The following is a 115343-nucleotide window of genomic DNA, read 5'->3' on the forward strand; positions in this document are numbered from 1 at the left end:
GGGTCGTCCTCCAGTTCGCCCTCGGGTGGCTCGTCATCTCCTGGAAGACCGGGGCCAGCGCCCTGAAGTCGTTCTCGGAGGGGATCACCGGGGCGATCGCCTACTCCGACAAGGGGGCCGACTTCGTCTTCGGCTGGCTCTCGAACCCCGCCGTCGGCGGGCAGATCTTCAAAGCGACCGGCGTCGACTACTCACCTTTCATTTTCGCGTTCAAGGTGATGCCGATCGTCATCTTCATCGCGTCGTTCTTCACGATCCTCTACTACCTCGGGGTCATGCAGAAGGTCGTCCAGGTCTTCGCGGTCGTCATGACGAAGCTGCTCAAGATCTCCGGCGCCGAGTCCCTCGCCGTCTCGGCGAACATCTTCATCGGGCAGACGGAGGCGCCGATCATCGTCGCGCCGTACATCCCGAAGATGACGAACTCCGAGCTGCTGACGATGATGACGGGCGGCATGGCCCACATCTCGGGAGCGGTTCTCCTCGCCTACGCGGCAATGGGGGTCCCTGCGGAGTACCTCATCACGGCGTCGGTCATGGCCGCCCCGGCGACGATCGTCATCGCCAAGCTCCTCCGCCCGGAGGTCGAAGTGCCGGCCACGGCGGGCGCCGTCACGGTGAAGATCGAGCACGAGCACGCGAACGTCATCGAGGCGGCCTCCTCCGGCGCGTCTCAGGGCGTCTCACTCGCCATCAACATCGCCGGGATGCTGATCGCCTTCATCGCCCTCGTCTCGCTCTTCAACGGCCTCCTCGCGTGGGTCGGCACCTTCATCGGGTTCCCGGCCGCCGGCCCCGGCGTCGACCCGGCGACGAACCTCTCCCTGCAGTGGCTCTTCTCGAAGCTCCTCTGGCCCCTGGCATGGGTGATGGGAGTGCCTTCGGTCGACTGCTCGAAGGTCGCCCGCCTCATCGGCTTCAAGACCGTCCTCAACGAGTTCGTCGCGTACGCCGAGATGACGAAGATCCCGATGTCCGAGTGGACGGAGAAGGGCCGGCTCATCGCCTCGTTCGCCCTCTGCGGCTTCGCGAACTTCTCCTCGATCGGCATCCAGATCGGGGGCATAGGCGGTCTCGCCCCGTCGCGAAAGAGCGACATCGCGCGGCTCGGGCTCTGGGCCCTCCTCGCCGGCTCCCTCGCGACGTTCATGAGCGCCACGATCGCCGGCATCCTTCTCGGCTGAACGTAAGGAGACAGAGATGGACGCTCGCTTCGCCGAGACCGTCGAGTTCCTCCGGGCGCGGATCGCCGTGCCGCCCGTCGTCGGCGTCATCCTCGGCTCCGGGCTCGGCGACTTCGCCGCGGCCGTCGAGGACCGCCTCGAGATTCCCTACGCGCAGATCCCCGGGTTCCCGGCTTCCGCCGTCGTCGGCCACGCCGGGACCCTCGTCGCCGGAACGCTCGAAGGCGTCCCTATCGTCGTCCTCTCGGGCCGCATTCACTTCTACGAGGGGCACCCGATGTCGTCCGTCGTCACGCCGGCGCGCGTCCTCGGCCTCCTCGGCTGCCGCGACGTCGTCGTGACGAACGCGGCGGGCGGCATCGACAGGTCGTTCTCGGCCGGCGACCTGATGCTCATCTCCGACCACATCAACCTCTTCGGGACGAACCCGCTCATCGGGCCGAACGACGAGACGTTCGGCGCCCGTTTCCCCGACATGTCCGACGCCTACCGCTCCGACCTCCGCACGCTGGCGAAGGCCGTGGCCCGGCGGGTCAAGGTGCCGCTGAGGGAAGGGGTCTACGTCGGTGTCACCGGGCCGTCGTACGAGACGCCGGCCGAGATCCGGGCCTTCCGCGCCCTCGGGGCGCACGCGGTGGGGATGTCGACCGTTCCGGAGGTGATCGCGCTCAGCCACATGGGCGTCGGCGTCGTCGGGGTTTCCTGCATCACGAACATGGCCGCGGGAGTGCTGAAGCAGCCTCTGCGCCACGACGAGGTCCTCGAGACGACCCGGCGCGTGAAGGACCGGTTCGTGAGGCTCCTGACCGCCCTCGTGGCCGCGATGGGCGAAGGGCGCTCTCCCGACCGGCTCGTCGTCGTCCCGTCGCGAAAGTCCTCGGCGGGCGCCGCCAGAGCGAAGGCGGGAGCGAAGCCGAAGCCGGGATCGAAGGCGAAGGCCCGGCCGAAAGCGGCTGCCCTGCGCCCGGCGCCGGCCAGGGCCTCGGTACGCAGGAAGAGGTGACGCCGTGGCCGCGAAGATCCTGACCACCGAGGAGCGCGACGCTCTCGTCGCCGCTGCGACTGCGGCGCGCGAGAAGGCCGCAGCCCCCTACTCTCACTTTCACGTCGGCGCGGCGCTCCTCGCCGAGGACGGAAGGGTCTTCCAGGGCTGCAACGTCGAGTCGGCCAGCTACGGTCTGACGATCTGCGCCGAGCGGACCGCGGTCTTCAAGGCGATCTCCGAGGGGGTCCGGGGCTTCCGGGCGGTGGCCGTCGTCACCGGCGCCGACGCGCCGACGTCCCCCTGCGGCGCCTGCCGCCAGGTCCTCTGGGACCAGTGTCGCGACATCGCCGTCGTCATGGCCACGATGGGAGGAGCCCTCGAGGAGACGACGCTCGCGACTCTCCTGCCGCGGGCGTTCGAGCTCTGAGCGGTCGCGCGATGAGAACGGCCGCCCCCCTCCTCGCCCTCCTTCTCGCCCTCCCGGCCGCCGGAGCGTCGGCGGCGGCGAAACCGGCGAGGAAGGCCTCCTGCGACCTCGTCGTCGTGGCAGGCTCCGCGCTCCCGATGGATGCCGCGTTCACCGTGCGCGGCGCGACGGCCGTGGCGGTGCGCGGGGGCGAGATCCTCGCCGTGGGCGACCCGGCCGCGATCGACGCCGCGTACGCGCCGAAGCAGCGGATCGTCCGGAATGGGGGCGTTCTCCTTCCGGGATTCGTGAACACCCACACCCACGCTGCCATGAACCTCCTGCGCGGCATCTCGAACGACCAGCCCCTCATGGAGTGGCTGACGAAGTTCATCTTCCCGGCGGAGGCGAAGAACGTGTCGCCCGCGTTCGTGAGGGCCGGGACCGATCTCGCCTGCCTCGAGATGATCCGGGGCGGGACGACGACGTTCGCCGACATGTACTACTACGAGTCGGACGTGGCCGCTTCGGTCGACAAGGCCGGCCTGCGGGCCGTCCTCGGCGAGACGTGGATCGACTTCCCGGTCCCCGGCCACGCGAACCTCGAGGAGACGAAGGCGGTCACGCGCGCCTTTCTCGAGAGGTGGAAGGGGCACCCGCGCGTCACGGCGGCCATCGCCCCGCACGCTCCCTACACGTGCAGCCGGGAGACGCTCCAGGCGGCCCGGGCGCTGGCCGACGAGTACGGCGCGCCCCTCCTGACGCACGTCTCCGAGACGCAGGACGAGCAGAAGCAGATCCTCGAGAAGTACGGCAAGAGCCCGACCGCCTGGCTCGACGAGGTCGGGTTCCTCGGGCCGCGCCTGTCGGTGGCCCACGGCGTCTGGCTTTCGCCGGAGGACCTGAAGGTCCTCGCCGAGCGGAAGGTCAGCCTCTCTCACAACCCGGAGTCGAACATGAAGCTCGGCTCGGGCATCGCTCCGGTCGCCGCCGCCCGGAAGGCGGGCGTCGTCGTCGGCCTCGGGACGGACGGGTCCGCCGGCTCGAACAACGACCTCGACATGCTCGACGCCATGGACTTCGCCGGGAAGCTCGCGAAGGTGGCGGCCCTCGACCCGACGCCGCTCGCGGCGCCCGAGCTCCTCCGGATGGCGACGATCGACGGCGCGAAGGCCCTCGGCCTCGACCGCCTCGTCGGCTCGCTCGAGCCGGGCAAGAGAGCCGACCTGATCGTCGTCGATCTCGAGAACTCCCACAGCCAGCCCGTTTTCGACCTGCCCTCCACCGTCGTCTACGCCTCGAGGGCGGGCGACGTCTCGCTCACCGTCGTCGACGGGAAGATCCTCTGGGACGGCAGGCGCGTCCGGTCGCTCGACGAGGCGAAGGTCCTCGTCGCGGCGAAGGAGTGGCGTGGGAAGGTCCTGAAGTCGCTCGAAGAGAGCAGAGAGAAGAAATGAGCCTCATCGTAAGAACGATCGTCAAGAAGCGCGACGGCGGCGAGCTGTCGGAAGGGGAGATCCAGGACTTCGTCACCGGCGTGACCGACCGGACCGTCACCGACGAGCAGGCGGCGGCGCTCCTGATGGCGATCTGCTGCCGCGGCATGTCGATCGCCGAGACGGCGGCCCTGACGTTCGCCATGATGAACTCGGGTGAGACCTGGGACCTGAACCCCCACGGGTTCGTCGCCGACAAGCACTCGACCGGAGGCGTGGGCGATAAGTCGACCCTCGTCCTGGCCCCGCTGCTCGCCGCCTGCGGTGTGAAGACCGGGATGATGTCGGGGCGCGGCCTCGGGCACACGGGCGGCACGCTCGACAAGCTCGAGGCGATCCCCGGATTCGTCACGGGCCAGTCGCGCGAGGCGTTCGACCGGCTCCTCGAGACGGTCGGCTGCGCGCTCATCGCCGCGACCGACACCGTCGCCCCCGCCGACCGCCGCCTCTACGCGCTCCGCGACGTCACGGGGACGGTCGAGTCGATTCCCCTCATCACCGCGTCGATCCTCTCGAAGAAGCTCGCGACGGGCGCCCACGCCGTCGTCTTCGACGTGAAGACCGGCAACGGTGCCTTCATGCAGAAGCCGGAGGACGCCCACACCCTCGGGCGCGCCCTCGTCGACACGACCCGGGCAACCGGGCGCAAGGCGAGCGGGTACGTCACCGCGATGGACCGGCCCGTCGGCGTCGCGGTCGGGAACGCGAACGAGGTCGAGGAGTCGATCCGGCTCCTGCGTGGCGACGGCCCGGCGGACCTGCGGGAGAACGTTCTCCTTCTCGGCGCCGACCTTCTCGTCGCAGCGGGGATCACGGAGTCGGCCAAGGACGCACGGAAGAGGCTGAACGCGGCCCTGCAGGACGGCACGGCGCTGGACACGTTCGCCCGCGTGATCGCCGCACAGGGTGGCAACCCGGCGGTCTGCGACGACCTCTCGCTCCTTCCGCGGGCCGTCGCCAGGCACGACGTCAAGGCGGGTGCTGCAGGAACGATCCGGAGCGTCGCCACGCGCGAGCTGGGGCTCCTCTCCATCGAGATCGGCTGCGGACGGGCGCGCAAGGACGACGTCGTCGATCCGGCTTCGGGCTACCGAATCCTGCGAAAGACGGGAGACGTCGTGTCCGCGGGAGAGCCGCTCCTCGTGGTCGAGCTCGGCCCGGGGACTTCGCTCCGGGACGGATATCTCGACCGCGTCGCGGCCTGTTTCGAGATCGGCTCGGCCGAAGGCGCCACGCCGCCGCTCCCGTTCGTCGTCGAGAAGCTGTAGGAACGTTCTCGCGGGCCGCCGGCCGTTCGGCCGGCGGCCTTGCCGGGCTCAGCTGGGGGAGGTCCCCCGCGACGGCCCGGAAGGGCCGTGGCCGGTCCGGATCTGGACCTCGTCGATGCTCCCGAGGCGTGCCTCGCAGAAGTGCTTCAGGATGGTCAGGACGTTCGGCTGGCGCTCCGTGATCGCGTCGAGCGAGGCTCGGTCGAGGGCGAGGAGCTCGCACGACGTGGCCGCGGTGATCGTCGCGCTGCGCGGCTTGCCGGTGAGGATCGAGACCTCGCCGAAGAAGGCGCCCTCGTACATTTCGCGGACCTTGTGGTAGTGGCCGTCGGGGTCCTTCACGAAGGCCTTGACCGTTCCGGTCGTCAGGACGAAGAGGCTGTCCCCGGGAGCGCCTTCGGCGACGATGACGTCACCCGATTCGTAGGTCAGGAGCTCGAGCCCCTTGATGACCTCCACGAGCTCCTCGCCCGAGAAGTCGCTGAAGAGCGGGCTCGCGACCATCCCCTGCGCCGCTTCCTCGCCGATGGGGTGCAGGCTTCGCGGGGCCGTTTCGGAAACGGTTTCCGGAGGCGCATCCTCCTCGTCGGCGCCGAAATCGACGACGAACCGGGACGTGCCGGAATCGCGGAAAGTGCCGGACGGCGGGGGAACGGGAGCGGGTGCCGGAGCAGAGTCGGGCGTCGGAGCGGTCTCGAGCTCGACCCGGCGGCGCATCGCGCCGGCGCGGAGATTCTGCCTCAGGGACGACTCGGCGTCCTTCACCATGACGAGGGATGCGAGCTTCTCCTCCACCTTCGTGAGCGACGGATCGAGCCGCTGGACCTTCTTCAGGACCGCGATCGCCTTGCCGACGAACCCCGAGGTGGCGTACTCGTCGGCGAGCTTCCAGAGGAGCTCGACGGCTTCGTAGAGCTTGCCGTCGAGAGCCAGGACGTCGGCAAGCTGCTGCCTCACGGAAGCGTTGGACGGGTCCTTTGCGAGCTGGCCGCGGAGGACCTTCGAGGCGCGGGAGTAGTTTCTCTTCGAGATGAGCTCGGCGACGTCGTCGCCGCCCGAAAGCCACGAGAAGGCCATGCAGATGTGCTCCCTGCCGACGGTAGGGCAGGGCCCCGACGGTGTCAAGAAAGAGGGGGCTACACTACGGTCGTTCGCCCGACGGGGCGGCCCGCTGAGATACCGATGCCGAAGATCCTGGTCGTGGACGACGACGAGATGAACCGCGACATGCTCTCCCGCCGGCTCCTCCGGAAGGGGTACGAGGTCGTCCTCGCCGTGAATGGCGCCGAGGCGATCGAGAAGACCCTCGCCGATCGCCCCGAGCTGATCCTGATGGACCTGTCGATGCCGGTGCTCGACGGCTACGAAGCCACGCGCCGGCTCAAGGCGGAAGGCAGGACGGCGAGCATCCCGATCATCGGTCTTTCGGCGCACGCGATGGTGGGCGACCGGGAGAAAGCCCTCGCAGCCGGTTGCGACGACTACGACACGAAGCCCGTCGAGCTGCCGCGCCTCCTGGGAAAGGTGGACGCGTTCCTGGCACCGGGGTGACGCTCCCCCGTCGCCGCCCGGGGCGCGCCGTTTCTCCCGACGAGCGCCGAGGAGGTCCGGGCGGCCGGCTGGGACGACGTGGACGTCGTCTTCGTGACGGGCGATGCCTACGTCGACCACCCGAGCTTCGCGATGGCCGTTCTCGGCCGCGTCCTCGAATCCCGCGGCTTCCGTGTCGCGATCCTCGCGCAGCCCGACTGGCGCTCGGCCGACGCCTGGCGCGCGCTCGGCCGTCCCCGTCTCTTCTACGCCGTCTCGGCCGGCAACATGGACTCGATGATCAACCACTACACGGCGAGCCGGAAGCGGCGCAACGACGACGCGTATTCGCCGGGCGGGAGGATCGGCCTTCGCCCCGACCGGCCGACGCCCGTCTACGCCCAGCGCTGCCGCGAGGCTTTTCCCGGCGTGCCCGTGGTGATCGGCGGCATCGAGGCGTCGCTGCGCCGGATCGCGCACTTCGACTACTGGTCCGAGACGGTCCGTCCGTCGATGCTCGTCTCGTCGAAGGCCGACCTCCTCGCGTTCGGCAAGGGCGAGGAGACGATCGTCGCCGTCGCCGAGCGGCTGCGCGCCGGGGAGGGCATCCGCGACCTGCGCGGCCTGCGCGGCGTCGCGTACCTGCTGGGTATGAAGGAGGAGCTCCCCGCGGCGCCGGCGTCCTCGCCCTGGCAGACGCTCGAGCTCCCGAGCTTCGACGAGGTCGCCGCCGACAAGCTCGCGTTCGCGAAGATGACGCGCAGCTTCCACCAGGAGACGAACCCCTTCAACGCGCGCCGCCTCGTCCAGGCGCAGGGCGACCGCAGGGTCGTCATCAACCCTCCGTGCCTGCCGCTCGACGAGGCGCGTATGGACGCGATCTACGACCTGCCGTACGCGCGCCGCCCGCACCCCCGCTACGACGAGCCGATCCCGGCGTTCGAGATGATCCGCGACTCGATCGAGATCATGCGCGGCTGTTTCGGGGGGTGCACGTTCTGCAGCATCACGATGCACGAGGGGCGCGTCATCCAGAGCCGCAGCAAGAGGTCGATCCTGGCCGAGGTCGAAACCGTCGCGAGCGCCCCCGACTTCAAGGGGACGATCAGCGACCTCGGCGGCCCGACGGCCAACATGTACAAGATGCGCTGCACCCGCCCGGAGGTCGAGGCGGTGTGCCGACGGCTCTCGTGCATCCACCCGAAGATCTGCTTCCTGCTCGGCACCGACCACGGTCCGACGATCGACCTGATGCGCGCCGCTCGTGCCGTCGAAGGCGTGAAGAGGGTCAACATCGCGAGCGGCATCCGGATGGACCTCGCGAACCTCGACGACCGGTACGTCGAGGAGCTGGCCACCCATCACGTCGGCGGGCATCTCAAGGTCGCGCCGGAGCACCGGAGCGATGCGGTCCTCGACCTGATGAAGAAACCGTCGTCCGCGTCGTTCGAGACGTTCGCGGGGAAGTTCGAGCGCGCGAGCGCGAAGGCCGGCAAGGAGCAGTACCTCGTTCCCTACTTCATCGCGAGCCACCCCGGCTCGGGCGTCGTCGAGATGATCGACCTCGCCCTCTTCCTGAAGGCGCACGGATACAAGCCTCGGCAGGTGCAGGACTTCATTCCCGCGCCGATGGACATCGCGACCTGCATGTACTGGACGGGTCTCGACCCGCAGACGCTGGAGCCGGTGAACACCGTCACGAGGCTGAACGACCGAAAGGTCCAGCGGGCACTGATGCAGTTCTGGAGGCCCGAGAACTGGTTCGCCGTCCACAAGGCGCTGACGGAGGCCGGGCGGAGCGACCTCATCGGCGGCGGCCCCCAGTGCCTCATTCCGCAGAACCCGCCCCGGGAGGCGCTGGAGGCGCGGCGCCGGGAAGCCCGCGAGAGCACCTACGTCCACGCGGAGGACGCGGGGGCTTCGGGGTCGGTGGCGCCGGGGAACGGGGCGTCCGAAGGACCGGCCGCCGCCGCGAAACCGCGGGGTGGCACGGGGTACCGGCCAGGACGGGCCGGACACAGGCGGCGAGGCCCGGGCTGAGCCGCCGGGCCTGGGCCCGGCCGCCGAAGGAGCGTCAGCGGCTCCCGGCCAGGACCGTTTCCAGGAAGGAGCGGATCTCCGGGGGAAGGGACGTGAACCTCAGCCCGAAGCCCTTCGTGGTGACTTTCGGAGTCGACACCTTGCCGTAGACCTCCCCGGCGATCGTGCTGCCGTCCCGGGCGACGAACCGAAGGCGCAGGTTGCGGAAGGCCTCCGGGCGTTCGCGAGCCTCGATCTCGGCCTCCTTCATCGAAAGCCGCACGAGGAGCCCCTCCGACTCGGGCCCGTCCACGCGCTGGCCGGAAATCGTCGCGAACCGGACCGGTAGCGGCCCGCGCAGCGCGACGAGCGCCTCTTCGCGCATGGGGAGGGACAGGTTGAAATCACCCCCGACCCCCCGGACGTCCCAGGCAGAGACCGGCTTCTCGAACCCCTTCATCTGGACGACGACCTCGGCTCCGACGGTGAGGTCCGCGCCGCCTTCGCGGCGGGTACGGTCGCTGACGAGGATCTGCCCGCCGACAGTGTAGGACTCGATCCGCGCCGTGAGGTTCACCGGGCTCCCGACGACCCCGTACTTGGCTCTCTTGTCGGAGCCGATGTTACCGACGACGACCTCGCCCGTGTGGAGGGCTATCCCCATCTCGACGACGGGGAGCCCTTCCCGCCGGTTGAACTCGTTCACGCGCTCCATCGCACGCTGCATCTCGACGGCGCAGGCGATGGCGCGAAGGGTGTCGTCCTCGCGCTGAACCGGAGCGCCGAAGATGGCGAGGATGGCGTCGCCGATGAACTCGTCGATCGTCCCCTGGAACGACAGCAGGACGTCGACCATCGTCCCGAGGTAGTTGTTGAGGAGGCGGACGACGCGGTCGGGGGGAATCCGGTCGGCGAGCTGCGTGAAGCCCCTCAGGTCGGACATGAGGAGTGTGACCTTGCGCGTCTCGCCCCCGAGCTTGAGCCCCTCCGGCGTCTGGAGGAGGCTCTCGACGACCTCGTTCGAGAGGTAGCGGCCGAAGGTCTCGAAGATGAACCGGTTCCTGACCTCCAGGTCTCTCGCGAGGGTGCTGATCCTCGCCTTGGCGCGCGAGAGCGTGAGCTGGGTCGCGACCCGGGCGAGGACGACGGGGAAGTCGAGCGGCTTCGTGACGTAGTCGTTGGCGCCGAGGCGAAGGGCCGTCACGACGTCGTTCGAGTCGTCCCGCGCGGTGGCCATGATGACGGGGAGGTCGGCGGCGGCGTGCCGTGGCCGGAGGTCGCGCAGGACGTCCAGCCCGCTCATCCCGGGCATGACGACGTCGAGGAGGACGAGGTCGAACGGGATCTCCTCGAGGAGGCGAAGGGCCTCGGGTCCGCTCTCGGCGACGGCGATCGTGAATCCGTGGCTCCTGAGACGGCGCGAGAGCATGTCGCGGTTCTCGGCGTTGTCGTCGACGACGAGCAGGTGCGCGGGCTCGACGAGCTCCGCCGGCGCGATGTCGTAGTCGGCGCGCCGGATCGGGCCCGTTCGCTCCTGGGCGTTCTCGTCGGGAATCGTGGTCCGCGCAGCCTGCGGCGCTCGCGGCGCCGATGCGGTCCCGGACGGACCGGGTTCCGGCCCCGTCTCCACTCTCCCGACCACCGCTCCTCCCGAAACCTCCGGCGGAAGATCGCCGGGCTCCGGGAGGAGCCTGTCGGGAAGCCCGTCGACCATCCCGAGCAGTCGGCGCGCCGCCGCCTGGATCTTCCCGAGGTCCTCGGCCCAGCCGGTCTGGCCGGAGGCGATGGCGTCCTCCTCCAGCATCTCGGCGTAGCCGAGGATCTGGTGGATCGGCGTCCTCATGTCGTGCCGGAGCCCCGAGAGGACGTCGCCGGGAACGAGTCGGTTGCCCGCGCCCAGGTTCGTCGGCGGGTCCGGGGCCGCAAACGCCTTTTCCAGCAGGCTCTCGTCGCTCATCGTGCCCAGTGTATCGCCCGTACCCGACCCGGCAGCGGGGCGATATACTGCCGCGCCAGGGACTCATGGGGGCAACAGAGGCGTGAACGAGCTTTACCGGGAGCTCCTGCCGCTCGGACGGGAAGGGGTCGTTCCAGCCGGCGAGGAGCTCTGGCAGGAGGGCGCCAAGGGCGATACGGTCGTCCTCCTCGTGGAGGGGACGTTCGAGATTCTCCAGTCGTCTCCTTCGGGAGAGCCGGTCGTTCTCCGGGTCGCGAGAGCGGGTGACGTTCTCGGCGAGATGGCCTGCCTCGACGGCGGCGCCCGGTCGGCGGGCCTGCGCGCGGCCACCGACTGCCGGATCCGGACGATCGGCGCCACCGAGTTCCGGGACTTCATCCGTCTGCGGCCGCATCTCCTCGAGGAGCTCTTCCGGATCGAATCCCAGAGGATACGAAGCCTCTCGCGCATGGTGTCGCAGAGCCAGCACCGCGCCATCACCGACCGGCTCACGTCCCTCTACAACTACGGCTTCTTCATCGAACGGCTCGATCTCGAGCTCGAGCGCGCCGTCCAGATGAAGGACGCGGTGAGCATCGTCCTCTTCGACATCGACCACTTCAAGGCCTACAACGACACCCACGGCCACCCCGCCGGGAACGTCGTCCTCGTCCAGGTTTCCGACCTCCTGCGGCGGACTGCCCGGCGTGGCGACATCGTGGCCCGCTTCGGCGGCGAGGAGTTCGTGATGCTCCTCTACGGGGCGTCGCGCAAGGAGGGCCAGCAGGTGGCCGAGGCGGCCCGTGCCCGCGTGGAGTCGACGGATTTCGCGGGGGGCAGAACGCAGCCGCTCGGGCGCGTCACGATCAGCGGCGGCGTGGCCTGTTTCCCCGGGGACGCACGGGGGGCCACCGACCTCCTGAAGGCAGCCGACGTGAGGCTCTACAAGGCGAAGGCCGAGGGACGAAACCGCGTCGACGCCGGAGGCACCGGGGAGTAGGCGATCCGGCCCGGGGGACGCTGAAGGGTATTCTCCGCGCGTGCTTTATCGGCTCGAGCGCGTCCACAAGGCCTTTGGCGCCCGGACCGTCTTCACGGGTGCGACGTGGCAGCACGACCCGGGACGGGTCGTCGGCCTGGTCGGCCGGAACGGGGCGGGGAAGTCGACTCTCCTCGGGATCGTCCAGGGGCTCGTGGAGCCCGACGCGGGGCGCGTCCTCCTGGCGGGCGGAACGACCTTCGCGTCGCTCGAGCAGGCCGTCGAGCCGGAGGGCGACGAGCCCCTTCGCGATTTCGTCGCCCGGGCGCAGGAAGGGCTCCGTGGCCTCGAGGTGCAGATGCGCCGCCTCGAGGAAGCCATCGCCGCCGCGTCCTCGTCGGCGCACGCGGGGTCGGTCGAGTCGCTCCTGGCCGAACACGACGCCGCACGCGAGCGTTTCGAGCGCAACGGGGGCTACGAGGCCGACGCGCGGGTCGAGCGTGTCCTCCTGGGCGTCGGCCTCCCCTGCGAGACGTGGGGCCGCCCCGTCGGCGAGCTCTCGGGGGGACAGAAGCACCGCGCGCAGATCGCCCGGCTCCTCCTCGGCGACGCGTCGGTCCTCCTGCTCGACGAGCCGACGAACCACCTCGACGTGGCGGGCCTGGAGTTCCTCGAGACGTGGCTCGTGGAGAGGAAGAACGCCGGCGCTCAGGCGGCGCTCGTCGTCTCGCACGACCGGCAGTTCCTGAACGCGGTCGCAGACCGGATCGTGGAGGTCGCGCACGGGCTGCTCGAGGACTACCCGGGCGACTACGACGCTTACCGGCGGCTCAAGGCCGAGCGGGACAGGCTGCGGGCGAAGGCAGCCGAGGAGCAGAAGAAACTCGTCGAGCGGACCGAGGACTTCATCCGGAGGAACATCGCGGGGCAGAAGACGAGGCAGGCCCAGGCCCGCCGGAAGATGCTGGCGAAGCTGGAGCGCGTGGAGGCACCGCGGGAGGACGCCAACGAGGTGGTTTTCCGTTTCGAGGAGGCGCGGGCCTCGGGCGACCGCGTCCTCGAGCTGAGGGGTCTCGTTCCCGGTTACGCCGAGACGGGCCCGCTCCTGTCGCCGGTCTCCTTCCTCCTCCGGCGCGGCGAGCGTGTCGCTCTCTGGGGGCCGAACGGCTGCGGGAAGACGACGCTCCTGAAGACGATCGCCCGCCTCCTCGCGCCGCTCGGCGGGAGCGCCGTTCCCGGAACGGGGGTCCTCGTCGGCTACTACGACCAGGAGATGCGCGACCTCCCGTCTTCCTGGACGGTCCTCGACGTCGTCCGCGATCTCGACCCGTCTCTCCTCGACGGCGAAGCGCGCGACTTCCTCGCCCTCTTCGATTTCCGCGGGGACGAGGTGGAGCAGCGAGTCGGTACGCTCTCGGGCGGCGAGAAGGGGCGTCTTTCCCTCGCCCGGATCGTCTTCGGAGGCGCGAATCTCCTCCTGCTCGACGAGCCGACGAACCACCTCGATCTCGATTCGCGCGAGCGGCTCGAGGAGGCGCTCCTGGAGTTCGAGGGGACCATCGTCTTCGTGTCGCACGACCGCTGGTTCGTCGACCGGATCGCGACGCACGTCCTCGAGATCCGGGGGCGCGAAGCGTCGCTCTGGCCCGGGGGTTTCACCGAACTCTCGCGCCGCCGGGCCGCGGAGAAGGGCGCGGTGACGGACTCGTCGCCGACGACCCCGGCCGATCCGGAACCGAGAGCCGCCCGGCGGCCGGACCGGCAGGCGGACCGGCAGCGCACGAAGGCCCGCCGCGAGGTGGAGTCCCTCGAGGCCGAGGTCTTCCGCCTCGAGGAGCGGATCCGCGAGATCGACGCTGCGCTCGCCGAGCCCGCCGCGTGGAAGGACGGACCGCGCACCCGTCAGCTGACCCTCTCGCGCGACGAGGCGAGGAGAGCCCTCGACGAGCGCTACGCCTCCTGGGAGGCGGCCGTGAGAAAGCTCGAGCAGGAGGTCCCCGCATGACCCGGAACGCCTCGATCCTCGCGGTCGGCAGCGAGCTCCTCGGGACGACGCGACTCGACACGAACTCGCTCTTCCTGACGGGGGAGCTGGAGGCGATCGGCTTCCGGGTCGTGCGGAAGGCGTGCGTGGTCGACGGCTGGGACGAGCTCCTCGCCGAGCTCTCCTTCGCGCTCTCCCGCGCGCCGCTCCTCTGCGTCACCGGCGGGCTCGGACCGACGGAGGACGACCGGACGAAGGAAGCCGTGGCGGTCCTCCTCGGACGCAGGCTCGTCCGCGACGGCGAGATCCTGGAACGGCTCAGGGAGCGCTTCCGCAAGCGCGGACGCGAGATGCCCGAGGTGAACGCGAAGCAGGCCGACGTCGTCGAGGGGGCCGTCGTCCTTCCGAATCGGCGGGGAACGGCGCCCGGCTACCTGATCGAAACGGACGGAAAGACGATCGTCCTCCTCCCGGGCGTGCCGTGGGAGATGAAGGCCCTCTTCGCCGAGTCCGTCGTCCCGCACTTGATGGGGCGAGAGACGCCGGCCGGAGTCCACCGACGCGTCCTGAAGGTCGTCGGGCTGGGCGAGAGCGCCGTCGAGGAGCTCGTCCGCCCGGTCTACGAGGCGCACCGGGATCACGAGGTCACGATCCTGGCGTCGGCGCCGGGCGAGGTCCAGCTCCACTTCGCCGCGCGCGGGACGCTCGCACAGGCGCGGAAGGAGCTCGACGTCCTGGAGTCCGACTTCCGGTCGGCGGTCGGTCCAGCCCTCTTCGGACGTGACGACGAGACGCTCGAAGGGGTCGTCGGTGCGCTCCTTCGGGACGCCGGCCTGACGCTCGCGGTCGCGGAGTCGTGCACCGGGGGCATGGTCGCCTCGCGCCTCACCGATGTCGCCGGATCGTCCGCGTACTTCGTCGGGGGAGCCGTCACGTACGCGAACGAGGCGAAGACCGGGATCCTCGGCGTTTCCCCCGCGACGCTCGAGTCTCGCGGCGCGGTCTCGGAGGAGGTCGCGCTGGAAATGGCGGCCGGGGTCCGGAGCCGCCTGGGGGCTGCCGTCGGCCTCGGGGTCACCGGGATCGCGGGGCCAGGCGGCGGGACTCCGGACAAACCGGTCGGCACCGTCCACCTCGCGCTCGAGGCCGCGGACGGGACGCGGCGGCACGAGCGGCTCGTCCTGCCGGGGGACCGCAGTATGGTGCGCCGATGGACGACGTCGGCCGCGCTGGCGATGATCCGCGGCTGGCTCGTCGAAAGGGGAGGGGTGGAGTGAAGAAGATCGCGATCGTAGGGACCGGGGCCTGGGGCACGGCCCTGGCGCTGCACGGGGCGAGATCGGGGCTGGCGGTCAGCCTCCTCGGGTACCGGGCCGATATCGTCGAGGAGATCGCGCGGTCTCGCGCCCACCCCGCGCTCCCGGGCGCCGAGCCGCTTCCGTCACTCGTCGAGCCGACGATGAGCCCCGAGGAGGCGCTGGACGGTGCAGAGGCGGTCCTCTGGTCGGTTTCGGTCCAGTGGACCGCGAGCGAGCTGACGCGCCTCCAGCGATTCCTCCGGGGGGGAACCCCCGTCGTCTCCACCGCCAAGGGTATCGAGATCGGGACCCACCGCCGGACGACCCAGATGATGCGGGACATTCTCGGGCCGGACGTACCGGTCGCGGTCCTTTCGGGGCCGACCTTCGCAGTCGAGGTCGCCCGGGGGCTCCCCGCGGCGGCGGTCGTCGCCTGTGCGGACGCCGACATGGCCGCCCGGATCCAGAAGGGTCTCGCCTCGCCGACGTTTCGTCTCTACCGTTCGACGGACGTCGTCGGAATCGAGATCTCGGGCGCCACGAAGAACGTCGTGGCGATCGCCGCCGGCATCGTGGACGGCCTGAAGCTCGGCCAGAACACCCGTGCCGCCCTGCTCACGAGAGCCCTCGCGGAGATCCGCCGGCTCGGGACGCGCCTCGGGGGCCTTCCGGAGACGTTCTCGGGGCTGGCGGGGGTCGGAGACCTCATCCTGACGGCCACCGGCGACCTCTCGCGGAACCGGCGGGTCGGTCTCGCGCTCGCCTCGGGCAGGAGCGTCGAGGACGCGCTCTCGTCGCTCGGAGGCGAGGTCGCGGAGGGCGTCTCGACGGCCGGCGCGATCGTCGAGCTCGCGCGGAGCGTCGAGGTGGAGATGCCGATCTCCGAGACGGTCGCGGCGATCCTCTCCGGGGCGTTCGCGCCGCGGGAGGCCGTGTCGCGGCTGATGACCCGTTCCCTCAAAGAGGAGGGAAGCTGAGCGGCCCCGCGGCCCCTGAGGCGGTGCGCGACGACGCAAACCCGGAGGACGATCGTCTCCCGCTCTTCGTCGTCGAGGACCCCCGGGTGCGCTACGCGCGGGTCGAGCGGCCGGGCGACGAGCCGCCGGCAGTGAGGAGCCTTCTCGACGTCGCCGTGCTCGACATGCACCACGGCTTTGCGAACCTGGGGCACGCCTCCGTCGTCGACAGGCTGATGCGGATCGGCCAGGAGGAGCGGCGGCGCCTCGGGGCCGGTGCGCCGGGCGTCCGGGTCGTCTCCTACGACGTGAGGCTCGGGGGCGCCGTCCCGACCTCGGCGTCGCGCTTCGCCCTCGTGGTCGGCACCGGGGGCCCGGGAGCGCTCGACCCGCGCGAGAACGACGGCGTCTCGCCGTATGCGCAGGGGATTCTCGAGGATCCTTCGTGGGAGGCTCCGCTCTGGCGCTTCTTCGACGCCGTGCGAGGAAACCCCTCTACAGCGCTCCTCGGCATCTGCCACACGTTCGGCCTCCTGGCGCGCTGGGCCGGGTTCGGCGAGGCCGCCCCGCGCTCTGCCCGGAAGGGCAAGAGCGCGGGAGTCGTGACGAATCTCCTGACGGACGAGGCGCGGCGCCACGCATGGTTCAAGGGGCTCTACCACGCGAGCGCGGGCGGACGGATCCAGGTCCTCGACAGCCGGCTCTTCGACATCCTCCCGACGGGAAAGACCGGCATCGAGGTCCTCGCGCACGAGGCGAGCCCCGAGGGCGAACGCGGAGAGGCGATCACGATGGCCGAGGTGGAGCGCTTCGCCGACGGGCGTCCCCGGATCTGGGCCGTGAACCACCACCCGGAGATCGGCGACGCCGGTGAGCAGAGGGCCCGGCTCCTCCGGATCGCCGCCTCGCGCCAGCTGAGCGAGTCCTGGCTCGGAGAGCGGATTCAGGCGCTCGAGGCGTGGAACGCATCCGAGGCCGCCGAGCGGCGGCTGCAGATCACCACGTCGTACACGTTCGAGGAGCCCGTCAGGGCGATCCTTTCGCGGGGCCTCGTCGCCCGGCGCGATGCCGGGCCAGCCTGAGGGCCGGCGTCAGAGCGTTCCGTGGAGGTCGCAGTGATCCCCGTGAAGATGGTGGAGAGCCCCGTCGACGAGGTAATCGACGTGATCGCCGTGCGGGACGGCGGGGTGTCCGCAGCCGGCATGGTGTTTCGCCGCGCACTCGACGGGCGCGCAGGCTGCGGGCCGTCCCCGGTCCACCTCGAGGACGTGCTCCGCGACGCCCGGATCGGCGGGGGAGTGGAGATGCCCGTCGTGGAGATAATCGGCGTGATCGCCATGACGAACGGCCCGATGACCGCAGCCCGGCCCGTGCACATGGGGGTGATCGTCCCGGTGCTCCACGGCGTGTCGTCCTCCTCCGCCCGGAGCATCGTCCGTACCGACGCCCGTGGTCAAGCCGGGGTGGGGCCGTCGTGACGCTTCGGCTGCCGGGCGGCGCAGCCGCTTCGATTCTCCTTCTGGCCGCGCTCTCGGGCTGCGGGGCTCGGGACGGGTCGATCGCGGACGGGCGACCCGTGGCCGTCGCGACGATCGCGCCTCTGGCGGACATGGTGCGAAGCGTCGCCGGCGCCGACTGGACGGTGCGTACCGTCATCCCGCCCGGGACCTCTCCCCATGTCTTCGAGCCGGAGCCGTCCGACCTGAGGAAGCTCGCCGGTGCGAAGTTCGTGGTCGTCGCGGGAGCGGGCTACGACGACTGGATGCGCAGAGTCCTCGCGGCCTGCGCCTCGGACGCGCGCGTGCACGACGCGGCCGCCTCTCTCGGCATCGGTCCGGACGCCCACGATCGGCACGACCGCGGCGAGGCGGTGCCACACGAGGGCGACGATCACGGTCCTGAGGCCGGCCACGCCGGGGAGGCGAGCGCCGGTGAGGAAGGACACGAAGGCCACGCGCACGGCGTCCTCGGAGAGGACCCCCACTGGTGGCTCTCGCCGGTCCTCGCGGCCAGGAGCCTCGGGCCGATCGCAGAGGCGCTCGCCGCCGTCGACCCGATTCACGCCGACGACTACCGGCGTCGCGCCCGGGAAACGGCCACCGCGTACCTCGACCTCGACCGGGAGCTGGCCGCGGCCCTCGCGCCGCTCGAAGGAAAGAGGTTCGTCTCGGCCCACCGGGCCTGGGTCTACTTCGCCGACCGGTACGGCCTCGTCGAGGCCGCCTCCATCGAGCCGGTTCCGGGCCGCGAACCCTCTCCGCGGGAGCTGAAGGCCCTCGTCGAGGAAGGGCGCCGGGGAGGCCTCGGGCGACTGTTCACCGAGCCGCAGTTTCCCCCGGCCGCGGCGCGGGTCGTCGCGCGGGAGGCGCGCCTGGCCCTGACGCTCGTCGACCCGATCGGCGGCGTTCCGGGGCGGGAGACGTATCCTGCGCTGATGCGTTTCAACGCCGCCGCGTTCCGTCGCGGCCTTCTCGAGACGCCCGGAGGGAGCGAGTGAGCGTGGCCGTCCGATTCGAGGACGTCACGGTCTCGTTCAACGGGCGGACGGCGGTCTCCTCGGCCTCGTTCACGATCCCGGCAGGGAAGCGGACCGCGATGGTCGGACCGAACGGAGGCGGAAAGACGACGCTCGCGCGGGTTCTCCTGGGTCTGCTGACGCCCGAGCGCGGGCGCGTCACGTTTCTCGACGACGCGGGCCGCGAGCTGCCCCGTCCGCGCATCGGATACCTGCCGCAGCGTTCCACGCTCTCGCCGCAGGCTCCCGTGACGGGCCTCGATCTCGTCGGTCTCGCCCTCGCGCCGGGCCCCGGCTTCGGAATGTCGCGGGCCGTCGAGGCCCAGGCGCGGCGCGCCCTTTCGCGCGCGGGCCTCGCCGAGGAGCTCGCGACCCGTCCCGTCGGCCGTCTCTCGGGCGGGCAGCGTCAGAGGGTCCTCCTGGCCCGCGCCATCGCGGGAACCCCCGCGCTCCTCCTCCTCGACGAGCCCGACACCGCCCTCGACGCCGAGGGAATGAAGACGCTTCGGCGTCTCGCGGCGGAAGAGGTGGCCGCGGGCAGGACGATCGTCTACGTCACCCACGACAGCGACGCCATGGGAGGCGCCGACGCCGTCTTCCGGATCGACGGCCGCGTCGTCGAGGAGACCCGGTCGTGATCGAGTTCTTCGCGTTCCCGTTCTTCCAGCGGGCCCTCGCCGCCGGATTCATCGTGGCCGTGGTCTGCGGGGCGCTCTCGTTCTTCGTCGTGCTCCGTCGCCTCGCGTTCGTCGGCTCGGGAGTTTCCCACGGCGCGTTCGGCGGCGTGGCCCTCGCGGCGCTCGTGGGGGCGCCGCCGGGCCTCGGGGCGCTCGTCGCCGCGCTCGCGGTGGCGCTCGCGACGGCGAAAGCCTCGGACGACGGGGAGCTGACCGAGGACACGGCCGTCGGCGTCTTCACGGTGGCGGCGATGGCGATCGGCGTCGTGGCGATCAGCTTCCTCGAGACGAACGTCGACCTTTTCGGCCTGATGTTCGGGAACATCCTGACCGTCGACCCGAAGGACCTCGTGGCGCTCGGCGCCGCCTCTCTCCTCGTCCTCGCGCTCCTGACGCTCTACTTCCGGCCGCTCCTCCTCGCCTCGATCGACGAGGACGGCGCCTTCGCCGCCGGCGTGAACGTCACACGGATGCGGCTCCTCGTCCTCGTCCTCCTCGCGTTGACGGTCGTCGTCGCGCTGAAGGTCGTGGGCATCCTCCTGGTCTCGGCGCTCCTGGTCCTTCCCGGCGCCGTCGCGCGGTCGCTCGCCTCGCGCTGGCCGGGGTTCCTGCTCGGCTCCATAGGTGCGTCCCTCGCGATGGTTCTCGGCGGGCTCCTCCTCTCCGTCGCCCTCGACATTCCGTCGGGGGCCGCGATCATCCTGACCGGCACGCTCTGCTTCCTCGGCAGCGTGGCGGCGGGCCGCGTGCGGCGCTGGGCGTGAACGTGCCCCTGCTGTCGGCGACCGGCCTCACGCGGATCTACGCTTCCGGGGAGGAGCGGGTCGTCGGGGTCCGCGAGGCGGCGCTCTCGCTGGCGCCGGGCGAGCTGGCCGTTCTCGCGGGGCCCTCGGGGAGCGGCAAGACGACCCTCCTGAACCTCCTCGGGCTGCTCGACCGGCCCGACTCGGGCCGCCTGGAGCTCCTCGGCGAGGACGTTTCGACGCTCGACGACCGGGGCCGCGCGCGCCTGCGCCGGGAGAAGCTCGGCTTCGTCTTCCAGTCGCACCAGCTCGTCCCGGTCCTCTCCGCGGAAGAGAACGTCGCGCTCGCGCTCTGGATCCGCGGTCTCGCCGAGAACGTCTGCCGGAATCGGGCCCGGGCCGCCCTTTCCGCCGTCGGGCTCGCCGGCATGGAGGGGCGCCGGCCCGACGCGATGTCGGGCGGCCAGCGCCAGCGCGTCGCCGTCGCGCGCGCGATCGTCGGGGAGCCGGCGCTCGTCCTGGCCGACGAACCGACGGCCTCGCTCGACTCCGAGACGGCCGCGCGCCTCCTCGACCTCTTCGACGATCTGCACGCCCGGAAGGGAATCGCCTTCCTCTTCTCCAGTCACGATCCGCGCATCGTCGAGCGCGTGCCGCGCCGTATCCGCCTCGTCGACGGCCTCATCGTCTCCGACGAGCTCACGACGGGAGGTCCCTCTTGAGCCTTCGCTGGTGGCGCCTCGCGGCGCGGAACCTCTTCCGGCACCGGCGGCGGACGATCCTCACCGGGAGCATCGTCGTGGTCGGCTTCGTCGCCGCCACGATGACGGCCGGCTTCGTCGCGCAGACCTTTCGCGGCCTGAAGGACATCACGATCCGGGGCCAGGGCGGGCACCTGCGGGTCCTCAGCGCCGAAGCGGCGGGCCGGAGCGACGAGGAGGCTGCGACCCTCCTGCTCGACCACGCCGAGGAGCTGACCCGAAGCGTCGCGACGAGCCCGGACGTCCTTCAGGCGATGCCGCGCCTCGCGTTCTTCGGCCTCGTCGCGCGCGGGGAGAGGAGCGTCGGCTACATGGGCACGGGGACGGTCCCCGCTCTCGAGAAGAGCGCTTCGATCACGGCGGAGGCCGTGGCCGAAGGGACCTTCCTCTCCGATCCGGAGGCCGACGAGGTGATGCTCGGCGGCGGGCTCGCGCGTTCTCTCGGGGCGAAGACCGGGGATCTCGTCACGGTCATGACGACGACGCCCGACGGCGGCCTGAATGCGATCGACGCGACGGTCGTCGCCATTCTCCGCTGGCCGATCAAGGAGCTCGACGACCGGCTCCTCTTCCTGCCGTACGTCCCGGCGGCGCGTCTCCTGAAGGCGGAAGGGAAGGCGACGTCGATCGCCGTCACCCTGAAGCCCGGCGTCGACCTCGAGAAGGCCGCCGGGGCCCTGCGTGCGCGTCTCCACCGCGGGGGCGCAGGCGCCACCGTGAAAACCTGGATCGAGAGCGCGCCCTTCTACCTCGCCGTCCGGCGCCTCTACGCCGGGATCTTTCTCTTCACGGGTCTCGTCCTGGCGACGGTCGTCATCCTCGCGGCGGCGAACACGATGACGATGTCGGTCTTCGAGAGGACCCGGGAGATCGGGACGCTCCTGGCCATCGGGATGGAGCGCCGGCAGGTGAGGAATCTCTTCCTCGCCGAGGGGCTGCTGATGGGCCTCGGTGGCTCGATCGCCGGAGCGATCGGATCGCTCCTGATCCGCTCCGTGCTCAACGCCTCCCGCATCTCCCTGCCGCCCCCACCGGGAGCGACGAGCGGGGGAGTCCTCAACGTCGAGCTGATCCCGGCGGCTTTCCTCGTCGGCTTCGTTCTGATGACCGTCACGCTCCTGGCCGCCTCCTGGTGGCCGGCGCGGCGCGCCGCGCGTCTCGACCCGGTGGAGGCGCTGACACATGTGTGACCGGCGACTTGCGGCCGGCCTCGTCCTCCTCGCCCTGGAGGTGGCCGTTCTCAGCCTCCCGGTGGCGGCCCGCGGCGAGGTGCCCGGAGTGGCCGCCATCCTGGCCAGGGCCGACGCGCCGCGCATCGCTCTCTCGGAGGCCCGGATGAGGCTGCGAGTGACGACCTCGCGCACGGGGGCCGCGGCCTTTGCGGGAGAGTTCGCGGTCCTCGTCAAGGGTCCCGAGAAGATCCGGATCGAGTTCCTGGCTCCGGACGACCGCGGGAAGCTCCTCCTCGTGAACGGGAAGGACGCCTGGCTCGTGCTGCCCGGGACGAAGAACCCGATCCGGATCCCCCGCAGCCACCGGGTGACCGGGGGCTTCGCCGTGGCCGACGTCGCCAGGACGCGCTTCGCGGAGGACTACGACGCAACGGTCGAGAGGAGCGACGAGCTCGGCGGAAGGGTGTGCGACGTCCTCCTGCTCAGGGCGAAGAAGGGACGCGACCCGGCGTTCCCGGTCCTCCGCGTCTGGGTGGACCGCGGGGAGGGCCGGACCCGCAAGATCGTCTTTCTGTTGCCGTCCGGAAAGACGGCGCGCGAGGCGACGTTCGACGAGTGGGGGACCCTGCGCAGCGTGCCTACGGTGACGCGGATGACGATCGTCGACGCTCTTCGCCCGGGAACGACCGTCGTCGAGTACCTCGACGCCGAGAAGGCGACGCTGGACGACGTCCTCTTCGTTCCGCAGGCACGCGGGGTGGCCCCGGGTCGCTGAGCCTCCCGGGCCAGCTGGCGTGAGGATCTCCAGCGCGGCCGGTTCTCCTCGCGGGCTCCCTCTCGCTTCAGGAGTGATCGAAATTCGGCAACGCGAGCGAGCCATATACTCGACTCTTGCAATCCGAGGCCCTCGTGATCGAGCCCCCGGGGCCGGAGTCCGCGCCCGTCCGGCACATCGGCGTCGAAGCCTCGCGTCTCCTCCGGGAGCGACGGGGAATCGGCCGGTACGTCCGAAACGTCCTTCGCGGTATTCCCGCATTCCGGCCGGACGTGACGTTCACCCTCTTCGTCGAGAGCCCGCACGAGGTCGGGGCGCTGCGCGAGCTGCTCCGGTCTTTCGACCCGACACTTCCCGGACGGACCGCGGTCGAGCCCGTCTCCCTGCTGCCCCGCACGACGGCGGACGTCGTCTGGTACCCGTGGAACAGGGTCGAGCCGGTGGCGCGCCGGGCGGCGCTCGTCGTGACCATTCACGACGTCGCTCCGATGCTCCAGCTGGACCACCGGTGGTGGAAGGTCGTGAAGCGCGTGAAGCACCGGATGCGATACGTCCGCGCGGTCCGCCGGGCCGACCTCGTCATCACGATCTCGGAGTTCACGGCCCGGGAGATTCAGCGCCACGTCCGGGCCGACCCGGCGAAGATCCGTGTGACCCTCCTCGGAGCGGACGATCTCCCGGCGCCGTCCGCGGGCGCCTCTCCGGTCCTCGAGAAGCTCGGTATCGATGGGCCGTTCTTCCTGGCCGTCGGTGCGCGCGACGCCCGGAAGAACCTGGCCACGCTCCACCGGGCGATGGCGATCCTGAACGGCAGACGGAAAGAGGTACCGCTCGTCGAGTGCGGACCGAAGGACCCCGGTGCGGCCCTCCCGTTCGTCAGGTACGCCGGGTACGTCGACGACGCCCAGCTCGCGACTCTGTACTGCCGGGCGACGGCCCTCGTCTTCCCGTCGCGCTACGAGGGTTTCGGCCTGCCGGCTGCGGAAGCGATGTGGGCCGGCGGGCGTGTCGTCTGCTCGGACGCCAGCTCGCTCCCCGAGGTCGTCGGCGAGGCCGGACTGCTCTTCCCGTGGCACGACGCGGAGGCGCTCGCGGACCGCCTCGCGTGTCTGCTGGACGACGCGAGCCTTCGCGAGAGGCTGACGCGGGAGGGCCGGGCGCGCGCCGAACGATTCCGTTGGGCGGAAACCGCGAGGCGGACCCTGGCGGTCTTCGACGAGGCGGCCGTCCTCCGGCGGCAGGGGCCGCCGATGCGCGGACTCAGTTGACCGGCGTCCCGGCGGAGAGGGAGTCGAGCCCCTGCGAGGCCCTCTCCGCCTCGGGGGAATCGGGGAAGCGCTCGATCACGTCGGCGAAGGCCGTCGCGGCCTCGTCCGTCACGCCGATCGCCGCGGCGGTCATCGCCTTCTGGAGCGTCCTCTCGGGAGAGAGAGGCCGAAGGGCCGCGAGGAAAGTCGCCACGCGATAGCTCCCGGCCGCGTCGCGCTCCTCGCGGGTCGAGGCGGCGAGGTTGTTGAGGACCCTCTCGAGGATCTGATCCGTCGTGCTCACCTCGAGGAAGTCGTCGCTCCAGCGGGACTTGGGCCCCGCGATCCGGTCATGGAGCGCCCGGCACCCTTCGCGGGAGAGCTCCTGGCCGCCTGCGAACGGGTCGACGTGGACGCCAACCGAGCCTCCCACGCGAACGAGGAAGTGCCCGGGCATCCCGATGCCGTCGACCGGGATTCCGGCACGCCGGCCCACCTCGATCCAGATACTGGACAGGAGGATCGGCATACCCTTTCTCCGCGCGAGGACCCTGTGGATGCAGCAGTTCCTCGTGGCCGAGTAGTCGTCGCTGTCGCCACGGAAGGAGAGGTCGTCCACGAGGAGACCGCGGAGGAGGCGCGAGAGAGCGAAGGGCCCGCGCGAGGGAAGGAGCGGCAGCCGCCTCGCCGTGACGGCGGCCCAGGCCGTCACCTGCGCCTCGTCCTCGAGGCGGTCGGCGGCCGGGGATCCCTCGATCGCGGAGAGGGCGGCGAGGAGATCGGCGCGCGACACGGCCTCGAGAAAGAGGTGGACGTCCTCCTCGTCCTCCGGAGTCCAGAGGTCGCGGAGCGTGGGCTGGGGAGGGCCTCCGAGCACGGCCCGATCGTAGCCCTTCCTGCGCCCGAAAGGTTCAGGTGACGGGAGCCCGCCGCGTCCGTGCGGCGCGCCTCACGCCGTCGCTTCTCCGGGACCCGGCCGGTCCTTCGCGCTGCGGACGACCGCGACGATCGCCAGGGCGGCGCAGAGGACGAAACTGCCGAGGAAGATCGCGAAGACACCCCACTGGCCGGTCGTCGCGGGAGCGGCGTCGGCGCCGGCCGCGGCGATGTAGAGGTCACGCAGCTGGTGGCGGGTGACGAGCATCAGGACCATGGCGAGGCCGAACAGCTCGAGCGAGCGTCTCACCGAGGTGCGGTCGGCGATCGGGTCCCTCACCCGGGCGAGAAAGACGAGAAGGCCGAAGCCCGCGGCGATGCCGAGCGTGAGAGGGAGCATCGTCGCGCCGCCTCCCCGCATGAGGCCGAGGAGGACCTCGCGCGGGACGGAGATCGTCAGCCAGAGTCCGACGACGAGCTGGAGCAGCGTGGCCAGGAGGGCGATCTTGACGCCGAACGCGGCCCGGGCCGACGCCTCGGCGCGAGCACCGTCTTCGGGGACCCGGCGAACCGAGACCCACGCGAGGAGGATTCCCGCGAGCGTGACACCTGCCAGGACGAAGTGGAGGAAGCGGGGGAGAAAGGAGCGGTCGGACAAGGCCGTCCAGGGCGCCGCCAGGACCCCTTCCCAGCGGCCGGGCTGCACCGAGAGGAGGTGCACGACGACCTGGATCGCCGCGACGCCGAGGAAGAGAAGCGCCGAGAGGCCGAGGTGAACCGCGGCTCCCTTTCCGGCCCGAAGGCGGTACTTGGCCCCGTAGGTCAGGTAGTAGGCCGCCGTCAGGAAGAGGAGGAGGCCGAGCCAGGCGGGGGCGAGGATGACCGTCGCGGAGTAGAAGAGCCGGCCGTGGAGCACCTGAAGGAAGAGAAGAGGTGCGATGCCGAACGTGATCGTGAGCGAGACCGCCCAGGTGTTCACCTCGGCGAAGAAGCCCGCGACGCCACGGCCGAACGTGCGGTCGGAATCGAGCGACGCCATCGTGCCGAGAATCGAGGAGCCGAGCACGAGGTTGACCCCGACGACGTGAATCGCGAACGTCACGAGCCAGAGGGCGTGGAAGAGCCACGGCGGTCCCGGAATCGCCATCGGGTCCAGGGCCGGGAGGAGGGTGTCAGTGGGCATCGGTCACTTCCGCCACCTGGCCCCCGTTCAGTGACGCGAGCCAGAGGGCAAGCGCCTTGAGCTCGTCGTCGGTCCCGACGAACGGAGGCATGAACGCGTAGTCGGGCTTCACGTCCTTGCCCGCGGCGCGCGCCTTCCAGTTCGCGCCGTCGTCCCGCATCGCCGTCAGGAACATCTCCGCGAACTCGGCGTCCATGGCGGAGGCGATCTTCCGGATACCGAGGTAGCCGTCGCGCGTGTGGCAGGAGGCGCACTGTGCGCGGAAGACGGCTTCGCCGAGAGGGAGGGCGCGCCCGCCCGCCTCTTTCGACGCCCAGGCGGCCTTCGAGAGGATTCCCTTCGCGTTCAGGGCGTCGATCTCCGACACGAGAACCCCGTTGGAGAACATCTGCTCGGCGATGACGAACGGCTTGCGAATTCCCTCTCGGACCCTCTCGTAGCCGGCGAGAATCCCGGCGCCGGCGAGGAGGGCGAGGATCGCAACCGGCCACGACTGGAGCCTCGGCAGAACGAGAACGAGAAGGGCGAGCAGCGCGGCGACGGCGAACATCCGGAGCGTATGCGACCGGCCCGTCGCGAGAGCGGCGAGGAGAGGCTTCTCGCCGAGGAAGAGCCGCTGGACCGATTCCGGGAGCGCCCGCTCCCAGACGAACCAGCCGATCCCGGCGACGCCGATCCCGAGGGCTCCCGCTGCTCCGAGTATCCGGGAGAGCCGTGCGCGGGCACCGCGATCGGGCTCCCGGAGAGCCGCGAAGGCCATCCACGCCGCGGCGAGGAGGACGCAGGCCCCGGTACGGAAGAGGATGCCCGGAAGGTAGGTCGGGTTCAGGAAGCCGTCCCAGAAGGAGAACGTCTTCGGATAGCTCCCCGGGGTCAGCATGAAGCCGAGGATTCCCTGGATGACCACGAGGGACATGAAGGCTGCGAAGGCGTAGAGCCAGATCAGGAGGAGGTGCGTCCGCGGGGAGACCTTTCCCCACGTCGCGACCCAGGCGAGTGCCGTCACGACCTCGAGGAGGAAGAACGCCCACTCCGTCGCCCAGGCCCAGACGAACGTGTGGATGAGGGACGATGTGGCGGCCGGGTGGACGACGCCGATCGTGAACCAGATTCCGACACCCGAGATCGCCCCGAAGACGGTCGAAAGGAGAAGGAGGATCATCGACGACCGCTTCACGAGATCGCGGAGCGGCCCGTCGTTCCGCTTCACGGCGGCCGTCTCGAGAACGGCCAGCACGAGCCCTCCGCCGACGGCGAAGTGCGAGACGACGACGTGCAGGATTGCGACGAGGGCGATCAGGATCCCGCCGCCCATCGCGAATTCCCGGATCGGGTAGTCCAACTCCGCCTCCTCGCCGCAATCAGGGGATGCGGCGTCCCTCGTAGAGCCCGTCGTAGACGTATTTCGAGAAGTAGCGCTCGGACGGGTCGCTCAGGAGCGTGACGACCCGCTTCCCTTCGCCGAGCATTTTCGCGAGCCGCTTCGCCCCGGCGACGGCGGCCCCGGACGAGGCGGCGGCAGGAAGGCCCATCCTCCCGAGGCGGTCGACCATCTCGTAGCTCTCGGAGTGGGGAATGGTGAAGACGCCGTCCGCGAGGGAGCGGTCGAACGTGGCGGGGATCCAGTTGTTCCCGATCCCCTCGACCATGTGCTCGCCCTTCCCGTCCGTCGCGCCGTAGATGGAATCGGGCGGCTCCACTCCCCAGCAGCGGATGGACGGGGCCATCTCCTTCAGGAAACGGGCGACGCCGCAGAATGTCCCCCCGGTCCCGACGCCGAAGGCGATGCCGTCGACTCTTCCGCCCATCTGCTCCCAGATCTCCGGACCGGTCGTCTCGTAGTGGATCCGCGGGTTCGCGGGATTTTCGAACTGCCGCATCGGGACGGCGCCGGGGATCGACGCCGCGAGCTCGTTCGCCTTCGCCACGGCGCCCTGGATTCCCGCCTCGTGCGGGACGAGGACGATCTCGCCCCCCAGGCCGCGGATCAGGATCATCTTCTCGCGGGCGTACCCCTCGACCATCACGATGACGACGCGGTAGCCGCGCGAGACCCCCACCAGGGCGAGGCCGACCCCGGTGTTTCCGGCCGTCGCCTCGAGAATGGTCCCGCCGGGTTTCAGGGCGCCGCTCTCCTCGGCCGCGCGAATGAGCCCCAGGGCCGTCCGGTCCTTCACGCTCATCCCGGGATTCAGGTATTCGAGCTTGGCGTACACGTCCGCCTCGCCCGGCTCTTTCAGGGCGCCGAGCCGGATCATCGGGGTCCTCCCGATCAGCTCGACGACGCTTTCCACGACGCGCATGCACCGCTCCACGGGGACCCCCGGGGAGCCGCCCGCCCCGTCGAAAGTCCAGCGAGTCTTGTAGGCGGGGGCGCGGGGGAAGTCAAGGAAGGGGAGGGTGCCCGCCGGATGCTAGGATGCCCGGCCGGGCGGCGCGGAATCCTCGCTGTCGCCACTCCCGCAAGAGGTGCCTCGCATCATGTCCGACGTCAAGAACCTGCGCATCGCCAGCCGGATCATCCACGCGGGTCAGCGAACCTGCCCGCTCACCGGTGCCGTCGCGACGCCGATCTACCAGACGTCGACCTTCGCGTTCAAGGACACCGACGAAGGGGCCGCCCGCTTCGGCGGGACGGACCCCGGCTACAAGTACACGCGGCTGGGGAACCCGACGGTCGCGGCCCTCGAGGAGTGCATCGCCGACCTCGAGGGGGGCTGCGGGGCGATGGCCGCCTCGACCGGCATGGCGGCCGTCCACACCGTCTACTTCACGCTCCTCGGCGCGGGGGCCCACGTCGTCGGGACCGACGCCCTCTACGGCGCGAGCCGGATGATCCTGGAGAAGGAGTACTCCCGCTTCGGCGTGACGGGCTCCTTCGTGGACACGTCGGACCCGGCCAACGTCGAGAAGGCGATGAGGCCCGAGACGAAGCTCGTCTACCTCGAGACGCCTGCCAACCCGACGCTCAAGCTCTGCGACATCGAGGCGATCGCGAAGATCGCCCACGACCGCGGCGCCCTCGTCGCCGTCGACAACACCTTCGCCACGCCACTCCTCCAGCAGCCCTTCGCGCTCGGCGCGGACGTCGTCCTGCACAGCATGACGAAGTTCCTGAACGGCCACAGCGACGTCGTCGCCGGGATCGTCGTCGCGAAGGACCCCGCGCTCTTCGCCCGCCTCCGCTCCGTACACGTCAACGTCGGCCCGACGATGGACCCGCACCAGGCCTGGCTCGTCTTCCGGGGCGTCAAGACGCTCGGCCTGCGGCTGGAGAAGGCCCAGGCGAATGCTCTCGAGGTCGCGCGGTTCCTGGAAGCCCACCCGAAGGTGTCCTGGGTCCGCTACCCCTTCCTCCCGAGCCACCCGCAGTACGACCTCGCGCGCCGGCAGATGACGGGCGGCGGGGCCATCGTCTCGTTCGGCGTGAAGGGAGGGCTCGAGGCGGGCCGGACCCTCATGAACTCCGTCAAGCTCGCGACGCTCGCGGTGAGCCTGGGAGGCGTCGAGACGCTCATCGAGCACCCGGCCTCCATGACGCACGCCAGCGTCCCCAGGGTCGATCGCGAGAAGGCAGAGATCTCCGACGACCTCGTCCGGATCGCCCTCGGATGCGAGGACGCGCTCGACCTCTGCGAGGATCTCGAACAGGCGCTGGCGAAGGTCTGACGCCCCGGCCCCCCGGACGCCGGGCCGCCCGGGCTGCCGGGCTCAGGCGCCGAGGTCGAGCAGGAACCTCTCCGTCTCGGCGAGGACCCTCTCCGGGTCCTGGCGGTGCGGGAAGTGGCCGAGGCCGGGAAGGAGCGCCGTTCGCACCGGCCCGGAGACCGCGGAGGCGATCGCCTCGACCTGGGCGCGGGTCGCGTACTCGTCCTCCTCGCCCTGGATCACGAGGACCGGGCACCGGATCGCGCGGATCGCCTCCACTGCCGAGAAGCTCCGGAAAGCCGGGTCGTGCCAGGTCTCGGCCCAGCTCCGGAAGACGGCACCGGCCTTCTCCCCGTGGTGACGGGCGAGGCGAGCCGGCAGGTCGGACGTCCGCCAGGTCGCAGCCGTCTCGGAGATCCCGGCGAGCGTCGCGTCCTCGATGAAGACGTGTGCGGCGATCGAAACGACGGCGGCGGGGACCTCCGGGAAGAAGGCCGCAAACAGGAGCGCGATGGTGGCCCCGTCGCTGTGCCCGAAGAGGACCGGGCGGGCGATCCCCGCCTGCCGCAGCACCTCGGGGAGCCGCCGCCTCGACTCCACCTCGAAGAAAGCGTGGCCGGGGAGCTCGGGCCAGGGATCGGACCGGCCGAACCCGAGGCGGTCGAAGACGAGCCCCTCGCGGCCCAGTGCTCCGCAGAGCCGTTCGGGAAGGTCCCGCCAGAGAGAGACGGCGCCCAGGGCGTCGTGGAGGAAGACGATGGGGGCGAGGCCAGGCCAGACCTCGTCCGGGACGATCCGGAAGGCCTCGATCCGCCCCTCGGGAAGCCGCATCGGAATCGGCGTGCGCTGCGCGGAAGCGCGAAGGGGCCGGGTCACCCGGCTATTCTGGGACCGGCGCTGATCCGGCGTCGCACCTTTCCTCCTCCCGAACCTGTAATCTGTCAGGGGAGGGTCCGTTGAGGTTCCGTCGTCTCGTCGCTCATCACGAAGCCGGTCGCGCAGTCGTCGCGTGGGACGCCGGCCTTCGCCTCCCGAAGGTCTCGATCTACCCCGAAGAGCACACGCGCGGCCGCATCCTCGTCGGCCAGGAGTTTCCGTCGGGCGTTTCCGACGCCGACCGGAAGAAGCAGCACGTCTACCTCCGACTCCTCGCGGCGGGACCGATCGCCGTGGTGATGGCCGGAGGAAAGCTTCCTGTCGAGCCGCACGTCGGCATCGAGATCGACACGCACCGCATCGCCGTCTTCGCCCGGCGGGCCGGCCTCGAGATCGACGCCGTCTTCCGCGAGACGGCCGTGAGGCTCGCCTACCTCTGGGAACCGGTGGAGGAGCTCGTCGACGCGCTCCTGATGAACGAGACCGTGCCTGGGCCTCTCGCTTCCCGGATCATCCGCAGGACTCACCCGGGCCCGCTCCTGGGGTAGCGCGCACCGCCTGGCGCCTCCGGCGCGGGAGCGGGGAGAGAAGCCGGGCCTCTCCCCCCGCCGCGCGGCAGGTCAGTGCGTCGCCGGAGCGGTCGTCGCGGTCTTTGCGGTCGCCGCCGGGGTGAGCCCACGCCGCACGAGAAGCGGCTGGACGGACGGCTCGCGGCCCCGGAAGCCCTTGTAGAGCGACATCGCCTCGGCGGTGCCCCCCTTCTCGAGGATGTTCTTGCGGAAGGCCGTGGCGGTGGTCTTGTCGAAGATCCCCTTCTCGCGGAACGCCTCGAAGGCGTCGGCGTCGAGGATCTCGCTCCAGAGATAGCTGTAGTACCCGGCGGAGTAGCCGCCCCCCGGTCCGAAGATGTGCTGGAAGTACGGGCTCCGGTAGCGGGAGACGATCTCGGGGATGAGCCCGATCTTCGCGAGCGACGCCGTTTCGAAGGCCGTCGCGTTCTCGACCTTCGGCTCGGTCAGCGTGTGCCAGTTCATGTCGAGGTAGGCCGCGGCGGCGTACTCGACCGTGGCGAATCCCTGGCCGTAGAGCTCGGACTCGTGGATCTTCGCGACGAGGGCGGCCGGGATCGGCTCGCTGGTCTTCCAGTGCTTCGCGTACCCCTTCAGCACCTCGGGCTCGAGCGCCCAGTTCTCCATGATCTGGGAAGGGAGCTCGACGAAGTCGCGCGGGACGCCCGACATCGAACGGTAGGTCACGCGCGAGAGGATCCGGTGGAGGGCGTGCCCGAACTCGTGGAAGAGCGTCTCGACCTCTTCCAGCGAGAGGAGCGCGGGTGCGTCTCCCGAGGGCCGTGTGAAGTTCATGACGTTCGTGACGATGGGGCGGACGTCCTTGCCGTCCTTCACCCACTGCTCACGGAGCCGCCCGCACCAGGCCCCGCCGCGCTTGCCCGGGCGCGGGTGGAAGTCCGTCGTGAAGAGGGCGAGGAACGAGCCGTCGGCGTCCTTCACCTCGAACGTCTTCACCTCGGAGTGGTACTTCGGGACGTCGGTCCTCTCGGTGAAGGTGATGCCGTAGAGCCGGTTCGCCACGGAGAAGGCTCCTTCGCGAACGCGGTCGAGCGCGAAGTAGGGACGCAGCGCCTGGTCGTCGAGGTCGTAGCGCGCCTTGCGGACCTTCTCGGCGTAGTAGCGCCAGTCCCACGGCTCGAGCGGCCCGACCTTGCCGTCGGCCTTCAGGGCGGCCGCGAGGTCCTTCGCGTCGACCTTCGCCACCTCGAGAGCCGGCTTCCAGACGCGGTCCAGCAGCTCGTAGACCCTCGCCGGCGTCTTCGCCATGTTGTCGTCGAGGACGAAGTCGGCCCACGTGGCGAAGCCGAGGAGCTTCGCCCGTTCGGCGCGCAGCGCCGCCATCTTCGACAGGAGCTCCTTGTTGTCCGTCTCGCCGCCCTTGTCGCACCGGGTCGTGTAGGCCGTCAGGATCTCCTTGCGGAGCGCACGGTTCTCGGCGAACGTCAGGAAGGGCCAGATCGAGGGCGACTGGAGCGTGAAGACCCACTTCCCCTCGAGCTTCGCCGCCTTCGCCGCGTCGGCTGCGGCCGCGACGACGCCGGGGGGCAGCCCGGCGAGGTCTTCCTTCTTCTCGACGACGAGACGCCAGGAGTTCGTTTCCTTGAGAAGGTTGTCGCTGAACCGGATCCCGAGCGCCGAGAGTTCCTGATTCACTTCCCGGAACCGCGTCTTCTGCTCGGGGGAGAGGTTCGCGCCGCCGCGGACGAAGTCCTTGTAGCCGTCCTCGACGAGCTTCTTCTGCTCGGGTGTCAGTCCGAGCGTGTCCCGCTTCTCCCAGACCGCCTTCACCCGGGCGAAGAGCTTCTCGTTCAGCCGCACGTCGTCGCGAAGCGACGAGAGCAGCGGGGAGACCTTCCGGGTGATCGCCTGGATCTCGTCGTTCGTCTCGGCGCCGGACAGCGTGAAGAAGACGTCGCTCACCTTCGACAGCGCGAGCCCGCCGTTCTCCAAAGCCTCCACGGTGTTCGCGAACGTGGGCGCCTCGGGATTCGATGCGATCGCCTCGATCTCCTTCTTCCGCGCGGCGATCCCGGCCTCGAAGGCCGGGACGAAGTGAGCGGCCTGGATCTTCTCGAACGGCGCCATGCCGAACGGCGTCGCCCACTCCATGAAGAACGGGTTCGTCTCGGGCTTAGGCTCGGCCGCGGGCTGCGCCAGGCACGGCATTGCCATCGCGAGGCCGGCGACGGCAGTCAGGACTCTTCTCATGTGTCTCCTCCCTGCATTCACCCGCACGCGACCGGAATGGCCCGGCGGGCCGACCCTGCATCTTACGCGGTCGCACGGAGCGCGGTCGGCCTGCGACGAGACCTCAGGCGGCTCCGGAAGCGTCCGGGTTGATTTCGGGGGGCCACGTCAATAGTGTGGGGACCGTCCTCGCGAAGATCGCCGGGAACGGCGTCAACGTCCCGAAGGACCTGCTCGACTGAACACCGGCCGTACCCCGGAGCACAGGAGAAGACGGATGCAGATCACCGACATTCTCGCCCAGATGGGCGGCCTCCAGTCGATGGCGCGGGAGCTCGGCATCAGCGAGGCCCAGGCCGCGAAAGGAGCCGAGGCCCTCGCCCCGGCGATCCTCGGCGGATTCAAGAAGCAGGCGCAGGCTCAGCCCTCGGGCCTCGAGGGACTCGGCGGGCTCCTCGGCCAGCTCGGCGGCGGGGGCCTGCTCGACGACGTCCTCTCGCCTCAGCCCACGAACGTGAACCTCGGAAACGACGTCCTCGGGCAGATCTTCGGCACGAAGGACGTCAGCCGCGCGGTGGCGCAAAACGCTTCCGCGACGTCGGGCCTCGACCCGTCGATCCTCAAGAAGATGCTCCCGATGCTCGCGATGCTCGTCACCGGCTACATGGCGAGGCGGGGCGGCGGGGCAGTCGCCGCGCCTTCCTCGGGCGGCGGCCTCGGCGACCTTCTCGGCGGCCTCATGGGTGGCGGCGCCCGCAGCTCGTCCGCTCCGGGCGCCGGCGCGTCGGGCGGCCTCGGCTCGCTCCTCGACCTCGACGGAGACGGGAACGCTCTCGACGACATCCTCGGCATGGCCGGGAAGCTCATGCGCTGAATCCGCCGGAGGGCCCGCGATACGGGTCCCCCGCGGGACAAGATCTGGCGAACGAGCCGGCGGCTCTCTTCGTGGGAACGGGGAGGGTTCGGTCGGCTCATTCCGCTCTGCCCGCGAGCGGGGAGGGAGACGCGCTCCGACCCGTCTGGAAAAGGTGGTACCCCCAGCGGGATTCGAACCCGCGATCTCTACCTTGAAAGGGTAGCGTCCTAGGCCGCTAGACGATGGGGGCGCCTGAGGCAGGATCGCCTTTCGGCGACGAATGGAATTTACCACGGGCCGGTGGCTCGGGCCCGCAGGCCCGAAGAACAGAGTGTCAGGCGGAGTGACTGGTGGGCCGTCCGGGACTCGAACCCGGGACCCCCTGCTTAAAAGGCAGATGCTCTAACCAACTGAGCTAACGGCCCGCCGGCGGGGATGTTACCGCGTCCGGGCCGGGGGTGCTCTCTCCTCGAGATGCGTTCGGGCAGCGTTCCGGCAGAGATGCCGTGACGAACGTCACGGTGTGGCCGGCGTCCGGGAAGGCGCGGTAGTCTAGAATCGGTCGCAAGATCTCGAGGTGACCATGAAACGATTCGCGGCTTGTCGTGTCGTTGCGCCCGGAGCGTTCGTCGTTCTGTGCGCGGCCCTGCCGGCGGCGGGGCAGAGCAACGTGAAGGTCGTCCTTACCGACGTCGTCGACGACCGGATCTCGGACGGGATGGGGTCGGGCGGGCTCGTGCTGACCCTGAACCTCGCCGGGGAAGGGCTCGACGGGGTGAAGTCGGCGCGGATGCGGGTGAAGGAGGCAAAGGACGACTCGGGGAAGAACCTCGTCAACCCGAAAGCCCGCCCTGCCGAGTTCAGCGACCGCAACAGCAACGCCGGGAACATCCAGGTCGCTCTCGACAGTCCTCCGCGGAGCGCGACGTCGATGCGGATCTCGGGGACGGCGGACCTGTTCGTGCCCGGAAGGGACCCCAGCAGCGTCGTCAAGGTTCCGGGTTTTCTCGCCCGGGTGGGTAAGCCGGCCGATTCGAAGGGTCTCAAGGCCGCGAAGGTCGAGTTGACGGTCCTGTCGAAGGAGAGCTACGTGGAGGCCCGGAAGAAGAACCGTCTCGACGAGAAGAAGATCGCCGAGATCCGCGCCGAGGCGAAGGAGCGCGGAATGAAGGACGAGGAGATCGGGCCCCTGATCGAGATGGCGAAAGCCTTCGACGAGATGGGGGAGTCGGACTTCCCCGAGCACGGCCTCTACCTGCAGATTTCGAAGGCGAGCGAGGAGAAGATCCAGGAGCTCTGGCTCGAGACCCCGTCGGGAGAGCTGATAGAGACTGGCGGGTATTCCGCGCGAACCGACAAGGACGTCGTCCTGAAGCAGATCGACGTGAAGAAGGCCCTGCCGAAGGACGCCGTCCTCGTCCTCAGCCTCTTCACCGAGAAGGCCATCGTCTCCGTGCCGTTCGACATCAAGGAGGTCCGGCTCCCGTGAACGCCGCCCGCAATCCCCTCCCGCTCCTCCTCGTGATGGCCCTCGCCGCGGCTCCCGCCGCCGCGCAATCGAAGGCGAAGCCGAAGCCGGCCGCGGCCGCGAAGACTTCGGCTCCCGCCCCGGCAAAGGCGACCCCGGCGAACGCCACGCTGAAGACGGTGCAGGACCGCCGCTCCGAGGGTCATTTCCCCCGCTGCACGCTTGGGATCGAGCTTCCCGACATCCCGGCACACGAGGCGAGGGCGTCGCGCGTCGTCGTGATGAAGGCCGTCGACGACCTCGGGACGAACCTGGTCCGCGAGGACGCGGCCGACGCCCGTCTCGAGCCGACGCAGCGGGGCTCGTTCGGCAAGCCCAAGGAAGGGCCCGCGCCTCCGACGATCGTCTTCGCAGAGCTGAAGAACCCTCCGCGGAAGGCGACGATCCTGAAGGAGGTCTCGGGCGAGATCGAGCTCTACATTCCCGGGCGCGACCCGAACGGCGAAGCAGGCTTTCCGAAGATCCTCTCGATGGCGGGCAAGCCCCTCGCCCACGCGGCGCTGAAGGCGAACGGCGTCGAGATCTCGGTGCTCTCGCAGGCGCAGATCGAAGCCGAGCGGAAGAAGGCCGGAGATGCCGAGCGCGCGAAGGCGAGGAAAGAGGGCGTCACCGACGAGGACACGATCAAGTCGATGGTCGAATACGCCGTCGATTCGTTCCCGAAGGGGGGCGAGGGGCAGATCGTCCTCCGCGTGAAGGACCCCAAGAAGGCCATCCAGGACTTCAAGATGGCGGACGGCGAGGGAAACCCGCAGTTCAACGGGAAGTCCGACGAGGCCGGATTCACGATTCTCGAGTTCTGGGGCGAAAAGCCGAAGCCCGATTGGACGATGAAGGTCCTGATGCAGTCCGACAAGAGCCTCGTGAGGCATACGTTCGTCTTCAGGGACGTTCCGCTACCGTGAGGGGAGAGTCCGCGCCCACCCGGCCCGTTCGAGGGCCGGGTGGGCGGCGGGCTTCGTCGCAACGGCGGTAGAATGGCCGGCTGATGAAAGCCGCGGACAAAGAGCTTCCGGACGTTCAGGCCCGTCTCAAGGAGGCCTACCACGACCTCCCGGAGGCGATGCGACGCATCGCGGACGCACTCATGTCCGACTCGCTCCTGGGAGCCCTCTGGGGCATCGAGTCGATGGCCGAGCGGGCGAACGTGAGCATCGGCACCGTTGCGAGGTTCTCCAAGCGCCTCGGTTACCGCGGATTCAGCGAGTTCCGCGACGCGCTCAGGGCCGCCTGCCAGGTGCGCTCGGAAGGGGATCCTCTCGAGGCGCTCGAAGCGCCGACCAACCCGTTCTGGGCTCTCTCGGAGGTGGTCCGGCGGGACCAGGACAACCTGAACAGGATGCTGGAGACCCTCGACGGCTCGATGCTCGAGGCCGCGACGCAGCTCCTGACGACGGCCGAGCACCGCCTCCTCCTGGGGCGCGGCGTGTCACACGTGATGTGCCAGGTGCTCGCATTCAACCTGACCCAGGCGGGCCTCCCGTGCATTGCGGCGATCCCGTCCGACTTCTCCAGCCAGGTGGCGAACCTCGGAACGCGGGACCTCCTCGTCGTCGTCAGCTGTGCCCCGTTCAGCCGTGAGACGGTCGACGCGGCGGCGTTCGCGAAGCGATGCGGGATTCCGGTCCTCGCGTTCAGCGACCGGAGGGAGTCGCCGCTCGCCGGATCCGCGAGCGTGACGATCGTCCTCCCGGCGGAGGACTTCCTCTTCGGCTTCGGCCTCTCGACGTTCTCCGTCCTGTCCCACGCCCTCGCGATCGCGGTCGCCTCCAAGGACACCGCCGGGACTTCCCGCCGGATCAAGGCCGCCGACGAAGTGGCTCAGCCGCTCTTCGTGGAGCACTGGCTTCCGATGCAGCCGGGTGCGATCCGCGTCGTGCGGCCGCCGAAGCCTCGCGACTCCTGAGACGTTCGCGAGCCAAAGCGTCGGGCAGGCGAAGAGTGACTACAGGGGCCGTGGGGCTGTCGCGGTCCAGTCCGGTCCGGGCGCCAGCGCCAGGATCGCCTCGAGGACGCCCCCGCCGACGGCGCGGGCCTTGTCGGAGACCGAGAAGCAGTGCTCTCTGGCGCCGCGCGGGTCGACGTCGGCGACCTTGAAGCCCGCGGGAACCTCCGACCCCGGCCGGATCAGTCCCCGAACGACACCGTCCAGAGTCGCCCGGACCCCTACGCCCCCGACGGACAGGACGGGCTCGCCCGCGCGGACGAGGTCGCCGATCTCGCGGATCGCGGCCACGCGGCCCGCCGCCGGCGCGCGGATCACGCGGTCCCGGCCCGCGCCCGCGATCAGCCCCGGCACGGCGGTGTCTCTCTCCGCAGCGCCCGTGAGGATGACGCGGCCGAGGTCGTGGCCACGGTTCGTCTCGACGACGGCGTGGACGTCGCGCCCCGCCTCGAACCCCGGCCCGAGCGCGACGACGATCGGGGCCATGTCGATCCGGGTGCCGACGTTCCTCTTGGCGACGATGGCGTCGAGGAGCGCGAGGGGCATGAATCGCGCGACCGAGCGGGCCTCGGGGTCGACGAGGATCGGCACCTCGAGCGGCCCCCACGCTCCGGGCGCGGCCTCGCACCGGAAGCCCCGGATCCCTTCGACCGTGGCTTCGCCGTCGTAGATCGCCTCCGAAAGGCTCACGGCCCGGCGGATCGCGCACGGCTTTTCCATCTCGAGGGCGACGACGCGGAAGCCGGCGCGGACGAGCCTCACGATGCAGCCGGTGCCGAGGTCCCCGGCGCCCCGCACGACGACGAGAGTACCGGCGACGAGGGTCACGGGACCCGCTCCCGCCGTGCCGTGTAGTACGACCGCCCGCCGTCGGCCGTGCCGCTCAGAAGGACGAGGTCGGCGCCGAGGCCGGCGAGCTGGCCGGGCGACGGCAGGAACGGAGACGCGTCCACCTTGTTGAGGAGGACGACGCGCGGGCAGCCGGTTCCCTTGAAGAGGCCGTCGGGGTGGCGCGCCAGGGCGACGAGGTGGTCCCAGCCGATGGCGTGTCCCGGAGCGCATCCGGTGACGGAGGCGAAGAGCTCCGGACGGTGGACCGTGCGCTCGTCCATCGGCTCGCCGAGTGCGTCGAGGCCGATGACCCCGACGACGAGGTCGGTGCCGTCCGGCACGACCGGCTCCCGGGACGCGGGGGCTTTGACCGGGAGCCGCTTCGACCCGTCGGCCTCCACGAGAACGAGATCCCACGCCGTGCGCAGCCAGGCGATCCTCGACGGGTGGATTCCCTTCAGCTTCCCGGGCTCGTCGGCGGGGCGGGAGACGAGGAGCGTCACTCCCCCGAGCGGCTCGGGATCGGGCGCCGAGCCGGGCGTCGCCGAATGCTCCAGGTCGGGGCGGAGGAGGATGCGGGCAAAGGTGTTCTCCTCCCCGCGGGGGTCGGCGAGGTGTGTCGTCGTCGTCACGAGGACGGGCCGGTCATTCGCAGCCAGTTCCCGGGCGAAGTGCAGGAGGTGGGTCGTCTTTCCACCGGCTCCGACGAACGCGACGACACCCTTCCCGTCGGGCAGGAAGGGCAGGAGGAGGTCCGCGAGCCTCAGGACGCGTTTCGTCGCGCCCCCCCGGAGAGACCGGGGCTCGTGGCCCCGCGGCGCACCGCGACGAGCTCGCCTGCGATGGAGACGGCGAGCTCCTCGGGGGTCTCCGCGCCGATGTCGAGGCCGATCGGCGTGTGGACGGATTCGACCCGGGCGCGGTCGTACCCGTCCGCGAGGACCTGTTCGGTCAGGAGGCGGACCTTTCGTCTGCTCCCGATCAGCCCGGCGTAGCGCCACGTTCTTTCGAGGACGGCGCGGAGCGACTCGAGGTCCGCGCGATGGCCCCGCGTCACGATGACGACGTAGGTCGATGCGTCGAACGGAAAACGGTCGACGATCTCCGCGTAGCTGCCGCAGAGGGTCGCGACGCCCGCGGGGTATCTCTGGGGGACGAGGAACTCCGGCCGGTCGTCGGCGACGGTGACGGCGAAGCCGAGCGGCTGGGCGGCCGAAGCCAACGCCCGGCCGACGTGACCACCGCCGAGGATCAGGAGCTTCTCGGGCGGGAGGAGCGGGTCGTAGAAGAGGCCCTGCTCCGTCTCGAGGACGGGCTTGCCGCGATCGAGCGCGCGATGGGCCGTTTCCGGGTCCGCGTCTTCGGGCAGGCCGGGGACCCAGCGGCCGCTCCCGTCCATGAGAAAAGTCTCGCCCGTCGCGAACCGCCGAGCGAGGACCGCACGTTCGCCGTGGAGAAGGAGGTCTCGCGCGACCTCGTACACGGTCTTCGCCACGAGCAGCTCGACGAGCACCCGGCTCGTCCCGCCGCAGATCATGTCCATCCCCTCGGCCTCGTTCCCCTGCATCTCGACCTCGAGGACGCGGGCCTTCCCGTCGGCGAGCGCCTCCCGGGCCGCCGTGAGAACGAGCGACTCCCCCTTCCCGCCTCCGACGGAGCCCGCGACGAGACCCTCCGGACCGGCGAGCATCCACGAGCCGGCGTGTCGCGGGGCCGAGCCCTTCACCTGCATCACCGTGCAGAGTACGAGGGGGCCCCGCGCCGCGAGGAGCGTCTCGAGGAGCAGGAGGCTCATTCCTTCTTCTTCCGGCTGTAGGGCGTCCCCGCCAGCGGGAGGTCCGTCCGGAAGATCCCGTCGCGGTTGAAGTACGCACCCGCCACCGCGGGGGCCGTCGGGATGGTGGCGATCTCGCCGAGGCCCTTGGCCCCGAACGCCTTCGGGTCGGGGTTCTTCTCGATGATGACCGACGCGATCGGCGGGACCTTCGAGTCCTTGAAGAGCCCGAGCGTTCCGTACTTGACCTGCGGCTCGCCGTCCTTGAGCGGGAAGTCCTCCGTCAGGCCGTACCCGAGCCCCATGACGACGCCCCCCTCGATCTGCGCCTCCACCTGGACCGGGTTGATGGCCCGGCCGACGTCGTGCGCCGCGACGACCTTCTCGAGCATCCCGTTCGCGTCGAGGAGGACGACGTGCGTGGCGTACGAGTAGGCCACGTGGCTGACCGGGTTCTCCTTGTCGCTCGCGAAGGGGTCGGTGACGCCGGAAAACTCGGCGTAGTACTCCTTCCCTTCAAGCTCGGCGAGCGTCGCCGTCGCGAGGTCCTTCTTCAGGTCGGCGGCCGCCCGGCAGGCCGCCTCTCCGGTGAAGAGGGTCTGCCGGGACGCGGTCGTCGTCCCGCTGTTCGGGGAGTTGGAGGTGTCGGGCGGCGCGACGGCGATCTGGCCCCAGGAGAGGCCGGCGGTCTCGGCGACGAACTGCTCGAGGACGGAGGCGAGCCCCTGGCCCATGCAGGCGGCGCTCGTGTAGATGACCGCCTTCCCCTTCTCCACCTTCAGGCGCACGCGGCCGACGTCGGGGAGGCCGACGCCGATCCCGGCGTTCTTCATGGCGCAGGCGATCCCTGCGTCGGGGCGCTTCTCGCAGAGCTCCTTCACCGCGAGGAGAGTCTCCTTCAGGCCCGTCCCCTCGTCGCAGAGCTGGCCGTTCGGGAGGATGTCGCCCGGCCCGCAGGCGTTCCGCCAGCGGACCTCCCACGGCGTCAGCCCCGCCTCCTTCGCGACCATGTTCAGGCACGACTCCATCGCGAAGCACGACTGCGTCACGCCGAAGCCGCGGAAGGCGCCCCCGGGCGGGTTGTTCGTGTAGACGCCGGTGCCGACGATCTCGACGTTTGCGATCTTGTAGGGCCCCGCCCCGTGCGTGCAGGCGCGCTGGAGAACGGGACCTCCCAGGGAGGCGTACGCGCCGGTGTCCTGGAGGAGGTCGGCCTTCACGGCGGTCACGTGGCCGTCGGCGTCGGCGGCGACGACGTAGTCCATCTCGAAGGCGTGGCGCTTCGGGTGGACCCGGATCGACTCCTGCCGGTCGAGCGTCAGCTTCACCGGGACCTTGAGATTCCAGGCCAGGAGCGCGGCGTGGTGCTGGACGATCAGGTCCTCCTTGCCGCCAAACCCGCCCCCGACGTAGGCGCTGATGACCTTGACCTTCTCGGGCGGGAGGCCGAGGACGCCGACGATCCCCTTGTAGTCGTCGTAGATGCTCTGCGTCCCGGTGTAGACGGTGAGCGTCCCGTCCTCGCCGGGAATGGCCAGGGCGCTCTCGACCTCCATGAAGGCGTGCTCGGTCTCGGGCGTCCGGAACTTCTTCCGGACGACGATCGCGGCCTCGGCGATCGCCTTGTCCGGGTCGCCGCGCTTCAGCCGGGACGACGCGAGGAGGTTCCCCTTGGGGTGCAGCTTCGGGGCGTCCTCGTCGAGTGCCCGCTTCGGGTCGACGAGAGGCGGGAGGACGTCGTAGTCGAGCACGATCTTCGCCGCAGCGGCCTTCGCCTGGGTGCGGGTCTCGGCGGCCACGAGGGCGATGGCGTCGCCGACGTAGCGCGTCTCCTCGCCGACGGCGATCATGGCGGGCCAGTCGTGGATGATGTGGCCGTGGAAGCGGTCGCCCGGGACGTCGGCGGCCGTCAGGACGGCCTTGACGCCCGGCATCGCGAGCGCCTCGGAGGCGTCGATCCCCTTCAGGAGGATCCGCGCCTTCGGAGGTCTCAGCACCGCGCCGTGGAGCATCCCCGGGACCTTCATGTCGTCCACGTAGACCGCCGCGCCGAGGACCTTCTCCCGCGCGTCGACGCGCTGGATCCTCGCGCCCACGCCGAGCGCGGCCTCGTGACCGTCCGGAACCGCGGCCCCCTCCTTGAAGATCCGCGCCGAGTCGACGATCGCCTTCTCGATCTTCACGTAGCCGGTACAGCGACAGAGGTTCGTGGCGAGGCCCTTCGCGAGGTCGTCGTGCGTCGGCTCCGGGTGGGCGTCCACGATCCCCTTGGCGCTGATCACCATCCCGGGCATGCAGAACCCGCACTGGACCGCCCCGGCGCTGGCGAACGCGTAGGTGTAGACGTCCTTCTCACGCTCCGTCAGCCCCTCGACGGTGACGACCTTCTTCCCTTCGAGCTTGTCCATCTTCTGGAGGCAGGCGCGGGTGGCCTTGCCGTCCACGAGGACCATGCAGGCGCCGCAGACCCCCTCCGAGCAGCCGTTCTTCACCGAGGTGACGTTCAGGTCCTCCCGGAGGAACTCGAGGAGGTTCACGTCCTTGCCGCAGCTGACGTCCTGACCGTTGACCTGGAAGTTCGCCATGTTTCACCTCTCGCCGGCGCGAATCGAGTCTAGCTCTCTCGTTTCCAGGTCGTGCGGCCCCGGGCCATCCGGGGCCCCGGTGCGTCGTTCAGCGGGCCACGGTGAGAATCGTTCCGATCTCTTCGGGCGTCCGTCCGACGACGGCCTGGTAATTCCCGCGGTCCGTCGCCCCTTCCGTGATCATCAGAAGAACGGTCTTGTCGGGCCCGAGGAGGCCGCTGTCGCGGAACTCGGCCGTCGAGCCGTCGCCGTGGAGCGCGGCGAGCGCGCCGAGCGCGGCCGCTCCGGTCTCGCCCGCGACGACTCCCGAGTCCGCGAGCCCCCGCATCGCCTCGCGGGCCCTCTCGTCGCCGATCGAGACCATCCAGTCGACGCCGGTCGAAACCCTCGGCCAGGCGACGGGCGACGGGAGGCCGCAGTTGAGGCCGACCATGATCGAGCGGTGGGGCCCCGGGACGGCGGTCATCGCTCCTGCCTTCGCCGAGACCTGGATGCAGTTCGCGTCCGCCGGCTCCACCCCGACGAGCGCCCCCTTGAAGGGCCGGCTCCGGTAGTAGCTGACGGCGGCCGACATGAAGGCGCCCACGCCCATGGGGACGACGACGACGTCGGGCGCGCCGATCCCGGCGGCCGCGAGCGCCTGCTCGATCTCCATGAAGATCGTCGTGTACCCGTCGACGACCCGCCGGGGCGTCACGTCGTACCCGGGCCAGGAGGTGTCGGAGATGACGAGGCACTTGTCGCTCGCCTCCTCCGCCGAGCGGGCGACGGCGGCGTCGTAGTCGCCGTCGACGACCGTCACCTCGGCCCCCTCGTTCTGGATCGCGTGGATCCGGGCCGGCACGGTGCCGGCGGGGACGAAGATCCGGCAACCGAACCCGAGGAGCCGGGCCATGAAGGCGACCGCGCGGCCGTGGTTGCCGTCCGTCGCCGCTGCCAGCGAGAAGGGGCGGAGGTAGCCGATGCGGCGGGAGAGGTCGTTGATGTTCGCCCACGGCTCCGGCTCGAACCCGAGGTGGTCGCTGAGCGCGCGGTACGTCGCCCAGGATGCCCCGAGGATCTTGAAGCTCGGCAGGCCGAGCCGCTGCGTCTCCGCCTTCACGAGGACCCGACCGACGCCGTAGCGGCGGGCGAGCTCCGGGCAGTCGTAGAGCGTCGTGGCGCGGTACGCGGGCATCCTGCGGTGAAAGATCCAGACCGAGGGGTCGGGAGCCGGCCAGCGGTGCTCCGGCTTTGCGAGCGGGTTCTTGAGGAGCGTCGCTTCCGTGGCGAGGATCGTGGCGTTCATCTTCGGCCTCCAGGCGTCGGGGTCAGGGAACGACGTGGGTGCCGGTCTTCCCGGCGAAGGCGAGGCTGAGGTGCGCGGGGTCGGTGATGATCGCCTCGCGGCCGCCGCCCTCGAGGAACGCGATGACGGCCTGGATCTTCGGGAGCATGCTGCCCGGCTTGAAGTGCCCCTCGGCGACGTACTGCTTCGCCTCGGCGACCGTCATCCTGTCCACGTCGACCTGGTTCGGCTTGCCGAAATTCAGGCAGACCTTCTCGACGGCGGTCGAGATGACGAGGAGGTCGGCACCCAGCTCTCGCGCCAGCAGGCTCGACGCGTGGTCCTTGTCGATGACCGCGGAGGCGCCCGTCAGGTTCCCGGCGGCGTCCTCGACGACCGCGATCCCCCCGCCCCCCGCCGCCACGACGACGAATCCGGCATCGAGGAGGCTCTTCACCGCTTCGAGCTCGAGGATCGACTTCGGAGCAGGCGAGGCGACGACCCGCCGCCAGCCGCGGCCCGCGTCCTCGACGACGTCCCAGCCGTCCGCCGCGCGGTGATGGTCGGCCTGCTCCTTCGGAAGGAACGAGCCGATCGGCTTGTTCGGCTTCGCGAAGGCGGGGTCCTCCCGGTCGACCAGACACTGGGTGACGACGGTGGCGGCACCCTTCTCGATACCGAGCTTCCGGAACTCGTTGTGGAGTGCGAGCTGTATGTGGTACCCGATCGCCCCCTGCGTGTCCGCCACGCAGGAGTCCAGGGGCACCATGTGGAGCTCCTTCAGTGCGAGCTCGGAGCGGCGCAGGATGAAACCGACCTGCGGCCCGTTACCGTGCGTGATGACGAGGCGCAGGTCGCCGTCTTTCAGGAGCGGGGCGACGTGCCGGCACGTCTCGGCGGCCGCCAGGTACTGGTCGGGGACGGTCTGGTGCTCCTTGTCGGTGATGAGCGAGTTGCCACCGATGGCGATGACGGCCGTCCTTGTCACGTGAGCCTCCTCGTTTCGTCGCGGCCTGGCGCCGCGACCGTCTTCGTGTGAATGGCGACTGTTTCGGTCAGAAACGTTCCCAGAGTGCCGCGGCGAGCCGGCGGCTGTCCGCCGCGAGGGCGGCCTCGTCGAGGTCGACCTCGAGCTGCCGTCCGTGCATCAGGACCCGCCCGCCGCAGATCGTCGTGTCGACGCCCGCCTGCGAGATACCGAAGACGAGGTGACCGAGGACGGTCGAGTCGTTCAGCGGCGTCGGGGCGTGGTAGTCGACGAGGATGACGTCGGCCGCGGCCCCCTCGGCGAGCGTGCCGATCGGGAATCCCCAGAGCCGCGAGGCGATCTCGGGGTTCCTCACGACGAGGGCGCCCGTCAGCTCCATGAAGCCGCAGCTCGGGTTCTCCTGGCGCAGGTGCTGCGCCCAGAGGCCGACCCGGAGCTCCTCGAGCATGGCGACCGTCATGGCGTCGGTCCCGAGGCCGACGGGAATGCCGCGGCGGACGAGGCCGACGACGTCGGCGATGCCGACCGCGTTGTTCAGGTTCGACTGCGGGTTGTGGACGACCCAGGCGCCGCTCGCGGCGAGAAGGTCCTTGTCGCCGTCGTCACAGTGGACCGCGTGGGCGGCGATGCTTCCCTCGCGGAGGATCCCGTGCGCGACGAGCCTCTCGACGGGGCTCCGGCCGTAGCGTCTCCGGTTCGAGGCGACGTCGGACGCCGCCTCGGCGACGTGAACGTGGAAGCCGATGTCGAGGTCCTGGCCCAGGCGCGAGGCCTTCGCGAGAGTCTCGTCCGAGAGGGTGAAGGCGGCGTGCAGCCCGAAGAGCGCCCGCAGCTGCGGATCGGGCGAGGCGGCGCACGCGCGGGCGAAGCTCGCGTTCTCCTCGAGCCCGTCGTCGATCACGGCGGCGCCGTCGCGGTCGGATACCTCGTAGCAGAGGCACGAGCGCAGGCCCGAGTCCTTCACGGCCCGCGCAATCCGATCCAGCGAGCCGCGAATGGCGCCGGGGCTCGCGTGGTGGTCGACGAGCGTCGTCGTTCCCTTGCGGATCGCGTCGACCAGGATGATCCGGGCGCTCATCTCGACGTCGTCGAGAGAGAGCTTCCGGTCGAGACGCCACCAGAGGTTCTCGAGGACCTCCTGGAAGCAACCGCTCGGCGCGGCTTTGCCGAGGCCGCGCACGAGCGTCGAGTAGAAGTGCATGTGGGCGTTGACGAGGCCGGGGAGGACGACCTTGCCCCGGGCGTCCAGAACGCGGTCGAACGGGCCCGGAATCTCCCCCGCGGGCGCGATCCGCGCGATGCGGCCCCCCTCGAGGAGAAGGGCCTGCCCCTCGAGGACCCGGCACGGACTGCCGAAGGTGACGATCGTTCCGCCCTGGATCAGGAGTCGCATCGGGGCCTCCTCGTCGTTCTCGTCGTTCAGGGACGCTCGCGGCCGGTTATGCCAGGCCGACCTCGGCGTTGAACTCGTCGATGAGCCTGTCGAAGACGACGACCTCGTCCTCGAAGAGCTCGCGCCAGTACTCGGGGTTCCACTGGGCCTGGATCTCCTCGTAGGTCTTCCCCTGCTGCTCGACCCAGGTGTAGTACTTCAGGTTGTGGATCGCCTTGCGGTCCGCGTAGTTCAGCTCCTTGAAGTAGTCGACGGACTGCCTCTCGAGGCTCCCGGTGAAGGTCCGGGCCGCGTCGATCCCGGTGAAGGGGCCGCGCGCCTCGTTCAGCTCGGCCAGGCGCGAGAGGTACATCTCGGCGCTGTCGGTGAAGACGGTGAAGACGACGTCGTTCTCGTCGAGCTCCCAGTACTTCGCCGCCTTGATCGCGGCGAGGACGTTGCAGATGCAGCTGATGCCGAGGAGGTCGAGCTTCTCGACGGCCGCCTGGGGCGCACCGGCCGAGACGAGCAGCTCCCGTCCCGCCGGCTCGTTGAAGAGCCGGAGGAGGCGCATGCAGTCCTCGTCGTCGATCGCGGCGACGGCGTCGGTGTTCCTCACGTTGTGGACCCACGGGACGTGCTTGTCGCCGATTCCCTCGATCCGGTGGTCTCCGAAGCCGTTGCACAGGAGGGTGGGGCACTGGAGGGCTTCCGTGGCGACGGTCTTCATTCCGGGGAACTTCGTCTTGAGGTAGTCGCCCGCCGCGATCGTCCCCGCGCTGCCGGTGGCGCTGACCCAACCCGCGAGGCGCGACTTCGGCCCGCGGACCGCGGCGTAGGCCTCTTCCACGGCCGGGCCCGTCACGTTGTAGTGCCAGATCGGGTTCCCGAACTCCTCGAACTGGTTGAAGATCACGTGCACCGGGTCCTTCTTCAGCTCCCAGCACTTGTCGTAGATCTCCTTCACGTTGCTCTCGCAGCCCGGCGTCGCGATGACCTCCGAGCCGATCTGCCGGAGCCAGGTGAAGCGCTCCTGGGACATGTTCTCGGGGAGGATCGCGACGGCCGTGCAGCCGAGGACCGCGGAGTCGAACGCGCCCCCGCGGCAGTAGTTGCCCGTCGACGGCCAGACGGCCTTGTGCTTCTCGGGATCGAACTCGCCGCTGACGAGACGGGGCACGAGGCAGGCGAAGGCGGCGCCGACCTTGTGGGCCCCCGTCGGGAAGTACTTCCCGACGAGGCCGACGACGCGGGCCTTGATGCCGGTGATCTCCCGGGGGATCTCGAGGAAGTTCGGCCCGCCGAAGAGCCCCGTCTCGTGGTCGTTCTTCCAGGTGATCCGGAAGAGGTTCGCCGGGTTCACGTCCCAGAGGCCGACGCCCTTCAGCTTCGCCGCCGCCGACGCGGGGAGGAGCCGCGGGTCCCGCATCTGCTTGAAGGTAGGAACGACGATCCCACGTTCCCGGCAGCGTTTCGCCGTCCGGTGACGGACCTCCTGGTCGATGGTCCCGATGGTTCGCGAGATGCGCGGCACGGTGGGCCTCCTAGAGGGAAAGGCTTCGGGCACGGTCGACGATGGCCGCGAGCTTCGTGCCGGGGTCCTGTATGCGGGTGAGGAACATCAGCGCGCTGATGACGAACGGCTTGTAGGCCGCTTCCTGGTAGGTCGGGATCCGGTACTGCTCGAAGACCTCGGCGCTCACCTCGCCCGCCTTGCAGCTGACGTCGGTGATGTCGGCCGGGAGGCAGTGCATGTAGAGCGCCTTGCCACCCTTCGTCAGGTTCATCTTCGCCCGGTCGCACTCCCAGCCCGTGAACTTCGCATTGTTGGCCAGGCACTCCTTCTCGAGAGCCTTGAGGCCGTCCTTGTCGGACTTCTTCAGGAGCTCGGTCCGGCGGCCCATTACCTCGAACGGGGCCCACGACTTCGGGTAGACGATGTCGGCGCCCTTGAAGGCGGCCTCCATGCTGTTGACGATCTCGAAGGAGCCGCCCGTCGCGGCGGCGTTCTTCTTCGCGACGTCGATCACGTCGGGGATCAGGCCGTACCCTTCGGGGTAGGCGAGGCTCACGTTCATCCCGAAGCGGGTCATCAGGCCGATGATTCCCTGCGGGACGGAGAGCGGCTTGCCGTAGCTGGGGCTGTAGGCCCAGGTCATCGCGAGCTTCTTGCCCTTCAGCTTGTCGAGCCCGCCGAAGTGCGTCTTCAGCCAGGCGAGGTCGGCGAGCGACTGCGTCGGGTGGTCGATGTCGCACTGGAGGTTGACGATGCTCGGCCGGCGGTGGAGGACGCCCTGCGCGGTGCCGTCGGTGAGGGCGTCGCCGACCTCGCGCATGTAGCTGTTCCCCTCGCCGAGGAACATGTCGTCGCGGATCCCGATCACCTCGGTCAGGAAGCTGATCATGTTCGCCGTCTCGCGCACCGTCTCGCCGTGCGCGACCTGGCTCTTCTGCTCGTCGAGGTCGGCGAGGGAGAGGCCGAGCGCGCTGGCGGCGGAGGCGAAGGAGAAGCGGGTCCGGGTGGAGTTGTCGCGGAAGATCGAGATCGCGAGGCCGGTGTCGAACGCCCGGTAGGAGTACCCCCCCTGGTGGAGGCGCTTGAAAGTCTCGGCGAGGGCCAGGATGGCCCGGATCTGCTCTTCGGGGTGCTCCCAGGTCAGGAGGAAGTCCTTCTGGAAGAGGTCGCTCTTCAGGCCCTGGAACTCGGCAAGCGATTCGCGGATGGCGGCGGACGTCATGGCGTGACTCCTCTCATTTCCTCGGGGTCAGAAGTGGATCTCGGCCTGGAACGTCGGGGCCGAGGTCGTGTGGTTCGGGCGCGTGGTCGTCGTGCCGGGAACCGGGATCGGCGAGGGGTTGCCGAACTTGTGGTACCAGAGCTCGTAGCCGGGTCCCATGGAGATCGTCCCCTTCTTGACCCCGAGCAGCACGCCGACGTCGAACTGCCAGGTCAGCCTCGAGAGGACCTCCGTTTCGGTCTCGACCCCGACGGCGTCCTTGCCCTTCGGAAGGGTGGCGTAGGCAAATCCCTTGAACGTCGAGCCGACGTCCTTGCCGAGCGCGATCGGGAGCCCCCAGGTGAGGTTGAACATCACGGTGCCGTCGAACTCGACATCTCTCTGTCCGGTGGCGGCGAAGGCGTTGTGGGTCCACTCCTTGTAGTACCAGATGCCGAAGTCCGCGAAGCCCTTCTTCGGGTTCAGGTTCACGGTGGGGCCGACGACGATCATCCGCTTGCCGGGCGCGAACCCCGTGTTCTTCGAGTTGAGGTCGGCCCCCACCGTGAGGGCGACGTCGCGGACGAGGCCGCTCTTGATCCCGGCCTTGAAGGCCTTGTTCATGCTGAGCTGGTGGCGGTAGGTGACGTAGATCTCCTGGGCGCCCCCCGAGGTCGCGCCGTTGGCCGGGTCGTAGGAGTTCGACATCAGGACGTCGACGTTCAGGAAGTTGCTCCCGAGGGAGTAGCGGTTCGCCGTGGTGAACTGGGCGACGTTCTTGATGATGTCGTGGTCGATCGCGGGGTCGTTGACGTGGTAGCAGTAGCGGTAGCCGAGGAACATGTCGGTCCAGTCGGCGGCGGGGGCCGCGGAGGCGCCACCGAGGAGGAGGAGCGCCGCCGGGGCGAGGAGGAGGCTGCGGAAGTTCTTCATCACGCTTCGCTCTTGGCGGAGGCCTGCTTGGTCTCGGCGGCCGCGGTCTCGGCCCCCTGCAGGTGGTTGAAGAAGGCGTTCAGGGCGACGGCGACGATGGAGCAGAGGAGGATGCCGCTGTGGAGGAGCGGGCTCAGGCCCTTCGGCATCTGGCTGAAGAACTTGTCCGCGACGAGCGGGATCATCCCGAAGCCGATGGAGATGGCGACGATGTAGAGGTTCAGGCGGTTCTTCGCGAAGTCGACGCCGCCGAGGATCCGGATTCCGGTCGCGCAGACCATGCCGAACATGACGATCCCGGCGCCGCCCAGGACGAACTGCGGGACCGAGGCGACGATGACGGCGAGCTTCGGCACGAGGCCGAGGGCGAGCAGGATGACGCCGCCGAGGGCGGTGACCCAACGGCTCTTCACCCCCGTCACGCCGACGAGGCCGACGTTCTGGGAGAACGACGTGTAGGGGAAGGTGTTGAAGATGCCGCCGATCAGGGTGCCGAGGCCGTCGACGCGAAGGCCGTCGGAGAGGTCGCTCTGGCGAACGTCCTTGCCGACGATGTTGCCGACGGCGAGGAACATGCCGAGCGACTCGATCATGACGACGACCATGACCATGCACATCGTGAGGCAGGCGACGAGGTCGAACGTCGGCATGCCGAACTGGAACGGATAGACGACGGCGAACCAGCCCGACTCCGAGAGGCCGGCGAAGCTGACCTTGCCGAGCACCATGGCGATGATCATCCCGACGACGAGCCCGAGGAGGACCGCGATGTTGGCGAAGAAGCCCTTCACGAACTTCGTGATCACGAGGATGAAGACGAGGACGATCCCTGCGACGGCGAGGTGGAGCGGCGCGCCGTAAGCCGGGTTCGCGATCATCGGGCCGGCCATGTCCGCGGGGTTCTTGATCATCGGGTTGCCGCCGGCGGCCCAGTTCACGCCGACGCGCATCAGGGAGATGCCGATGATGGTGATGATCGAGCCGGTCACGACGGGTGGGAAGAGCGGGAGCATCCGGCTGATGAGCGGCGCCACGAGAATTCCGAAGATGCCCGCGATGATGACGGCGCCGTAGATCCCGAGGAGGCCGATCTCCGGGTTCGTCGCCATGACGACCATCGGGCTGACGGCGGCGAAGGTCACGCCCATCATCACAGGGAGGCGGATGCCGAACCGCCAGAAGCCGATCGACTGGACCAGGGTCGCGATGCCGCACGCGAAGAGGTCCGCGTTGATGAGCATCGCCATCTGGTCCTTCGGGAGCTTCAGCGCGCCGCCCACGATGAGCGGAACGGCGACGGCGCCCGCGTACATGACGAGGACATGCTGGAGGCCGAGGAGGGTGAGCCGCGTCGGCGGCAGGACCTCGTCGACCGGGTGAACGGCGTTTCTTTCGGACATGGCGTCTCCTCGATTCAGATGCCGACGGTGTCGGCGAGGGAAAGCGGGAGGGAGGGAAGCGCGGGTTCCGCGTGGAGCAGGGCGATGAGGAGGGCGCAGGTCGAGAGGTCGAGGGCTTCGCCTTCCGCGGGATGGCCCTCGACCCGGACGTCCAGGAGGCGCCACGTGGCGGGCTCGAGCACGACGCGGAGCGTGTCGGAGCGGTACTCGGCGAGGGAAGGGTGACGTTCGAGTCGGTGGGGGCGGCCGGCGATCCGGGCCTCGATGGCGACGGACGGGCCGTCGCGCGTGAGCCGGAAGGCGTCCCCCTTCGCCTCGGCGAAGCCTTCCGCGTCGATCCAGAACGTGGGCTTGTCACGGTAGGGGGAGCCGGAGGTCGGGCAGAAGGTGACGCAGTTGCCGCACTGGTTGCAGGCGTCGCCGAGGTTGACGATCTGGACGCCCTGTTCGACCGCCAGGTTCGTCGTTCCCCTCGGCACGGCGCGGCCGCCCTCGACCACGAACGACGGGAGCTCGATCGCGAGAGGCGGCACGAGGTAGGCCTGGTTCGCCCGGTTCGGGCAGACGGTGACGCAGAGGCTGCAGACCTCGTCGCAGTCGAGGCAGCGGGCGGCCTCGCGGCGCGCGGCCTCGGGGTCGAGGGAGAGGAGGACCTCGGCGAAGCCGCCGCGCTCGGCGACGGGAAGCTCGGGAGCGTGCTCGGGACGCGCGAGCCGCGACTTCTTCTCCATCATCTCGGCGACGGGTGTCCCCTTCGTGAGGTGCGGCTCGGCGACGGGCAGCGGGACGCCGTGGCGCCGGGCGATCTCGTTGGCTGCGGCGCGGCCGTCCGCGACCGCCTTGATGATCGAGGCGGGGCCGCGGACGACGTCACCGCCGGCGAAGACGCCGGGGTGCGACGTCTCGGCCGTCTCGAGCCGCGCGGCGAGGGTTCCGTCCCTCTTCGCGTCGAGGGCGGTGCCACCGAGGAACTCGAGGGCGGTCTCCTGGCCGATGGCCGTGACGATCGTGTCGGCGGGGAGGACGACCTCGCTCCCGTCGAGCGGGACGGGACGCGGGCGGCCCGAGGCGTCGGGCTCTCCGAGCTTCATTCGGGTGCAGGCGAGCCCGACGGCGCGGCCGTTCTCGACGACGACGCGCGCGGGGGCGAGGAGGTCCTTCAGGCCGATCCCCTCGACCTCGCAGTCGTGGACCTCTGCCGGGTCGGCGGGCATCTCGGCGCGGGTCCGCCGGTAGACGAGGGAGACCTCTCCGCCGCCGACGAGGCGCTTCGCCGACCGGGCGCCGTCCATGGCGGAGTTGCCGCCGCCCACGACGAGGACCCGCTTGCCGAAGTCCCTCTTCACCCCGTCGCGGAGGCCGTCGAGGAACTCGAGCGCGTCGACGACCCCCTCGGCGTTCTCGCCGGGGATGCCGAGCCTCTTTCCCTTCTGTGCGCCGACGCCGAGGAAGACGTAGTCGAAGCGGGCGCGGAGATCGTCGAGGGACACGTCCCTGCCGACGGAAGTGTCGAAATGGATCTTCACGCCGAGCGAGGCGAGGCGGTCGAGGTCGATCTTCAGCTTGTCGTCGTCGAGCCGGTAGCGGGGAACGGCGCCGCCGACCATGCCGCCGGCGTGGCTCTTGGCCTCGAAGAGCTCTGCCGCGAAGCCTGCGCGGGCGAGGTTCAGGGCGGCCGAGATCCCGGCCGGGCCGGCGCCCACGATGGCGACCGTCACGCCCTTCGCCTCGGCGGCAGTCTCGGGCTTGCTCGTCCCGTTCTCGAAGGCGAACCGCTTGATTTCCCGGATCCCGAGCGGGGCGTCGTAGAGATTGCGGACGCAGCGATCGGTGCACGGGTGGTCGCAGATGCTGCCGGTGACTCCGGGGAGGGCATTCGACCGCCGGATGACCTCGATCGCCTCGTCGTTTCGACCGTGCGCGACGAGCCAGAGGTAGTCGGGGATGTTCTGGTGGGCGGGACAGGCCTCCATGCAGGGGGCCGCGATGCAATCGAAGGGGCCGAGGGCGCGGTCTCCCTTGAAGACGAGCGGGCGCTCGCGGCGGGCGAAGCGGCCGCCCCGGCCGTCGGCGACGACCCGCTCGACGTGGCGGGCCAGGTTCCAGCGGCGGCCGCGGCCGCCGGAGGTCCTCTCGACGAACGCGTCGAGGCTCTGCGCGCCCGCGGCGGACATCGCCTCTCCGAGGTTCGTCAGGTACTGCTGGAGCCGCGCGTAGCCGCCCGGCTTGAGGAGGTCGGTGCAGACCGTGATCGGCGTGACGCCGTCCGCGACGAGGTCGGCGAAGTTCCAGGCGTCGGCGCCGCCGCAGAAGCTGATCGGAACCGCGCCGTCGAGCTCGTCGTCGACGAGCCGGGCGAGCGTCAGCGTGAGCGGGTGGAGCGCCCGCCCCGACATGTACATCATCTTCTCGTTCGACGGGAAGACGGGGCGGTGGTTGACGACCTCGAGGGTGTTCGAGAGCTTCACGCCGAACTCGCGTCCGGCGGCGCGGGCCGCGGCGGCGAGCCGCTTCACCATCGGGAGGGCGTCCTCGAGCTTCGGGTCGTGCCCGAACGCGGCATCCGGGACCTCGATGCCGTAGCCGAACGTGCTGTTCAGGAGCCCGCGGAGTCGCTCGGGGCCGAGGAGCGTCGGGTTGAGCTTCACCCAAGTGTGGACGCCGACCTCCTCGAGGAGGTACCGCGCGATCCGCTCGATCTCCGCCGGCGGGCAGCCGTGCATGGTCGAGAGGGTGATGTGCTCGGAGAGGGAAGCCGGGATCTCGACGTCGCGGACACCGGGCCAGACTGCGGCGACCGCGTCGACCGCGTCGGGAAGGGCATCCTTCGCGTCGCGGAGGGAGGTGATGAACTTCTGGACGCGGGGGCTCTGGATCCCCTCCAGGTTGTAGCCGACGCTCATGTTGAAGAGCGTCCCCGGGCCCGGCAGCCCGAGCTTTCGCGCGAGGGCGTGGACGAGGACCCACGCCTTGAGGTACTCGTCGAACGACTGCTCGAGCTTCAGCTCCTGCGACCACTCGCAGTTGAAGGTCTCGTCGGCCGAGTCGATGCAGGGCCGGCTCACCTCGAGCTCGTCGAGGATCTGGACCGTCTTCAGCTCGATGAACCGGGCGCCGCAGAGCCAGCTCGCGACGATGTTCTGCGCGAGCTGGCTGTGAGGACCTGCGGCGACGCCGAGGGGCGCGGCCAGCTCCCGGCCGAGGAGACGCGAGGCGAACCGGGGCTCGGGCCGCGCGACACAGGCCTTCGGGATCCCGAGGACCGTGTCGCGCGACTCGAGCTCGCCGAACACCCACCGCGCGAGGAGCTCGAGAGGGATGGGACGGAAGGCCTTTTCCACGATGGCGACCTCCTCGGGCGGCGGCGTTCGGTTGTGGAGGTCCTATTTCACTTCGTGCCGACGAAGACGCTGGGGAAGCGGGCGAGGAACGCGGCGCAGTGCTGCAGCTCGCGCGTGTCGAGGCACTCGCCGATCTTGTGGGTGTTCTGCTCGATGCCAGGGCCGAAACCGAGCATCGCGGGGTACTTGTAGGGGCCGCTCTCGATCCAGCCCTTGCCCGCGGCGCCCGGGATGCTCGCGGCTTTCGGGACCGGGAATCCGACGCCGTCCGTCGAGAAGACCCAGCGGTCGACGCGCGGCTCCTTCGTCAGGACGCCTCCCTCGCCGATCTTGCCGTCGACGTGCGGGCTGACGACGCCCTCGTAGGCGGCGACGGCGGCGCGGATGGACGGGTGCTCCTCGGGGGTGACCCAGCCGAGGTAGATCTGCGGGTTGTTCAGGACGTAGCCCTTCCAGCTCGCGTCCGTGTAGACCGGGACCGAGACGTCGACGGCCAGGCCGGCCTTGCGCGCGCCGGCGACGGAGGAGAGGCGGTCGACGTCGGCGACGGCCTGCTCGGGCGTCTCGCCGATCGTCAGGCGGCGGTCGAAGCGAAAGACCAGCTTCTCGGGGACGGCGCAGTCGCTCGGCGTGTCGAGGCGGGCCCAGGAGGCCGTCCGGGTGCCGTGGCCGAGGAAGGGGTCGTCGAGGAAGCCGTCGCGCTTCTCGTAGGCCTCGGCGGCCTCCTTCACGATGGCGCCGCCGTACTCGAACGGGTTCTTCCCTTCCCAGGGCATGGAGCCGTGGCACGACTTGCCGGTGACGGTGACCTCGATCTGCATCCGGCCGCGCTGGCCGCGGTAGATGCCGAGCGCGCCGCGCTTGCTGCAGCCGGTCCCGTCCGTGAGGATGACGACGTCGGGGATGACCTCGGGTCCGGCGGTGGGGAAGACCTCGCGGTTGAGGTACATCGGGCCGGCGCCGTCGTTGTCCTCCTCGCAGGCGGTGCCGTAGGAGCGGACGATCGCCCCCTTCAGCGCGCCCTCGTCCGTCAGCTCGACGAGGATCTTCGTTGCGATGGCCGCCGAGATCACTCCTCCGAGCTGGTCCGCGGAGCCGCGGCCGAACAGGAGGTGCTCCCACTCGGACTCGGGCGGGACCCAGCCGAGCTCCTTCTTGAGGAAATCCTTGTTGACCTTCGCCTTGTCGATGAGACCGTCGAAGCAGTCGGCGCCGACGACCTTCTCCTTCCACTGGGCGCGGAGGGGCTTGACCGTGTCGGTGTGGCCGTCGATGTAGACGACCTTCTTCTTCGCCGGGTCGATGCCGTCGTTCGGGTCCTCGACCCACCAGACGAGGTTGCCGAAGCCGTCGAAGAAGACGTCCTCGGCCGTCCGCACCGCCCTGATCTCGATGATCTTCTTGCGGAGGTACTCGAGACGGGGGAACTCGTGGTTGGACGTGCCGCAGAGCGGGTCGCCGCCCTGGTCCAGCGGCTTGTCCACGTAGTCGGCCGGGATGCGGATCGCCTCCGCGAGCATCTCCTTGGCGAGGGGGAGGTACTTCGCGGCGAGCTCGGCGATGCGGGCGTCGAGGCGGGTGGATACGGCGGTCACGGGCGCGTCGAGGGTCGGCATGTCGTCCTCCGGAAGTCTGGCGAGCTGGACTGGTTTGTCGGTTTCGCGTTCAGGGTCGTCGGACCGGTGGGGTCCTGAGGTGGGGTGAGAGGCGATCGTGGAGGTCGACCGTTCTTCGATGTTCCGGTTCCGCCCGTCGAGGAGGAAGGCCGTCTCTCTCACGTCTAAGGACTAATCTAGACCGAAAACTCTCGGTGTCAAGTAATTTTTTGTCTACAACGAAAATTTCTTGGCTAATCAGTTCGTCGGGCGATATTCAGGTCGCACGGCTCGTCGACGTCACGGAGAATGCCAGGGTCATCGCATTCCACGAGAACGACTTCCGACTCGTGCCGGAGCAGGACGGACCGCGCTCCGGCGTCTCCCTCCAGGCGAACGAGCTCCGCGATGAGTGTGGCGGCGAAGCCAACGGGGTGCCCTCTTCGGCCCCTGTAGGCAGGTGCGACGATGGCGGCGCCTGTCGTCAGGGTCTGGACGACGGTTGCGACCGTCTCGGGTCGAACGAACGGCATGTCGGCAAGGGCGACGACCCACCCGTCTGCTGCGGGAGCAGCGGAGATCCCGAATGCGAGGCTGGCACCCATCCCCTCCAGGGCGCCCGGGAAAGGACGGACCTCGAGCCCTTCGGCCCGCAGGAGCGCCTCGAGCGTTGCATCACCGGGGCGGACGACCGCAAGGACCCGGTCGACGCTGCTCCGGAGCAACCGCGCCGAACGGACCCCGACGGGTATTCCGTCCTCGAGCGGAGCGAGGAGCTTCCCCCCGCCGAAGCGGGCGCCGGCGCCGGCCGCGAGGAGAACGCCGACGATCACGATCGCGTTCTCCTCGGCCTTTCCGGCCCGGCGTCAGCGCCGGGCGAGGGCGAGCCAGGAATCGAGGACGGTCCCTGGCCGGATGATGGTCTCCTCACGCCTGGGTCCGGTCGAGAGAAGCGTGATGGGAGCGCCCACCGCCTCCTCGAGAGCGGAGACGTAGGTCCTCGCCGCCTCCGGCAGGTCGGCGAAGTCGGCCGTCCCGACGATCGACTTCTTCCAGCCCGGGAACGTGCGGTAGATCGGTTTCGCCGCCTCGTAATGGTCCGAGCGGGCGGGAACTTCCGTGAGGGTCTGCCCGTGGACGTCGTAGGCGACGCAGATCCTCACCTCGTCGTGGTCGTCGAGGACGTCCATCTTCGTCAGGGCGATGGCGTCGAGGCCGCCGACGTGGAGGCTCGTTCGCGCGACGACGGCGTCGAACCAGCCGACCCGCCGGGGACGTCCGGTGACGGTCCCGAACTCGTTTCCGCGCGTCCGGATCCTCTCGCCCGTATCGTCGAACAGCTCGGTCGGGAAGGGACCGGAGCCGACCCGTGTCGTGTAGGCCTTCATGATGCCGACGACCGCGCCGATGGCCGACGGGGGGATTCCGAGCCCCGTGCACGCGCCACCGGGCCCGCAGGAGGAGGACGTCACGAACGGATAGGTCCCGTGATCGACGTCGAGCATGACGCCCTGGGCGCCTTCGCACAGGAGGCGGGCGCCGGCCGCGAGCTTCTGCTGGAGGAGGGCCCTCGTGTCGGCGACGAGGGGCGCGAGCTCTCGCGCGCAGGCGAGGTAGGCGTCGATCGTCTCGTCGACTTTCGGCGCCTCGAGGCCGTAGAAGTGGGAGAGGACGGCCGCGTGGTGCGTCAGGAGAGGGCGCGCGAGAGACACGAAGCGGTCGGGGTCGATGAGGTCGGCCACACGGATGCCGGTGCGGTTCGCCTTGGACTCGTACGCCGGCCCGATGCCGCGCGAGGTCGTGCCGATGTTCGCGCCGCCGAGCGCCGTCTCCCGCGCGCCGTCGAGAAGGGCGTGCGTCGGCAGGATGACGTGGGCGCGGTCGGAGAGCCTGAGGTTTTCGCCCACCTCGACGCCCGCGGACTTCAGGCTCGCGATCTCGGCGACGAGGGCTCTGGGATCCACGACGAGTCCGTTGCCGATGACGTTCAGGATGCCCTTCCGGCAGATGCCGGAAGGGACGAGGCGGAGGGCGAAGTGGCGGTCTTCGAACTTGACGGTGTGGCCGGCGTTGTGGCCGCCCTGGTAGCGCGCGACGACGTCGAAAGCGGGGGAGATCAGGTCGACGACCTTCCCCTTCCCTTCGTCGCCCCACTGCCCCCCGACGATCACAAAGGCGTTGCGGGACGTATTCACCGCGCGATTCTACCCGCCGGCACGGGGATCGCCCCAATGCGAGAATCGCCGACCGATGAGCGAATCCCTCGTCCTGACCGGCAGCTCCCTGACCCTCGAAAACCTCGTCGACGTCGCCTGCGGGAACCGTGCCGCCGTCCTCTCGGATGACGCAGGCCGCCGCATCGACGCCTCGCGTGCCGTCATCGACCGCGCCGTCCGCGAGGACCGCGTCGTCTACGGCGTCACGACCGGCTTCGGCAAGTTCTCCGACGTCGTCATCCCCCGCGACAAGCTGCAGCAGCTGCAACGCAACCTCGTCGAGAGCCACGCTGCCGGCGTCGGAGAGCTCCTTCCGTCCGGGACCGTGCGCGCGCTGATGCTCCTTCGCGCCAACTGCCTCGCGTGCGGCTTCTCGGGCGTGCGCCGCGAGACCGTCGAGCTGCTCCTGGCGATGCTCGCCGCGGGGATCCACCCGTGCGTCCCGTCCCAGGGATCGGTCGGTGCCTCGGGCGACCTGGCGCCACTGGCGCACCTGGCCCGGGCCGTGATGGGGGAGGGCGACGTCGAGTTTCGCGGGAAGCTGGTTTCCGCGAAGGCCGCGCTGGCATCGGCTGGCCTGGTTCCGGCGGTTTTCGAAGCGAAGGAGGGTCTCGCCCTGATCAACGGGACCCAGCTGACGACGTCGGTCGGCGGTCTCGCGCTGGCCCGGCTCCTGTCGCTTCTGAAGGCGGCAGACCTCGTGACGGCGCTCACGATCGACGCCCTCAAGGGGACCGACGCCGCGTTCGACCAGAGGATCCACGCGGCCCGGCCTCACCCGGGTCAGGCCGTTTCCGCCGCGAACCTGCGGGCGCTGCTGGCGGACTCGCCGCTGCGCGAGAGCCATCGCGACTGCGGCATCGTCCAGGATGCCTATGCCCTCCGGTGCGCGCCCCAGGTTCACGGTACGGTCCGGGACGCGGCGGCGCACGCGCTGCGCGTCGTCACCACCGAGATGAACTCGGCGACCGACAACCCGATGGTCTTTGCCACGGGTCCGGACGGCGAGGGCGAGCTCATCTCGGGCGGCAACTTCCACGCGGCGCCCGTGGCCCTCGTGTTCGACCTCCTGACGGCGGCCGCGACCGACCTGGCGTCGATCTCCGAACGGCGCACCGAGCGCCTCGTCAACCCGACCCTCTCGGGCGACCTGCCCGCCTTCCTCGTGAAGGAGGGGGGGCTCCACTCGGGCTTCATGATGATCCACGTGACGGCGGCGGCGCTCGTGTCGGAGTGCAAGTCGAACTCGTTCCCGGCCTCGGTCGACTCGATCCCGACCTCGGCCGGCAAGGAGGACCACGTCTCGATGGGACCGATCGCCGCGCGCAAGCTGGCCCGCAACGTGGCGAACCTCGAGGTCGTCCTCGCCATCGAGCTCCTCGCGGCCGCCCAGGCGCTCGACCTGAGGCGCCCTCTCCGCTCGAGCCCCGTGCTGGAGACCCTCCACGCCCGCCTGAGGGCGCGGGTCGCCCCGTGGGACGCGGACCGCTACGCGGCCGCGGACATCGAGGCGGCTCGCCAGGTCCTCGTCACGGGAATCGACGACCTGCTCGCGGGACTGGGATAGAGGTCAGGACGGGCCGGCGATCACCGTCGTCGAGAGCTGGTCGGCGAGGCGGAAGGGGAGCGACTCCACCGATCCCGGCTCTTCGAGGAAGTTCCGTCTCGGGAGCGCGCGGAGGGGAAGGGGAAGCGGCGGGAGGCCGAACCGCGGCGAGACGCGGTTGAGGAGTAGCCCGGCCCTGCCGGGCCCTGCCGGGAGAAGCTCTGCCAGCTCCGAGGCGGTCCGCAGCGCCGACCGATCGGCCGAGGAGACGATGAGGTACCGGGCGTCCGCCAGGAGCCCGCGAATCAGGACGTTCCGCTCGCGAAAGCCGGCGTAGAGCCCGTCGAACGCCCGGAAGAAGTCGGCGAGGTCGGCAAGGAAGCTGAAGCCGAGGTGCCGGTCCGCGAGATGGAGGACGAACGCCGCGCCGCGGGACGCCCCCGAGAGGGCCCTGGAGAGGATCGAGTCGCCGCTCAGGAACCAGCGGAGAGCGTCGTTCTCGAGGAGGTCGACCATCCGCTGCGGCGCTTTCAGGAAGTCGACGCCGCGCGCGGCCGGGGCGGTATCGAGGACGATCCGGTCCAGGCCGGGGTCGTTCGCGTGCTCGGCGAGGGCTTCGACCCCCATGTACTCGACGACACCGGGCAGTGCGTCGACGAGGCCCTCGTAGAGACGGTTGTCGTGGATCCGTTTGAGCGTGGCAGGGGGCGCCACGCGGACGAGGAGCCTCTCGAAGGTCGCGCGGGGGTCGATCTGCATCACCCGGAGCGCGGCCCCGCCGGGGACCGGCACCGGCACGGGTCGGTCGAGGGTTCCCGAGAGGCCGAGCGCCTGCGCGAGGCGGCGCGCGGGGTCGACGGTCAGGACGAGCGTCCTCTTCCCGGACCGGGCCGAGGCGATGCCGACGGCGGCGGCGAGCGTCGTCTTGCCGACGCCCCCGGGACCTGCGAGGACGACGAGCCGTTCGTCCCGGAGCGCCTCGTCGAGGTCGAGGTCGCCCGGACCTGGAGGGGCAGCGGCTGGTCCTCGGCGCCGAACGGGCGGGGAGCCCTCCAGCGCGGAACGGAATGCTGCGAAGAACGCGACGTCGGATGAGAACGGGCTGTCGTCCCGGACGCTCGGGGCGTCCAGCTCGGGGACACGGACGACCGGGAGCTCTCCCCGCGGGAGCGTCTCGGCCCGCCCGCTCCGGCCGACGCGGTTGACGACGAGAAGAGCTGTTTCGAGACCGGCCTTCTCCCGCGCCGCGACGATCAGCTCCTCCGCCTCGCGGGCGGCGAACTCGGCGGGCTCGGCGACGGCGACGAGGACGGTCCGCTGACGATCCGACAGGAGGGCGTCGAGATCGACGGCGAGGTGCCGCATCGGTCCTGCAGGAACCGTGGAGAGGATCGTCCGGGGCATCGAGAAGAGGGATATGGCGTGGCCCGTGGCGGGCGCGTCGATGACGATGAGGTCGTAGCGCACCTTCTTCTCGCGGAAGAGCTCCCGGACCTTGCCGAGGAGAAGGAGGTCCGCGAGGCCCGGCGTGGCGCGGGTGAAGTACCGGAAGGTCGCCGAGGAGAGGACGCGGTTGGCGACGAATCCGGCCGGGGCGATCGTCCGGACGAAATCCCCGAGGAGCGCGTCGAACTCGGCGGTCAGTCCGTGGAGGCCCGGGGCGAGGGGCGCCTCGGCGTACCCCTTGTCGGACCGGCCAAAGAGGGCCGCGGCGTCGCCCCTGCCGTCGGTCGACATGAGCAGTACACGTCGCCCCGCGGCGCCGGAGCGGGCCGCGAGGGCGGCCGCGACGGCCGTCTTTCCGACGCCCCCCTTCCCCGAGACGAGGAGGAGGCGCGCGCCGGCGAGACCGGAAAAAGGGTCGGCCGGGGCCATGCCTCATTCTCCGCTCGATTCCGTTTCCGCGTTGCGGCGATAATGGGTCCTCGCGCCCACGCCCGGGTCCGGACGCCCCCCGGGGGCGGAAGGGGCGTGTGCGGAGGGAGGGACGTGTCCATGGCCGAAACGATGATCCGACAGCTCATGAGTCGTGGAGAGGAGCTCGCGACGGAGGTCACCAACACCCTCCTCGCGAACGAGGCCTTCGTCGAAATGCTCAAGAAGGGGATCGCCGTCAAGGAGATCGTCGACAAGCAGGTCGCCGAAGCGCTGAAGCGGATGAACGTCGCCACGCGCAAGGACCTCGCCCGGATGGAGGCGCGCATCGCGGCCCTGGAGGCCGAGCTCGAGGCCGCCAGGGCGCCGGCGCCACGCAAACCGCGGCGCAGGAAGGCCGGCTGAGAGGGTGCGGCCCGTGACCGAGCCGGAGAAGAAAGCCTCACCCCGCGCGAAGGGCCGGGCGGGAGGAAAGGTGGTCGGGTTCAAGCCCGCGGCGGGAGCCCGGCCCAAGGTCGTCGTCACGGGGGGGAGCGGCTACCTCGGTGCCCGCTTCGTGCGCGCCCTGGCCGCGCGCGGCACGTGGGACATCGTCGTCCTCGACCTGGCGCCCGCAGCGAACACCCCCGTCGACGTTCGGCATCGCTTCCTCGACCTGAACCTGCCCCACTCGGACGGGACCGTCTACAAGATCCTGAAAGAGGAGCGGCCCGACGTCCTCGTCCACCTCGCCGGCGTGAGGAGTCCCCTGAGGGACGCCGTCTATGCCCACGAGCTGAACTCCATCGGAACGCTGAACGTGTTCGGTGCGGCGGGCGAGGCGAACGTGAAACGCCTCATCCACTGCTCGACGACGATGGTCTACGGGGCGAGAGGGGACAATCCCGCCTTCCTGTCGGAGGAGCACCTCATGCGCGCCGACGTCGCGGACCACTTCGTTCGCGACTCGGTCGAGGCCGAGAGGCACTGCCGCGATTTCGCCCGGCGGCACCCCGAGGCTCGCGTCGCCGTCCTGCGCTTCGCGCCGCTGCTCGCCGCGGAGCGGCGCGACTACCGGATCCGCTACCTCGAAGGGCCGGTGGCGCTCACGATGCTCGGCTACGACCCTCTCCTGCAGTGGCTGCACCGCGACGACGCAACCGAGGGGCTCCTCAGGACGCTCGACGCGCCTGAGGCCCACGGCGTCTTCAACATCGCTCCGGACGGCGTCCTTCCGCTCTCCTCGACGCTTCTCCTCTTCGGGACGCCATCGGTTCCCCTGCCGCACGGCCTGGCGTACGTCGCGGCGGAGGCGGCCTGGATCACCGGGCTCGGCACCGCACCAGGGGCCCACGCGCACTACATCCGCTACCCGTGCGTCGCGGCCAACGACAAGGCGCGCAAGATCCTCGGTTTCGCCCCGAGGAACACGACTCTCGAAACGGCCCTGGAAGCGGCCCGGGCGCGCCGGAGCGCCGGCCGGGCGATCGACTTCGACACGCTCGACGAGGTCGCGCGGATGGCGGCCTACCGGCTCGAGCAGCGGATGGGGCGGCCCTCGGAGCCGAAAGTCCCCGGGCCCGACGGGGGAGAGGCGGTCGGTCGCCCGGCTGCGGTGAGGATGGCGTCGTGAGCCAGCCGAGAAAGGCCGCCGCCCAGCCGTTCGCGCCGAGCCTCGTCCCGGCGTCGCCGGACGACAGGCTCCTCAACGACCTCCTCGGGGAAGCAGGGAAGCTCCTCGCCGATCACCCCGAGCTCGCCTCACCGCGAGCGTGGGTCGACCTCTGGAACCTCTTCCTCCACCGCAACCAGTCGCTCGAGCTCGACGACTTCGGCTACGACGAGGCGGCGGCGAGGGTCTGGCACCCGCTCTTCGATTTCCTGTACCGCGTCTGGTGGCGCGTGACGCTCTCGGGAGTGGAGAACGTCCCGAACGAGGGCCGGGCCCTCCTGGTGATCAACCACTCGGGCGTCCTGCCCTGGGACGGCGCGATGGTCAAGCATGGCATCGCGCACGAGCACCCGTCGCGGCGGCGGGCGCGCCTGCTCGCCCTCGACATGTTCACGACGCTGCCGTTCCTCCAGCCCTGGCTGCGGCAGCTGGGCGAGGTCCGGGCCTGCCCCGAGAACGGGGAGAGGCTCCTCCTCAGGGACGAGCTCGTCGCCGTCTTCCCCGAGGGTGTGAAGGGCGTCGGAAAGTACTTCCGAGATCGTTACCGCGTCGCGCGTTTCGGGCGGGGCGGCTTCGTGCGGCTCGCGCTCCGGACCCGCTCTCCCATCATCCCGATCTCCGTGGTGGGGGCGGAAGAGATCCACCCGATCCTGTTCCGCCCCGACTTCATCGGTCGGGCCTTCGGCTTTCCCTACTTCCCGATCACCCCCACGTTCCCCCTCCTGGGCCCGGGGGGACTCATCCCGGCGCCGACGAAGTGGTGGATCGACATCGGCAAGCCGATCGACGTGGGGCTCGATCCGGACCACGCCGAGCGTCCGATGATCGTCAACGAGGTGACCGACGTCGTCCGCTCGACGATCCAGCAGATGATCGACTCGCGTCTGGCCCGAAGGGGAAACCTCTTCACCGGCGAGTAGCCGCCACTCTCGAGCTCCCGGCCGTGACCGGCTGCGCCGCCTCCGGGCGGCGCGGCGCCCTGGAGACGGGCATCGCGGGGCGAAGCCGCATGCCGTGACGCTCGAAGACCCTGGAGAGGCGACCGTACTCGGCGTCGAGCTTCTGGAGTGTGGAACGGTAGGCGAACTCGGCGATCCGGATCCGGCCCGACGTTCGCATGATGTTCCGCATCAGGCGGGGGAGCTCCTCGGGCTTCGGCTCGAACAGGACGATGTCGGTCTCGGGGTTCTCGCGACGGTAGCGCGAGAGACCGTACTGGAGCCTCGAGTGCAGGGAGAGGCGAAAAACCTGGTCGAGGATCGAGAGGAGGCCGCGGCTCGCGAGGGCACCCTGGTCGCGGCCGAGAGGGAGGAGCCCGCTCGACAGGTCGAAGCGGGCCGGGACGATCGGGTTGACGCAGAGAACGATGCCGCAGCGCTCCTTGAGGGCCAGGGAGATGTGGGCCGTCTTCCGCACGCCGCCGTCGATGTAGTCGACGCCGTCGATCCGCACGGGCCGGAAGAAGCCCGGCAGGGCGCAGGAGGCGGCGACGGCGCGCGAGATGGGAACGGTGTCGTTTCCGGGCTCGCCGAAGACACGTGTCTCTCCCGAGTCGAGCGCGACCGTCACGACGCGGAGCTTCCCTTCGAGGGCCCGGAAGTCGTTCGAACGGCCCTCCTCGGAGAGCCACGCCGCGAGCCACGCCTCGAGGCCGTCGAGGAGGAAGAAGCCCGAAGGCAGGAGGCCTGCGAACGAGGCGACGAGGTCGGTGACGGTCGCGTCCTGGCGGTTCCTGTAGAAGTCGCGGAGGGAACGCGCGAGCGTCACCGGGGCCGAGACGAGGCGCGAGGCGATCTCTCCGAGGTTCGGGCGGAAGAGGGAGAGCTGGTCGAGGTCGGAGGAGCGCGGGTGGGTCGCGTTCTGGAACAGGACGGACGGAGAGACCCCGCTGGCCACGAGGGTCCCGACGTAGGCCCCGGCCGAGACGCCGACGAAGACGTCGCACTCCGTGAGGGAGAACCCGTCGAGACGCTCCTCGAGGGCCGCGAGGACTCCGATCTCGTAGATCGCCCCGGTCACGCCGCCCCCGGCGCAGACGAGGCCTCGACGGAACGGCCGTGCGCGCGCGGCGGCGCCTCCCTGCGGGGGAACGAGCTTCAGCCTGGGTGTGGTCACGGCTCCTCCGAGACGGAAACGGCGCCGGGCGGGACGCCCGGCGCCAGTTTATCCGGAATGGAGGAGGAGCCTCGGAATCAGGCCGTCTTGCGCTTCCGGGGGCGGCGCGCGGGCGCGTGGAGCTGGTCCATCTTCCGGCTGAGGGCATCGACCTTCGAGACGAGGGACTTCAGGTCCTTCTGCGTCGTGACGTTCAGGCGATGGAGGGCGCTTTCCAGCGCCGGCTCGACGACGGCGGAGACGCGGCGGGAGACCTCGTCGGCGATCCGCCCCGCCTCGCGGGAGACGTCGGCCTTGACCGTGTCGAGGTTCGACTTCGCGTCGCGCACGACACCCTCGACGAAGCGCTTCGGGTCCTTCGCGATCGTCTCGCCCGTCTTCCGGACGTTCGTGGCGGCCGCGCGGACGGACTTCTCCACCTTCGCGGCAACGGTACGCGTCTCGTCACGGACGGCGTCGACCCTGTTCGCGGCGGTCTTCAGGGCGCGGTCGATCTGCGGCGGAACGTCGAACGGCAGGGTCTTTCGGGCGGGGGCGGCGCGGCGGGCGGCCTTCTTGATCATTTCTTCTTCTCCTTCGTTCGGGCAGGCGAGGGCCTGCCGTTGGTCTTCGTGTGGTTCGCGGACGCAGCGTCCAGGGGGAACGACGCGGTGGCGAGCTCCTCGAGATGATCGAGACGGCGCGCCAGCTCCTGGATCTCGGCGTGGACGGCAGGTGACGCGGAGGGAGAGACCTTCCGGACGAGATCGCGAACGCGGGCGACGACGTCGGAGAGGCTCTCCCGGAATACCGTGCCGACGTCGTCCCTCAGGCGGGCGCCTTCCTCCCAGGAGAGGCGTCCGCGGCCGACGAGGCCGGCGACGATCCGTTCCACGTCGTGGCGCGCCGTCTCGAGGCGGCGCGTCACGGGAGCGAAGGTCTCCGCGATCTTCTCGGGCTGTGCGGCTTTTCTGACGGCGCCGGCCATTCGGGCGGCGCCGACCCTTTCCGCCACGCCCGCGACCGTCTCGGCGGCGTCGCTTCCCGCGCGCAGCAGCATGGCGATGGCGTCCGTGGAGGCGGGGATGGAGACGTGCTCGGAGGCGAGCGCGCGGGAGAGGATCCTGGCGGTGATGTCGTCGCCCGTGTCGGCCGAGATCACGCGGACGCGATCCCCCTCGGCGATGCACCGCGCGATGTCGTGGAGCGTGACGAAACGTCGCTCGCTCTTCTCGTACAGCTTCCGGTTACGGTACCGGACGATCTCCCTGAGGCGGTGGCTCATCGTGAAGAAAAGATAACGCAGCGCGTAATGAGTGTCAAGGAAGCCGTTCGCTAGCACGGCGCGTCAGACGCTGCCAGCCCTGTCGTGCGGGCTCCCGAAACGCTTCCCGCGGGCGTCGCTCGCCCCCGACCCGGGACTAACATCCGCAGCATGCGCACCGTGTCCGCTCCCGCCCGCTACTCCCCGCCGGCCCTCCCGCGCGGGACGACGCTCCGCTGCCGCTCCTGGCTGACGGAAGCGCCCTACCGGATGCTCCTGAACAACCTGGACCCCGACGTCGCCGAGCGCCGCGAGGACCTCGTCGTCTACGGCGGTTCTGGCAAAGCCGCGCGCAATCCGGCCTGTCTCGAGGCGATCCTGCGCGAGCTCGAGCGGCTCGGCGACGACGAGACGCTCCTCGTCCAGTCCGGCAAGCCCGTCGCCGTCTTCCGCACGCACGCGGACGCGCCGCGCGTCCTGATCGCCAACTCCAACCTCGTGCCGAAATGGGGGACGTGGGACGAGTTCCGGCGTCTCGAGGCTCTCGGCCTGACCATGTACGGGCAGATGACGGCCGGCTCGTGGATCTACATCGGGACGCAGGGAATCCTGCAGGGGACCTACGAGACGTTCGCCGAGGCCGGTCGGCGTGACCTCGGTTCGCCCGACGGGTCCCTCGCCGGGCGCCTCGCCGTGACCGCCGGCCTCGGGGGCATGGGCGGGGCCCAGCCCCTCGCGGTGACGATGGGCGGAGGTACCGCGCTCGTCGCCGAGGTCGATGCCCACCGGATCGACCGCCGGCTTCAGACCCGCTACTGCGACGAGAGGATCGACGACCTCGACGCCGCCATCGACCGGGCTCTGGCGGCGCGCGACGCCAGGGAGGCTGTCTCCATCGGAGTCCTCGCGAACGCGGTCGACCTCCTCGCGAGGCTGGTGGAGCGGGGAGTCGTCCCCGACCTGCTCACCGACCAGACGTCGGCGCACGACGAGCTGAACGGCTACGTTCCGCACGGGATGAGCTACGAGGCCGCGCTCGAGCTGAGGGCCGCCGATCCCGCCGCGTACAGCCGCCGGTCCGTTGCGTCGATGGGGGAGCACGTGAGGCTGATGCTCGAGCTCCAGAGACGAGGGGCTGTCACGTTCGACTACGGCAACAACATCCGGGCGCAGGCGGTGAAAGCCGGCATCGCCGATGCGTTCCAGATCGAGGGCTTCGTCCCGAAGTACATTCGACCGCTCTTCTGCCTGGGCAAGGGCCCGTTCCGGTGGGCCGCGCTCTCGGGCGATCCGGCCGACATCGCCGCGACCGACCGGGCTCTCGTCGAGCTCTTCCCGGAGAACACGGCGCTCCTGCGCTGGCTCGACATGGCCGCGAAAAGGGTCGCCTTCCAGGGGCTCCCGGCGCGGATCTGCTGGCTCGGCTACGGCGAGCGCGAGAAGGCCGGTCTCGCCTTCAACGAGCTCGTGAGGACCGGAAAGGTCAAGGCGCCGATCGTCATCGGGCGCGACCACCTCGACTGTGGCTCGGTCGCCTCTCCGAATCGCGAGACGGAGGCGATGAAGGACGGCAGCGACGCCATCGCCGACTGGCCGCTCCTGAACGCGCTCGTGAACACGGCGGCCGGGGCGACGTGGGTGTCGATCCACCACGGCGGGGGCGTCGGCATCGGCTACTCGATTCACGCCGGAATGGTGGTCGTCGCCGACGGGACCGACGCGGCGGCCCGCCGTCTCGAGAGGGTCCTCGTGAGCGATCCGGGGATGGGCGTGGTGCGCCACGTCGACGCCGGGTACGAAGACGCCCTCGCCTGCGCCGAGACCCACGGCGTGGCGATCCCGATGCGCCGTTGAAGAACCGCCGCGCGGCCGTGCTCCTCCTCGGCGTCCTCGCCGCGGCAGGGCTGACGGGAGCGTTGGTCGCGCGGCTCGGACCGCTCCGGGAGGACGCGGAGGCGCGCCGGGCCCAGCGCCTGCGGCAACGGGCCGCCGGCGCCCTCGAGAAGGACGCCTTGGGCCTTGCCGCGGCGGCCAAGCGGCTCGCGGGAAGCGCGGATCTCGTCGAGATCGTCGAGGGAGGGAGCGGAGGTGTTCGCCCGGGACGGCTCTTCTCGCTCCTCGGGTCTGCTCTTCCCCGGGATCCTGGTTGGGGCGTCGTCCTGCTCGACCGAACGGGTGCGGCCGTGGCGTGGGCCGGCGAGCCCGGAGACCTGCCGGCGCCCTCGGCGGAGCGCGTGGGGAGGTTCTCGGCCGCGTTCCGCGTGACCCAGGGGACCCTGTCGTACGAGTGGCCGGTCGGTCGCAGTCCGGAGGCACAGGGGCGGCTCGTCGTGACCCGCCGTTTCCCGACCGGAATCGTCCGGCCCGACGTCCTCCAGACGCACCTCCTGTCCGGCGGCCCGACGGCGCGACGGGTCCGGGTCCGCGCCTCGACCAGGCCAAGTCGCCTTCTGGCGCTCTCCCTCGAACCCGCTCCGAGGGCGGTCGTAGAGGACGACGTCCGGAGGGACGCAGCCCACCCCTGGGCGCTCCTGGGCGCCGTGGCGGCCGGGACGCTCGGGCTCGTGGCGCGCGCTCACGCCACCGGCGCCGTCGCGGTACGCCTCCTGCTCCTGCTGGCCGTTCCGGCGGCTGAGACGGGCCCGTTCGCGCCGATCCTGCCCGACCCGTCCGGTCTTCTCTCGACGCCCGTCGACGTGGGCCTGACCGGTCTCGCAGCGCTCCTCCTCGTGCGCTCTGCGCTGCTGCGGGGGAGCTGGGAAGGGAAGGGAAAGGCCCGGCGACTCGTGGCCGGTTTCCTCGCCGCGGCGGCTGCCGCCGTTCCTGTCTTTCTCAGCCTCGCGGGCGGACGTTCGGCGCCGTCGCTCCTCCTCGGGATGGGTCTGTTCACCGGTCCGCCCGAGGCACCCCTCGCGTCTACGGGGCTGGTCGCCCTGTCGAGCGCCGCGCTGGTTCTTGCGGCCCTGCTCGCGGCGACGGCATTCCGGGCGGACCGGTCGACCCTCGCGCTGGGTGTGGCGGGACTGTCGCTCGCGGTCTGGTCGTTCTTCGCCGTACCGACCGGGGTGTCGACGGGTCTCCTCGTCCTGGGGAGCCTGCTTCTGGCGGTGAGCCTGTCGGCGAGGCTCTCGGCGTTCCGGACGTCGGACCTCCTCTCCAGGGCGGTCGCCGTGGCGCTCCTCGTCGGCGCGGGCGCCGTCGTCACCGGGGCAGGGGCTTCGCTGGGGCGGATCGTCGCCACCGACGCGCGCCTCGAGCGGACCGCGTCGCGGTCGAACCTCGACCGCGAACGGCTGGAAGAGGAGGGTCCCGCGGCCTGGGAGGAACGGATCGCTGCCCACGAACTGCAGCCCTGGACTCCCGGCGGAAACGGCACGCAGATGAGCGACCTCGCGCGTGCTCTCTGGGTCCGCGGACGTACCGCAGGCTTCCCCGAGTCGGGCGATCTCCTCACCGTCCGCGACGACGACGGCCGGGTCCTCTCGTCCTTCGGGACGATGCGGCCCGGAGACGAGGGGAGAGGGACGGCGATCGGCCTGAGGCTTCCCGTCGCCGGCACAGTCGGCGTGCTGTCCCGGGTGCCCTGGCCCGATGCGGACGAGGAGGACCCTCTGCTCGTCGCCCTGCTCGGCGAGCCGGCCCATGCGGACCGGCCCGTCGAGCGCATCGACTTCGACGGTGCGGGACGGCCCCTGGGACGCGGGCGTCTCGAGAGATCCGATCTGTCCGGGCCGCTACTGGCCGCGGCCCGACGGGACGGGTCCGCGTGGGGAGCCGAGGTATCGGGAGGGCGCCGCTGGAGGACGACGGTCCGGAGTGAGGGAACCGGGTTCGTCGGATGGGGAATCGAGGTCGCAACGCCGGTCTTCGCCCTCGGTTCGGCGATCGCCGCTGCCGAGATGGTCCTGCCGTTCGCCCTCGTCCTCCTCATCGGAGGAGATGTCGCGGTCGTCGTCCGCGCCCGCGCGAAGCGGCCCGCCGGGTCGCGCGTGCGTCTCTTCGGCACCTTCCGGGGGCGTCTCGCGCTCGCCCTTCTCGTCTCGGGCGCCGCGCCCCTCGCGGCCGGCGCCGTGATGGTCCGCACCGCGCTGGATCGCTCCTCCGCCCGTGCGACGGAGAAGCACGCCCTCCAGCTCCTGACGGAGGGCCGCCGCCTCCTCGAGGATCGGTTGGAGGGGACGCCGTCGCCCGCCGAGCTGAACCGGGCGGCGTCGGTGGTCGGCGTGGATCTGCTCCTCTATCGTGACGGCGCCCTCGCCGCGGCGTCGCGGGCCGTCCCCGTGGCAGCGGGGCTGGCTCCGGAACGCCTCGCCTCGCTCGTCGCGGCCGGACTCGCGAATGGCGCCAGCGAAGCCGCGGCGATCCGGGCCCCGGTCCGGCAGGGCGCCAGGAGAGTCGCGGAAGCGGCGGTGACGCTCTCGAGGGAAGAGAGGACGACCCTGGCCGTCGTGCTCGGCGAGGACCCTGCGGGGCGCGAGGCCGTGGATGCGCTCGTCCTCCTCGCGGTCGCCGTCGCGCTGGGAGCCCTCGCCGTCGGGGGGCGCGGGGCGCTCGAGCTCTCCAGGCCCCTCGAAGATCTCGTCGCCGCGGCCGAACGCGTCGGCGCCGGTGAGCCGCCCGGTCCGATCCGGACACCGGAGGTGGTCGATCTCGCGCGGCTGGTCGACGCGTTCGGGGAGATGTCCGAAAGGGTCCGGGAACGAACGGAGCTCCTCGAGCGCGAGCGGGAATCCGCCGTGAGCGTCCTGGGAAGCCTGACCCCGGCGGCGGTTCTCTTCCGTGAGGAGGACGGGCGGATCCTGTTCGCGAATCCGGCGGCCGACGCCCTCCTCCCCGGCGGCGCCCGGATTCTCGACCGGCTCGCACAGGCACGCTTCGCGCCCGTCGTGGCCGCTCTCGGGCACGCGAGGCCGTTCGAGACCAGGGTCGCTCTCCCCGCGGAGGGAACGGATGCGGTCTTGCGTGTCGTCGTGGCCGACCTCCCGGCGGACGCGGAGGGACACCGCACGGTTCTCCTTCTGGAGGACCTTACCGACTTCACACGAGCCGAGCGGCTCGAGACGTGGGTCGAGGCGGCCCGGGCCGTGGCGCACGACATCAAGAACCCCCTCACTCCGATCCGGCTGACGGCGGAGCGGCTCGCACGAAGCGCGAGTCGTGGAGCCCCTCCCGATTCCGCGCGACTCGTGGAGGCGGCGTCGACGATCCTCCGGCAGGTCGATCTCCTGACGGAGCGAACCGGCCGTCTCTCCCGCTTCGCGAGCCCTGCGGCGCCGCAGAGGATCCGCCTCGAGGGACAGGGGCTGGCCGCTCTCCTGGCTGAGGTGGCGTCGGACTTCGCCGCCCACGCGACCGTGAAGGTCACTTCGAGTGCGTCGGAGAGGCTGGCCGATCTCCTCGTGGACCGATCCCTGCTGCGGGACGCCGTGTCGAACTTCGTCCTCAACGCCGTGGAGGCCCTCGAGCAGGTGGGCGGAACCGTGGAGATCGGGGCGAGGTCCGCCACCTGGCCGGGAGGAGTCGAGGGCGTCGAGGTGACCTGCGACGACGACGGACCGGGGGTGCCGGAGGCCGATCTGCACCGGCTCTTCGACCCGTCCTTCTCGACGAAGTCACGCGGCTCGGGCATGGGCCTGGCGGCTGCCCGGCGAGCCGTAGAGGAGAACGGCGGGCGCCTCCTTGCCGAACGCTCTCCGCGGGGAGGGCTCCGGATCGGCTTCGTTCTGCCGGCAGCCGGCTGATATCATTTTCCGACAATGCTCTCGAAATCCTGGAACGTCCGCTGCCTCGCTGTCGGTCTGCTCCTGCTCGGCACGCTCGGCGCCGGAGCGTGCAAGAAGGGCCTGCCTCTCGTCGGCCGGGGGTCCTCAGCCCCACCGCCCCGCACGGACGCGCTCTTCCTCGCGGAGGCTCCCGCGGTCGTCCCCGAGGAGCTTGCTCCCGAGTTCGACGCGATGGGGATCCGCCGGCTCTACGTCGTAGCGGCGACGTTGACGGGAGGAGGGCAGGTTCGGCCTTTTCCTCCGCCGCCGAACGCGATCCAACGGCCGGTCGTCCTCGTCCTGATGGGTGAGCCGGGCGCCGAGGGGGCACTGCGAACGGCCCAGCCCGAGCTGGTGGGCGAAACGTGGGCCGACGGTGCCGTCCGTCTGGTCGCCGAAGCAAAATCCTGGGCCCAGGTCTCGGGTGTCCACATCCACATCCTGCCGACGCCGGCGGACGCACCCGCCCTGGCCAAGGCGCTCTCGGCCGTCAAGTCACGGTTGAAGGGTCTGACGGTCTCGGTCACGCTCCTGCCGGGAGCACCTGAGGGAACGTGGGAGCCGCTCGAAGGAGCCGCCGACGAAGCCCTCGTGTTTTCGTTCGGACGCCGTCCCGAGACGAGCGATACGTTCGTTCGGGAGATGTCCCAGGAAGAGGCGAAGTCGTTCCCGATTCCGTTCCGTCTCCTGTTCGTCCCGGGGGGCTATGGAGTCGCGGGTGTCGGCGCCAAAGCCCGCCGTCTGGCCGACGGCGAGATCGACAAGCTCTCGGAGGACCGCAACCTCGATTTCGATTTCGCGGCCGTCCTCTCGAGCGAGCCCGGCAGCATCTACAACTTCAAGCCCCGGGCCGGATACGAGAGGTCGAAGAGCGTTCTCTCGGAGGATGGCGGCCGGGCCCGGTTCGACATCCTTCCGTTCGCCGATCTCGTGCGCCTCGTCTCGGAGACCTCCCGGTGGAGCGCGCCAAAGCTCGCGGGGCGGGTCTTTCTCCTGGACGGCGTTCCGCGAGACGGACGGCTCAGCGGCTACCCGGCGATCCGCGCGTTGCTGACCGGAAAGCCATGGGAGCCGAGCCTCTCCGTCGAGCCGGCGGAAGGGACGGGTCGTGGCGGCGAGGTCTGGCTGCGCGTGTCGAACCCTGGTCCGACGCCGAGCGAGCTGTCGCGCTTCGGCAACCAGATCACGATTCGGCTCGAGGGGGGTGTCTTCACGGCCCTCGGCGCCGGCGAGTTCGACCGCTACGAGATCTTCGCCTCGGCCCGCGACATGAAGCAGCCGGCGCCGTTCGGCCGGGCGACGGCCTGCCGGCTCTTCGAGAACTTCTTCGCGCCCGAGGAGGCGAACGTGGTGGGCCCCATCCGGATCGCCGGCGGGCGGCCCCGGGCCTTCGTGTCCTATCAGCTGACGCTGCCCGACGGGCGAACCCTCACCGGGGCCGAGACCGAAGTGGCCATCTCGCCGCCGCCCTCACCGACGAAGGCGCCGAAAGAGAAGGCCAAGAAACAGCCGTCGATCCCGAAGCTGAAGAAACGCTGAGGAGGGGGCGCTGCTCAGGCGTCGGGGAGGAGGCCCCTTTCGGCGACCGCCGCCTCGGCGATCCTCACGGCCAGGAGCGCCCCGGGGCGCCTGAGGTCGTCGGAGGCGAGGAGCAGCCGAACGGTCGAGCCCGCGCTGGACGAGCGGATGAGAAGAGTCTCGTCGCGCCCCGCGGCGTCGACGACTCCGGCCGGCCCGTCGACGTCGGGCTCGGCGAAGCCGCGGCCCGTCGCCAGGAGCGCCGATCGAACGGTCCGGTGCTCCGGCGCCTCACCGTCGAAGCGAATCTCCAGACGCAGCGTCGTCCCGTGGAAGACGCTGGCCCGGGCCGAAAGGATGCCGATGGGAAGGTCGCGTCCGAGGAGGGCCCGGATGTCTCCAGCCACGCGGGCCTCGAAGGCGTCCGCGTCGGCGGGGGAGAAGACGTTGAAGGCGCACTGCGCACCGAGGTGGTCCTTCGGGACGCTCCGGAATGAGGCGATGGCGATCGCCTGCTGGAAGAGTTCGTCGAGGGCGTCCTTGCCGAGCTCGCTGGCGGGGCGGTCGATCGCGACGGTCACCGCCTGGACGGGGAGGAGGCCGTCGAGAGCGGCCACGGCATCTGCGAGGACGGTGGCCGCCGGGTCACGCAGGAGGAGGTGGTCACTCGAAGGAAGCGGAGAGGGGAGGGTGCCGCGCAGGGCGTCGACGAACGCTCCTGCAGCGCGCTGGCCCGAAAGGTCTATGGCGAAGCAGGCATCGGGTGAGCGGACGGACAGGAATCGGGTGGTCGCCGCGGGAGAGCCGCAGAAGAATGCGATCTGGCAGGTGGAGAGGCTGTCCGGCTCGAGCGCGGCCACGTAGGCGGCTTCCCCGTCGTCTTCGGTCAGCAGGCCCGAGGAAGGGTCGTCGGACTGGAAGAGGTGGAGGTGAGCGGCCGGAAATCCGCGCTCGCGAAGGACGGCCTTCACGTCGCGGCCGACGAGAGTGCCGGGGTCCACGACGGCGACGGACAGACCTCTCACGACGTCACCCCGGCCGCCGGAGGCGTTCGGTGGGGAATCAGCGCCGTCACGACACGCGCGACCGGGGCCGAGAGGGCGTAGATCAGAGCGATCCCGGCCAGGCAGACGTCCGGGCGCCACGCCGCCACGGCCGCGACCAGGAAGCCGAGGAGCGGTACGAGGCGAGCTGAACGCCGGGAGCGGAGGTCCACGTCCTTGAAGGAGCGGTAGCGGAAGGTCGAGACCATCAGGAAACCGAGCAGCAGCGTGATGCCGAGAAACGCCACCGCGATCCGCGGGTCGGGGAGCGGCTCCGGCAGGACCCAGATGAGACCGCAGAGGGCGCCCGCTGCGGCCGGAATGGGCAGGCCCACGAACCACCGCTTGTCGACCACGTTGAGCTGGACGTTGAACCGCGCGAGCCGGCACGCCCCGCAGACGAGGAAGAGGAACGAGGCGAAGAGGCCGATCCGGCCGTAGCCCGCCAGGGCCCAGTGGTAGACGAGGAATGCAGGGGCGAGCCCGAACGAGAGAACGTCGGCGAGCGAGTCGAGCTGCTCGCCGAACGCCGACGTCGAGCCCGTCATCCGCGCGACCCGACCGTCGAGTGAATCGAGGAAGCCGGCGAGGAAGATGAGCCCCGCGGCGAGGTCGAACCGGCCGTGGACCGTCGCGTCGAGGGACAGGTACCCACAGAAGATGTTCCCGACCGTGAAGAGGGCCGGGATGACGTAAACGCCGCGGCGAACGCCGCGGCGCTGAACCTCCTGGGAGGTTCCAGTCATGGGTGTGTCGACGGGACCGTTCCTGTCGAGCGCGAGCTGGTCCTAATGGGGCGCTCCAACCCGGGCCCTGTGCTCACGAGCGATCTCTTCCATCCTGTCCTTCACGATCAGCTTCTGCTTCTTCAGGCGCTTTTCCTCGCCCTCCTCGTCGGAGGAAAGGAACGTCTTGGACGCCAGCTCGGCAAGCCGTTTCTCGAAGTCGTGATGGGTTCGGACGAGGTTCTTGAATTCCTCGTGGGTCTGGGCCAGCTCGCGCTTCAACTCTTCGGTCAAAGTCGGCATGAACACCTCCTCGAAGTGAATTTCGAAAGAGCCGCGGCGAGTCTCCCTTTTTCGAAGGGGCAGAGTCAAGGTGAAGGACTCGGCACTGTCAGAAACAGCGACATGACGAGCGCGTCCTCGCCGTCGGCGTAGTACTGGGGGCGCCTTCCGACATCCCGGAACCCGAGCGCCATGTAGAAGTTGCGTGCCGGAACGTTCGAAGGGCGGACCTCGAGATAGATCTCCTCGGCCACGATCCGGGCGGAGAAGTCGAGGACGTCCTTCATCAGCAGCCGGGCGACTCCCCGGCGGCGATAGAGGGGGTCGACCGCGATCTTGTTGACATGGATCTCGCCTCCGGCGAACGCGCAGAAGACGTAGCCCGCGAGGATCCCGCCGGGGGCGCGGACGACCCGGTTGAAACGGTGGGCCTGCCCCACCTCCGAGGCGAAGAACTCCCGCTTCCAGGGCACCGGGAAGGAGATCCGCTCCAGCTCCGCCACGGCGTCCATGTCGGTGAGGCGCGCATCCCGGAGCGTGAGCGTCTCTGCGAGCGCGTTCACGACGTCTCCCCGGTGCCGAAACGTTCGACGGCGGCCGGGAGCCGGCCATAGGCAAGCGCTCCCTGCTCCTCCGCCGGGGCGCGACGGGCCAGCGAGATCGCAGCGGGTGCGAGCAGAAGGGCCGACGACCCGAGATCGATTCCCGCAGCCCCGTCGCGATCGGCTTCGAACAGTGCGGTCTCGCGGTTCAGGCGCTCCTCCTCTGGCAGGAGGGACCCGTTCCGGCGGCGCCGCCGGTGGACCTCACCGCGCAGCGCGTCGAGGAAGAAGTCCGCCTCGGGTGGGGCTGGGATCGTCTCGGACGCCGCGACGAACGTCGGGACGAGGACGAGAAGGGCGCCGGTCGCCCGGGCCAGGCCGCGGGCGAAGGCCAGGGAGGAGCGGAGCCCCGTGAAGGAGCCGGGGCCCGAAACGACCGCAATCCGGTCGAGGTCTCGCGGAACGAGCCCCAGGTCGAAAAGCAGCGAAGCGACGGCCGGCGCGAGAGCCTCGGCTCCAAGCCGCGGCAGCTCGACCGTCCGCGGCGCCGAGCCGTCCACGGCAACGGCGAGGGACGGGTGCGGGGTCGCCGTGTCGATGGCGAGGAGCCTCATCGGCGTAGCCGCAATCGTAGCAGGGAGCCGGGATTTCCAGCGGACTGCTCGGCCCCGCTGCGGCCCTGCTAGGATCGCCCCCCTTCCGATGCGGACCACCCCGATGCTCGAGCAGTACTGGGCGCTGAAGAGGGAGGTTCCGGACGCGATCCTCCTCTACCGGCTCGGCGACTTCTACGAGATGTTCTTCGAGGACGCCGAGGAAGCCGCACCGCTCCTCGGCCTCGTCCTGACCGCCCGTCACCGGGATACCGACGTCGAGGCTCCGATGTGCGGGGTCCCGCACCACGCGCTCGAGGCCTACGTCGCACGGCTGGTCGGCGCGGGCCGGAAGGTCGCCATCGCCGAGCAGACCGAGGCGCCCCAGAAAGGGAAGTCCCTCGTCGCCCGCGCCATCGTCCGCGTCATCACGCCCGGGACGCTCGTCGACCCGGATCGGCTCGACGCGCGGCAGGCGAACGACCTCGCGGCCATCGTCCTTTCGGGTGAAGCGCCGGCCCTCGCCTACCTGGATCTCTCGACGGGCGAGTTCCTCGTGATGCGTCTCGACGGAGCGACGCCTGGCGAGATGCTCTCCCGGCGGACGGCGCGCGAGCTCGTGGCCTTTCCGTCCGAGCGGGAGGCGGTCACCCGCCTGCTGGAGCCGCTCGGCCCGGAAGCCCCGGTGTTGTCGGTCCTCCCCTCGGAATCGCCGCGTGGGCCGAGCGCCGCCGACCTCCTGCAGGGGCACTTCCGGACCTCCACGCTCGCCGGGTTCGGGCTCCCTCCATCCGGCCCGCTCGTCGACGCCGCCGCGGCCGTCCTCGCCTACGCCCGCTCGACGCAGAAGGCCGACTGCGCCCACGTCACCTCGCTCAGGACCGGGTCGGCCGGCGAGGGCCTCGTCGTGGACGCCGTGACGCAGGGGCACCTCGAGCTCTTCCGCTCGCTCCGGGACGGGGGGCGTACGGGAACCCTCCTGTCCGTCGTCGACCGGACCGGGACTCCTTTCGGGGCGCGCGCCCTGCGCCGCATCCTCGAGCAGCCGCCGGGCGCCAAGGACGCGATCGAGGAGCGCCTCGACGCCGTCGAGGACCTGGTCTCCACCCCGTCGCGCCTCGAGCCCCTGCGTGCGGCTCTCGCGACGCTACCCGACCTTCCGCGGCTCCTCGCCCGCGTCGCCGTCGGAAGCGGGACGCCGAGGGACCTGGGCGCCCTCGGCCTCGGCCTGGCCCGGGCCGCGGCGCTCGGACCGATTCTGGAGGGCTCCGTCTCCACGCTCCTGACGCCCGGCGGGGCGGCGTATCCGTCCGGGATTCCCGACGCCCTCGCGGCGCGGCTCGCCTCGACGCTCGTCGAAGCGCCTCCCGTCTCCGCCAAGGAGGGCAGCCTCGTCCGCGACGGCGCGGACGAGGCCGTCGACGCTCTCAGGAGGCTCCGCCTCGACGCCGCGACGCTGCTCGGCGCGCTGGAAGCGGCGGAGCGCAGCCGGCGCGGCATCCCGACGCTCCGCGTGAAGTTCAACCAGGTCTTCGGGCACGTCTTCGAGGTGCCCGGATCGGCGAGGGCGAAGATCCCCGAGGACGCGGTGAAGAGGCAGACGCTCGCGTCGGTCGAGCGCTACGCCACGGCCGAGCTCGTCGCGCTCGACGAAAAGCTCCGGTCGGCCGACGAGCGGCTCGCCGAGCGCGAGGCGGAGATCTTCCGCGAACTCTGCGACGCCGCGACGGCCGAAGCCGCCGCCGTGGGGGCGCTGTCCTCGGCGATCGGCCTGCTCGACGTCCTCGCCTCCCTTGCGGGCGTGGCCCGCGCCGAGCGCTGGTGCCGGCCCCGCATGGTCGCCGAGCCGGTGCTCGCGGTCGAAGGCGGGCGCCACCCGGTCGTCGAGGCGCTCCGCCGGCGCGAGCCGTTCGTCCCCAACGACACGGACCTGGGAGGCGACGCCCGCGTCGTCATCCTCACGGGGCCCAACATGGGGGGCAAGTCGACGTACCTGAGGCAGAACGCCCTCATCGTCCTTCTCGCCCACGCGGGCTCGTTCGTTCCGGCGTCGATGGCGACCGTCGGCCTCTGCGACCGCATCTTCACGCGCGTCGGGGCGTCCGACTCCCTCGCCCGGGGCGAGTCGACCTTCCTCACCGAGATGGCCGAGACGGCGCACATCCTCAGGCACGCGACCCTGCGCAGCCTCGTCGTCCTCGACGAGATCGGGCGCGGCACCGCGACGTTCGACGGCCTCTCGCTCGCCTGGGCGATCGCCGAGCATCTCCACGACACGCCCGGCGCTCCGGCGCGGGTCCTCTTCGCGACGCACTACCACGAGCTCACCGAGCTGGCCCTCGTGCGCCCCGGCGTGAAGAACCGGACGATGGCGGTCAAGGAGTGGAAGGGCGAGGTCGTCTTCCTCCGGAAGGTCGTGGACGGGGTCGCCGACCGCTCCTACGGCGTCCAGGTGGCCAGGCTCGCGGGTATTCCCGCCACGGTGACCGAGCGGGCGAAGGAGATCCTCGGGAACCTCGAGAAGCAGCAGCTCGACGTCGGCGGGCGGCCGCGCCTGGCCGAGCACGCGGGCGCTCCGCCTCCGTCCGACGTGCAGCTCGACCTGTTCCGGGGCCAGGAGGAGGTCGTCGTCGACGCGCTCCGCCGGCTCGACCTCGACACCCTCACGCCGCTCGCGGCGCTGAACGTCCTCGCGTCGCTCCGGGCGCGGCTGGAAGGAGCGGAATGAGCCTAGCCCCCCGTCTCGTCGTCGGCCTCGAAGGCCCCGGGCTCACCCCGGACGAACGCGCGTTCCTGTCGGAGCGCCGGCCGCTCGGCGTGATCCTCTTCCCGCGCAACCTCGAATCGGCCACCCAGGCCGCGGCTCTCGTTCAGGAGATCCGGGCTGCCTGCGATCCCTCTCCGCTTCTATTCGTCGACCAGGAAGGGGGACCCGTCGACCGGATCGGTCCGCTGCTCGGGGTCGCCTTCCCGTCCGCGGGCTCGCTCGCGGACAAGGGCGTCGACCGGATCCAGGAGTGCGCGTACCTGATGGGCCGCGCGGCGCGGCTCCTCGGCTTCGACGTCGACTTCGCCCCGGTCCTCGACCTTTCGCAACCCGGGACAGGAGCCGTCGTCCTGGCGGGGCGCTGCTACGGATTCCACGCCGAGGACGTCGTCATCGCGGGCATGGTGTTCCTTCACGGTCTCGCGCGCGCCGGCGTCGCGTCGTGCGTCAAGCATTTCCCCGGCCTCGGGCGCGGCCCGGTCGATTCCCACGTATCGCTCCCGGTCGTCGACGCCCACGACGTCGACCTGATGGTGACCGACGTCGCCCCGTTCACGAAGCTCGCGCGCGCCGCCGACGGAGTCATGGTGGGTCACGGGGCCTACCCCGGCTTCACGGGCGACGAGACCCCTGCGTCGCTCTCACCCCGGATCCACGCGATCCTGAGGGAGCGGATCGGCTGGGACGGCGTCGTCTACTCCGACGACCTCGGGATGGGCGCTCTCTCGGCCCGGAGCCATTCCGACCGCGCCTTGGAGGCGGCACGTGCCGGATGCGACGTCCTCGTCGTCTCCGGCAGCCTCGCCGAAGCCGTCGCCGCGGCCGACCGGCTCGAAGAAGCGGGCCTTTCAGAGGACCCCGGGCCGCTCGCCCGGATCGCGGCCCTCAGGAGGCGCGCCGACAGCTTCCCCCGGACGCCATTCGGCCCGGAGGCGTGGGACGCGCTCCGGGCCGAGGTGGAATCGTGGCTCGCGGAGCTGGCGAAGCCGCGCGTTTCGCGGAGCTTCGACGGCCCGTTTCCGCTCTAGAACGGCACGCTGTCGTCGGGGTCTTCGGCGGAGGGCTCGGGCGTGCCGGTGCCGGCGGGGGCGGCGGCGCCGCGGGTGCCGTCGGGCCTGCCTCCGAGCATGCGCATCTCGCGCGCCTTGATCTCCGTCATGTATTTCTTCTGCCCGCTCTCCTTGTCGTCCCAGCTGCGGGTCTGGATGGAGCCCTCGATGTAGACGAGCTGCCCCTTCGACAGGTAGCGCTCGCAGATCTGCGCGAGCTTGGGGTCCATCACGACCACCTTGTGCCACTCGGTCCGCTCCTGGCGCTGGCCGCTCGTCTTGTCGGTCCAGCTCTCGGACGTCGCGAGGCTCAGCTTGGCCATCGTGGAGCCGGACGGCAGCGCCTTGATCTCCGGATCTCCTCCGAGGTGGCCTACGAGGATGACCTTGTTCACGGAACCCGCCATGGGTTGTCCTCCTCCACTTCCGAATCTGAATGGCGCGCGAGGATATCAGAGGCTTTCGGGGCGCCCGGATCGTCCGGCTGCGAGAATGGCCGGGTGATCCTGCTCCTGCAGCGCGTCTCCCGTGCCGCCGTTCGGGTCTCCGGTGTAACGGTGGGGGAGGTCGGCCGCGGTCTCCTCGTCTTCGCCTGCGTCGAGCCCGGAGACGGTACCGACACGATGGACGAGGCGGCACGGAAGACCGTCGAGCTGAGGGTCTTCGAGGACGATCAGGGGAAGATGAACCTGGACGTGACCCAGGCGGGGGGAGCGGTCCTTGCCGTCTCCCAGTTCACGCTCGGAGCCGACCTCTCACGCGGGAGAAGGCCCGGCTTCGAGGGGGCCGCTCGCCCCGACGAGGCGCGGCCGCTCTTCGGGCGCTACCTCGCGGTCCTGCGTGCCTCGGGTGTCGCGGTCGAGACCGGGAGCTTCGGGGCGTCCATGGAGGTCGAGCTCGTGAACGACGGTCCCGCGACCTTCACGTGGCGGACGAAGCGGCGTCCGATCCCCTGAATCGCGAATCGGCACCGGGACGAAGCTCAGGACCGCGATCAGGAGGACGGCTGCCGCGATCCACTTGCGGAACGGGTCGAGGGGCGTGTCCTCGTCGTACACCTGGGGGTGACGCAGGCCCGTCAGCACGAGGACGATGCCGGCCCAGACCCACCAGCCCGTGTAGAGAAACCCCAGGGCGACGAGCGCGGCGAGGACGGGCCACCGGAAGTGCCTGTGGCGCCGGCCGAACACCGCGTAGAGCGTGTGGCCGCCATCGAGCTGGCCCGCCGGGATCAGGTTGATGGCCGTGACGAAAAAGCCCCACCACGCCGCCATGAAAGCAGGGTGCTCGACGACGTGGACGCTCGTGAAGGTGTGCCCCGTCAGGAGGAGCTGAAGGGCCTTCATCGCGAGCGGGTACCCGAAAAAGATGGTTCCCTCTCCGAGCGGCTCGAAGTTGAGCCGGGTGTGGAGGATCCCGTACACGGCGAACGGGATCGCCACGACGAAGCCGGCGATCGGTCCGGCCACCGCCATGTCGAAGAGGACTTTCTTGTCGCGGATCGGCTCCCTCACGCGAATGAAGGCTCCAAACGTTCCCGGAAGCGGAACGATCGGAAGGAAGGGCAGGAAGAACGGCGGCGAGGCGTCGACGCCGTACCGCCGGCACGCGAGGTAGTGCCCGAGCTCGTGCGCGAGGAGGATGAGCAGGAGCGGGACCGAGTAACCCAGGCCGGCCAGGATCAGTGCCGGCGTGATCCCGAGGAGCCCGGAGCGGGCGTCCACGAGCGCCAGTCGCGGGTCGTACCCCGCGGCCAGCTGAATCCCGACGAACGTCGTCGTCGCGAAGGTCAGCAATAGAAGCAGGGCGTGAAGCCACCACCGTTCAGGGCGGGGACGCGATGCAGGATGGGCCGTGGCGGGGAGGGGGAAGGCGACGGGAAGCGGTGGGAGGGGCGGCTCGGTATACGGCGCCGGGGGGAGGGGTGGGCCGGAGCTGTTCAGGCCTGCTCCGGGGAGGCTGCGACCGGGTCGGCCGCCGGCTCCTCGACCGTCATCAGGTCGCGAAGCTCCTTCCCGGGTTTGAAGCGGATGGTGAAGCCGGGCGGGATCTCGACCTGCTCGTCCGGGCGCTTGGGGTTCCGGCCGATCCCCTTCTTGCGCCGCTTGACGAGGAAGACCCCGAAACCGCGCAGCTCGATGCGTCCACCCGACGCCAGGGAGTGCCGCATGGTCTCGATGATCGTCTCGACGGCGCGGGCCGCCTTGATCCTCGCGACGCCCGTCTCCTCGGTCACGCGGTTGACGAGGTCGTTCTTGATCATTCGAGCGAAGTGTAAATCAAGTCGGGTCTAGAGGCTGCGAAGCCGGTTCTTGAGCAGGAGGATCTCGAGGGCGATCGCCGTGAGCGCTCCGAGACGCTTGAGCTCCATCGCTTTCGGAGGAGCTTCTCCTGGTCGGGCCTCGCCGAGAAGGAACAGGACGCTCTTCCCCTTCAGGGTCACCGGCACCGCAGCGACGACGGTCGGAAAAGCGGCACCGAGCGCCTCGAGGACCCGGCGGTTCCCGGGAAGGTCCGGGCAGGGACCGACGTAGAAACCGTCGGTGTTGCGCAGCGAGGCGAAGATCGACGGTTCCGAGAAGGTGATCGAAAAGGACCGAAGCCCGTCGGGGGGCTCGGGCACGGCGGCCCAGCCGATGACGCGATCGGCCTGCGCGATGAAGAGGGCGGCGCGATGGAGGAGCCGGCTGGCCTCGCCGAGAACGGCAGTGGCGATATCGTCCCGCGATTCCGCTCCCGAGAGGCTCGCGACGAGGTCGGCCGGAGCTTCCTCCTCCACGAGGGGTGCGGTCTCCTCGCCGCCGACGGCGCTCGTCGGCTCGGGAGGGTCGGCTGGGATCCCGACGGCCGTTCGGAGATTCCGCTCCTCGTGCTCGCCGAGCTCGATCTCGGTGACCGGAGTCGCCGTGAGCCGCGGGGGAGACGGCAACTCGGCGGGGTCGGGCGACACGACCGAAGAGGGCTCGGCGGCCTCGAACGGAAGAGGCTCCTGGAACGGACGCGGGGCCGGTCCGGCGGCGGTCCCGGCGGGGAGCGGCCGGAGGACGGCGGACGACGAACGCAAGAACGGCTTCGGCGTCTTCGGCGGCGCCACGGCGACCATGCCGTTTCCCGCTTCGATCCGCGCGGCCAGCTCCGGGTAGCGCGCGTCGATGGACACCCCGTAGTACTTCGAAAGGGCGACCTGCACCCGGAGGTCGAGGGCGACGAACGGACTGATGGCGAGACCGGTGAGAAAGGAGATCTCGTCGAGGGCGGGAAGGTCCCTGGGGTCCCGCATCGCGAGAGACAGGTTTCGGCCGAGCCGCCGGAAGGGGACCACGAAGAGGTTCGCGGCGAGCTTGCCCGGGACGAGGCGGAGGATATCGGGACGGATCTCGACGAGGTCCTCGGGTGTGCAGGTGGCCACTCCGTGCTGCACGGCGAGGGCCCGCAGGAGGAGATCCTCACGGATTCCTCCCAGCTCGAGGAGGTTCGTGCAGAGGCGCCCGCGCTGGCGAACCTGCTGGGCGAGCGCCCGGTCTCTCAGCTCGGCCGAGACCGCCCTTCCTCCGACGAGGATTTCTCCGATCCGGCGCCGCACCCCGTGAATCTAGCAGGAACGGCGGCGGACGCCGGTTAGAATTCGCTCGTCATGACGGCAAGACCACTCAGAGTCCTCATCGCCAAGCCCGGACTGGACGGCCACGACCGCGGTGCCAAGGTCGTCGCGCGTGCCCTGCGCGACGCCGGGATGGAAGTCATCTACACGGGCCTCCGGCAGACGCCCGAGCAGATCGCTGCGGCAGCCGTGCAGGAGGACGTCGACGTCGTCGGCCTCTCCATCCTCTCCGGGGCCCACAACGTTCTCGTTCCCGAGGTCATCGCCGCGCTGACCCGCAGGGGCTCCGAAGGGGTCTCGGTCGTCGTCGGAGGAATCATTCCCGACCGGGACATCGCCGGGCTGACCGCAGCGGGCGTCAAGGCGATCTTCCCCCCGGGGACCCCGACCACGACCGTCATCGAGTCCGTGCGCGCGCTGCGCAGGCCCCTGGAGGCGATCGCCGCCTCCTGAGCCCCTTCCGGGCGCGCCGGCAGGAGAGCGGCTCGGACGGGACGGGGACGAAAGCCCCGAAGAAACGGGGCGCGCCGCTAGAATCGCCGCCGTGAGCGACGTTCTCGCCAGCCGGATCGACCCCACCTCCGACGAGTACCGACGGAACCGCGAGCACCACGAGGCGCTCGCCCGCGAGCTGCGAGACCGGGTCGCGACGGCCCGGGAGGGCGGCGGATCGAAAGGCACCGCGCGTCAGGCCGAGCTCGGGAAGCTCTCCGTCCGTGGGCGCATCGAGCGCCTCCTCGACCACGACACGGCGTTTCTCGAGCTCTCGCCCCTGGCCGGCGACGGGATGTACGACGGGCAGGCTCCGGGCGCGGGCCTCCTGACGGGCATCGGCCGCGTGTCGGGGCGGGACGTGATGGTCGTCGCGAACGACCCGTCCGTGAAGGGTGGAACGTACTTCCCGATCACGGTCAGGAAGCACCTGCGCGCACAGGAAGTGGCGCTGGAGAACCACCTGCCGTGCATCTACCTCGTCGACTCCGGCGGGGCGTTCCTGCCGCTCCAGGCCGAGGTCTTCCCCGACCGCGACCACTTCGGACGGATCTTCTACAACCAGGCGCGGATGTCGGCCGCGGGCATTCCGCAGGTGTCGGCCGTTCTCGGTTCCTGTACCGCGGGCGGGGCGTACGTTCCGGCGATGTCGGACGAGGTCGTCATCGTGAAGGGTCAGGGGACGATCTTCCTCGCGGGTCCACCACTGGTCAAAGCGGCCACCGGAGAAACGGTCACGTCCGAGGAGCTCGGCGGCGGAGACGTCCACACCCGGATCTCCGGCGTCGCCGACTACCTCGCCGGGAGCGACGCCGAGGCGCTCGAGATGGTCCGCGAGATCGTCGCGCGCCTCAACACCACGAAGACGTTCTCGGGCGATCTGGCGCCCGCGGAGGACCCGCTCTATCCGGTGGAGGAGCTCTACGGCGTCCTTCCCCGGGACCTGAAGAAGCAGCTCGAGATCCGCGAGGTCCTGGCGCGGCTCCTCGACGGCTCGCGCCTGCACGAGTTCAAGCCGCGCTACGGGGCGACGCTCGTCTGCGGCTTCGGGCGGATCGCGGGGCTCCCGGTCGGGGTCCTCGCCAACAACGGCATCCTCTTCTCGGAGTCGGCCCTCAAGGGAACGCACTTCATCGAGATGGCCTGCCAGCGGCGGGTGCCGCTCCTGTTCGTCCAGAACATCACGGGCTTCATGGTGGGGAAGGCCTACGAGCACGGTGGCATCGCCAAGGACGGGGCGAAGATGGTCCACGCCGTCGCGAACGCCGCCGTCCCGAAGCTGACGCTCCTCGTCGGCGGCTCGTTCGGCGCCGGCAACTACGGCATGTGCGGCCGCGCCTACCAGCCCCGTTTCTCTTCAGCTGGCCGAATGCGCGGATCAGCGTCATGGGTGGAGAGCAGGCGGCCGGCGTCCTGGCGACGGTGAAGAACGACCAGCGCGAGCGCCAGGGACAGCCGCCGATGAGCCCGGAAGAGGATGCCGCCTTCCGGCGACCGACGCTCGAGAAGTACGAGGCCGAAGGAAGCCCGTACTACGCCACGGCGCGTCTCTGGGACGACGGCGTTCTCGACCCGGCCGAGACGCGGACCGTGCTGGCTCTCGCCCTCTCGGCCTGCCACAACGCACCGATTCCCGCGACGCCCTTCGGCGTCTTCCGGATGTGAGTCGACACGTGAGACGAATCCCCGCGCTCGCCCTCTCCCTCGTCCTTTTCGTTCTCGCCCTGCCCGCGGCCGCGGCGCCCCGGCGAGGAACCATCCGCGCGGTCGAGGTCACGTCGTTGACCCGGCAGAAGGCGTTTCTCTTCGTGAGGGCGAACCTGACGGCCGCGGCCCGGGGCGCGAGGCAGACCTTCCGCGGAGACGCGACGGTGTGGGGTGTCCCCCTGCCGCTGAAGGGCCCCGTCCAGGTCGCCGTGCAGCCCTCCGGGTCCGGGTGGGACGCCACGTTCCTCGTCGACCTCGAGCTGGGCTCGCTGCCGAAGGGGCTCCTCGACCGCGGAAGCGCCACCGCCGTTCCCGTCACGCTGAAGGGGACGCTCTCGGGCGAGGCGGGAACCGCGGTGACGGTCGATGCCGCCGGGGCGCTCCGCCCGGGAACCTCCGATCTCGTCGCTGGCCGCGACCTCGCGGAGACCTTCGTCCGCTTCGCCGGCGCCCGCCTCTCGGGGATCGGTCTCGCGGAGTCGAAGGGCGAGGCGCGGATCGCCGTCTTCAACCCGTTCCGCTTCGACGTGGCGCTGCGCAGCGTCCGGTATGAGCTGTCGTCCGACGGCCGCGAGGTCGCCCGGGGCAGCCGGCAGGGCCTCCTCGTCCGGCCGGGACGCGAAAACGAGATCGCCCTGCCGCTCACCGTCGGCAACGCCGCGGCGATCGCGGCCGCGGGGAAGGCGGTGGTGTCCGGCGGAAGGCTCTCGGGCCGCCTGACCGGGCAGCTCGTCGTCAAGCTCGGGACGGGCGACGTGAAGATCCCGCTCGAGGGCTCGGGGACGATCGAGGTGATGAAGTGACGTCACCGCTCCGGGTCGAGCGGCCACGGCCCGGCGTCGCGCGCGTCGTTCTCGACCGGCCCGACCTGAGGAACGCCTTCGACGACGTCCTGATCGCGAGGCTGACGGAAGCGTTCGGGATGCTGGCCGCGGACGACACCGTCCGCGCGATCGTCCTCGCCGGGGAGGGCCGGTCCTTCTGCGCCGGAGCCGACCTCTCCTGGATGAAGAGGATGGTCTCGTACGGGCCCGAGGAGAACCGGCGCGACGCCGCGGCCCTCGCGGAGATGTTCCGCCGCGTCGACACCTGCCCCAGGCCCGTCGTCGCCCGCGTCCAGGGGGCCGCGCTGGGTGGCGGAGCGGGCCTCGTGGCCGTCTGCGACGTCGCCGTCGCGGCGGAAGACGCGCTTTTCGGGACGACGGAGGTTCGGCTCGGCATCGTGCCGGCCGTCATCTCCCCGTTCGTCGTCCGGAAGATCGGCGAGTCGCACGCCCGGCGCTGGTTCCTGACGGGCGAGAGGTTCTCCGCGGCGGAAGCGCTTCGCGCCGGCCTCGTCCACGCCGTCGTGCCGGAAGCGGCGCTCGACGCCGAGGTCGATCGCGTCGTCGACGCTCTCCTTCTCGGCGGGCCCGAGGCCCTCGCCGTCTCGAAGGACCTCGCGCGGCGGATGGGTCGCCTGCCTCTCGACGAGGCGCTCGAGGAGGCGACGGGGGTGATCGCGACGCGTCGCGCTTCGGCGGAAGGGCAGGAGGGGATGCGGGCGTTCCTGGAGCGCCGCAGCCCGTCCTGGACCGAGCGGAGCGTCCCGTGAACGCGCGCCCGTTCCGAAAGGTCCTCGTCGCGAACCGGGGCGAGATCGCCGTCCGCGTCCTCACGGCCTGCCGGACGCAGGGACTCGCGACGGTCGCCGTCGCGTCGGAGGCCGACGTCGGCGCACGCCACGCGCGCCTCGCGGACGAGCTCGTCGTCCTCGGCCCGGCACCGGCCCGGGAGTCGTACCTCGTCGCCGCGAAGATCCTCGACGCCGCGCGCGCCACGGGGGCCGACGCCGTCCATCCCGGCTACGGGTTCCTCTCCGAGAACGGCGCGTTCGCCCGCGCCGTCCTCGACGCCGGGCTGGTCTGGATCGGGCCTCCTCCCACGGCAATGGAGGCGATGGGTCTGAAGGTCCCGTCGCGGGAGCGGATGAAGGCGGCGGGCGTTCCGGTCGTTCCCGGCTCGCACGACCTCTCGCCGACACCCCTCGCCGCGATCGGGTTCCCGCTCGTCATCAAGGCTTCGGCCGGCGGCGGGGGCAAGGGGATGCGTGTCGTCCGGTCGGAAGGGGAGCTCGCCGCGGCGATCGCGTCGTGCCGCCGAGAGGCCGAGGCCGCCTTCGGCGACCCGACGCTCTACGCCGAGAGGTACCTCGAGCACCCCCGTCACATCGAGATCCAGGTCTTCGGCGACGTTCACGGCCGCGTCGTGGCGCTCGGCGAGCGCGAGTGCTCGCTCCAGCGCCGCCACCAGAAAGTCGTCGAGGAGAGCCCTTCCCCCGTGGTGACTCCGGAGCTGCGCGCGCGGATGAGCGAGGCGGCCGTGGCGGCGGCCAGGGCAGTGGGCTACGTCAACGCCGGGACGGTGGAGTTCCTCCTCGATGCCGACGGTTCGTTCTACTTCCTCGAGATGAACACGCGCCTCCAGGTGGAGCACCCCGTCACCGAGGAGGCGTGGGGCCTCGACCTCGTCACTCTCCAGCTCGCGGTCGCGGCGGGCCAGCCGCTTCCCCTCGACCTGCCGGCGGCGCCGGTCGCGCACGCGATCGAGGCGCGCCTCTACGCGGAGGATCCCGAGAACGGATTCCTGCCCCAGGTCGGGACGGTCCTCGCGTACGAGGAGCCCGGAGGCCCGGGAGTGAGGGTCGACTCGGGAATCGAGGCGGGGAGCGAGATCTCCGTCCACTACGACCCGATGCTCGCGAAGATCGTGGCGAGGGGCCGCTCGCGCGAAGAGGCGCGCCGCCGGCTCGTCGACGCCCTTGGCCGGACCGTCGTTCTCGGGGTCGCGACGAACGTCTCCTGGCTCCGGCGCCTGCTCGAGACGCCCGAGTTCGTCCGTGGTGACCTCGACACGTCGCTCCTGTCCCGCCTCGAGGTCCCTGCCTCGCCGGAACCGCCGCCCGAGGTCCTCGCGGCGGTCGCGGGTGTCCACTCCGTCGGAGACGGCAGGGGTGCTGCGGCAACGCACGCGGCATTTCCGGACCCCTACGCCGGAGGGGCTTTCCGGGTGCTCGCATGAAGCTGAAGAACCTCGCGACGGGAACCGTCCACGAAATTGCGGCCGAACGGGGCGATATTCCCCGCGGCGCCCGGGCCGTGCGGGACGGCCTGACGACCTGGGTCCACTTCCGCGGCGAAACGTGGCGTCTCGCGCGCCTCGTCGAGAGGCCTGGCGCGCGCGAGGAGGAGGAACACGACCTGCGCGCTCCGATGCCGGGCGTCGTCGCGCGCGTCCTCGCCGAAGAGGGACAGGTCGTCGAGAAGGGGACGCCGCTCCTCGTCCTTTCCGCGATGAAGATGGAGCACGAGATCCGGAGCCCGCGGCCGGGGCGGCTCGTGAAGCTCTTCCGCGCCGTGGGGGAGAGGGTCGACATGGGCGACCCGCTCGCGGAGATCGAGTGACGGGGTCGGGGCGGGTCACGGTCGTCGAGGTGGGGCCGCGGGATGGCCTCCAGAACGAGCGGGGATTCGTCCCGACCGGCGTGAAGGTCGCCTTCGTCGAGGCGCTCGCGGACGCCGGCCTGCCCGTCGTCGAGACGACCGCTTTCGTCTCGCCGCGGGCGATTCCGCAGCTCGCCGACTCGGCAGAGGTCTTCTCGCGCGTGAGAAAGAAGCCCGGCGTGCGGTATCCGGTCCTGGTCCCGAACGAGAAGGGGCTCACGAGAGCGCTCGCGGCCGGGGCCCGCGAGATCGCGCTCTTCACCGCCGCGACGGACACGTTCAACCTGCGGAACACGAACGCCACGGTCGAGGAGTCGTTCGGCCGTTTCGCGCCGGTCCTGGTCCGGGCGAAAGCAGAAGGCCTCCGCGTCCGGGGCTACGTCTCGACCGTCTTCGGCTGCCCGTACGAGGGGCGCGTCGACGCCGCGAAGGCCGCCGCCGTCGCGGCACGCCTCTACGAGGCCGGGTGCGGGGAGATCTCTCTCGGCGACACCATCGGCGTCGCCGTTCCGACGCAGGTCGCCGACGTCGTCGGACGCCTCCGGGAGGCGGGCGTGCCGATCGGCCGGATCGCCCTGCACATGCACGACACGCGCGGCACCGCCCTCGCGAACGTCGTCGAAGGCCTCCGGGAGGGGGTCCGGGTCTTCGATTCGTCCGCAGGCGGGCTCGGAGGCTGTCCCTATGCGCCAGGAGCGGCGGGAAATCTCGCTACCGAGGATCTGGTCTACCTCCTCCACGGAATGGACTTCGAGACCGGGATCGACCTGTCGAAGGTGGCCCAGGCGTCGCAGGTCCTCGCCGAGACGACCGGCCGCCCGCCGGTCTCGCGCGTCTTCGCGGCGCTCCGGGGCGCCTCCTGACGCACCTGACGCTATGCTCCCGCGTTGACCCATCCCTCTCTGGGACGTAGACTTTCCGCCACGTAAGCCTGTCCCGTCGAACGGCCGTTCGAGGAGTCGAAATGGCGATCAAGATCCTGCTCGCGGACGACAGCCTGACTATCCAGAAGGTCGTCGAGCTGACCTTCTCGGACGCAGAGACCCGCCTCATGGCCGTCGGGAGCGGCGACCGGGCCGTACAGGCCCTCGACGACTTCCAGCCGGACATCGTCCTGGCCGACGTCGTCATGCCAGGCCTGACGGGCTACGACGTCTGCGAGGCGGTAAAGCGGCGTTCCGGTGGACCATTCGTCCCCGTCGTCCTCCTGACCGGGACCTTCGAGCCATTCGACCGGGCCCGGGCGGAGCGGGTGGGCAGCGACGCCATCGTGACCAAGCCGTTCGATTCACACGCCCTGCAGGGGCTCGTCCGTGACCTCGTCACCCGGGCTCGAGCCGCCCGCCAGGACGCAGAGACCGCGGCCCTCGCCGCCCCGCCGCCCGCTCCCGAGCCGCCACCGACCATGATCCTCTCGGCCACCGAGCTGGAAGAGGAGATCCCGGCGACGGCGCCGGGCGCCGAGGACACGGGGGCGACGCAGGCGATGCCGGCCCTCGACCTGAACGAAGCGCTCCTGCCGCCTTTCGTCGCCCGGGAGGAGGTCCTGCCCGTCGAGGACGCGAACTACCGGACGATGGCGATGAAGATTCCCACGCCGGAAGAGCTCGCCGCAGCGGCCCCGATCGACGCGTTCGAACCGCCGCCGCCTCCCGCGTTCCACGAGCCGGAGCCTGCGGCGGCCGTCCCGCCTCCTTCGCCTCCTTTCTACGAGCCAGAGCCGATTTCGCTCGCTCCTCCGCCGCCCTCTCCGTTCTACAGGCCGGAACTGGTTCCCTCCGTCGAACCCCCGCCGGCCTTCGTCGCCGAGACGGAGCGCGCGGGCGTCGAGCCTCCTCCTCCCTTCGATTTCGAGCCGGTCACCGCCGCGGATCCTCCTGCTCCGCCCGCGTTCTACGAGCTGGAACCGGCATTCGTGCCTCCGGTGCCTCCTCCTCCTCCCGCGTTCTACGAGCCGGAACCGGCATTCGAGCCTCCGCCCCCTCCTCCTCCCCCCATGGCGTTCGAGCCGGAGCCTGCGGCGTTCATCCCACCGCCACCTCCTCCTCCGCCCGCGTTCTACGAGCCCGAAGCCGAACTCCACACCGAACCGCCGGCGACTTTCGATACCAGGTCGGTAGAGACCGTCGAACCCTTCTTCGAGGAGGCGGGGAGTCCCGAGGCTCCCGTTCCCGCTGAAGAAGCGGGATCGCCGTTCGCGGCGCTTTCTGAAGCCGAAGCCGTTCCCGCGGCCGAGGAGGTCGAGGTCGCGTTCTCCGCCGAAGATTCAGACGCCGTCGCCCTGGAGACGGCTCCTGCCGAGAACGTCGCCTTCGAGGTTCCGGCCGAAGAGTCCGTCCCGCAGTCCGAGGAGCCGGCCGCGGCGCCAGCCGCCGCGGTGGAGGAGTCCATCGAGCCGTTCCCGGAGATGGACGAGCCCGTCCTTTCGTCGGAGGCCGAAGCCGCTCCCTGGGACGAAGGTCCTGCGGTCGAGATTCCACCTCCTCCTCCGGAGCTCTCGGGGGCACCAGAAGAGACCGACGGGACGGAGCCCGTCACCCGGGACATCGAGGCCGATCTCGAAGCGTTCGAAGCCTCCGGCCGCGTGCGGCGCAGGCCCGAGATCTGGGAACGGCACGCCGCTCTCATCGGCGAGGAGACCCCGACCGACATCGACATGCCCGACTCCTCGGAGGCGCTGCAGGACGTCGAGCCGATGCCGATGGGCGAGCCGACGTCGTCCGAGCTGGAAGAGATGGCCGCCGCGGCCCGGCTCGAAGACCTCTCGGCCCTGATTCCGGCAGCCCCGGTCGCGGCCGTCGCGACAGTCGCACCGCCGCCGCCCACCGCCGCCGCCGAAGCCGTGGCCGACGCCGCGGTCACGACCGCGCCACTCGGAAACGCGGCGGGGTCCGCACTCTCCGAAGGCGACGTCGACCGGATCGCCCGCCGGGTCGTCCAGCTCCTCTCGGACAAGGCCGTCCGCGACATCGCGTGGGAGGTCGTGCCGGAGTACGCCGAGCGCCTCGTCCGCGAGCGGATCGCCGAGGTCGAGCGGGCCGGCTGAGCCGTCGGCCGTCCCGCCACCGAAGCCTCGATTAGACTCGGCGGACTTATGTCTTCCGCGCCCCGCCCCGAGCTCGACAAACGTTTCGATCCCCAGTCGTTCGAGATGACGTGGTACCGGCTCCAGGAGGAGTCGGGGCAGTTCCGTCCGGAAGTGGCGTCCGAGGACGCCCGGCCATACACCCTCGTCATTCCGCCGCCGAACGTCACGGGGCGCCTTCACGTCGGACACGCGCTGGGACGGACGCTCGAGGACGTCCTCGCGCGCTGGAAGCGGATGCAGGGGCGCGCGGTCCTCTGGGTCCCCGGAGTCGACCACGCCGGCATCGCCACGCAGATGGTCGTCGAGCGCGACCTCCTGGAGCGGACGGGCAAGAGCCGCCACGATCTCGGCCGCGAGCCGTTCCTGGCGATCTGCCGCGAATGGGCGGACGCCCGCCGCGGCGACATCCTGAACCAGATCCGCCGCCTCGGCTGCTCCTGCGACTTCTCCCGCGAGTACTACACGCTCGACGAGGCGCGGTCCAAGGCCGTACGCCGCGTCTTCAGCGAGCTGTTCCACCAGGGCCTCGCCTATCGCGACAGCCGGATGGTGAACTGGTGCACCCGCTGCGCGACGGTCCTCTCCGACCTCGAGGTGAACCACGTCGAGAGCTCGGGGCACCTCTGGTCCGTGGCGTACCCGCTCGCGGGCGGCAGCGGGGAAGTGGTCGTCGCGACGACGCGCCCCGAGACGATCCTCGGCGACACGGCGGTCGCGGTCCATCCCGAGGACGAGCGCTACGCGGCGCTCGTCGGCCGCCAGGTCCGCCTGCCGCTCACCGACCGCCTCATCCCCGTCGTCGCCGACGAGATGGTCGACCGCACCTTCGGGACGGGCGTCGTGAAGATCACGCCCGCCCACGACCCGAACGACTTCGAGGCGGGGCGGCGGCACGGTCTCGCCCAGATCGCCGTCATCGGATTCGACGGGAAGATGACCGCCGAGGCGGGCGCAGCGTACGCCGGGCTCGAGCGGGCCGCGGCCCGCAAGAAGGTCCTGGCCGACCTCAGGGAGCTGGGTCTTCGCCGCGACGACAAGCCTCACACCTCCGCCGTGGGACGCTGCCAGCGGTGCGACACCGTCCTGGAGCCCCTCGTCTCGCTCCAGTGGTTCGTGAAGATCAAGCCGCTGGCCGACAAGGCGGTCGCGGCGACCGAGGCCCGCGAGGTCACCTTCACCCCAGAGCTCTGGAAGAAGACGTACGACGAGTGGATGAAGAACATCCGCGACTGGTGCGTCTCCAGGCAGCTCTGGTGGGGGCACGAGATCCCGGCCTGGTACTGCCCCGAGGGCCACGTCACGGTGCCGAAGCCGGGAGAAGAGACCGATCCGTCCGCGTGCGCGTCCTGCGGCAGCGCGGCGATCACGCGCGACCCCGACGTTTTCGACACGTGGTTCTCCTCCTGGCTCATGCCTCTCTCGGTTCTCGGCTGGCCGGACAGGACGAAGGACCTCTCCCGCTTCTACCCGACGGACGTCATGGTCACCGGCTTCGACATCCTCTTCTTCTGGGTCGCACGGATGATCATGGCCGGCGTCTGGTTCGACGGCCGCGTCCCCTTCCGGGAGGTCTTCCTGCACGGCCTCGTCCGCGACGAGAAGGGCCAGAAGATGTCGAAGACGAAGGGGAACGTCATCGACCCGCTCGTCATGTGCGACGAGTACGGTGCCGACGCCGTCCGCTTCGCCCTCGCCGTCCTCTCGGGGACCGGGCGCGACCTGCCGTTCGGGACGACACGCGTCGCGGCCTCGCGCGCCTTCGCGACGAAAGTCTGGAACGCAGCCCGCTTCGCCATGGGGATGCTCGGCGAGGAGAAGGTCGCCGGCGAGCCCGATTTCGCCTCGCTCGGACGGGTCGACCGGTGGATTCTCGACCGGCTCTCCGCGACGGCGGCGAAGGTGAACGAGTCGCTCGGGGTCTTTCGCTTCGACGAGGCCGCCAACGCCCTCTACGCCTTCTTCTGGACCGAGTTCTGCGACGGTTACGTCGAGATGGTCAAGCAGGTCCTGCGCGACCCGGACGTCGCCGAGACCGAGAAGGTGAAGACGCGCGCGGTCCTGCGCCACGTCCTCCTCGACTCGCTGGCGCTTCTCCATCCCTTCATGCCCTTCATCTCCTGCGAGATTCGCGAGGCGCTGAACGGCGACGGGGCGAAGCTGCCGGTCCTCCCGTACCCGGCCGGGCGCGGCGACTGGAGCGACCCATTCGCCGTGGAGGTCGTCGAGACGCTCCGCGAGACGGCCACCCGCGTGAGGAACCTGCGAGCCGAGCGCGGCATGGCCCAGACCGTCGAGCTCGCTGCGGGCCTCGAGGTGCCCGAGGGCCCCGTAGCCGAGGCGCTCCGTTCGCACGCGCCGCTCCTCGTCCACATGGCCCGGCTCTCGAGCCTCGTCGTGGCGCCGAAGGTCGAGCTCCCGGGCGCCTTCCACGAGCACGTCGGCGTGGCGGGCCTCGTGGTCTCGCTTCCGAAGATGGAGCTCTCCGCGGACGACGCGGCGAAGATCCGCAAGGAGATCGCGGCCCTCGACAAGGACGCCGAGGGCATCGGCCGAAAGCTCTCCGACGCGTCCTTCCTCGCCCGCGCGCCGGAGGCGGTCGTCGAGAAGGTGCGCCGCCAGCTCGAAGAGCTGAACGCCCGCCGCGGAAAGCTCGTGGCGAACCTGGGGGAGGGAACGGTCACGTGACGAGCCCGCTCGGTCCCATCGTGCCGCTCGGCGGCCCGCGTTTCGAGAGGATCGCCAACGTCGTCCTGCTCGGCGAGGCCAGCTCGACGAACGACGTCGCGCGGGCCCTGGTGGAGCGGATGGTGACCGAGGAGACGGACCTCCTTCCGACCTGCATCGTGGCCCGTCGCCAGACCGCCGGAAAGGGCCGCGCCGGCCGGACCTGGGAAACTGCGGGAGACGGGGCCGTCGCCGTGTCGCTCGTGGCGCCGTGGCCCGAGGGGCCGGACCGGATCCGCGTTCCGGTGGCCACCGGAATCTCGCTCGCCCGCTCCCTCTCGCGCGCCTTCGGGCTCGACATTCGCCTGAAATGGCCGAACGATCTCCTCGCCGGCGGCCGGAAGGTTGCGGGAATCCTCGTGGAGGGCCGGTTCCTTCAGGACGGAACCGGATACGTCGTCGTCGGCCTCGGGCTGAACGTGAACGCCACCCGCGAGGAGCTCGACGGCCTGAACCTCCCGGGCGCGACGTCGCTCGCACTGGAAGGGGCCGGCGCCGCGGCGCTCGAGGGAGAGGCCCCGCTCGTCGCGGTGCTCTTCGCGCTCGATGCCCTTCTCGTCGGAGAGATCCCCGACCTCCCGGCGGCCTTCGCCGAGGTGACGATCCACCAGCCGGGCGACGCCCTGGAGGTGCGGGACGGGGAAAAGGTCGTTCGGGGCCGGTACGCCGGGCTCTCGAAGGACGGCCTCCTCCGGCTCGAGCTCGAGACGGGCCCCATCGAGCTGATCTCCGGCGACGTGACGTCGTTCTGAAGCGCCGATGGGCCTTCTTCTCGCTCTCGACGTCGGCAACACGAACACCGTCATCGGCTTCTTCCAGGCCGATGTCCTCGTCGCGACCGCGCGCCTGACGACCGTCCGCGAGCGGACGTCCGACGAGCATTCCCTGTTCCTTCGGGCCGTCATCGAGGCGAAGGGCCGGAAGGTGGAGGAGATCGACGACGTCATCGTCTCCTCGGTCGTCCCGTCACAGGACTTCCCGATCCGGACCGCCTGCCGCGACGCCTTCGGCATCGACCCGCTCTTCGTCGCGCCGGGCGTGAAGACGGGCATGAAGATCCTCTACGACCACCCGTCGGAGGTCGGCGCGGACCGGATCGTGAACGCCGTGGCCGCCGTCGCGGCCCACGGCGCTCCGTGCATCGTCGTCGACTTCGGCACCGCCACGACGTTCGACGTCGTCACGGCCGCGGGCGACTACCTCGGGGGCGTCATCTGCCCCGGGCCCGGCATCAGCGCCGACGCCCTTTTCTCGCGGGCGGCGCGCTTGTCGCGCGTGGACCTCCATCGGCCGGAGAAGGTCGTGGGAAAGAACACCGCACAGAGCATCCAGTCGGGCCTCTTCTGGGGCGTCCTCGCGCAGGCGGAAGGGCTCGTTGCCCGCATCCGCGCCGAGCTCGGCGAGCCGAAGATGAAAGTCGTCGTCACGGGCGGCCTCGCCCCCCTCTTCTCTGCAGCCTCTCCCGACCTCGCCCTGGTCGACTCCGACCTCACGCTGCGCGGACTGAAGATCCTCCATGACCGGAACGCCGACGGACGCCCGCCCCGGCGTGCCTGAGCCGCTCGAGGACGAAGCCTCCTACGGCACCCGCGTGGAGGAGGCGTTCATCGAGGAGCGCGGGACACCCTTCTTCCTCCTGCCGAAGGACTGGCAGCTGATCCAGGACTGGCGCGAGGGTGGCGTTCCCGCCGACACGGTGATCCGGGCCGTCCGCGGGGCGTTCGAGAAGAGGCGCGCGCGCGGCGACGTCTCGAAGATCTCGAGCCTGTCCTACTGCGCCAACGCGGTGGAGGTCCTCTGGGAGATGGAGCGGCGGGGGCTCGTCGGCGCGCACGGAGCCCGGCCCGCCCCGGAGAGCGTTCCGTTCGACGGGACGCAGAGGCTGCGCAGCCTGGCCGCGGCGCTCGACGAGGCCGCATCGGCCTCACCCGCCGGGGCCGACGCCTCCGCGGCCGCGGAGGCGATCCGGTCGGCCCGCGAAGCGGTCGAAGCGCTCGACCCCGCCAGCGGTCTCGAGGCGCTCGAGGAGGCTCTCGCGAAGACGGAGAAGACGCTCGTGAAGAAGCTCGAGAAGGCGCTGGGCGACGTGGAGAGAGAGAGCCTCGATCGCGCCGTGGAGGAGGAGGCCGGCGACGTCTCGACCCTGACGAAGGAGACGCAGCGGCGGATTCACGCAGCGATCCGGCGCCGCGCCGTGCGGCGGGCCTTCGGTCTGACACCGCTGACCCTCCTGGGGGAGTGACGCCCATGCCGCGTGAGCTGACGGTCGAGCGTGTCGTCCCGGGAGGAAGCGGCCTCGGCCGGCTCGACGGCGCCGTGACGCTCGTCTCGGGAGGCCTCCCCGGCGACCGGCTCCTCGTCGATCCGCAGTCCGACGGTCCGCGGCTCGTCCGGGCGGACGTCGTCTCCGTGATCGAACCGGGGCCGCACCGCCGGCCCGAAGAGGACGTCTGCCCCCGGGCGCGGGACGGCTCCTGCGGCGGGTGCGACTGGCCGGCGCTGCGACTCGAGTCGCACGGAACGTTGAAGGAGGAGATCCTGCGCGACGCGCTGCGCCGGATCGGCCGCGTCCCGGACGCCGAGGTGCCGCAGGTCCGGTTCGTTCCGTCGCCGAGGAGCTACCGGCTGAGGAGCCGGCTGCGATGGGACGGGCGCGGCGCTCTCGGATTCGTCGGAAAGGCGTCCTCGAAGGTGTCGGATCTCGTCTCCTGCGAGGTCGTTTCGGAGACGCTCCTCTCGAGGCTTCCGGCCGTGAGAGAGGCCCTCGCCGGGGCTCGGGTACCCGAGTGCGAGCTGCAGACGCTGGAGGGGCGCCGGGGCGCCCCGCTCCTCGGCGAGCTGAGATTCGAGCGGCCCGTGCCGGCGCCGGAGCGGATCGCGGCGGCCCTCCAGGGTCCTCTCGACGGAGTCCGCGTGGTCGTGGCGAACCGGCTTGCGGGCTCTCGCGGCCCTGCCGCCCTCGAGATCGAGGCCGGCGGGGCGCGCTTTCGGGTGTCGGTCTCCTCGTTCTTCCAGGCGAACCGGTTCCTCCTCGACGCCTTCCTCGACGAGGCTCGCTCCGTGGCCCGGGCTGCCGCGGCCGAGGGGACGTCCCGCGGGGCGCTCGACCTCTACGCCGGGGCGGGCTTCCTGACGCGGCCCCTCCTCGAGTCGGGCTTCGACACGGACGCCGTCGAGTCGGACCCGTCCTCCTCGGCGGATCTCGCTTCGAACCTCGCCTCGTGGCGCGCCGAAGGGTTGCCCGGGCGCGGCCGGGCGGTGGCGACGGACGTGGAAACACACGTATCGCGCATGCGCGAGCCGTTCGACGTCGTCTTTGCCGACCCGCCGCGCGAGGGGCTCTCGCCCGTCGTCCGGCAAGCGCTCCTGAGAATCCGGCCGAGGAGTCTCTTCCTCGTCTCGTGCGACCCGGCCACGTTCGCGCGCGACCTCGCCGCCCTCCTTCCGCGCCTGCGCGTTCGCTCGCTCACCCTTCTCGATCTCTTCCCCGGAACGCACCACGTGGAGACGCTCGCCGAGCTGGAACGGCGGCCGTGAACCGTTCCTGGTCGCTGAAGGCTCCCGCGCCCGCCGTCCCCGCCGCGCTCGCCTTCGCCTCCGGAATCCTGCTCGCGGTCACGCTCCCGGTGCCACCGGCGCCGTTGCAGTGGACGCTTCTCGCGGCCGCCTCCCTTGCCGCGGTCGCCGCCGGCCTGCGCGGCGACCGCCGCCTCGCCGTCGCCGCGGCGCTCCTCCTCGTCCTGGGTGCCGGTTTCGTCCGCTCGCGCGGTCCGCTCGTCGAGGACCGGGAGCGGGCGCGAAAGATCGCGGCGGAGTCGGGCGACGACGACGTCTTCGAGATCCGGGGGCGGCTCGCGACGTGGTGGACCCGCAGCGGCTCGCTCTGGTCCGCCCGCCTCGACGTCGAAACGGCGACGCGAAACGGCACGGCCGTGGCCCTCGGGGGCCGGGTCGTCGTGAGCGTCGCGGGCGAGACCGACCCGGCGCCCCTCGCCGGGCTCGGCGACGTCGTGAGGCTTCGCGGGCCGTTGAGGCTGCCCGATCCGGGCGCCATCCCGTCGAGCCCCTTCGTCCTCGCCCCCGAGCCCAGGCTGCCCCAGAAGGGGGCGGAGCAGATCGAGGTCCTCGAGGGGCCTCGCGGCCCGCTGGGCCCTCTCGTGCGCGTGCACAGGGCCGCCAGCGCGCGCCTTGCCACGAACCTCGAGGGGGCGTCCCCTTCCGAACGCCGGGCGGCGGCTCTCGCGAAGGCGCTCCTTCTCGGGGAGACGGCCGAGCTGGAGCCCGAGACCGTCTCGGCGTTTCGCGACGGCGGCGTCGCGCACGTCCTGGCCATCTCGGGCCTTCACGTCGGTCTCCTCGCGCTCGGTCTGACGGTCGCGCTCCGGCCCCTGCGGCTCGGCGTACGGCTGCGCGACGGCGTCGTGCTGCTGGCGACGCTGGGGTACGCCGCCTTCACCGGCGGACGCGCGCCGGTTCTCCGCGCTGCCCTGATGATCGGCCTCTACCTCGCGGCCCGCCTCCTCGGGCGGCCCACTTCACCCGGCCACGTCATGGCCCTCTCGGCGCTCGTTCTTCTCGCGGCGGACCCGGCGAGCCTCTTCGACGTCGGTTTCCTCCTGAGCTACGCGGCCGTATTCGGCATCGCCGCCATCGCGCCGCACTTCGGGGCGGCGCTGAGGCGCCGTCTCCCGGCCCCCCTCGCCGACGGGATCGCCGCGACACTGGGTGCCGAGCTCTGCGTCTTCCCGATCCAGGCCACCGTATTCCACGTCGTCCCCTTCGTCGCGCTCGTGTCGAACCTCGTCGTCGTCCCTGTCGCCAGCCTGTTCCTCTTCGCCGCCGCTCTCCTCTCGCCGCTCCTCCTCGCCGGGCCGCTGTCGGCGGCGTTCGCCCTCGGACCGCTCACGCTCCTCGCCGAGGGGATCGCCGCGCTGCTGCGTCTCCTCGACGCGCTCGGAGCCGTCCGCGTCGTCCCGAAGCCGCTGTTCGCCGAGGCCGCCCTCCTCGCGCTCCTCCTGGCCGCGGTCGGGATGCTCCGGTCGCGCAGGCCGCGGCGTGCCGCCCTGGCCGGCGCTCTCGCCCTCGTGTTCCTGGCCTCGGCCAGGCCCTCGGCCGCCGCGCGCGCGGGCGAGGCGAGGCTCGTCGCGCTCGACGTGGGGCAGGGGGATGCGTTCCTCATCCTGACCGACCGGGGGCGCGTCCTGGTGGATGGCGGCGGGACCTTCGACGCTTCCTACGAGTTCGGCCGGACTCGCCTCCTGCCGCGCCTCGCGGCGCTCGGAGCCGTCTCGTTCGACGCCGTCGTCCTCACGCATCCCCACCCCGACCATTCGCGAGGTCTCCTGGCGGCCCTGAAGCTCCTGCCGGTCGGCCGTGTCTACCTTCCGCGTGGGGCGCCCCGAAACCTCTTCCTCGACGAGACCCTCGGAGGCGCGGCGCGCGGAGGGGTTCCGGTGGAGGCGCTCGGTGCGGGCGACCGATTCGTCGCGGGCGGGGCGGGCTTCGAGGTACTGCACCCCGGGCCGTTCAACTACCTCCGCTCTCCCGAGAACAACGGCTCCCTCGTCCTCCTCCTCAGCCTCGGCACGCGAAGTGTCCTGCTGACCGGGGACATCGAGGCGGCCGCGGAGGCGGACCTCGTCGCCGGTGGATCCCGGCTCTCGGCCGACGTTCTGAAGGTCGCCCACCACGGGAGCCGGACCTCGACCACGCAGGCCTTTCTCGAGAAGGTCTCCCCGCGCCTCGCCCTCGTGGGTGTCGGACGGCGCAACCGGTTCGGACACCCGGGCAGAGAGGTGATGAACCGACTCGCCTCGGCCGGCGCCGCCGTCTTCCGCACCGACCGCCACGGCGACGTGGCGCTCCTCTTCCGGGAGGGGCACATCTTCCCGTCCCGTCCCTTCGCGGGCCTTCCGGGAGGGTTGCCGTGAGCGCGCCGCAGGGCGTGCTCGCCGTCGTCGGCGCGACGGCGACGGGGAAGTCGGCCCTCGCGGTCGACGTGGCGCTCCGTCTCGGTGGAGAGGTCATCTCCGCCGACGCCTTCACCGCCTATCGCGGTATCGACGCCGGAACCGCCAAGCCGACCGTGGAGGAACGCCGCGGCGTGCCGCACCATCTCGTCGACATCAAGGACCCGTCCGATCCCTTCAGCGCCGGCGAGTTCGCGCGCCTGGCAAGGGCCATCTCGCGCGAGATCCTGTCGAGGGGGAAGCTCCCCATCCTCTGCGGAGGCACGGGGTTCTACGTCCGGGCCTTCTTCGAGGGGCTCTTCGTGGGCCCTCCGCGCGACGAACGGCTCCGGACGGCCCTCCGGATCGTCCAGGAGCGGCATGGGGCGCCGTGGCTCGTCCGGGCCCTCGGGCTCATCGACCCCGAGAGCGGGGCACGGATCTCGCAGCGCGACGGGGCGCGTGCCATTCGCTACCTCGAGATCGCCATTTCGACCGGGCGCCGGCCGTCGGACCTCTTTCGCGAGAGGCCCGGCGAACGGTGGGAGGGACCGTCCGTGAAGGTCCTCCTCACGTTGCCGCGTCCGGACCTCTATGGAAGAATCGAACGGAGGTTTCGAGAATCCATCATGACCCGGCTCCCCGACGAGGTCAGGCGCCTCCTCGAGGCGGGTGTACCGGCCACGGCTCCGGCCATGGCGGCCATCGGTTACCGTGAGACGGTCGAGCTCGTCGAGGGACGCATGACCCCCGCCGAGTGGGCCGAGACCGTCATCCGCCAGACGCGGCGCTATGCCAAGAGACAGGAAACCTGGTTCCGGTCAGAGCCGGATCTTCATTCTTTCCGGGCCGACGTCCCCGGCCTCGTCGACGAGGTCGTCGCGACGGCGGGCCCGCTCTTCTCCTGATTTTTTTGAAGGGAGATCTCGATGATCAACAAGCCGCCGATCAACGTCCAGGACGGGTTCTTCTACCAGCTGCGGAAGGACAACACGCTCGTCGACGTGGTTCTCCTCTCCGAACGCAAGCGGCTCGGACGGATCAAGCGATTCGACAAGTACGCCCTGGTGCTCGACGTGGACGGACGCGAGGAGATGATCTACAAGCACGCGATCGCCTCGGTCAGCCCCACCCCGGTCGCCAGGCCCGCCGCGCCGGCCGCCCCAGTCCCGAATCCGGCGCCGGCTCCCTGACGCCCGGGAGCCGCTTGCCCCACCCAGCCTCCTCCTCCGGGCGCGGAGGATGGTCGGCCGCGCAGTCCGCCGCCTTCACCCTCGCGCTTCTCGCCGCGCTCGCGGGCGGATGCACGAGTGTGCCGGCCGCCGCGCCGGGCGTGCCCCGGACGGCCGACGGGCCCTTCGCGTACCGCGACCCGCGGGTTGGTGCGCCCCCGCCCCACCTCGCCGCCCGTGACGCGAAGGCGCTCGAAGCGGCCGTCGCGGCGCTCCGCCGAGGCGATACCTCCGGAATGGCGAGGGCTCTCGAAGGAAAGCGCAGGAAAGGGGCTCCTCCGCCACCTCTCGAGCTCGTCGCGGCGTACGCCGATCTCGCGGAAGGAAACCTGGAGGACGCGAAGGCCTCCCTTGCCGCCCTCGTGACGGCGCATCCGGCCTGGATCGCCGCGGTCGAGGCCGACGCGGACCTGGCGGCCGTGCAGGGTCGATCTGCCGACGCCCTCGAGCGCTACAGGACCCTCGGCCGGCTGGTTCCCCACGACGAGAGGGCGCGAGAACGGGTCGAGGTCCTCCGGTCGGAAGTGGCGGCGGCGAAGAGACAGGAGGCCGAGGCGGCCCTGGCTTCCGGCGACCTCGACGCGGCCCGGCGCGCGGCCCATTCCCTCCTCCAGCTCGAGCCGACGTCACCCGCCGGCCTCGTGCTTCTCGCTCGCGCCGCGGCGGCGGGTGGCCGGAACGACGACGCCTGGACCTGGGCGAAGGAAGCGCGCAAGAGGGCTCCGGCAGACCCCGCCGTCGCGGCCTTCGCCGCCGGGACCGCTGCCAACGCCGGCCGCTGGGCCGACGCCGCCAGCCTGTACGACGGGCTCGCCGCGACCGACCCCGCCTTTGCACCGAAGGCCGAGGAGGCGAGGGTCGAGTTCAAGGTACAGAACCTGCCCGAGGCGGCCCGCCGGGCGGCGGAATCGACGCGCGTGACCCGGGCGCAGCTCGCCGCGCTTCTCTGGTGGACGCTCCCCGAGTTCCGCGATGCCCTCGTGCCGCCGGGCGTGGAGATCGCGGTCGACGTCGTGGATCGCCAGGACAGGGGAGTCCTCGTGCGCGCCATCGGCCTCGGGTTCTTCGCCGTCTCGCCGGAGACACACCGGGTCGGGGCGGAGGCAGCCGTCTCGCGAATCGAGATGGCCGCGGCCCTTCGAAGGGTGGCCCTCCTGGCGGGGCGCGGGCGTGCGCCGAAGGGGTGCCTCGCTCCCGAGCCGCCTTCGCCCGCGCTTCTTGCCGAATGCGGGATACTCAGCGAAACGCCGTCCCGAAACGTGACCGGTCGCGAGGCCCTGCGGGCTCTCGAGAAGGCCGCACGCCTCGGGCGCGAGGGAGGAACGAGATGATCGTCCCGGATCTCTTCTCGAAAGTGGCCCTGTTCGACGGGCTTTCGCCGGCCGATCGCGCCGCGATCTCCAGGGTTTCGACGCTGCGGACTTACCGGCGCGGCGAGCGGATCGTCACCCAGGGCCAGCCCGGAGACTCCTTCTTCGTCCTCACGAAGGGGCGGGTCGCCGTTTCGATCCTCTCGCCGGAGGGGCGCGAGGTCGTCCTGTCGACCCTCTCGGCGGGAGACCATTTCGGCGAGATGGCCCTCCTGGACGACGCTCCCCGCTCCGCGACCGTCACGGCGGCCGAGCGTTCGGAGCTGGCGGTCCTGACCCGCGACGCGTTCTTCGATCTGCTCAAGGGGAACTTCGTCCTCAGCCGGGCGCTCCTTTCGACCTTCTCCCGCCGGCTCCGGCACGCGAACGCCACGATCGAGGGGCTGGCCTCCCTCGACGTGAAGGGCCGGCTCGCCCGCTACTTTCGCGACCTCGCCGACGAACGGGGCCGGAAAGCGGGCGGCGGCTGGACCGTCGTCGTCCGCCCGTCGCAGCGCGAGATCGCCGACACCATCGGGTCCAGCCGGGAGACCGTCTCCCGCACGATGTCCCAGCTGTCGCGGGAGAACCTCATCGTGCCGAAGGGCAAGGCCATCTACGTCCGCCTCGAGGGAGCTCCGGCCGCCGGGGGCTGAACCGCGATGGAGCTGCGTCCCTGGACCCTGCCGAACCTCCTGACGTTCGCCCGGCTCGTCGCCCTGCCGTTCCTGATCAGCGCCATCGTCGAGGGCCAGCACATGCAGGCCTTCGCGATCTTCTTCGCGATGGCCGTGAGCGATTTCGTCGATGGATACCTGGCGCGTCACTTCGGAATGGCCTCGCCACTCGGGGCGCTGCTCGACCCGATCGCCGACAAGCTCTTTCTCGTTTCGACCTTCATCGTCTTCGCTCTGAAGTCGACTCCGACGAACATCCACATTCCCCTCTGGCTCGTCCTCATGACGGTGGGGCGAGACGTCCTGATCGTGGTGGTCGCCCTCGTCATGGCCCTCGGCCTCGGCATCAAGTCGTTCCCACCGACCTTCCTCGGCAAGGCGAACACGTTCGCCGAGATCTCGACGGTCGTGGCGATCCTGATGAACAACATCGGCCGGATGCCGGCCTGGGTCGCGGACGTCTGCTTCCCCGTGACGGCGCTTCTCACCATCGCCTCCGGCGTCCACTACGTCTTCCGGGCCTCAGGGATCATCGCCCGTGCCTCCAGCGGTTCCCCGGCCCCGGAGGGCGGCGGGAGCGGCGCCGCCCCGCCCTCCGGCTCGCCCCCGTCCTGAATCCGGCCGGCTCTGCCCCGGTTTCCGGGCCCGTTTCCGGTATGTCGTCTTGACGGAGTCTCGCGGAAACGGTAAAAGACCCGTCCCACGCCTCGAGCGGGCGTAGCTCAGTTGGTAGAGCGCCAGCTTCCCAAGCTGGATGTCGCGAGTTCAACCCTCGTCGCCCGCTCCAATTTGAAACCTCCCTCCGCAGGCGCCTCCCGGGGGGGGGGGGGGGGGGGGGCTGGCGGCGGGGGGGGGGGGGGGGGGGGGGGGGGGCGGGGGGGTGGGGGGGGGGGGGGGGGGGGCGGGGGGGGGGGGGGGGGGGGGGGGGGGGGGGGCCGGCCGGGCCCCGCGGGCGGGGGGGGGGGGGGGGGGGGGGGGGGGGGGGGGGTCGCCGCCTGCCAGGGGGGCCGGGGGGGGGGCGGGGCGGGGGGGGCGCGGGGCGGGGGGGGGGGGGGGGGGCGGGGGGGGGGGGGGGGGGGGGGGGGGGGGGGGGGGGGGGGGCGGGGGGGGGGGGGGGGGGGGGGGGGGGGGGGGGGGGGGGGGGGGCGGGGGGGGGGGGGGGGGGGGGGGGGGGGGGGGGGGGGGGGGGGGGGGGGGGGGGGGGGGGGGGGGGGGGGGGGGGGGGGGGGGGGGGGGGGGGGGGGGGGGGGGGGGGGGGGGGGGGCGGGGGGGGGGGGGGGGGGGGGGGGGGGGGGGGGGGGGGGGGGGGGGGGGGGGGGGGGGGGGGGGGGGGGGGGGGGGGGGGGGGGGGGGGGGGGGGGGGGGGGGGGGGGGGGGCGGGGCCGGGGGGGGGGGGGGGGGGGGGGGGGGGGCGGGGGGCGGGGGGGGGGGGGGGGGGGGGGGGGGGGGGGGGGGGGGGGCGCCCCCCCCCCCGGCGCGGCCCCCGCCCCCGGGGGGGGGGGGGGGGGGGGGGGGGGGGGGGGGGGGGGGGGGGGGGGGGGGGGGGGGGGGGGGGGGGGGGGGGGGGGGGGGGGGGGGGGGGGGGGGGGGGGGGGGGGGGGGGGGGGGGGGGGGGGGGGGGGGGGGGGGGGGGGGGGGGGGGGGGGGGGGGGGGGGGGGGGGGGGGGGGGGGGGGGGGGGGGGGGGGGGGGGGGGCCGGGGGGGGCCCGGGGGGGGGCGGCGGGGGCGGGCCGGCCGGGGGGGGCGGGGGGGGGGGGGGGGGGGGGGGCGGGGGGGGGGGGGGGGGGGGGCGGGGGGGGGGGGGGGGGGGGGGGGGGGCGGGGGGGGGGGGGGGGGGGGGGGGGGGGGGGGGGCCGGGGGGGGGGGGGGGGCGGGCCGGGGGGGGGCGGGGGGGGGGGGGGCGGGGCGGGGGGGGGGGGGGGGGGGGGGGGGGGCGGCGGGGCGGGGGGGGGGGGGCCCGGGGGGGGGGGGGGGGGGGGGGGGGGGGGGGGGGGGGGGGGGGGGGGGGGGGGGGGGGGGGGCGGGGGGGGGGCCGGGGGGGGGGGGGGGGGGGGGGGGGGGGGGGGGGGGGGGGGGGGGGGGGGGGGGGGGGGGGGGGGGGCGGGGGGGGGGGGGGGGGGCGCCCGGGGGGGGGGGGGGGGGCGCGGGGCGGGGGGGGGGGGAGCCGGGGCGGGCCGGGGGGGGGGGGGGGGGGGCGGGGGGGGGGGGGGGAGGGGGGAGGGGGGGGGGGGGGGGGGGGGGGGGGGGGGGGGGGGGGGGGGGGGGGGGGGGACGGGGGGGGGGGGGGGGGGGGGGGGCGGCGGGGGGGGGGGGGGGGGGGGGGGGGGCGGGGGGGGGGGGGGGGGGGGGGGGGGGGGGGGGGGGGGGGGGGGGGGGGGGGGGGGGGGGGGGGGGGGGGGGGGGGGGGGGGGGGGGGGGGGGGGGGGGGGGGGGGGGGGGGGCGGGGGGGGGGGGGGGGGGGGGGGGCGGGGGGGGGGGGGGGGGGCCGCGCGGGGGGGGGGGGGGGGGGGGGGGGGGGGGGGGGGGGGGGGGGGGGGGGGGGGGGGGGGGGGGGGGGGGGGGGGGGGGGGGGGGGGGGGGGGGGGGGGGGGGGGGGGGGGGGGGGGGGGGGGGGGGGCGGGGGGGGGGGGGGGGGGGGGGCGGGGGGGGGGGGGGGGGGCCGGGGGGGGGGGGGGGGGGGGGGGGGGGGGGAAGGGGGAGGGGGGGGGGGGGGGGGGGGGGGGGGGGGGGGGGGGGGGGGGGGGGGGGGGGGGGGGGGGGGGGGGGGGGGGGGGGGGGGGGGGGGGGGGGGGGGGGGGGGGGGGGGGGGGGGGGCGGCGGGGGGGGGGGGGGGGGGGGGGGGGGGGGGCGGGGGGGGGGGGGGGGGGGGGGGGGCGGCGGCCGCCCGGGGGCCGGGGCGCGGCGGGCGGGGGGGGGGGGGGGGGGGGGGGGGGGGGGGGGGGGGGGGGGGGGGGGGGGGGGGGGGGGGGGGGGGGGGGGGGGGGGGGGGGGGGGGGGGGGGGGGGGGGGGGGGGGGGGGGGGGGGGGGGGGGGGGGGGGGGGGGGGGGGGGGGGGGGGGGGGGGGGGGGGGGGGGGGGGGGGGGGGTGGGGCGGGGGGGGGGGGGGGGGGGGGGGGGGGGGGGGGGGGGGGGGGGGGGGGGGGGGGGGGGGCGCGGGGGGGGGGGGGGGGGGGGGGGGGGGGGGGGTCCGGGCCCGGGGGGGGGGGGGGGGGGGGGGGCGGGGGGGGGGGGGGGGGCGGGGGGGGGCCGCCGCCCGGCGCGGGGGGGGGGCGGGGGGGGGGGGGGGGGGGGGGGGGGGGGGGGGGGGGGGGGGGGGGGGGGGGGGGGGGGGGGGGGGGGGGGGGGGGGGGGGGGGGGGGGGGGGGGGGGGGGGGGGGGGGGGGGGGGGGGGGGGGGGGGGGGGGGGGGGGGGGGGGGGGGGGGGGGGGGGGGGGGGGGGGGGGGGGGGGGGGGGGGGGGGGGGGGGGGGGGGGGGGGGGGGGGGGGGGGGGGGGGGGGGGGGGGGGGGGGGGGGGGGGGGGGGGGGGGGGGGGGGGGGGGGGGGGGGGGGGGGGGGGGGGGGGGGGGGGGGGGGGGGGGGGGGGGGGGGGGGGGGGGGGGGGGGGGGGGGGGGGGGGGGGGGGGGGGGGGGGGGGGGGGGGGGGGGGGGGGGGGGGGGGGGGGGGGGGGGGGGGGGGGGGGGGGGGGGGGGGGGGGGGGGGGGGGGGGGGGGGGGGGGGGGGGGGGGGGGGGGGGGGGGGGGGGGGGGGGGGGGGGGGGGGGGGGGGGGGGGGGGGGTGGGGGGGGGGGGGGGGGAGCGCTTCGCCCGCTGCGACGCCCCATTTCTTAGACCCTATCTCGATTTGTGTCCCGGGGCCCGCGCGGGTAGAGTCGGCCGGTTTCGTCGTGCTCCCAACCCTCCGTTCCAGCAGCCCCAGACGATTCCGAGGATCCGCGAGGATCCTCTTCCTGTGTCCGGCGGTTCCCGCGGGGGGAGACCGGGTCGCCGGGGAGAGAGAGACCGCATGAAGACCTCCGGCCTCGACGCTGAATCCCTCGAGATGACCCTCCAGAGCCTGCGCGACTTCGCGGAGCAGAAGCTCCCCGTCGCGAGGCTCCTGCAGCTCGACCACGACGACGAGTTTCCCGAGGACGCCATCCGCGAGATGTGCAACCCGAAGACTCTCGGTGTCCAGCTCGTGTTCATCCAGGAGGCGTACGGCGGCTTCGGCGGAAGCGCCTGGGACGTCTACCGGACCTGCGAGCTCGTCGCCGCGATCGACCTCGGCGTCGCGACGGGGGTCCTCGCCACGTTCCTCGGATCCGACCCCATCTCCTTCGGCGGCACCGAGGAGCAGAAGAAGCACTGGCTCGGCCGGATCGCCGAGGAGGGGATCCTCTTCGCGTACGGAGCGACCGAGCCCGCCGCCGGAAGCGACCTCGGAGCGCTGAAGACGACGGCGACGCCCGTCGTCGAGGACGGGAAGGTCACCGGCTACAGGCTCAACGGCGCCAAGCAGTGGATCAGCAACGGCGGCTACGCCGACGTCTACACGATCCTGGCGAACGCCCCGGCCGGTCCGACGTGGTTCATCCTCGAGAAGGGGACCGAGGGCTTCACCCACGGCAAGCCGGAGGACAAGCACGGCATCCGCGCCTCGAATACCGCCGCCCTCTCGCTGTCGGACGTCTGGGTGCCGGTCGAGAACCTGGTCGGCGGCGTGGAAGGGCAGGGTCTCCTCCAGGCGCAGCTCGTCTTCGGCTACACGCGGCTCATGGTGGCCGCCTTCGGCCTCGGCGCCGGCTGGGCAGCGGTCGACCGGGCGATCCCGTATTCGAAGGAGCGCCTCCAGGGCGGCAGCCCCCTCTCCGAGAAGCAGGGCTACACCCACAAGCTCATCGTCCCGCACGCCGTCCGCCTCGAGGCGGGGCGCGCCTTCATCGAGGAGACGGCCGAGCGGCTCGACGCGGGCGAGGAGATGCTCAACACCGAGGGGGCGATCGCGAAGTACCTCGCCACCGAGGCGGGCGTCGCGGCGGCCGACGCCGCCATCCAGGCGCTCGGCGGCTACGGCTACACGCGCGAGTACATGGTCGAGAAGATCCGGCGCGACGTCCGCATCACGACGATCTACGAGGGGACCTCGGAGATCATGGAGATGACGATCGCCCGCGACCGCTGGCAGCAGCACCTGAAGACGCGCGGCCAGCACTACCACGACAAGGCGCGCGAGATGGAAGCCCTCGAGGCCTCCTCGCCCGGCTGCGGGGCCCGCTTCGCCGCGCTCGCGCTCCACTCCCTCGCCGAGGTCCTCGAGCGCTTTCGCGCCCAGAGACTCACGCGGCACCAGCACATCCTGTTCCGCGCGGGCCGGATGGTCGCGATCGCCGAGGGGGCCATGGTCCTCGCGAAGCGCGCCGCACGCGCCGCCAGGGGAGAGCTTTCCGAGAAGGCCGACCGCCGCTTCGACGCGGCGGGGCTCGGGGCCGTCAGCCGCGCGAACGCGCGCGAAGCGGCGTTCGAGGTGGCAGAGGAAGGGCTCCGGTGGGCCGTGGGCGCCGACGGCGTCCCCGCTGCCGAGCTCGCCGCGTTCGTCGCGGCGGTCCGCTTCCAGGAGATCCTCGGGGCCCAGGCCGGCCTGATCGCCGACCTCGACCTCGTCGCCGACGCCCTCTACGGGCGCACGCCCGCCCCGCGGGCCTGAGAGAAAAGGACGAATCAATGGATGACACGTCCCACCGCGCGGTCGCCGTCGTCGGCGTCGGCGCGATCATGCCCGGCGCGCCCACCGCCACGTCCTTCTGGGAGAACGTGACGAAGGGGGTCTACGGAATCTCCGAGGTCGACCCGAAACGCTGGGACCCCGCGCTCTACTACGACCCCGATCCGAGAGCGCCCCTGAAGACCTACTCGAAGATCGGCGGCTGGGTCCGCGAGTTCCCCTGGGAGCCGGTGAAGTGGAAGCTTCCGATCCCGCCGCTCGTCGAGGCGGGGATGGACGACGGGCAGAAGTGGGCGATCGCGATCACGCGCGAGACGCTCGCCGACTACGGGTGGCCCGCGCGGCCCCTCGACCTCGACCGGACGGCGGTCATCCTCGGGAACGCGATGGGGGGCGAGAAGCACTACCAGACCTCGCACCACATCGCGCACGCCGAGTTCGAGGCCGATCTCGGGGAAACGGCCCACTTCGCGGCCCTCCCGCCGGCCGAGCGCGCCCGCGCCCTCGCCGAGTTCCGCGAGAAGATCGACAGGCGCTTCCCCCCGGTCACCGAGGACACGATGCCGGGCGAGCTGTCGAACTGCATCGCCGGGCGGATCGCGAACCTCTTCAACTTCCACGGCGCCAACTACGTCACCGACGCCGCCTGCGCCTCCGCCCTCGCGGCGATGAGCGCGGCCGTCGACGGCCTCGTCGCGGGCCACTTCGACACCGTCCTGACCGGCGGCCTCGACCGGAACATGGGTCCGACGAGCTTCGTGAAGTTCTGCAAGATCGGCGCGCTCTCGGCGACCGGGACGCGCCCCTACGCGGACGGGGCCGACGGCTTCGTCATGGGCGAAGGGGCGGCGTTCTTCCTCCTCAAGCGCCTCGCCGACGCCGAGCGCGACGGCGACCGGATCTACGCCGTCATCCGCGGCATCGGCGGCTCGAGCGACGGGCGCGGCAAGGGGATCACCGCCCCGAACCCGGTCGGCCAGCGCTTCGCGCTCCGGCACGGCTGGGCGACCGCGGGCCTGGACCCGGCGACCTGCTCGCTCGTCGAGGGGCACGGCACGTCCACGAAGGTCGGAGACGTCGTCGAGGTCGAGGGGCTCATCGACGCGTTCGGCGCGGCGGGACTCCCGGTCCACTCCATCCCGCTCGGCTCGGTCAAGTCGAACATCGGCCACCTGAAGGCCGGTGCGGGCGCGGCCGGCTTCCTGAAGACGACGCTCGCCCTCGCGGCGAAGGTCGTCCCCCCGAGCCTCAACTTCCAGAAGCCGAACCCGAACCTCGACTGGTCCCGGTCGCCCTTCTACGTCAACACCGAGCTGCGCGCGTGGGAGAAGCCGGCCTGCGGCGTCCGTCGCGCCGGCCTCTCGGCGTTCGGCTTCGGCGGGACGAACTTCCACGTCGTCCTCGAGGAGCACATCCCCGGCGCGCTGACGAAGGGGTCGCGCCCCGTCCAGGTCTCCGTGCCAGAGCGGCCGCGGGTCACCTCGTCCGAGCCGCCGAAAGCGCCGCTGCGCGGAGCCGTCCTGATCGGCGCCTCCACCGAGAAGGAGCTCGCGGAGAAGCTCGCCGCCGTCCAGCGTGACGCCCGCGCGGGGAAAGCCCCGGCGCCCGGCGCGCCGAGAGAGAACGAGCTGAAGGCCGAGGAGCGTGTCGCGATCGACTTCGGCACCCCGACCGAGCTCGCCGACAAGATCGAGAAGGCGCTCAAGGCGCTCGCCGGCGGAAAGGCGGCGGCGTGGCGCCCGCTCCGCGGCCAGGGGATCTTCCGGGGAAGCGGTCCCGCGGCGAAGGTCGCATTCCTGTTCACCGGGCAGGGCTCGCAGTACGTGAACATGGGGCGCGCCCTGCGCGAGATCGAGCCGGTCGTCGCAGAGACGTTCGCCCAGGCCGACCGGAAGATGGAGCCGATCCTCGGCCGGACGCTCAGCTCGTACCTCTTCGTCGACGGCAAGGACGCCGGCGCGGTGGCCGAGGCCGAGGAAGCGCTCAAGCAGACCGCCATCACGCAGCCGGCGGTCCTCGCGACCGACCTCGCGCTCGCGCGGCTCCTCGGCGCCTACGGCGTCGTTCCCGACATGGTGATGGGGCACAGCCTCGGCGAGTACGGGGCCCTCGTCGCGGCCGGCGTCCTGCCGTTCGAGGATGCCCTCGAGGCGGTGGCCGCACGCGGCCGCGAGATGTCGCGCGTCTCCGTGGCCGACAACGGGAAGATGGCCGCGGTCTTCGCGCCGCTTCCCGAGATCGAGCGGACGCTCCAGGGGATCGGCGGCTACGTCGTCGTCGCGAACTACAACAGCAACGGCCAGGCGGTCATCGGCGGGGCGACCGCCGCCGTCGAGACCGCGCTCGAAGCCTTCCACCGCGCCGGCGTGACGGCCTCGCTGATTCCCGTCAGCCACGCGTTCCACACGAAGATCGTCGAGCCCGCGACCGCCCCGTTCACGCGCGTTCTCGAACGTCTCCGCATCGAGGCGCCGAAGATCCCGGCCATCGCCAACGTCACGGGAGCGTTCTACCCGACGGACGGCGACGTCCGCCGGAAGGTCATCGACCTCCTGTCGCAGCAGGTGGCCTCGCCCGTCCAGTTCGTCCAGGGGCTCGAGGCGCTCTACCACGCGGGAGCGCGCGTCTTCGTCGAGGTCGGCCCGAAGCGGGCGCTCCAGGGCTTCGTGGAGGACGTCCTCGGGCAGCGTCCCGACGTCGTCTCCCTCGCCACGAACCACCCGCGCCTCGGCGACGTCGTCGCCTTCAACCAGGCCGTCTGCGGCTTCTACGCCGCCGGCCTCGGGGCCGCCACGGCCTTCGAGCACCCGGCGGTCCACGAGCTCGCGCCGGCGCCGCGGTTCGAGTCCGTGACGCTCTCCTCTCCCGCCGTCGCGCCCGCGGCGCCTCCCGCCCCGGCCATGGCCGCGACGTCACCCGCCCCGTTCGTCTCCACCGCCCTCGCCGCGGGCGGCAGCGGCGATTCGATCCGCGACCTCGGCCTCCTCTTCGCCGAGTTCCTCGAGAAGGGGATGAGGATCCACCGCGGGGAAGCGGTCCCGGCGCCGGCCGCCCCTCCCGCCCCGGCGGAGGAGCCGGTCGTCGTGACCGGCGCCTCGCTCGGCCTGCCGGGCCGGCCCCGGGTGTTCGCGGACGACAACGTCGCCGCGATCCTGCGCGGCGACCAGCTCATCGGCCGGCTTCCCGACCGGATCCTCGAGGCGATGGCGACCAAGCACATCACCCGGCTCGTCAAGAGCGAGCACGGGGAGAGCCGGTTCGAGGAGGTCACGTCGACCGACGAGGTCATCAAGCTCGCCGGGCGGATCGGGGAGCTCGACCTCGCCGGGGAGTTCGGCGTTCCGGACGAACGGATCCCGTCACTGGACAGCGTGACGCGGCTCGCCATCGGGGCGGGCATAGACGCGCTGCGCGACGCGGGAATCCCGCTCGTGATGCGCTACAAGACGACGACGAAGGGCACGAAGCTGCCCGAACGCTGGGCCCTCCCCGAGGCCCTTCAGGACGACACCGGGATCATCTTCGCCTCGGCATTCCCCGGATACGACTCGTTCTCCGAGCGCGTCAAGGGCTACAACATCGACCACGAGCGCCGCAAGCGCCTCGCGGAGCTGGAATCCCTCCGCACCTCCCTCGCTGCGCGGGGCGTCGCGCCGGAGGCCCTCGCCGACGTCGACGAGAAGGTCGCCGCATTGAGAGAGCTCCTCGAGAAGGAGCACTACACCTTCGATCGCCGCTTCCTCTTCCGGATCCTCTCGATGGGCCACTCGCAGTTCGCCGAGCTGATCGGCGCGCGCGGCCCGAACACCCAGATCAACACCGCGTGCGGCTCGATGGGGTTCGCCGCCGGCCTCGCCGAGGACTGGATCCGCGCCGGCCGCTGCCGCCGGGTCCTCATCCTCTCGTCCGACAACGCCACCTCCGACTACATGATGGAGTGGATCGGCGCCGGGTTCGTCGCCTCGGGCGCCGCCGCGCTCGACGAGAAGGTCGAGGACGCGGCCCTTCC

General features: G+C 71.3%; 88 protein-coding genes, 3 tRNA genes and 3 pseudogenes (2 of these 94 cut by a window edge). 58 read left to right on the forward strand and 36 right to left on the reverse strand.

Annotated elements, in window-relative coordinates:
- The 5 genes in view from IPN03_00375 to IPN03_00395 are tightly spaced (at most 19 nt apart) and all read left to right on the forward strand, a layout consistent with a single transcriptional unit that may run on beyond the window.
- Positions 1-1184: the 3' portion of a NupC/NupG family nucleoside CNT transporter gene (locus IPN03_00375; protein MBK9372218.1), read on the forward strand. It extends 103 nt beyond the left edge of the window; 1184 of the gene's 1287 nt are visible here — the last part of the coding sequence; the start codon falls outside the window, past its left edge; the stop codon is at positions 1182-1184.
- A 16-nt stretch (positions 1185-1200) separates the two neighbouring features.
- Entirely contained in the window at positions 1201-2187 is a 987-nt protein-coding gene (locus IPN03_00380) for a purine-nucleoside phosphorylase (protein MBK9372219.1), read from the forward strand.
- A 19-nt stretch (positions 2188-2206) separates the two neighbouring features.
- On the forward strand, positions 2207-2596 hold the full coding sequence (locus IPN03_00385) for a cytidine deaminase (GenBank protein MBK9372220.1): 390 nt from the start codon (positions 2207-2209) through the stop codon (positions 2594-2596).
- Positions 2597-2607: 11 nt separating this feature from the next.
- Entirely contained in the window at positions 2608-4032 is a 1425-nt protein-coding gene (locus tag IPN03_00390; GenBank protein MBK9372221.1) for an amidohydrolase family protein, read from the forward strand.
- Positions 4029-5339: a thymidine phosphorylase gene (locus IPN03_00395; GenBank protein ID MBK9372222.1), complete on the forward strand. Its 1311-nt coding sequence runs from the start codon at positions 4029-4031 to the stop codon at positions 5337-5339. Before IPN03_00390 ends, IPN03_00395 begins: the two co-directional genes overlap by 4 nt.
- Before the next feature lie 48 nt (positions 5340-5387).
- Here IPN03_00395 and IPN03_00400 read toward each other — a convergent pair whose 3' ends face one another.
- Complete coding sequence (locus IPN03_00400; protein MBK9372223.1) at positions 5388-6416, reverse strand: cyclic nucleotide-binding domain-containing protein; 1029 nt, start codon at positions 6414-6416, stop codon at positions 5388-5390.
- Positions 6417-6521: 105 nt separating this feature from the next.
- Between IPN03_00400 and IPN03_00405 the strand changes: the two genes are divergently transcribed.
- Entirely contained in the window at positions 6522-6890 is a 369-nt protein-coding gene (locus IPN03_00405) for a response regulator (GenBank protein MBK9372224.1), read from the forward strand.
- Between the two features lie 27 nt (positions 6891-6917).
- Positions 6918-8909 (forward strand): annotated as a pseudogene (locus IPN03_00410) (YgiQ family radical SAM protein).
- 34 nt (positions 8910-8943) lie between these two features.
- Here IPN03_00410 and IPN03_00415 read toward each other — a convergent pair.
- A complete protein-coding gene (locus tag IPN03_00415; protein MBK9372225.1) occupies positions 8944-10845 on the reverse strand; it encodes a response regulator in 1902 nt (633 codons plus the stop codon).
- Positions 10846-10927: 82 nt separating this feature from the next.
- On the opposite strand from IPN03_00415, the gene IPN03_00420 reads away from it, so the two are divergent.
- The 13 genes from IPN03_00420 to IPN03_00480 all read left to right on the forward strand — a co-directional run bounded on the left by IPN03_00420 (position 10928) and on the right by IPN03_00480 (position 23952).
- Complete coding sequence (locus IPN03_00420) at positions 10928-11824, forward strand: GGDEF domain-containing protein (protein MBK9372226.1); 897 nt, start codon at positions 10928-10930, stop codon at positions 11822-11824.
- A 40-nt stretch (positions 11825-11864) separates the two neighbouring features.
- A complete protein-coding gene (locus tag IPN03_00425; GenBank protein MBK9372227.1) occupies positions 11865-13808 on the forward strand; it encodes an ABC-F family ATP-binding cassette domain-containing protein in 1944 nt (647 codons plus the stop codon).
- The gene (locus IPN03_00430) at positions 13805-15064 is read left to right on the forward strand and encodes a competence/damage-inducible protein A (GenBank protein MBK9372228.1); all 1260 of its coding nucleotides are present in this window, start codon (positions 13805-13807) and stop codon (positions 15062-15064) included. Before IPN03_00425 ends, IPN03_00430 begins: the two co-directional genes overlap by 4 nt.
- Positions 15061-16062 carry an NAD(P)-dependent glycerol-3-phosphate dehydrogenase gene (locus IPN03_00435; GenBank protein ID MBK9372229.1) on the forward strand — a complete coding sequence of 334 codons (1002 nt, stop codon included), beginning with the start codon at positions 15061-15063 and terminating at the stop codon, positions 16060-16062. Before IPN03_00430 ends, IPN03_00435 begins: the two co-directional genes overlap by 4 nt.
- Before the next feature lie 23 nt (positions 16063-16085).
- The gene (locus IPN03_00440) at positions 16086-17123 is read left to right on the forward strand and encodes a hypothetical protein (GenBank protein MBK9372230.1); all 1038 of its coding nucleotides are present in this window, start codon (positions 16086-16088) and stop codon (positions 17121-17123) included.
- Positions 17124-17144: 21 nt separating this feature from the next.
- Positions 17145-17519: a hypothetical protein gene (locus IPN03_00445; GenBank protein MBK9372231.1), complete on the forward strand. Its 375-nt coding sequence runs from the start codon at positions 17145-17147 to the stop codon at positions 17517-17519.
- Positions 17516-18538 carry a zinc ABC transporter substrate-binding protein gene (locus tag IPN03_00450; protein MBK9372232.1) on the forward strand — a complete coding sequence of 341 codons (1023 nt, stop codon included), beginning with the start codon at positions 17516-17518 and terminating at the stop codon, positions 18536-18538. Before IPN03_00445 ends, IPN03_00450 begins: the two co-directional genes overlap by 4 nt.
- The gene (locus tag IPN03_00455) at positions 18535-19194 is read left to right on the forward strand and encodes an ATP-binding cassette domain-containing protein (protein MBK9372233.1); all 660 of its coding nucleotides are present in this window, start codon (positions 18535-18537) and stop codon (positions 19192-19194) included. The genes IPN03_00450 and IPN03_00455 overlap by 4 nt, the downstream gene beginning before the upstream one ends.
- Positions 19191-19997 (forward strand): metal ABC transporter permease, encoded by an 807-nt coding sequence (locus IPN03_00460; protein MBK9372234.1) that lies wholly within the window; start codon positions 19191-19193, stop codon positions 19995-19997. Before IPN03_00455 ends, IPN03_00460 begins: the two co-directional genes overlap by 4 nt.
- Positions 19988-20698 carry an ABC transporter ATP-binding protein gene (locus IPN03_00465; protein ID MBK9372235.1) on the forward strand — a complete coding sequence of 237 codons (711 nt, stop codon included), beginning with the start codon at positions 19988-19990 and terminating at the stop codon, positions 20696-20698. Before IPN03_00460 ends, IPN03_00465 begins: the two co-directional genes overlap by 10 nt.
- Positions 20695-21927 (forward strand): ABC transporter permease, encoded by a 1233-nt coding sequence (locus IPN03_00470; protein MBK9372236.1) that lies wholly within the window; start codon positions 20695-20697, stop codon positions 21925-21927. Before IPN03_00465 ends, IPN03_00470 begins: the two co-directional genes overlap by 4 nt.
- Positions 21920-22684: an outer membrane lipoprotein-sorting protein gene (locus IPN03_00475; protein ID MBK9372237.1), complete on the forward strand. Its 765-nt coding sequence runs from the start codon at positions 21920-21922 to the stop codon at positions 22682-22684. Before IPN03_00470 ends, IPN03_00475 begins: the two co-directional genes overlap by 8 nt.
- A 134-nt stretch (positions 22685-22818) precedes the next feature.
- Positions 22819-23952 carry a glycosyltransferase family 4 protein gene (locus IPN03_00480; protein ID MBK9372238.1) on the forward strand — a complete coding sequence of 378 codons (1134 nt, stop codon included), beginning with the start codon at positions 22819-22821 and terminating at the stop codon, positions 23950-23952.
- Here the strand turns inward: IPN03_00480 and IPN03_00485 are convergent.
- The 4 genes from IPN03_00485 to IPN03_00500 all read right to left on the reverse strand — a co-directional run bounded on the left by IPN03_00485 (position 23945) and on the right by IPN03_00500 (position 28293).
- Positions 23945-24808 (reverse strand): hypothetical protein, encoded by an 864-nt coding sequence (locus IPN03_00485; GenBank protein ID MBK9372239.1) that lies wholly within the window; start codon positions 24806-24808, stop codon positions 23945-23947. The two genes, IPN03_00480 and IPN03_00485, sit on opposite strands and share 8 nt — an antisense overlap.
- A 72-nt stretch (positions 24809-24880) precedes the next feature.
- Positions 24881-25990, reverse strand: a complete 1110-nt coding sequence (locus tag IPN03_00490) for a hypothetical protein (GenBank protein ID MBK9372240.1) — start codon at positions 25988-25990, stop codon at positions 24881-24883.
- Positions 25980-27332 carry a cytochrome ubiquinol oxidase subunit I gene (locus tag IPN03_00495; protein MBK9372241.1) on the reverse strand — a complete coding sequence of 451 codons (1353 nt, stop codon included), beginning with the start codon at positions 27330-27332 and terminating at the stop codon, positions 25980-25982. The genes IPN03_00490 and IPN03_00495 overlap by 11 nt, the downstream gene beginning before the upstream one ends.
- 19 nt (positions 27333-27351) lie before the next feature.
- A complete protein-coding gene (locus tag IPN03_00500; GenBank protein ID MBK9372242.1) occupies positions 27352-28293 on the reverse strand; it encodes a cysteine synthase family protein in 942 nt (313 codons plus the stop codon).
- Positions 28294-28471: 178 nt separating this feature from the next.
- On the opposite strand from IPN03_00500, the gene IPN03_00505 reads away from it, so the two are divergent.
- Positions 28472-29659, forward strand: a complete 1188-nt coding sequence (locus tag IPN03_00505) for an aminotransferase class I/II-fold pyridoxal phosphate-dependent enzyme (protein MBK9372243.1) — start codon at positions 28472-28474, stop codon at positions 29657-29659.
- Between the two features lie 42 nt (positions 29660-29701).
- Here the strand turns inward: IPN03_00505 and IPN03_00510 are convergent, their stop codons facing one another.
- Entirely contained in the window at positions 29702-30514 is an 813-nt protein-coding gene (locus IPN03_00510; protein ID MBK9372244.1) for an alpha/beta hydrolase, read from the reverse strand.
- A gap of 80 nt (positions 30515-30594) precedes the next feature.
- On the opposite strand from IPN03_00510, the gene IPN03_00515 reads away from it, so the two are divergent.
- Positions 30595-31062, forward strand: coding sequence for a hypothetical protein (locus IPN03_00515; protein MBK9372245.1), 468 nt, complete (start codon positions 30595-30597; stop codon positions 31060-31062).
- A 72-nt stretch (positions 31063-31134) separates the two neighbouring features.
- On the opposite strand, the gene IPN03_00520 is transcribed toward IPN03_00515, so the two are convergent.
- On the reverse strand, positions 31135-33294 hold the full coding sequence (locus IPN03_00520; protein ID MBK9372246.1) for a M3 family metallopeptidase: 2160 nt from the start codon (positions 33292-33294) through the stop codon (positions 31135-31137).
- A 256-nt stretch (positions 33295-33550) separates the two neighbouring features.
- On the opposite strand from IPN03_00520, the gene IPN03_00525 reads away from it, so the two are divergent.
- The gene (locus IPN03_00525) at positions 33551-34147 is read left to right on the forward strand and encodes a DUF937 domain-containing protein (protein MBK9372247.1); all 597 of its coding nucleotides are present in this window, start codon (positions 33551-33553) and stop codon (positions 34145-34147) included.
- Positions 34148-34302: 155 nt separating this feature from the next.
- Here IPN03_00525 and IPN03_00530 read toward each other — a convergent pair.
- A tRNA-Glu gene (locus IPN03_00530) sits at positions 34303-34379 on the reverse strand.
- Positions 34380-34477: 98 nt separating this feature from the next.
- Positions 34478-34554, reverse strand: a tRNA-Lys gene (locus IPN03_00535).
- A 152-nt stretch (positions 34555-34706) separates the two neighbouring features.
- Here IPN03_00535 and IPN03_00540 point away from each other — a divergent pair.
- From IPN03_00540 to IPN03_00550, 3 genes are all read left to right on the forward strand, one after another.
- Positions 34707-35618 carry a hypothetical protein gene (locus IPN03_00540; GenBank protein ID MBK9372248.1) on the forward strand — a complete coding sequence of 304 codons (912 nt, stop codon included), beginning with the start codon at positions 34707-34709 and terminating at the stop codon, positions 35616-35618.
- Positions 35615-36562, forward strand: coding sequence for a hypothetical protein (locus IPN03_00545; protein ID MBK9372249.1), 948 nt, complete (start codon positions 35615-35617; stop codon positions 36560-36562). Before IPN03_00540 ends, IPN03_00545 begins: the two co-directional genes overlap by 4 nt.
- An 83-nt stretch (positions 36563-36645) precedes the next feature.
- Positions 36646-37563 carry a MurR/RpiR family transcriptional regulator gene (locus IPN03_00550; protein ID MBK9372250.1) on the forward strand — a complete coding sequence of 306 codons (918 nt, stop codon included), beginning with the start codon at positions 36646-36648 and terminating at the stop codon, positions 37561-37563.
- A 39-nt stretch (positions 37564-37602) separates the two neighbouring features.
- Here the strand turns inward: IPN03_00550 and IPN03_00555 are convergent, their stop codons facing one another.
- From IPN03_00555 to IPN03_00620, 14 genes are all read right to left on the reverse strand, one after another.
- Positions 37603-38664: an EF2563 family selenium-dependent molybdenum hydroxylase system protein gene (locus IPN03_00555; protein MBK9372251.1), complete on the reverse strand. Its 1062-nt coding sequence runs from the start codon at positions 38662-38664 to the stop codon at positions 37603-37605.
- Positions 38665-39196: 532 nt separating this feature from the next.
- Entirely contained in the window at positions 39197-40168 is a 972-nt protein-coding gene (locus tag IPN03_00560) for an XdhC family protein (GenBank protein MBK9372252.1), read from the reverse strand.
- A 56-nt stretch (positions 40169-40224) separates the two neighbouring features.
- Positions 40225-42792, reverse strand: coding sequence for a selenium-dependent xanthine dehydrogenase (xdh, locus tag IPN03_00565; protein ID MBK9372253.1), 2568 nt, complete (start codon positions 42790-42792; stop codon positions 40225-40227).
- Between the two features lie 88 nt (positions 42793-42880).
- A complete protein-coding gene (locus tag IPN03_00570; GenBank protein ID MBK9372254.1) occupies positions 42881-44080 on the reverse strand; it encodes a diaminopropionate ammonia-lyase in 1200 nt (399 codons plus the stop codon).
- 22 nt (positions 44081-44102) lie between these two features.
- Positions 44103-45047, reverse strand: coding sequence for a carbamate kinase (locus IPN03_00575; GenBank protein MBK9372255.1), 945 nt, complete (start codon positions 45045-45047; stop codon positions 44103-44105).
- A 67-nt stretch (positions 45048-45114) separates the two neighbouring features.
- Complete coding sequence (gene ssnA, locus IPN03_00580; protein MBK9372256.1) at positions 45115-46440, reverse strand: putative aminohydrolase SsnA; 1326 nt, start codon at positions 46438-46440, stop codon at positions 45115-45117.
- A gap of 46 nt (positions 46441-46486) precedes the next feature.
- Positions 46487-47848, reverse strand: a complete 1362-nt coding sequence (locus IPN03_00585) for a pyridoxal-phosphate dependent enzyme (GenBank protein ID MBK9372257.1) — start codon at positions 47846-47848, stop codon at positions 46487-46489.
- Between the two features lie 115 nt (positions 47849-47963).
- The gene (gene ygeW / locus IPN03_00590; protein ID MBK9372258.1) at positions 47964-49157 is read right to left on the reverse strand and encodes a knotted carbamoyltransferase YgeW; all 1194 of its coding nucleotides are present in this window, start codon (positions 49155-49157) and stop codon (positions 47964-47966) included.
- A gap of 27 nt (positions 49158-49184) precedes the next feature.
- Positions 49185-50069: a hypothetical protein gene (locus IPN03_00595; protein MBK9372259.1), complete on the reverse strand. Its 885-nt coding sequence runs from the start codon at positions 50067-50069 to the stop codon at positions 49185-49187.
- Complete coding sequence (locus IPN03_00600; GenBank protein ID MBK9372260.1) at positions 50069-51469, reverse strand: purine permease; 1401 nt, start codon at positions 51467-51469, stop codon at positions 50069-50071. The genes IPN03_00595 and IPN03_00600 overlap by 1 nt, the downstream gene beginning before the upstream one ends.
- 14 nt (positions 51470-51483) lie before the next feature.
- Positions 51484-54810, reverse strand: a complete 3327-nt coding sequence (gene ygfK / locus IPN03_00605) for a putative selenate reductase subunit YgfK (GenBank protein MBK9372261.1) — start codon at positions 54808-54810, stop codon at positions 51484-51486.
- A 47-nt stretch (positions 54811-54857) separates the two neighbouring features.
- Complete coding sequence (locus IPN03_00610) at positions 54858-56426, reverse strand: peptidase dimerization domain-containing protein (protein MBK9372262.1); 1569 nt, start codon at positions 56424-56426, stop codon at positions 54858-54860.
- A gap of 233 nt (positions 56427-56659) precedes the next feature.
- Positions 56660-57238, reverse strand: coding sequence for a nucleotidyltransferase family protein (locus IPN03_00615; GenBank protein MBK9372263.1), 579 nt, complete (start codon positions 57236-57238; stop codon positions 56660-56662).
- 33 nt (positions 57239-57271) lie between these two features.
- On the reverse strand, positions 57272-58600 hold the full coding sequence (locus IPN03_00620) for an adenylosuccinate synthase (GenBank protein ID MBK9372264.1): 1329 nt from the start codon (positions 58598-58600) through the stop codon (positions 57272-57274).
- A gap of 55 nt (positions 58601-58655) precedes the next feature.
- On the opposite strand from IPN03_00620, the gene hutH reads away from it, so the two are divergent.
- Positions 58656-60188, forward strand: coding sequence for a histidine ammonia-lyase (gene hutH, locus IPN03_00625; GenBank protein ID MBK9372265.1), 1533 nt, complete (start codon positions 58656-58658; stop codon positions 60186-60188).
- A gap of 3 nt (positions 60189-60191) precedes the next feature.
- Here the strand turns inward: hutH and IPN03_00630 are convergent, their stop codons facing one another.
- The gene (locus IPN03_00630) at positions 60192-62042 is read right to left on the reverse strand and encodes an AAA family ATPase (GenBank protein MBK9372266.1); all 1851 of its coding nucleotides are present in this window, start codon (positions 62040-62042) and stop codon (positions 60192-60194) included.
- 120 nt (positions 62043-62162) lie between these two features.
- Here IPN03_00630 and IPN03_00635 point away from each other — a divergent pair, with 120 nt between their 5' ends.
- The 3 genes from IPN03_00635 to IPN03_00645 are packed head-to-tail and all read left to right on the forward strand — an operon-like array spanning position 62163 to position 64613.
- Complete coding sequence (locus IPN03_00635; protein ID MBK9372267.1) at positions 62163-62447, forward strand: phasin family protein; 285 nt, start codon at positions 62163-62165, stop codon at positions 62445-62447.
- Between the two features lie 13 nt (positions 62448-62460).
- Positions 62461-63654: an NAD-dependent epimerase/dehydratase family protein gene (locus IPN03_00640; protein MBK9372268.1), complete on the forward strand. Its 1194-nt coding sequence runs from the start codon at positions 62461-62463 to the stop codon at positions 63652-63654.
- On the forward strand, positions 63651-64613 hold the full coding sequence (locus IPN03_00645; GenBank protein ID MBK9372269.1) for an acyltransferase family protein: 963 nt from the start codon (positions 63651-63653) through the stop codon (positions 64611-64613). The genes IPN03_00640 and IPN03_00645 overlap by 4 nt, the downstream gene beginning before the upstream one ends.
- On the opposite strand, the gene IPN03_00650 is transcribed toward IPN03_00645, so the two are convergent.
- From IPN03_00650 to IPN03_00660, 3 genes are all read right to left on the reverse strand, one after another.
- Entirely contained in the window at positions 64600-65808 is a 1209-nt protein-coding gene (locus IPN03_00650) for a patatin-like phospholipase family protein (protein MBK9372270.1), read from the reverse strand. The genes IPN03_00645 and IPN03_00650 overlap by 14 nt on opposite strands.
- A gap of 77 nt (positions 65809-65885) precedes the next feature.
- Positions 65886-66371, reverse strand: a complete 486-nt coding sequence (locus tag IPN03_00655) for a phasin family protein (protein ID MBK9372271.1) — start codon at positions 66369-66371, stop codon at positions 65886-65888.
- Entirely contained in the window at positions 66368-67072 is a 705-nt protein-coding gene (locus IPN03_00660) for a hypothetical protein (GenBank protein ID MBK9372272.1), read from the reverse strand. The genes IPN03_00655 and IPN03_00660 overlap by 4 nt, the downstream gene beginning before the upstream one ends.
- A 150-nt stretch (positions 67073-67222) precedes the next feature.
- Here IPN03_00660 and hutU point away from each other — a divergent pair, with 150 nt between their 5' ends.
- From hutU to IPN03_00675, 3 genes are read left to right on the forward strand one after another with little or no spacing between them, the layout of a single operon-like run.
- On the forward strand, positions 67223-68905 hold the full coding sequence (gene hutU, locus IPN03_00665) for a urocanate hydratase (GenBank protein ID MBK9372273.1): 1683 nt from the start codon (positions 67223-67225) through the stop codon (positions 68903-68905).
- A complete protein-coding gene (locus tag IPN03_00670) occupies positions 68902-72792 on the forward strand; it encodes a hypothetical protein (GenBank protein ID MBK9372274.1) in 3891 nt (1296 codons plus the stop codon). The genes hutU and IPN03_00670 overlap by 4 nt, the downstream gene beginning before the upstream one ends.
- Positions 72793-72807: 15 nt before the next feature.
- Complete coding sequence (locus IPN03_00675) at positions 72808-74352, forward strand: hypothetical protein (GenBank protein ID MBK9372275.1); 1545 nt, start codon at positions 72808-72810, stop codon at positions 74350-74352.
- Between the two features lie 14 nt (positions 74353-74366).
- Here IPN03_00675 and IPN03_00680 read toward each other — a convergent pair whose 3' ends face one another.
- Genes IPN03_00680 through tsaB form a run of 5 tightly spaced genes read right to left on the reverse strand, consistent with a single transcriptional unit; the run spans position 74367 to position 77537 of the window.
- Complete coding sequence (locus IPN03_00680) at positions 74367-75356, reverse strand: hypothetical protein (GenBank protein MBK9372276.1); 990 nt, start codon at positions 75354-75356, stop codon at positions 74367-74369.
- Complete coding sequence (gene pssA, locus IPN03_00685) at positions 75353-76120, reverse strand: CDP-diacylglycerol--serine O-phosphatidyltransferase (protein ID MBK9372277.1); 768 nt, start codon at positions 76118-76120, stop codon at positions 75353-75355. The genes IPN03_00680 and pssA overlap by 4 nt, the downstream gene beginning before the upstream one ends.
- 42 nt (positions 76121-76162) lie before the next feature.
- Entirely contained in the window at positions 76163-76471 is a 309-nt protein-coding gene (locus IPN03_00690) for a DUF465 domain-containing protein (GenBank protein MBK9372278.1), read from the reverse strand.
- On the reverse strand, positions 76468-76944 hold the full coding sequence (rimI, locus tag IPN03_00695; GenBank protein ID MBK9372279.1) for a ribosomal protein S18-alanine N-acetyltransferase: 477 nt from the start codon (positions 76942-76944) through the stop codon (positions 76468-76470). Before rimI ends, IPN03_00690 begins: the two co-directional genes overlap by 4 nt.
- The gene (gene tsaB / locus IPN03_00700) at positions 76941-77537 is read right to left on the reverse strand and encodes a tRNA (adenosine(37)-N6)-threonylcarbamoyltransferase complex dimerization subunit type 1 TsaB (protein ID MBK9372280.1); all 597 of its coding nucleotides are present in this window, start codon (positions 77535-77537) and stop codon (positions 76941-76943) included. The genes rimI and tsaB overlap by 4 nt, the downstream gene beginning before the upstream one ends.
- Positions 77538-77625: 88 nt before the next feature.
- On the opposite strand from tsaB, the gene mutS reads away from it, so the two are divergent.
- On the forward strand, positions 77626-80244 hold the full coding sequence (gene mutS / locus IPN03_00705) for a DNA mismatch repair protein MutS (GenBank protein MBK9372281.1): 2619 nt from the start codon (positions 77626-77628) through the stop codon (positions 80242-80244).
- Positions 80241-81311: a glycoside hydrolase family 3 protein gene (locus IPN03_00710; GenBank protein ID MBK9372282.1), complete on the forward strand. Its 1071-nt coding sequence runs from the start codon at positions 80241-80243 to the stop codon at positions 81309-81311. The genes mutS and IPN03_00710 overlap by 4 nt, the downstream gene beginning before the upstream one ends.
- Here IPN03_00710 and ssb read toward each other — a convergent pair.
- Positions 81308-81739: a single-stranded DNA-binding protein gene (gene ssb / locus IPN03_00715; GenBank protein ID MBK9372283.1), complete on the reverse strand. Its 432-nt coding sequence runs from the start codon at positions 81737-81739 to the stop codon at positions 81308-81310. The genes IPN03_00710 and ssb overlap by 4 nt on opposite strands.
- Positions 81740-81832: 93 nt before the next feature.
- Between ssb and IPN03_00720 the strand changes: the two genes are divergently transcribed.
- Positions 81833-82288, forward strand: a complete 456-nt coding sequence (locus tag IPN03_00720; protein ID MBK9372284.1) for a D-tyrosyl-tRNA(Tyr) deacylase — start codon at positions 81833-81835, stop codon at positions 82286-82288.
- 983 nt (positions 82289-83271) lie between these two features.
- Here IPN03_00720 and IPN03_00725 read toward each other — a convergent pair.
- A complete protein-coding gene (locus IPN03_00725) occupies positions 83272-83595 on the reverse strand; it encodes an integration host factor subunit beta (protein ID MBK9372285.1) in 324 nt (107 codons plus the stop codon).
- A gap of 27 nt (positions 83596-83622) precedes the next feature.
- Positions 83623-84915, reverse strand: coding sequence for a hypothetical protein (locus IPN03_00730; GenBank protein MBK9372286.1), 1293 nt, complete (start codon positions 84913-84915; stop codon positions 83623-83625).
- Positions 84916-84966: 51 nt separating this feature from the next.
- Between IPN03_00730 and IPN03_00735 the strand changes: the two genes are divergently transcribed.
- The 22 genes and pseudogenes from IPN03_00735 to IPN03_00840 all read left to right on the forward strand — a co-directional run.
- Entirely contained in the window at positions 84967-85386 is a 420-nt protein-coding gene (locus IPN03_00735; GenBank protein MBK9372287.1) for a cobalamin B12-binding domain-containing protein, read from the forward strand.
- A 115-nt stretch (positions 85387-85501) separates the two neighbouring features.
- Positions 85502-87090 (forward strand): annotated as a pseudogene (locus IPN03_00740) (methylcrotonoyl-CoA carboxylase).
- Between the two features lie 8 nt (positions 87091-87098).
- Positions 87099-87935, forward strand: a complete 837-nt coding sequence (locus tag IPN03_00745) for an LEA type 2 family protein (GenBank protein MBK9372288.1) — start codon at positions 87099-87101, stop codon at positions 87933-87935.
- Positions 87932-88726 carry an enoyl-CoA hydratase/isomerase family protein gene (locus IPN03_00750; GenBank protein ID MBK9372289.1) on the forward strand — a complete coding sequence of 265 codons (795 nt, stop codon included), beginning with the start codon at positions 87932-87934 and terminating at the stop codon, positions 88724-88726. Before IPN03_00745 ends, IPN03_00750 begins: the two co-directional genes overlap by 4 nt.
- The gene (locus tag IPN03_00755) at positions 88723-90192 is read left to right on the forward strand and encodes an ATP-grasp domain-containing protein (GenBank protein ID MBK9372290.1); all 1470 of its coding nucleotides are present in this window, start codon (positions 88723-88725) and stop codon (positions 90190-90192) included. The genes IPN03_00750 and IPN03_00755 overlap by 4 nt, the downstream gene beginning before the upstream one ends.
- On the forward strand, positions 90189-90575 hold the full coding sequence (locus tag IPN03_00760) for a biotin/lipoyl-binding protein (protein MBK9372291.1): 387 nt from the start codon (positions 90189-90191) through the stop codon (positions 90573-90575). The genes IPN03_00755 and IPN03_00760 overlap by 4 nt, the downstream gene beginning before the upstream one ends.
- Positions 90572-91477, forward strand: coding sequence for a hydroxymethylglutaryl-CoA lyase (locus IPN03_00765; protein MBK9372292.1), 906 nt, complete (start codon positions 90572-90574; stop codon positions 91475-91477). Before IPN03_00760 ends, IPN03_00765 begins: the two co-directional genes overlap by 4 nt.
- Positions 91478-91578: 101 nt before the next feature.
- Positions 91579-93660 (forward strand): response regulator, encoded by a 2082-nt coding sequence (locus IPN03_00770; protein ID MBK9372293.1) that lies wholly within the window; start codon positions 91579-91581, stop codon positions 93658-93660.
- Between the two features lie 48 nt (positions 93661-93708).
- A complete protein-coding gene (locus IPN03_00775) occupies positions 93709-96387 on the forward strand; it encodes a valine--tRNA ligase (GenBank protein MBK9372294.1) in 2679 nt (892 codons plus the stop codon).
- Positions 96384-97178, forward strand: a complete 795-nt coding sequence (locus tag IPN03_00780; GenBank protein ID MBK9372295.1) for a biotin--[acetyl-CoA-carboxylase] ligase — start codon at positions 96384-96386, stop codon at positions 97176-97178. Before IPN03_00775 ends, IPN03_00780 begins: the two co-directional genes overlap by 4 nt.
- 7 nt (positions 97179-97185) lie before the next feature.
- Entirely contained in the window at positions 97186-97983 is a 798-nt protein-coding gene (locus tag IPN03_00785; GenBank protein ID MBK9372296.1) for a type III pantothenate kinase, read from the forward strand.
- A complete protein-coding gene (locus IPN03_00790) occupies positions 97943-98668 on the forward strand; it encodes a hypothetical protein (protein MBK9372297.1) in 726 nt (241 codons plus the stop codon). Before IPN03_00785 ends, IPN03_00790 begins: the two co-directional genes overlap by 41 nt.
- Positions 98669-98673: 5 nt before the next feature.
- Positions 98674-99963, forward strand: a complete 1290-nt coding sequence (locus tag IPN03_00795) for a class I SAM-dependent RNA methyltransferase (protein MBK9372298.1) — start codon at positions 98674-98676, stop codon at positions 99961-99963.
- Positions 99960-102356 carry a DNA internalization-related competence protein ComEC/Rec2 gene (locus tag IPN03_00800; protein MBK9372299.1) on the forward strand — a complete coding sequence of 799 codons (2397 nt, stop codon included), beginning with the start codon at positions 99960-99962 and terminating at the stop codon, positions 102354-102356. Before IPN03_00795 ends, IPN03_00800 begins: the two co-directional genes overlap by 4 nt.
- Complete coding sequence (gene miaA, locus IPN03_00805; protein ID MBK9372300.1) at positions 102353-103282, forward strand: tRNA (adenosine(37)-N6)-dimethylallyltransferase MiaA; 930 nt, start codon at positions 102353-102355, stop codon at positions 103280-103282. The genes IPN03_00800 and miaA overlap by 4 nt, the downstream gene beginning before the upstream one ends.
- A gap of 21 nt (positions 103283-103303) precedes the next feature.
- Entirely contained in the window at positions 103304-103567 is a 264-nt protein-coding gene (locus tag IPN03_00810) for an RNA chaperone Hfq (protein ID MBK9372301.1), read from the forward strand.
- A 14-nt stretch (positions 103568-103581) separates the two neighbouring features.
- The gene (locus IPN03_00815; protein ID MBK9372302.1) at positions 103582-104937 is read left to right on the forward strand and encodes a hypothetical protein; all 1356 of its coding nucleotides are present in this window, start codon (positions 103582-103584) and stop codon (positions 104935-104937) included.
- A complete protein-coding gene (locus IPN03_00820) occupies positions 104934-105611 on the forward strand; it encodes a Crp/Fnr family transcriptional regulator (protein MBK9372303.1) in 678 nt (225 codons plus the stop codon). Before IPN03_00815 ends, IPN03_00820 begins: the two co-directional genes overlap by 4 nt.
- A gap of 6 nt (positions 105612-105617) precedes the next feature.
- Positions 105618-106247: a CDP-alcohol phosphatidyltransferase family protein gene (locus IPN03_00825; GenBank protein MBK9372304.1), complete on the forward strand. Its 630-nt coding sequence runs from the start codon at positions 105618-105620 to the stop codon at positions 106245-106247.
- A 96-nt stretch (positions 106248-106343) separates the two neighbouring features.
- Positions 106344-106419 (forward strand) — tRNA-Gly (locus IPN03_00830).
- A 3217-nt stretch (positions 106420-109636) separates the two neighbouring features.
- Positions 109637-111316: an acyl-CoA dehydrogenase family protein gene (locus tag IPN03_00835; GenBank protein MBK9372305.1), complete on the forward strand. Its 1680-nt coding sequence runs from the start codon at positions 109637-109639 to the stop codon at positions 111314-111316.
- 17 nt (positions 111317-111333) lie between these two features.
- Positions 111334-115343, forward strand: a pseudogene (locus IPN03_00840) (SDR family NAD(P)-dependent oxidoreductase); it runs 4860 nt beyond the window's last position.

The sequence above is a fragment of the Holophagales bacterium genome, from assembly GCA_016719485.1.
Taxonomy (GTDB): domain Bacteria; phylum Acidobacteriota; class Thermoanaerobaculia; order UBA5066; family UBA5066; genus UBA5066.

What these genes read in the sequence shown, in the direction of transcription:
- IPN03_00405 (MBK9372224.1), top strand. Translation starts at nt 6,522, where the DNA reads ATGCCGAAGATCCTGGTCGTGGACGACGACGAGATGAACCGCGACATG.
- IPN03_00790 (MBK9372297.1), top strand. Translation starts at nt 97,943, where the DNA reads ATGACCGGAACGCCGACGGACGCCCGCCCCGGCGTGCCTGAGCCGCTC.
- IPN03_00505 (MBK9372243.1), top strand. Translation starts at nt 28,472, where the DNA reads ATGTCCGACGTCAAGAACCTGCGCATCGCCAGCCGGATCATCCACGCG.
- IPN03_00770 (MBK9372293.1), top strand. Translation starts at nt 91,579, where the DNA reads ATGGCGATCAAGATCCTGCTCGCGGACGACAGCCTGACTATCCAGAAG.
- IPN03_00675 (MBK9372275.1), top strand. Translation starts at nt 72,808, where the DNA reads ATGCTCTCGAAATCCTGGAACGTCCGCTGCCTCGCTGTCGGTCTGCTC.
- IPN03_00380 (MBK9372219.1), top strand. Translation starts at nt 1,201, where the DNA reads ATGGACGCTCGCTTCGCCGAGACCGTCGAGTTCCTCCGGGCGCGGATC.
- ssnA (MBK9372256.1), bottom strand. Translation starts at nt 46,440, where the DNA reads ATGCGACTCCTGATCCAGGGCGGAACGATCGTCACCTTCGGCAGTCCG.
- mutS (MBK9372281.1), top strand. Translation starts at nt 77,626, where the DNA reads ATGCGGACCACCCCGATGCTCGAGCAGTACTGGGCGCTGAAGAGGGAG.
- IPN03_00820 (MBK9372303.1), top strand. Translation starts at nt 104,934, where the DNA reads ATGATCGTCCCGGATCTCTTCTCGAAAGTGGCCCTGTTCGACGGGCTT.
- IPN03_00490 (MBK9372240.1), bottom strand. Translation starts at nt 25,990, where the DNA reads ATGCCCACTGACACCCTCCTCCCGGCCCTGGACCCGATGGCGATTCCG.
- IPN03_00635 (MBK9372267.1), top strand. Translation starts at nt 62,163, where the DNA reads ATGGCCGAAACGATGATCCGACAGCTCATGAGTCGTGGAGAGGAGCTC.
- IPN03_00585 (MBK9372257.1), bottom strand. Translation starts at nt 47,848, where the DNA reads ATGCGGGACCCGCGGCTCCTCCCCGCGTCGGCGGCGGCGAAGCTGAAG.
- IPN03_00735 (MBK9372287.1), top strand. Translation starts at nt 84,967, where the DNA reads ATGACGGCAAGACCACTCAGAGTCCTCATCGCCAAGCCCGGACTGGAC.
- IPN03_00655 (MBK9372271.1), bottom strand. Translation starts at nt 66,371, where the DNA reads ATGATCAAGAAGGCCGCCCGCCGCGCCGCCCCCGCCCGAAAGACCCTG.
- IPN03_00400 (MBK9372223.1), bottom strand. Translation starts at nt 6,416, where the DNA reads ATGGCCTTCTCGTGGCTTTCGGGCGGCGACGACGTCGCCGAGCTCATC.
- IPN03_00525 (MBK9372247.1), top strand. Translation starts at nt 33,551, where the DNA reads ATGCAGATCACCGACATTCTCGCCCAGATGGGCGGCCTCCAGTCGATG.
- IPN03_00500 (MBK9372242.1), bottom strand. Translation starts at nt 28,293, where the DNA reads ATGCGCGTCGTGGAAAGCGTCGTCGAGCTGATCGGGAGGACCCCGATG.
- IPN03_00725 (MBK9372285.1), bottom strand. Translation starts at nt 83,595, where the DNA reads ATGATCAAGAACGACCTCGTCAACCGCGTGACCGAGGAGACGGGCGTC.
- ssb (MBK9372283.1), bottom strand. Translation starts at nt 81,739, where the DNA reads ATGGCGGGTTCCGTGAACAAGGTCATCCTCGTAGGCCACCTCGGAGGA.
- ygeW (MBK9372258.1), bottom strand. Translation starts at nt 49,157, where the DNA reads ATGACGTCCGCCGCCATCCGCGAATCGCTTGCCGAGTTCCAGGGCCTG.
- IPN03_00550 (MBK9372250.1), top strand. Translation starts at nt 36,646, where the DNA reads ATGAAAGCCGCGGACAAAGAGCTTCCGGACGTTCAGGCCCGTCTCAAG.
- IPN03_00610 (MBK9372262.1), bottom strand. Translation starts at nt 56,426, where the DNA reads ATGCCGACCCTCGACGCGCCCGTGACCGCCGTATCCACCCGCCTCGAC.
- IPN03_00595 (MBK9372259.1), bottom strand. Translation starts at nt 50,069, where the DNA reads ATGAAGAACTTCCGCAGCCTCCTCCTCGCCCCGGCGGCGCTCCTCCTC.
- hutU (MBK9372273.1), top strand. Translation starts at nt 67,223, where the DNA reads ATGCGCACCGTGTCCGCTCCCGCCCGCTACTCCCCGCCGGCCCTCCCG.
- hutH (MBK9372265.1), top strand. Translation starts at nt 58,656, where the DNA reads ATGAGCGAATCCCTCGTCCTGACCGGCAGCTCCCTGACCCTCGAAAAC.
- IPN03_00825 (MBK9372304.1), top strand. Translation starts at nt 105,618, where the DNA reads ATGGAGCTGCGTCCCTGGACCCTGCCGAACCTCCTGACGTTCGCCCGG.
- IPN03_00600 (MBK9372260.1), bottom strand. Translation starts at nt 51,469, where the DNA reads ATGTCCGAAAGAAACGCCGTTCACCCGGTCGACGAGGTCCTGCCGCCG.
- IPN03_00795 (MBK9372298.1), top strand. Translation starts at nt 98,674, where the DNA reads ATGCCGCGTGAGCTGACGGTCGAGCGTGTCGTCCCGGGAGGAAGCGGC.
- IPN03_00810 (MBK9372301.1), top strand. Translation starts at nt 103,304, where the DNA reads ATGATCAACAAGCCGCCGATCAACGTCCAGGACGGGTTCTTCTACCAG.
- IPN03_00475 (MBK9372237.1), top strand. Translation starts at nt 21,920, where the DNA reads ATGTGTGACCGGCGACTTGCGGCCGGCCTCGTCCTCCTCGCCCTGGAG.
- IPN03_00630 (MBK9372266.1), bottom strand. Translation starts at nt 62,042, where the DNA reads ATGGCCCCGGCCGACCCTTTTTCCGGTCTCGCCGGCGCGCGCCTCCTC.
- xdh (MBK9372253.1), bottom strand. Translation starts at nt 42,792, where the DNA reads ATGGCGAACTTCCAGGTCAACGGTCAGGACGTCAGCTGCGGCAAGGAC.
- IPN03_00520 (MBK9372246.1), bottom strand. Translation starts at nt 33,294, where the DNA reads ATGAGAAGAGTCCTGACTGCCGTCGCCGGCCTCGCGATGGCAATGCCG.
- IPN03_00710 (MBK9372282.1), top strand. Translation starts at nt 80,241, where the DNA reads ATGAGCCTAGCCCCCCGTCTCGTCGTCGGCCTCGAAGGCCCCGGGCTC.
- IPN03_00390 (MBK9372221.1), top strand. Translation starts at nt 2,608, where the DNA reads ATGAGAACGGCCGCCCCCCTCCTCGCCCTCCTTCTCGCCCTCCCGGCC.
- IPN03_00775 (MBK9372294.1), top strand. Translation starts at nt 93,709, where the DNA reads ATGTCTTCCGCGCCCCGCCCCGAGCTCGACAAACGTTTCGATCCCCAG.
- IPN03_00760 (MBK9372291.1), top strand. Translation starts at nt 90,189, where the DNA reads ATGAAGCTGAAGAACCTCGCGACGGGAACCGTCCACGAAATTGCGGCC.
- IPN03_00415 (MBK9372225.1), bottom strand. Translation starts at nt 10,845, where the DNA reads ATGAGCGACGAGAGCCTGCTGGAAAAGGCGTTTGCGGCCCCGGACCCG.
- pssA (MBK9372277.1), bottom strand. Translation starts at nt 76,120, where the DNA reads ATGACTGGAACCTCCCAGGAGGTTCAGCGCCGCGGCGTTCGCCGCGGC.
- IPN03_00835 (MBK9372305.1), top strand. Translation starts at nt 109,637, where the DNA reads ATGAAGACCTCCGGCCTCGACGCTGAATCCCTCGAGATGACCCTCCAG.
- IPN03_00430 (MBK9372228.1), top strand. Translation starts at nt 13,805, where the DNA reads ATGACCCGGAACGCCTCGATCCTCGCGGTCGGCAGCGAGCTCCTCGGG.
- IPN03_00660 (MBK9372272.1), bottom strand. Translation starts at nt 67,072, where the DNA reads ATGAGCCACCGCCTCAGGGAGATCGTCCGGTACCGTAACCGGAAGCTG.
- IPN03_00555 (MBK9372251.1), bottom strand. Translation starts at nt 38,664, where the DNA reads ATGCGCTCCGGGACACGCCATCGGCTGGGACCACCTCGTCGCCCTGGC.
- tsaB (MBK9372280.1), bottom strand. Translation starts at nt 77,537, where the DNA reads ATGAGGCTCCTCGCCATCGACACGGCGACCCCGCACCCGTCCCTCGCC.
- IPN03_00570 (MBK9372254.1), bottom strand. Translation starts at nt 44,080, where the DNA reads ATGAACGCCACGATCCTCGCCACGGAAGCGACGCTCCTCAAGAACCCG.
- IPN03_00395 (MBK9372222.1), top strand. Translation starts at nt 4,029, where the DNA reads ATGAGCCTCATCGTAAGAACGATCGTCAAGAAGCGCGACGGCGGCGAG.
- IPN03_00785 (MBK9372296.1), top strand. Translation starts at nt 97,186, where the DNA reads ATGGGCCTTCTTCTCGCTCTCGACGTCGGCAACACGAACACCGTCATC.